The organism is Streptomyces sp. Xyl84, from assembly GCF_059731885.1.
The window spans coordinates 6,090,038-6,205,380 of sequence record NZ_AP029182.1; the positions used below are offsets into that span (position 1 = coordinate 6,090,038).

At 72.3% G+C, this 115,343-nt stretch carries 92 protein-coding genes, 3 rRNA genes, 2 pseudogenes and 2 riboswitches (1 of these 99 cut by a window edge); of the genes and pseudogenes, 66 read left to right on the plus strand and 31 right to left on the minus strand.

Features of this window, described 5'->3' with window-relative positions; translation table 11 throughout:
- Positions 1-785: the end of a flavin monoamine oxidase family protein gene (locus AC6I72_RS26495; RefSeq protein WP_498003639.1), read on the plus strand. It extends 913 nt beyond the left edge of the window; 785 of the gene's 1,698 nt are visible here — the last part of the coding sequence; its start codon lies off the left edge, out of view; its stop codon occupies positions 783-785.
- A 129-nt stretch (positions 786-914) separates the two neighbouring features.
- On the opposite strand, the gene AC6I72_RS26500 is transcribed toward AC6I72_RS26495, so the two are convergent.
- From AC6I72_RS26500 to AC6I72_RS26510, 3 genes are all read right to left on the minus strand, one after another.
- A complete protein-coding gene (locus AC6I72_RS26500) occupies positions 915-1,844 on the minus strand; it encodes an LLM class F420-dependent oxidoreductase (protein WP_498003640.1) in 930 nt (309 codons plus the stop codon).
- Between the two features lie 190 nt (positions 1,845-2,034).
- Positions 2,035-2,730 carry a DUF5995 family protein gene (locus AC6I72_RS26505; protein WP_498003641.1) on the minus strand — a complete coding sequence of 232 codons (696 nt, stop codon included), beginning with the start codon at positions 2,728-2,730 and terminating at the stop codon, positions 2,035-2,037.
- A gap of 445 nt (positions 2,731-3,175) precedes the next feature.
- On the minus strand, positions 3,176-4,603 hold the full coding sequence (locus tag AC6I72_RS26510) for a uracil-xanthine permease family protein (protein WP_498003642.1): 1,428 nt from the start codon (positions 4,601-4,603) through the stop codon (positions 3,176-3,178).
- A 207-nt stretch (positions 4,604-4,810) separates the two neighbouring features.
- Between AC6I72_RS26510 and AC6I72_RS26515 the strand changes: the two genes are divergently transcribed.
- A complete protein-coding gene (locus AC6I72_RS26515) occupies positions 4,811-5,269 on the plus strand; it encodes an acyl-CoA thioesterase (protein ID WP_498003643.1) in 459 nt (152 codons plus the stop codon).
- Here AC6I72_RS26515 and AC6I72_RS26520 read toward each other — a convergent pair.
- Positions 5,229-6,440 (minus strand): MFS transporter, encoded by a 1,212-nt coding sequence (locus AC6I72_RS26520; protein ID WP_366728271.1) that lies wholly within the window; start codon positions 6,438-6,440, stop codon positions 5,229-5,231. The two genes, AC6I72_RS26515 and AC6I72_RS26520, sit on opposite strands and share 41 nt — an antisense overlap.
- 139 nt (positions 6,441-6,579) lie before the next feature.
- Here AC6I72_RS26520 and AC6I72_RS26525 point away from each other — a divergent pair, with 139 nt between their 5' ends.
- The 10 genes from AC6I72_RS26525 (at position 6,580) to AC6I72_RS26570 (ending at position 16,221) form a co-directional block, all read left to right on the plus strand.
- Complete coding sequence (locus tag AC6I72_RS26525; RefSeq protein WP_498003644.1) at positions 6,580-7,818, plus strand: ROK family transcriptional regulator; 1,239 nt, start codon at positions 6,580-6,582, stop codon at positions 7,816-7,818.
- A 617-nt stretch (positions 7,819-8,435) separates the two neighbouring features.
- Positions 8,436-8,566: riboswitch (FMN riboswitch) on the plus strand.
- Positions 8,567-8,720: 154 nt separating this feature from the next.
- Positions 8,721-9,329: a riboflavin synthase gene (locus AC6I72_RS26530; protein ID WP_498003645.1), complete on the plus strand. Its 609-nt coding sequence runs from the start codon at positions 8,721-8,723 to the stop codon at positions 9,327-9,329.
- Positions 9,326-9,970, plus strand: a complete 645-nt coding sequence (locus AC6I72_RS26535) for a nicotinamide mononucleotide transporter family protein (protein WP_498003646.1) — start codon at positions 9,326-9,328, stop codon at positions 9,968-9,970. The genes AC6I72_RS26530 and AC6I72_RS26535 overlap by 4 nt, the downstream gene beginning before the upstream one ends.
- Positions 9,967-11,256: a bifunctional 3,4-dihydroxy-2-butanone-4-phosphate synthase/GTP cyclohydrolase II gene (locus AC6I72_RS26540; RefSeq protein WP_498003647.1), complete on the plus strand. Its 1,290-nt coding sequence runs from the start codon at positions 9,967-9,969 to the stop codon at positions 11,254-11,256. Before AC6I72_RS26535 ends, AC6I72_RS26540 begins: the two co-directional genes overlap by 4 nt.
- Positions 11,257-11,358: 102 nt before the next feature.
- Complete coding sequence (gene ribH, locus AC6I72_RS26545; protein WP_037859926.1) at positions 11,359-11,844, plus strand: 6,7-dimethyl-8-ribityllumazine synthase; 486 nt, start codon at positions 11,359-11,361, stop codon at positions 11,842-11,844.
- Between the two features lie 34 nt (positions 11,845-11,878).
- Positions 11,879-12,151 carry a phosphoribosyl-ATP diphosphatase gene (locus AC6I72_RS26550; RefSeq protein ID WP_018570165.1) on the plus strand — a complete coding sequence of 91 codons (273 nt, stop codon included), beginning with the start codon at positions 11,879-11,881 and terminating at the stop codon, positions 12,149-12,151.
- A gap of 52 nt (positions 12,152-12,203) precedes the next feature.
- Positions 12,204-13,052: an ATP phosphoribosyltransferase gene (hisG, locus tag AC6I72_RS26555; protein ID WP_498003649.1), complete on the plus strand. Its 849-nt coding sequence runs from the start codon at positions 12,204-12,206 to the stop codon at positions 13,050-13,052.
- A 13-nt stretch (positions 13,053-13,065) separates the two neighbouring features.
- The gene (locus AC6I72_RS26560; RefSeq protein ID WP_498003651.1) at positions 13,066-13,548 is read left to right on the plus strand and encodes a PH domain-containing protein; all 483 of its coding nucleotides are present in this window, start codon (positions 13,066-13,068) and stop codon (positions 13,546-13,548) included.
- A gap of 244 nt (positions 13,549-13,792) precedes the next feature.
- Positions 13,793-15,139 carry a hemolysin family protein gene (locus AC6I72_RS26565; protein ID WP_498003652.1) on the plus strand — a complete coding sequence of 449 codons (1,347 nt, stop codon included), beginning with the start codon at positions 13,793-13,795 and terminating at the stop codon, positions 15,137-15,139.
- Positions 15,136-16,221, plus strand: a complete 1,086-nt coding sequence (locus AC6I72_RS26570) for a hemolysin family protein (protein ID WP_498003653.1) — start codon at positions 15,136-15,138, stop codon at positions 16,219-16,221. The genes AC6I72_RS26565 and AC6I72_RS26570 overlap by 4 nt, the downstream gene beginning before the upstream one ends.
- A 148-nt stretch (positions 16,222-16,369) precedes the next feature.
- On the opposite strand, the gene AC6I72_RS26575 is transcribed toward AC6I72_RS26570, so the two are convergent.
- Both AC6I72_RS26575 and AC6I72_RS26580 read right to left on the minus strand, forming a co-directional pair.
- A complete protein-coding gene (locus tag AC6I72_RS26575) occupies positions 16,370-18,238 on the minus strand; it encodes an AAA family ATPase (protein ID WP_498003654.1) in 1,869 nt (622 codons plus the stop codon).
- 430 nt (positions 18,239-18,668) lie between these two features.
- Positions 18,669-19,292 carry a uridine kinase family protein gene (locus AC6I72_RS26580; protein WP_498004827.1) on the minus strand — a complete coding sequence of 208 codons (624 nt, stop codon included), beginning with the start codon at positions 19,290-19,292 and terminating at the stop codon, positions 18,669-18,671.
- 427 nt (positions 19,293-19,719) lie between these two features.
- Between AC6I72_RS26580 and AC6I72_RS26585 the strand changes: the two genes are divergently transcribed.
- The 5 genes from AC6I72_RS26585 (at position 19,720) to AC6I72_RS26605 (ending at position 25,990) form a co-directional block, all read left to right on the plus strand.
- Positions 19,720-20,676, plus strand: a complete 957-nt coding sequence (locus AC6I72_RS26585; protein WP_498003655.1) for a hypothetical protein — start codon at positions 19,720-19,722, stop codon at positions 20,674-20,676.
- A gap of 79 nt (positions 20,677-20,755) precedes the next feature.
- Positions 20,756-22,255 (plus strand): amino acid permease, encoded by a 1,500-nt coding sequence (locus AC6I72_RS26590; protein ID WP_498003656.1) that lies wholly within the window; start codon positions 20,756-20,758, stop codon positions 22,253-22,255.
- A 376-nt stretch (positions 22,256-22,631) separates the two neighbouring features.
- Positions 22,632-24,023 (plus strand): C39 family peptidase, encoded by a 1,392-nt coding sequence (locus tag AC6I72_RS26595; RefSeq protein WP_498003657.1) that lies wholly within the window; start codon positions 22,632-22,634, stop codon positions 24,021-24,023.
- Between the two features lie 200 nt (positions 24,024-24,223).
- Positions 24,224-24,376 carry an SCO1431 family membrane protein gene (locus AC6I72_RS26600; protein ID WP_498003658.1) on the plus strand — a complete coding sequence of 51 codons (153 nt, stop codon included), beginning with the start codon at positions 24,224-24,226 and terminating at the stop codon, positions 24,374-24,376.
- A 441-nt stretch (positions 24,377-24,817) separates the two neighbouring features.
- Positions 24,818-25,990, plus strand: a complete 1,173-nt coding sequence (locus tag AC6I72_RS26605; protein WP_498003659.1) for an acyl-CoA dehydrogenase family protein — start codon at positions 24,818-24,820, stop codon at positions 25,988-25,990.
- Here AC6I72_RS26605 and AC6I72_RS26610 read toward each other — a convergent pair.
- Entirely contained in the window at positions 25,953-26,201 is a 249-nt protein-coding gene (locus AC6I72_RS26610; protein ID WP_498003660.1) for a hypothetical protein, read from the minus strand. The two genes, AC6I72_RS26605 and AC6I72_RS26610, sit on opposite strands and share 38 nt — an antisense overlap.
- A 378-nt stretch (positions 26,202-26,579) precedes the next feature.
- Positions 26,580-27,014, minus strand: coding sequence for a hypothetical protein (locus AC6I72_RS26615; RefSeq protein ID WP_498003661.1), 435 nt, complete (start codon positions 27,012-27,014; stop codon positions 26,580-26,582).
- Positions 27,015-27,282: 268 nt separating this feature from the next.
- Here AC6I72_RS26615 and AC6I72_RS26620 point away from each other — a divergent pair, with 268 nt between their 5' ends.
- The 4 genes from AC6I72_RS26620 to fxsA all read left to right on the plus strand — a co-directional run bounded on the left by AC6I72_RS26620 (position 27,283) and on the right by fxsA (position 31,471).
- Positions 27,283-27,723, plus strand: a complete 441-nt coding sequence (locus tag AC6I72_RS26620) for an Lrp/AsnC family transcriptional regulator (RefSeq protein ID WP_018570152.1) — start codon at positions 27,283-27,285, stop codon at positions 27,721-27,723.
- 193 nt (positions 27,724-27,916) lie between these two features.
- Complete coding sequence (locus tag AC6I72_RS26625) at positions 27,917-29,521, plus strand: amidohydrolase (RefSeq protein WP_498003663.1); 1,605 nt, start codon at positions 27,917-27,919, stop codon at positions 29,519-29,521.
- A 520-nt stretch (positions 29,522-30,041) separates the two neighbouring features.
- On the plus strand, positions 30,042-30,842 hold the full coding sequence (locus AC6I72_RS26630) for a polyprenol monophosphomannose synthase (RefSeq protein WP_498003665.1): 801 nt from the start codon (positions 30,042-30,044) through the stop codon (positions 30,840-30,842).
- A 68-nt stretch (positions 30,843-30,910) separates the two neighbouring features.
- Complete coding sequence (gene fxsA, locus AC6I72_RS26635; protein WP_498003666.1) at positions 30,911-31,471, plus strand: FxsA family membrane protein; 561 nt, start codon at positions 30,911-30,913, stop codon at positions 31,469-31,471.
- A 177-nt stretch (positions 31,472-31,648) separates the two neighbouring features.
- Here fxsA and AC6I72_RS26640 read toward each other — a convergent pair whose 3' ends face one another.
- From AC6I72_RS26640 to yczE, 4 genes are all read right to left on the minus strand, one after another.
- Entirely contained in the window at positions 31,649-32,023 is a 375-nt protein-coding gene (locus tag AC6I72_RS26640) for an RNA polymerase-binding protein RbpA (protein WP_003977404.1), read from the minus strand.
- A gap of 299 nt (positions 32,024-32,322) precedes the next feature.
- Entirely contained in the window at positions 32,323-33,669 is a 1,347-nt protein-coding gene (locus tag AC6I72_RS26645; RefSeq protein ID WP_498003667.1) for an MFS transporter, read from the minus strand.
- 61 nt (positions 33,670-33,730) lie between these two features.
- Positions 33,731-34,498, minus strand: a complete 768-nt coding sequence (locus AC6I72_RS26650; protein ID WP_498003668.1) for a glycerophosphodiester phosphodiesterase family protein — start codon at positions 34,496-34,498, stop codon at positions 33,731-33,733.
- Positions 34,495-35,148, minus strand: a complete 654-nt coding sequence (gene yczE / locus AC6I72_RS26655) for a membrane protein YczE (protein ID WP_498004828.1) — start codon at positions 35,146-35,148, stop codon at positions 34,495-34,497. The genes AC6I72_RS26650 and yczE overlap by 4 nt, the downstream gene beginning before the upstream one ends.
- Before the next feature lie 240 nt (positions 35,149-35,388).
- Here yczE and AC6I72_RS26660 point away from each other — a divergent pair, with 240 nt between their 5' ends.
- Entirely contained in the window at positions 35,389-36,888 is a 1,500-nt protein-coding gene (locus tag AC6I72_RS26660; RefSeq protein WP_498003669.1) for an SCO1417 family PLP biosynthesis transcription factor, read from the plus strand.
- A 101-nt stretch (positions 36,889-36,989) separates the two neighbouring features.
- Here the strand turns inward: AC6I72_RS26660 and AC6I72_RS26665 are convergent, their stop codons facing one another.
- Positions 36,990-38,744 (minus strand): hypothetical protein, encoded by a 1,755-nt coding sequence (locus AC6I72_RS26665; protein WP_498003670.1) that lies wholly within the window; start codon positions 38,742-38,744, stop codon positions 36,990-36,992.
- A 79-nt stretch (positions 38,745-38,823) separates the two neighbouring features.
- Entirely contained in the window at positions 38,824-39,018 is a 195-nt protein-coding gene (locus AC6I72_RS26670) for a hypothetical protein (RefSeq protein WP_498003671.1), read from the minus strand.
- 379 nt (positions 39,019-39,397) lie between these two features.
- On the opposite strand from AC6I72_RS26670, the gene AC6I72_RS26675 reads away from it, so the two are divergent.
- From AC6I72_RS26675 to AC6I72_RS26700, 6 genes are all read left to right on the plus strand, one after another.
- A complete protein-coding gene (locus AC6I72_RS26675) occupies positions 39,398-39,790 on the plus strand; it encodes an ankyrin repeat domain-containing protein (protein WP_037859898.1) in 393 nt (130 codons plus the stop codon).
- Positions 39,791-40,113: 323 nt separating this feature from the next.
- Positions 40,114-41,532 (plus strand): HEAT repeat domain-containing protein, encoded by a 1,419-nt coding sequence (locus AC6I72_RS26680; protein WP_498003672.1) that lies wholly within the window; start codon positions 40,114-40,116, stop codon positions 41,530-41,532.
- A gap of 184 nt (positions 41,533-41,716) precedes the next feature.
- A complete protein-coding gene (locus tag AC6I72_RS26685; RefSeq protein WP_498003673.1) occupies positions 41,717-42,412 on the plus strand; it encodes a GntR family transcriptional regulator in 696 nt (231 codons plus the stop codon).
- Positions 42,413-42,594: 182 nt separating this feature from the next.
- Complete coding sequence (locus AC6I72_RS26690; RefSeq protein ID WP_498003674.1) at positions 42,595-44,121, plus strand: hypothetical protein; 1,527 nt, start codon at positions 42,595-42,597, stop codon at positions 44,119-44,121.
- A gap of 31 nt (positions 44,122-44,152) precedes the next feature.
- Complete coding sequence (locus AC6I72_RS26695) at positions 44,153-45,043, plus strand: hypothetical protein (protein ID WP_498003675.1); 891 nt, start codon at positions 44,153-44,155, stop codon at positions 45,041-45,043.
- A gap of 63 nt (positions 45,044-45,106) precedes the next feature.
- Positions 45,107-49,783, plus strand: a complete 4,677-nt coding sequence (locus AC6I72_RS26700) for a hypothetical protein (protein ID WP_498003676.1) — start codon at positions 45,107-45,109, stop codon at positions 49,781-49,783.
- Positions 49,784-50,004: 221 nt separating this feature from the next.
- Here AC6I72_RS26700 and AC6I72_RS26705 read toward each other — a convergent pair whose 3' ends face one another.
- A complete protein-coding gene (locus AC6I72_RS26705; RefSeq protein WP_498003677.1) occupies positions 50,005-50,583 on the minus strand; it encodes a hypothetical protein in 579 nt (192 codons plus the stop codon).
- 416 nt (positions 50,584-50,999) lie between these two features.
- Here AC6I72_RS26705 and AC6I72_RS26710 point away from each other — a divergent pair, with 416 nt between their 5' ends.
- From AC6I72_RS26710 to AC6I72_RS26725, 4 genes are all read left to right on the plus strand, one after another.
- Positions 51,000-53,906, plus strand: a complete 2,907-nt coding sequence (locus AC6I72_RS26710; protein ID WP_498003678.1) for a nitrate- and nitrite sensing domain-containing protein — start codon at positions 51,000-51,002, stop codon at positions 53,904-53,906.
- Positions 53,903-54,337, plus strand: a complete 435-nt coding sequence (locus AC6I72_RS26715; protein ID WP_037859883.1) for a roadblock/LC7 domain-containing protein — start codon at positions 53,903-53,905, stop codon at positions 54,335-54,337. Before AC6I72_RS26710 ends, AC6I72_RS26715 begins: the two co-directional genes overlap by 4 nt.
- Before the next feature lie 9 nt (positions 54,338-54,346).
- Complete coding sequence (locus AC6I72_RS26720; RefSeq protein WP_498003679.1) at positions 54,347-54,742, plus strand: DUF742 domain-containing protein; 396 nt, start codon at positions 54,347-54,349, stop codon at positions 54,740-54,742.
- Between the two features lie 92 nt (positions 54,743-54,834).
- A complete protein-coding gene (locus tag AC6I72_RS26725; protein WP_498003680.1) occupies positions 54,835-55,440 on the plus strand; it encodes a GTP-binding protein in 606 nt (201 codons plus the stop codon).
- Between the two features lie 90 nt (positions 55,441-55,530).
- On the opposite strand, the gene glpK is transcribed toward AC6I72_RS26725, so the two are convergent.
- Positions 55,531-57,051 (minus strand): glycerol kinase GlpK, encoded by a 1,521-nt coding sequence (glpK, locus tag AC6I72_RS26730; protein ID WP_498003681.1) that lies wholly within the window; start codon positions 57,049-57,051, stop codon positions 55,531-55,533.
- A gap of 378 nt (positions 57,052-57,429) precedes the next feature.
- On the opposite strand from glpK, the gene AC6I72_RS26735 reads away from it, so the two are divergent.
- Both AC6I72_RS26735 and AC6I72_RS26740 read left to right on the plus strand, forming a co-directional pair.
- Positions 57,430-58,239 (plus strand): M15 family metallopeptidase, encoded by an 810-nt coding sequence (locus AC6I72_RS26735; RefSeq protein WP_498003682.1) that lies wholly within the window; start codon positions 57,430-57,432, stop codon positions 58,237-58,239.
- Between the two features lie 176 nt (positions 58,240-58,415).
- Entirely contained in the window at positions 58,416-58,952 is a 537-nt protein-coding gene (locus AC6I72_RS26740) for an NUDIX domain-containing protein (protein WP_498003683.1), read from the plus strand.
- A 54-nt stretch (positions 58,953-59,006) separates the two neighbouring features.
- Here AC6I72_RS26740 and AC6I72_RS26745 read toward each other — a convergent pair whose 3' ends face one another.
- Positions 59,007-61,364 (minus strand): glycoside hydrolase family 31 protein, encoded by a 2,358-nt coding sequence (locus AC6I72_RS26745; RefSeq protein ID WP_498003685.1) that lies wholly within the window; start codon positions 61,362-61,364, stop codon positions 59,007-59,009.
- A gap of 212 nt (positions 61,365-61,576) precedes the next feature.
- On the opposite strand from AC6I72_RS26745, the gene AC6I72_RS26750 reads away from it, so the two are divergent.
- Positions 61,577-63,544, plus strand: a complete 1,968-nt coding sequence (locus AC6I72_RS26750; RefSeq protein ID WP_498003686.1) for an acetoacetate--CoA ligase — start codon at positions 61,577-61,579, stop codon at positions 63,542-63,544.
- A 28-nt stretch (positions 63,545-63,572) separates the two neighbouring features.
- Here AC6I72_RS26750 and AC6I72_RS26755 read toward each other — a convergent pair whose 3' ends face one another.
- Entirely contained in the window at positions 63,573-64,892 is a 1,320-nt protein-coding gene (locus AC6I72_RS26755; RefSeq protein WP_498003687.1) for an aminotransferase class I/II-fold pyridoxal phosphate-dependent enzyme, read from the minus strand.
- Between the two features lie 45 nt (positions 64,893-64,937).
- Between AC6I72_RS26755 and AC6I72_RS26760 the strand changes: the two genes are divergently transcribed.
- The gene (locus tag AC6I72_RS26760) at positions 64,938-66,245 is read left to right on the plus strand and encodes an MFS transporter (RefSeq protein WP_498003688.1); all 1,308 of its coding nucleotides are present in this window, start codon (positions 64,938-64,940) and stop codon (positions 66,243-66,245) included.
- Between the two features lie 60 nt (positions 66,246-66,305).
- Positions 66,306-67,226, plus strand: a complete 921-nt coding sequence (locus AC6I72_RS26765; protein ID WP_498003689.1) for a DUF8829 domain-containing protein — start codon at positions 66,306-66,308, stop codon at positions 67,224-67,226.
- 69 nt (positions 67,227-67,295) lie between these two features.
- Here the strand turns inward: AC6I72_RS26765 and ptsP are convergent, their stop codons facing one another.
- Together ptsP and AC6I72_RS26775 are read right to left on the minus strand one after the other, a co-directional pair.
- Positions 67,296-68,966: a phosphoenolpyruvate--protein phosphotransferase gene (ptsP, locus tag AC6I72_RS26770; protein ID WP_498003690.1), complete on the minus strand. Its 1,671-nt coding sequence runs from the start codon at positions 68,964-68,966 to the stop codon at positions 67,296-67,298.
- A gap of 76 nt (positions 68,967-69,042) precedes the next feature.
- Positions 69,043-69,492, minus strand: a complete 450-nt coding sequence (locus AC6I72_RS26775) for a PTS sugar transporter subunit IIA (protein ID WP_498003691.1) — start codon at positions 69,490-69,492, stop codon at positions 69,043-69,045.
- Between the two features lie 566 nt (positions 69,493-70,058).
- On the opposite strand from AC6I72_RS26775, the gene AC6I72_RS26780 reads away from it, so the two are divergent.
- The 13 genes from AC6I72_RS26780 (at position 70,059) to AC6I72_RS26840 (ending at position 85,895) form a co-directional block, all read left to right on the plus strand.
- Positions 70,059-71,583: ribosomal RNA gene (locus AC6I72_RS26780) — 16S ribosomal RNA — on the plus strand.
- A gap of 312 nt (positions 71,584-71,895) precedes the next feature.
- Positions 71,896-75,014, plus strand: a 23S ribosomal RNA gene (locus AC6I72_RS26785).
- Positions 75,015-75,102: 88 nt separating this feature from the next.
- Positions 75,103-75,219, plus strand: a 5S ribosomal RNA gene (gene rrf, locus AC6I72_RS26790).
- The 16S, 23S and 5S rRNA genes sit together here, the layout of an rRNA operon.
- 108 nt (positions 75,220-75,327) lie before the next feature.
- Positions 75,328-75,936, plus strand: a complete 609-nt coding sequence (clsA, locus tag AC6I72_RS26795) for a cardiolipin synthase ClsA (RefSeq protein WP_498003692.1) — start codon at positions 75,328-75,330, stop codon at positions 75,934-75,936.
- 116 nt (positions 75,937-76,052) lie between these two features.
- Positions 76,053-78,548 (plus strand): sugar phosphate nucleotidyltransferase, encoded by a 2,496-nt coding sequence (locus AC6I72_RS26800; RefSeq protein WP_498003693.1) that lies wholly within the window; start codon positions 76,053-76,055, stop codon positions 78,546-78,548.
- 237 nt (positions 78,549-78,785) lie between these two features.
- Entirely contained in the window at positions 78,786-79,700 is a 915-nt protein-coding gene (locus AC6I72_RS26805; protein WP_498003694.1) for a DUF881 domain-containing protein, read from the plus strand.
- Positions 79,697-80,029 carry a small basic family protein gene (locus AC6I72_RS26810; RefSeq protein WP_003988855.1) on the plus strand — a complete coding sequence of 111 codons (333 nt, stop codon included), beginning with the start codon at positions 79,697-79,699 and terminating at the stop codon, positions 80,027-80,029. Before AC6I72_RS26805 ends, AC6I72_RS26810 begins: the two co-directional genes overlap by 4 nt.
- Positions 80,030-80,034: 5 nt before the next feature.
- Complete coding sequence (locus AC6I72_RS26815; protein WP_498003696.1) at positions 80,035-80,871, plus strand: DUF881 domain-containing protein; 837 nt, start codon at positions 80,035-80,037, stop codon at positions 80,869-80,871.
- A gap of 61 nt (positions 80,872-80,932) precedes the next feature.
- The gene (locus AC6I72_RS26820; protein WP_366724235.1) at positions 80,933-81,889 is read left to right on the plus strand and encodes a double zinc ribbon and FHA domain-containing protein; all 957 of its coding nucleotides are present in this window, start codon (positions 80,933-80,935) and stop codon (positions 81,887-81,889) included.
- Between the two features lie 39 nt (positions 81,890-81,928).
- Complete coding sequence (ftsR, locus tag AC6I72_RS26825) at positions 81,929-82,666, plus strand: transcriptional regulator FtsR (RefSeq protein ID WP_498003697.1); 738 nt, start codon at positions 81,929-81,931, stop codon at positions 82,664-82,666.
- A 203-nt stretch (positions 82,667-82,869) separates the two neighbouring features.
- Positions 82,870-83,343 (plus strand): bifunctional nuclease family protein, encoded by a 474-nt coding sequence (locus tag AC6I72_RS26830; RefSeq protein WP_026253112.1) that lies wholly within the window; start codon positions 82,870-82,872, stop codon positions 83,341-83,343.
- Between the two features lie 197 nt (positions 83,344-83,540).
- Positions 83,541-84,185 carry a MerR family transcriptional regulator gene (locus AC6I72_RS26835; RefSeq protein ID WP_078884033.1) on the plus strand — a complete coding sequence of 215 codons (645 nt, stop codon included), beginning with the start codon at positions 83,541-83,543 and terminating at the stop codon, positions 84,183-84,185.
- 264 nt (positions 84,186-84,449) lie between these two features.
- On the plus strand, positions 84,450-85,895 hold the full coding sequence (locus AC6I72_RS26840; protein WP_498003698.1) for a DNA polymerase IV: 1,446 nt from the start codon (positions 84,450-84,452) through the stop codon (positions 85,893-85,895).
- Between the two features lie 138 nt (positions 85,896-86,033).
- Here AC6I72_RS26840 and AC6I72_RS26845 read toward each other — a convergent pair whose 3' ends face one another.
- Positions 86,034-86,411 (minus strand): PRC-barrel domain-containing protein, encoded by a 378-nt coding sequence (locus AC6I72_RS26845; protein WP_037856452.1) that lies wholly within the window; start codon positions 86,409-86,411, stop codon positions 86,034-86,036.
- 113 nt (positions 86,412-86,524) lie between these two features.
- A riboswitch (glycine riboswitch) is annotated at positions 86,525-86,619 on the plus strand.
- Positions 86,620-86,795: 176 nt separating this feature from the next.
- On the opposite strand from AC6I72_RS26845, the gene gcvP reads away from it, so the two are divergent.
- The gene (gene gcvP, locus AC6I72_RS26850; RefSeq protein WP_498003699.1) at positions 86,796-89,681 is read left to right on the plus strand and encodes an aminomethyl-transferring glycine dehydrogenase; all 2,886 of its coding nucleotides are present in this window, start codon (positions 86,796-86,798) and stop codon (positions 89,679-89,681) included.
- A 100-nt stretch (positions 89,682-89,781) separates the two neighbouring features.
- Here gcvP and AC6I72_RS26855 read toward each other — a convergent pair whose 3' ends face one another.
- The 3 genes from AC6I72_RS26855 to AC6I72_RS26865 all read right to left on the minus strand — a co-directional run bounded on the left by AC6I72_RS26855 (position 89,782) and on the right by AC6I72_RS26865 (position 93,186).
- Positions 89,782-90,177: a TOBE domain-containing protein gene (locus AC6I72_RS26855; RefSeq protein ID WP_498003700.1), complete on the minus strand. Its 396-nt coding sequence runs from the start codon at positions 90,175-90,177 to the stop codon at positions 89,782-89,784.
- A 223-nt stretch (positions 90,178-90,400) separates the two neighbouring features.
- Positions 90,401-92,350 (minus strand): APC family permease, encoded by a 1,950-nt coding sequence (locus AC6I72_RS26860; protein ID WP_498003701.1) that lies wholly within the window; start codon positions 92,348-92,350, stop codon positions 90,401-90,403.
- Positions 92,351-92,628: 278 nt separating this feature from the next.
- The gene (locus tag AC6I72_RS26865) at positions 92,629-93,186 is read right to left on the minus strand and encodes a hypothetical protein (RefSeq protein WP_498003702.1); all 558 of its coding nucleotides are present in this window, start codon (positions 93,184-93,186) and stop codon (positions 92,629-92,631) included.
- A gap of 355 nt (positions 93,187-93,541) precedes the next feature.
- Between AC6I72_RS26865 and AC6I72_RS26870 the strand changes: the two genes are divergently transcribed.
- Positions 93,542-95,077 carry a glycoside hydrolase family 43 protein gene (locus AC6I72_RS26870; RefSeq protein ID WP_498003703.1) on the plus strand — a complete coding sequence of 512 codons (1,536 nt, stop codon included), beginning with the start codon at positions 93,542-93,544 and terminating at the stop codon, positions 95,075-95,077.
- A gap of 38 nt (positions 95,078-95,115) precedes the next feature.
- Here the strand turns inward: AC6I72_RS26870 and AC6I72_RS26875 are convergent, their stop codons facing one another.
- The 3 genes from AC6I72_RS26875 to AC6I72_RS26885 form a co-directional block, all read right to left on the minus strand.
- Positions 95,116-96,318, minus strand: coding sequence for an IS110 family RNA-guided transposase (locus tag AC6I72_RS26875; protein WP_498003165.1), 1,203 nt, complete (start codon positions 96,316-96,318; stop codon positions 95,116-95,118).
- A gap of 420 nt (positions 96,319-96,738) precedes the next feature.
- Entirely contained in the window at positions 96,739-96,945 is a 207-nt protein-coding gene (locus tag AC6I72_RS26880; RefSeq protein WP_030177618.1) for a DUF5999 family protein, read from the minus strand.
- A gap of 526 nt (positions 96,946-97,471) precedes the next feature.
- Positions 97,472-98,056 (minus strand): hypothetical protein, encoded by a 585-nt coding sequence (locus tag AC6I72_RS26885; protein ID WP_498003704.1) that lies wholly within the window; start codon positions 98,054-98,056, stop codon positions 97,472-97,474.
- 559 nt (positions 98,057-98,615) lie between these two features.
- Here AC6I72_RS26885 and AC6I72_RS26890 point away from each other — a divergent pair.
- Together AC6I72_RS26890 and AC6I72_RS26895 are read left to right on the plus strand one after the other, a co-directional pair.
- Positions 98,616-100,136, plus strand: a complete 1,521-nt coding sequence (locus tag AC6I72_RS26890; protein ID WP_498003705.1) for a glutamate-cysteine ligase family protein — start codon at positions 98,616-98,618, stop codon at positions 100,134-100,136.
- Between the two features lie 204 nt (positions 100,137-100,340).
- Positions 100,341-101,141, plus strand: coding sequence for a CPBP family intramembrane glutamic endopeptidase (locus tag AC6I72_RS26895; RefSeq protein ID WP_498003706.1), 801 nt, complete (start codon positions 100,341-100,343; stop codon positions 101,139-101,141).
- 45 nt (positions 101,142-101,186) lie between these two features.
- Here the strand turns inward: AC6I72_RS26895 and AC6I72_RS26900 are convergent, their stop codons facing one another.
- Positions 101,187-101,996, minus strand: a complete 810-nt coding sequence (locus AC6I72_RS26900; protein WP_498003707.1) for a PhzF family phenazine biosynthesis protein — start codon at positions 101,994-101,996, stop codon at positions 101,187-101,189.
- 234 nt (positions 101,997-102,230) lie between these two features.
- Between AC6I72_RS26900 and AC6I72_RS26905 the strand changes: the two genes are divergently transcribed.
- From AC6I72_RS26905 to AC6I72_RS26920, 4 genes and pseudogenes are all read left to right on the plus strand, one after another.
- A complete protein-coding gene (locus AC6I72_RS26905; protein WP_498003708.1) occupies positions 102,231-102,866 on the plus strand; it encodes a PadR family transcriptional regulator in 636 nt (211 codons plus the stop codon).
- Between the two features lie 255 nt (positions 102,867-103,121).
- Positions 103,122-103,673: pseudogene (locus AC6I72_RS26910) on the plus strand (peptidase); the annotation flags it as partial.
- A 431-nt stretch (positions 103,674-104,104) separates the two neighbouring features.
- Entirely contained in the window at positions 104,105-105,109 is a 1,005-nt protein-coding gene (locus AC6I72_RS26915) for an EamA family transporter (protein ID WP_498003709.1), read from the plus strand.
- Between the two features lie 217 nt (positions 105,110-105,326).
- The gene (locus tag AC6I72_RS26920; protein ID WP_498003710.1) at positions 105,327-106,277 is read left to right on the plus strand and encodes a DMT family transporter; all 951 of its coding nucleotides are present in this window, start codon (positions 105,327-105,329) and stop codon (positions 106,275-106,277) included.
- Positions 106,278-106,346: 69 nt separating this feature from the next.
- Here AC6I72_RS26920 and AC6I72_RS26925 read toward each other — a convergent pair whose 3' ends face one another.
- Complete coding sequence (locus AC6I72_RS26925) at positions 106,347-107,030, minus strand: pyridoxamine 5'-phosphate oxidase family protein (protein WP_498004829.1); 684 nt, start codon at positions 107,028-107,030, stop codon at positions 106,347-106,349.
- A gap of 35 nt (positions 107,031-107,065) precedes the next feature.
- On the opposite strand from AC6I72_RS26925, the gene AC6I72_RS26930 reads away from it, so the two are divergent.
- Positions 107,066-108,397 (plus strand): aminotransferase class I/II-fold pyridoxal phosphate-dependent enzyme, encoded by a 1,332-nt coding sequence (locus AC6I72_RS26930; protein WP_498003711.1) that lies wholly within the window; start codon positions 107,066-107,068, stop codon positions 108,395-108,397.
- 76 nt (positions 108,398-108,473) lie between these two features.
- Here AC6I72_RS26930 and AC6I72_RS26935 read toward each other — a convergent pair whose 3' ends face one another.
- The gene (locus tag AC6I72_RS26935) at positions 108,474-109,559 is read right to left on the minus strand and encodes a DMT family transporter (RefSeq protein WP_498003713.1); all 1,086 of its coding nucleotides are present in this window, start codon (positions 109,557-109,559) and stop codon (positions 108,474-108,476) included.
- Positions 109,560-109,633: 74 nt separating this feature from the next.
- On the opposite strand from AC6I72_RS26935, the gene AC6I72_RS26940 reads away from it, so the two are divergent.
- On the plus strand, positions 109,634-110,536 hold the full coding sequence (locus tag AC6I72_RS26940) for a LysR family transcriptional regulator (RefSeq protein WP_498003714.1): 903 nt from the start codon (positions 109,634-109,636) through the stop codon (positions 110,534-110,536).
- Positions 110,537-110,584: 48 nt separating this feature from the next.
- Here the strand turns inward: AC6I72_RS26940 and AC6I72_RS26945 are convergent, their stop codons facing one another.
- On the minus strand, positions 110,585-111,112 hold the full coding sequence (locus AC6I72_RS26945; protein WP_498003716.1) for a Rieske (2Fe-2S) protein: 528 nt from the start codon (positions 111,110-111,112) through the stop codon (positions 110,585-110,587).
- 146 nt (positions 111,113-111,258) lie between these two features.
- Between AC6I72_RS26945 and AC6I72_RS26950 the strand changes: the two genes are divergently transcribed.
- The 6 genes and pseudogenes from AC6I72_RS26950 to ung all read left to right on the plus strand — a co-directional run bounded on the left by AC6I72_RS26950 (position 111,259) and on the right by ung (position 115,312).
- Complete coding sequence (locus AC6I72_RS26950; protein WP_498003718.1) at positions 111,259-112,026, plus strand: HipA family kinase; 768 nt, start codon at positions 111,259-111,261, stop codon at positions 112,024-112,026.
- A gap of 74 nt (positions 112,027-112,100) precedes the next feature.
- The gene (locus AC6I72_RS26955) at positions 112,101-112,532 is read left to right on the plus strand and encodes a DUF3037 domain-containing protein (protein WP_037856679.1); all 432 of its coding nucleotides are present in this window, start codon (positions 112,101-112,103) and stop codon (positions 112,530-112,532) included.
- A gap of 125 nt (positions 112,533-112,657) precedes the next feature.
- Positions 112,658-113,419: a 3-oxoacyl-ACP reductase FabG gene (fabG, locus tag AC6I72_RS26960; protein ID WP_498003719.1), complete on the plus strand. Its 762-nt coding sequence runs from the start codon at positions 112,658-112,660 to the stop codon at positions 113,417-113,419.
- A gap of 12 nt (positions 113,420-113,431) precedes the next feature.
- Positions 113,432-114,199 carry an SDR family oxidoreductase gene (locus AC6I72_RS26965; protein WP_498003720.1) on the plus strand — a complete coding sequence of 256 codons (768 nt, stop codon included), beginning with the start codon at positions 113,432-113,434 and terminating at the stop codon, positions 114,197-114,199.
- A 156-nt stretch (positions 114,200-114,355) separates the two neighbouring features.
- Positions 114,356-114,538, plus strand: a pseudogene (locus AC6I72_RS26970) (ABC transporter substrate-binding protein); the annotation flags it as partial.
- Positions 114,539-114,628: 90 nt separating this feature from the next.
- Positions 114,629-115,312: a uracil-DNA glycosylase gene (gene ung, locus AC6I72_RS26975; protein WP_498003721.1), complete on the plus strand. Its 684-nt coding sequence runs from the start codon at positions 114,629-114,631 to the stop codon at positions 115,310-115,312.
- Positions 115,313-115,343 lie beyond the last annotated feature (31 nt).

Here is a 115,343-nt window from a genome sequence, read left to right on the forward strand (position 1 = left end):
TGACCCGGCTGCACCGCACCGCGGGCAACCGGATCACCGTGACGGATGCGGACGGCGACATCCGCACCTACCGGGCGGCGATCTTCACCGCGCAGTCCTGGATGCTGCTGTCCAAGATCCAGTGCGACGACGCGCTGTTCCCGATCGACCACTGGACGGCGATCGAGCGCACCCACTACATGGAGTCCAGCAAGCTCTTCGTCCCGGTCGACCGGCCGTTCTGGCTGGACAAGGACGAGGAGACGGGCCGGGACGTCATGTCGATGACGCTCACCGACCGCATGACCCGCGGCACCTACCTCCTGGACGACGGCCCGGACAAGCCCGCCGTGATCTGCCTGTCGTACACCTGGTGCGACGACAGCCTGAAGTGGCTGCCGCTGTCCGCGAACGAGCGGATGGAGGTCATGCTGAAGTCGCTCGGCGAGATCTACCCGAAGGTCGACATCCGCAAGCACGTCATCGGCAACCCGGTGACGGTCTCCTGGGAGAACGAGCCGTACTTCATGGGCGCGTTCAAGGCCAACCTGCCCGGCCACTACCGCTACCAGCGGCGCCTGTTCACGCACTTCATGCAGGAGGGGCTGCCCGAGGACAAGCGGGGCATCTTCCTGGCCGGCGACGACATCTCCTGGACGGCCGGCTGGGCCGAGGGCGCCGTCCAGACCGCGCTGAACGCGGTCTGGGGCGTCATGCACCACTTCGGCGGGGAGACCGACGCGACGAACCCCGGTCCCGGCGACGTCTACGACGAGATCGCGCCCGTCGAACTGCCGGAGGACTGACCGCGAGCACCGACCGCGAGCACCGACTGCGAGGACGGATCGCGAGCACGGAGCGCGAGGACCGACGGCGAGGGCCGCTCGCGGGGACCGGTCCCGAGGGCCGGTCCCGGGCGGGGGCGGCGGGGCCGGTCACAGCCCGGCGGCCCGCGCCTTCTCGTAGACCTCAGCGGCGACGTCCTTGAGTTCCTCGGCGTCCCGCAGGGTGCTCTGCAGGTCGACGAGGATCTCCTCCATGCCGATCTCGGCGTGCGCGAGGAGGTCCTCGACGATCTGGTCGGCGCTGCCGTGGAAGGGGCTCCGCTCCCCGCCTTCCCGGGCCTTGGCCGAGTAACGGGCGTTCGCCCGCAGCACCGTCCGGATGGGCTGCTGCCGGCCGCGCTCGGCCGCCAGGTCCTGCAGGGCGTGCCACTGGGCGGCGATCTGCTCGACGCCCGTGCCGGCCGGCAGCCAGCCGTCGGCGTGCTCCACGAGCCGCTCGCGCGCCTTGCGGGTGCTCGCCGCCAGCAGGATCGGGATCGGCCGGGCGGGCTTGGGGCCGACCACGGCCGAGTCGATCTCGGTGATCCGGCCGTGGTGGCGCACCGGGTCGGGGCCCCACACCGCCCGGCAGACGTCGATCACCTCGTCCAGCACCCGGCCGCGCTCCTTGATCGGGCGGATGCCCGCCGCCGCGTACTCGTCCAGGGACCAGCCGGTGCCCAGGCCCGCGATCACCCGGCCGCCGCTGGCCGCGTCCAGCGAGGCCAGGGTCCTGGCGAGCTGGAAGGGCACGTGCAGCGGCGCGACCAGCACGCTGCTGCCGAGGCTCACCCGCTCGGTGACGGCCGCGGCCAGCGTGAGTGTGACCAGCGGGTCGGCCACGTGGCGGTAGGAGTCGGGCCAGGGCAGGCCCTCGATGCCGTAGAGCCCTTGGGTCGCGGGCTCCGGGAACAGTGCCCGCTCGTACACCCAGAGGCTGTCGTAGCCGATGCCCTCCGCCGTCCGCGCCACGTCGGGCACGTCCCGGCCGAGGTCGTACTGACGGTTCTGCGGAAGGCCCAGTCCCAGACGGGTCGCCATGGTGGTGCGCTCCTTAGTGATCGCCGGTGATCGCCGGTGTCCACGGGCAACGTACAGCGGTCACACGGGAGTTCCGGGGAGCAGCGCGGTGCCGTCGCGCGGCCGGGGAGCCATCGGGGGAGCCGCGGCCCGGGGAGCGGCCGGGGAGTGGCCCGAGCCGCCGTGGGCCCGGCGGGGCAGGGGCGGGCGGTCAGGCGGGCAGCGGTGTGAGCATCATGCGACCGGCGAAGCCGACCGCCGCGTCCAGCCGCTGGGTGAACTCCTCGGCCACGTCGGGCAGCCGGCGCAGCGCCCACAGCGCCCGCGCGGCCGACCAGGCGGCGTCCCGGGCCTGCTCCAGGCTCCACGCGCCCAGCAGATGGGTCAGCGGGTCGGCGATCCGGAGCAGGTCCGGACCCGGCATCAGGTCCTCGCGGACGCGTTCCTCCAGCGCGGCCAGCAGGTCGCCCACCCGCTCGAAGTCGCCCTCCAGCTCGGACGGTTCGCACTCCAGCGCCGCGCACGTGTCCACCACGGCCAGGGCCAGGTCGTGTCCGATGTGCGCGTTGACGCCGGCCAGCGCGAACTGGAGCGGGCGCACGCCCGGGTGCCGGCGCGACTGGAGGAGCGGCCGCCAGCAGGCCGGCGCGTGCCGCTCCTGGGTCGCCGGGTCCACGGCGGTGAGGTACCGCTCGGCGAACCGTACGTCCAGCGAGGCCGTGGCCCGCGGTCCGGCGAACCGCCCGGCCGCCGGCCGCCGTCCGGCTTCCTCGGTGACCGCGAGGTAGACCCGGTGGAAGACCGCGATCCCGTCCCGCTCCGGCAGCCCGGCGGCCAGGTCGCGCATCCGTGTGAGGACCGCGTCCACTGTGTCCGGACGACGGGTGAGTTGTACCGATTGCCCCATGGGGGCAGGGTCCCAGGCCCGCACCGGTCCGGGGGCCGACCGGCCGGACGCTTCCCCAGAACGGGGGAACGTCCGAGCGATCCGGGCCCGGACTCAGGGGCGTTCACCTATACCGGGCATCCGTACCGGACCCGGCACGGTCCGGAACCCGGCACGGTCCCGGCGCACGTCACCTCCCGGGCGCCGTCAGACACCCGCTGTGGACCAGGCACGGCCCGGCGCTCGTCACGTCCCGGGCGCGGTCCGGCATCCGCTGCTGACCCGGCGTGATCCAGAACCCGGCACGGTCCCGGGCAGGGCCGGGCACCCGTCAGGGAGCCGACGCGGTCCGGCACCCGCCGTGCCTCCGGCACGGTCCTCGCGCCGACCGCGGCCACGGCCGGGCGGCTGCCGCATCCCGGTTACGTTCCGCGCGGGCGTGTCTCACGTTCCGCGCGGGCGTGTCTCAGGACGCGGCCTGACCCGGTCCGGCCTGACCCGGTCCGCCGTTCCCGTCCCGCCCCGACGCGTCGTACGACGACGTGCCCTCGTCCAGCAGCGGCTCCTGCTTCTTCAGGTGCGCCGGGGCGAAGGCCCGCAGGGCGTGGTACCCGGTGATGACGACGACCGTGCCGAGCGCGATGCCGCTCAGCGAGAAGGTGTCGGTGAACTTCATGCTGACGTTGCCGACGCCGATGATGATGCCCGCCGCGGCCGGCACCAGGTTCAGCGGGTTGCGCAGGTCCACCCTGGCGTTGGTCCAGATCTGCGCGCCGAGCAGGCCGATCATGCCGTACAGGATGACGGTGATGCCGCCGAGCACGCCGCCGGGGATCGCGGCGACGACGGCACCGAACTTGGGGCAGACGCCGAACAGCAGCGCGAAGCCGGCGGCGGCCCAGTAGGCCGCGGTCGAGTAGACGCGGGTGGCCGCCATCACGCCGATGTTCTCGGAGTAGGTGGTGTTGGGCGGGCCGCCCACGGCGGTGGAGATCATGGAGGCCACGCCGTCCGCGGAGATCGCCGTGCCCAGCTTGTCGTCGAGCGGGTCGCCGGTCATCTCGCCGACCGCCTTCACGTGGCCGGCGTTCTCCGCGACCAGCGCGATCACGACGGGCAGCGCGACCAGGACCGCCGACCAGTGGAACGCCGGCCCGTGGAAGGCGGGCAGCCCGATCCAGTCGGCCTTGCCGACGCCGGAGAGGTCCAGGCGCCAGTGGTCGGTGAGCTTGCCCGATCCGTCCACGGAGTGGATCTTCCCGAAGACCCGGTCGAAGGCCCAGGAGATGCCGTAGCCGAAGACCAGCCCGAGGAAGATCGCGATCCGGGACCAGAAACCCCGCAGACAGACCACGGCCAGTCCGGTGAACAGCATCACCAGCAGAGCCGTCCACTGGTCCTGCGGCCAGTACGTCGACGCGGTCACCGGGGCGAGGTTGAAGCCGATCAGCATCACCACCGCGCCCGTGACGATCGGCGGCATCGCGGCGTGGATGATCCGCGCCCCGAACCGCTGCACGGCCAGGCCGACCAGGAACAGCACGACGCCGACGACGAAGACCGCGCCGGTCACGGTCGCGCTCGTGCCGCCCTGTGCCCGGATCACCGCGGCGACGCCCACGAACGACAGCGAGCAGCCCAGGTAGCTGGGCACCCGGCCGCGTGTGGCGAGCAGGAAGAGCGCGGTCGCCACGCCCGACATCATGATGGCGAGGTTCGGGTCGAGGCCCATGAGCACGGGGGCCACGAAGGAGGCGCCGAACATGGCCACGACGTGCTGGGCGCCGAGCCCGACCGTGCGGGGCCAGGACAGCCGTTCGTCGGGCCGGACCACCGCTCCGGGTGCGGGCGTGCGCCCGTCACCGTGCAGTTTCCAGCGCACGCCGAGGTCCATGGTGGGGTTTCGCTTTCTCTGTACGTGAAGTCTGTCCAGACCATTGTGCGGGTGGCCGGGCGGCTGACCAGCACCTTCCCCGCCGACCAGGCTGAGCGACCGCTTAGAATGACGGCCGTCCCGCCCTGCGGGCCCGTACGTCCCCTCGCGCCGACCCGGCCGTGCGTCCGGTCCCGCCGCCCGGCCCGTACGTTCAGGAGCACCACCGTGACCGCCGAAGCACCCGCCGCCCCCGCCCTGTCGTACGGGCGGCTGATCCCCGTCACCGTCCACTTCGACGACCTGGACGCCCTCGGGCTGCTGCACAACGCCCGCTACCCGCTCATGGTCGAGCGCGCCTGGGCCGGGCTGTGGCACGAGCACGGCTTCCGCTTCGAGGGCGACTGGGTGGCCGCCGGGGACGCCTGCAACGCCGTCAAGGAGCTGCGCATCACCTACGAGGCGCCGGTGACCCGGCCGGGCGGGTACGCCGTCCACCTGTGGCTCGAACGGCTCGGCACCACCGGTCTCACCTACGGCTTCCGGTTCTGCTCGGCCGACGGTGCGCTGACGTACGCGCACGGCAGCCGCGTCCTGGTCCGGCTGGACCCCGCGACGCTGCGGCCGGCGCCGTGGAGCGAGGAGTTCAGGGCCGCGGGTCAGGAACTGCTGCGCCCGGCCCGCTGATCTTCGGCCGGTCCCGGTCGCCCGCCCGCAGCACTCCCGCGAAGACCGCCAGGCCGCACGCCAGGACGGTGACCAGGCCGAACGACACCACCAGGCTGGTCGCCTGGGCGAGACCGCCGATCGCGCCCGGCGCCACCAGGCCCGAGGTGTACGTGATGGTCGCCACGCCCGCGATGGCCTGGCTGGGGTTCGGTCCGCTGCGTCCCGCCGCGGCGAAGCAGAGCGGGACGACGACCGCGATGCCCAGGCCCATCAGGGCGAACCCGGTCATGGCCACCGCCGGATGCCCCGCCGCCACGACCAGCAGGCCCCCGGCCACGGCCAGCACCCCGCCGGCCCGTACCGTGCGCACCGAGCCGAACCGGTCCACCACTTTGTCCCCCGCGATGCGGGCGATGGCCATGGTGAAGGTGAAGCCGGTCGTGCAGGCCGCGGCGAGTCCGGCCGATGTCTCCAGCCGCTGCCGCAGGTAGACCGCGGACCAGTCCAGGCTCGCGCCCTCCGCGAACACCGCGCAGAAGCCGACGGCGCCGATCAGCAGGGCCGACTTCGGCGGCAGCGCGAACCGCGGCGGCGGGTCCTCGTCCTCGGCGGGCTGCAGGTCCAGGACCCACGCGCAGGCGGTGAAGCCGAGGACCGTCAGCACGGCCGCCGTCAGCGTGTGGTGCAGGCGGGCGTCCGCCCCCAGGTGCGCGGCGAGCGTCCCGGCCGCCGAACCGATCAGGGCGCCCGCGCTCCACATGCCGTGCAGCCCCGACATGATCGAGCGGCCGAGCCGGTTCTCCACCTCCACGCCGAGCGCGTTCATCGCGACGTCCGACATGCCCGCCGAGGCGCCGTACACGAACAGGGCCAGGCACAGGGCGAGCAGGTTCGGGGCGAGTGCGGGCAGGACCAGCGAGAGCGTCCACAGGGCCAGCAGGCCGCGCAGGGCGGTGCGGGCGCCGAAGCGGTGGCTGATGCGCCCGGCCAGCGGCATCGCCACGGACGCCCCCAGCGCGGGGAACGCCAGCGCGAGGCCCAGCTGACCGGCGCTGACCGAGGCGTGGTCCTGGATCCAGGGCACCCGGGTGGCGAACGACCCCGTCACGGCGCCGTGCACGGCGAAGACGGCCGCCACGGCGTACCGGGCGCGCCTGACCTCGCGCTGGTGGTAGACCACTGCTGTCATTCTCCGGCCCCTCCCGGGCGTCTGCGTCGTCCCGCCGTGCTGCTGCGGACGTAAACTATCAGGGACCCTGCCTGATAGATAGGGACCGGGGACGGCCCGTGAGGCGGCCCGCCCCCGCGGATCTGGAAGGATTCCCGGCATGCCCGCATCCCCGAGCACCGCCCGGGCCATCAACGACCGGCTCGCCCTGCGCCTGTTGCAGCAGGAAGGGCCGTTGACGGCAGGGCAGTTGAAGCAGCTGACCGGACTGTCCCGGCCGACCGTCGCCGACCTGGTCGAGCGCCTGACGGTCGCCGGCCTGATCACCGTGGTGGGGGAGTCCGGGGAGCAGCGGCGCGGACCCAACGCCCGCTTGTACGGCATCGTCGCCGACCGGGCCCACCTCGCCGCCCTCGACGTGCGCACGGACAGCGTCGCCGTGACCGTCTGCGACCTGATCGGCCGGGAACTCGCCGCCGAGTCGGTGCCGATCGGGCCCGGCACCGGCACCGGCCCCGCCGTCGAGCAGGCCGTCACCCTGGTGGAACGCGCGGCCAAGGAGGCGGGCGCGGAAGAGCTGCACACCGTCGGCATCGGCGCGCCCGGCCTGATCGATCCGGTCACGGGCGAACTGCGCGGAACCACCGGGCTGCCCGAGTGGCACCGCCGGCTGGTGGCCGCGCTCCAGGAGCGGCTGCCGCGGGCCCGCGTCATCGTCGAGAACGAGACGAACCTCGCCGCGCTGGCCGAACAGCGCGACGGGGCCGCCCGCGGGCGGGACACGTTCGTCCTGCTGTGGCTGGGCCACGGCGCGGGCGCGGCGGTGGTGCTGGACGGCGTCCTGCGGCACGGCGCCTCCGGCGGCACGGGCGAGATCGGGTTCCTGCCCGTGCCCGGCACCGGCGGCCTGCCCTCGGCGACCGACTGCACGGGCGGCTTCCACTCGCTGGCCGGTTCCGCGGCGGTGGCGGAGCTGGCCGCCCGGTTCGGGCTCTCGGCGGCCCCGGCGGGACGGGAACCGGCCGCCGCGGAACTGGTCCGCGGCGCGGTGCGGGGGGACGCGCCCCGGGCCGCCGAGTTCCTGGACGCCCTCGCCGACCGGGTGACCCTCGCGGCGGCCTCCGTGGTGGCGGTGCTGGACCCCGGGTGCGTGGTGCTGGGCGGCGAGGTCGGCCGGGCCGGCGGGCCCGCGCTCGCCGCGCGGGTGGCGCGGCGGGTCGCCCGGATGTCACCGCTGCCCACCGAGGTCCGGGCGAGCACGCTGGGCGGCGGGGCGGTGCTGCGCGGCGCGCTCCTGACGGCGCGGGACCGCGCCCAGGAGATCCTTTTCGCACCCCCCGGACCGCCGGCTCACCCTGGCGAAACGCCCGGTCCCGCGGCCCCGGTGCGCCCGCGCTGAGGTCCCGGCCGCCTCCTTCCCGTCGGCAGGGCCGCCCGCGCTGACGACCCCGCCGCGCCGCTCCCCGCCGGCCCCGCGGCCCCAGGGGTACGCCCGCGCTGACGGTCCCGCCGCCTCACTCCCCCTTGAGAGGGCCTGTCCGGCGGCACCTCGGACGGCTCCTCGGGGCGGCTGGACGGCTCGTTCAGGCGGCCCGCCCGGCAGGCTGCCCGACGGCCCCTGCGGACGGCCCGCCCGGCAGCCCCGCCGGCGGCTCCTCCGGTACTCCCTCCTGCATCGGCAGTACGAGGTCCGGCTTGTCCCGTTCGGCGGTACCCGCACCCGGATCCGCACCCGCGGACCAAGCGCCCACCACCGCCCACGTGTTCCGCCCCGTGTCAGGGGAACTCTCCTGCCGTGCGGCCCTGTTGACCCCTCTGGTCTAGTCCACCTAGGGTCTGACCGGGTCCGACTCCCGCACAGACCGGCCCGGCGGCGGTGACGACGGCCCTTGCCCGCCGCCGGGCCTCCCCGCCGCTCGCCGACCGTCAGGTCCGTGATGCGCTCTGTGAGCGAGCCCACACCGATCGCCCGTATGGACGCGGGTGGAGCGTGGCACACTGGCCCTGTACCAGTAGCAGCGCACTCCGGGGTCGGTGAAAGTCCGAACCGGCGGTTACAGTCCGCGACCCGGTCGCTTCCAGCGGCCGGTTGACCAGGTGAAATTCCTGGACCGACGGTTAAAGTCCGGATGGGAGGCAGTGCGCGGCGAGCGGGCACATCTGTGCGCGTCGCCGTCCACGGGCTCGTCCTTCACGACGGGTTCCGCTTCGGCGCCGTCGTACCCCGTGCGTTCGCTCGTGTGTCCTGCCGTCGTCGGCAGCCCCGGAGTCCGTGCCCGAAGAGGCAGGAGGACCCGGGAAGTGTTCACCGGAATCGTCGAAGAGCTGGGCGAGGTCACCGCCGTCGAGAACCTCGGCGACGCCGCTCGCTTCCGCCTCCGCGGCCCCGTCGTCACCGAAGGCGCGCAGCACGGCGACTCCATCGCCGTGAACGGCGTCTGTCTGACCGTCGTCGACCACGAGGGCGACGAGTTCACCGCCGACGTCATGGCCGAGACCCTCGAACGCTCCAGCCTCGGCGCGCTCACCCCCGGCTCCCGGGTCAACCTCGAACGCCCCACCGCCGTCGGTGCCCGCCTCGGCGGCCACATCGTCCAGGGGCACGTCGACGGCACCGGCACGATCGTGGAGCGCACCCCCTCCGAGCACTGGGAGATCGTGCGGATCTCCCTCCCCGCGCACCTCGCCCGCTACGTCGTGGAGAAGGGCTCCATCACCGTCGACGGCATCAGCCTCACCGTCGTCGAGGCGGGCGCCGAGCACTTCACCGTCAGCCTCATCCCGACCACCCTGGCGCTGACCACCCTGGGACTGAAGCAGCCCGGCGACCCGGTCAACCTGGAAGTGGACGTCGTCGCCAAGTACGTCGAACGGCTGCTCGGCGACCGGATCGCGGGGGCCGGCCGGTGAACTGGCTCAACTCCGAGGCCTTCACGCTCTTCGGCCAGCACATCAAGTGGTCCGACATGATCGGCAACATCATCGGTCTGCTCGGCCTGGCGTTCGGCTGGCGCCGCTCCATATGGAGCTGGCCCACCCAGTTCCTGTCCGGCCTGATCCTCTTCGCCGCCTTCGCCACCGCCCACCTCTCCGGCAGCGCGGGCAAGCAGATCGTGGTGATGGTCGTCGCCGTCTACGGCTGGTGGCAGTGGAACCGCGGCAGCAGCACGGCGGAGGACGGCCACATCGCCGTACGCTTCGCCACCTGGCGCGAGCGGGCCGCCCTGCTCGCCGTCGCCGCCGTCGGCACCCTCCTGGTCGGTGCCCTGTTCAAGGCCTACCCGTCCCTGTCCTGGGACCCCTGGCCCGACGCCTACATCTTCGTCGGCACCGTCGTCGCCATGTACGCCCAGGCGCGCGGCATGGTCGAGTTCTGGTTCGCCTGGCTGCTCGTCGACGCCGTCGGCGTCCCCCTCAACTTCGCCAACGGCTTCGCCTTCTCCGGCTTCGTCTACGTCATCTACGGCGCGCTCGTCCTGTGGGGCCTGCGCGACTGGTGGCTGCGCTCCCGCCAGGGCACGCGGCCCGTCCCGGAAGGAGCGCCCGCATGACCGCGGCACCCGTCCTGTACAGCACCGACGACATCGAGGACTTCGCGCTCGACCCGATCGAGCAGGCCGTCGCCGACATCGCGGCCGGCCGTCCCGTCGTGGTCGTCGACGACGAGAACCGCGAGAACGAGGGCGACCTCGTCATCGCGGCAGAGAAGGCGACCCCCGAGATCGTCGCCTTCATGATGAGCGAGTGCCGCGGCCTGATCTGCGCACCCATGGAAGGCGACGAACTCGACCGGCTGCAGCTGCCGCAGATGGTCGAGGACAACACCGAGTCGATGAAGACCGCGTTCACGGTCTCCGTCGACGCGACCGCCGCGCACGGCATCACCACCGGCATCTCCGCCGCCGACCGCGCCACCACCCTCCGGCTCCTGGCCGGCGGCACCGCCGAACCCGGCGACCTCGTCCGGCCCGGCCACGTCTTCCCGCTGCGCGCCAGGCCCGGCGGCGTCCTCGTCCGCGACGGCCACACCGAGGCCGCCGTCGACCTCGCCCGGCTCGCGGGGCTGCGCCCGGCCGGCGCCATCGTCGAGATCGCCGGTGAGGACGGCCGCATGCTGCGCCTGCCCGAACTGATCCTGTTCGCCCGCAAGCACGGCCTGACGATCATCTCCATCGAGGACCTGATCGCCTACCGCCGCGGCAGCGAACCCACCGTCCGCCGCGAGGCCGAGGTCAGCCTCCCCACCGCGCACGGCACCTTCACCGCCTACGGCTTCCGCTCCACCGTCGACGGAGTGGAGCACGTGGCCCTCGTGCACGGCGAGATCGGCGACGGCGACGACGTCCTCGTCCGCGTCCACTCCGAATGCCTGACCGGAGACGTCTTCGGCTCCCTGCGCTGCGACTGCGGCCCCCAGCTGGACGCCTCCCTGGAACGCATCCAGCAGCAGGGCAGGGGCGTGGTGGTCTACCTGCGCGGCCACGAGGGACGCGGCATCGGCCTGATGTCCAAGCTGCGCGCGTACGAGCTCCAGGAGCGGGGCCGCGACACGCTCGACGCCAACCTGGAACTCGGCCTGCCCGCCGACGCCCGCGACTACGGCGCAGGCGCGCAGATCCTGCGGGACCTCGGCGTCCGCAGCGTCCGCCTGATGACCAACAACCCCGACAAGTCCGAGGCGCTGCTCAGCCACGGCATCAAGGTCACCGGCCGCGAGCCCATGCCCGTGAAGGCCGGCGAGCACAACCTCCGCTACCTGCGCACCAAGCGGGACCGGATGGGGCACGACCTGCCCTGGCTGGACGCGGCCACCGCGTCCACCTGCGGCAACCAGTAGACCCGGCGACCAGGCCCGGCCGGTCCACAGCACCGGTCGGAACAGAGCACTGGCCGGTACAGAGCACAGAGCGCTACAGAGCACAGAGCACTGAGGAGACACGTGAGCGGCAAGGGTGCACCGGATCTGTCCGTCCGGAACGTCGGAGACCTCCGGGTCGCCGTCATCGCGGCACAGTGGCACGAGAAGGTGATGGACGGACTGGTGGACGGCGCCCTGCGCGCCCTGCACGAGCTGGGGATCGACGAGCCCACCCTGCTCAGGGTGCCCGGCAGCTTCGAACTCCCCGTGGTGGCGAAGGTGCTGGCCGGCCGCGGCTACGACGCCATCGTCGCCCTCGGTGTCGTCATCCGCGGCGGCACCCCGCACTTCGACTACGTCTGCCAGGGCGTCACCCAGGGGCTGACCCAGGTGTCGGTGGACACCGGTGTCCCCGTCGGCTTCGGCGTCCTGACCTGCGACGACGAGGAACAGGCCCTGGACCGGGCCGGCCTCGAAGGCTCCAGGGAGGACAAGGGCCACGAGGCGGTCACCGCCGCCGTGGCGACCGCGGCCACGCTGCGTTCAGTATCCGAACCCTGGCGGTGACCAGTGGCCCGGAGCGCGTAGGGTAAGCAGCACCATGTCCAAGAAGACGTTCGAGGAGCTGTTCACCGAGCTCCAGCAGAAGGCCGCCCACGGCGACCCCGCCACCTCCCGCACCGCCGAACTGGTCGGCAAGGGAGTCCATGCCATCGGCAAGAAGGTCGTCGAGGAGGCGGCCGAGGTCTGGATGGCCGCCGAGCACGAGGGCAAGGAGGCGGCCGCCGAGGAGATCTCGCAGCTGCTGTACCACGTCCAGGTGATGATGGTCGCCCGCGGCATCTCCCTGGACGACGTCTACGCCCACCTGTAACCCGCCCGCCGTAAGAGCAGTACCACCCCCTCACGCGAAGGAAGCCGACCTCATGCTGCGCATCGCCGTCCCCAACAAGGGTTCACTCTCCGGCCCTGCGGCGGACATGCTGCATGAGGCCGGCTACCAGCAGCGCCGGGAGTCCAAGGAACTGCGGATCGTCGACCCGGGCAACGAGGTGGAGTTCTTCTACCTCCGCCCCCGCGACATCGCGATCTACGTCTCCTCCGGCCGCCTCGACATCGGCATCACCGGCCGCGACCTGCTCGTGGACTCCGGCGCCAACGCGGAGGAGATCCTCCCGCTCGGCTTCGCCCGCTCCACCTTCCGCTTCGCCTCCAAGCCCGGCACGGCGAGCGACGTGAGCGACCTGAGCGGCAAGACGGTCGCCACCTCCTACGAGGGCATCGTCGCCAAGCACCTCGCCGACAGCGGCGTCGACGCCTCCGTCGTCCACCTCGACGGCGCGGTGGAGACCGCGATCGAGCTGGGCGTCGCCGAGGTCATCGCCGACGTCGTGGAGACCGGCACCAGCCTGCGCAACGCGGGCCTGGAGGTCTTCGGCGAGCCCATCATGAAGTCCGAGGCGATCGTGATCCGGCGCACCGGGGCCGACGCCGAGGACCCCAAGGTGCAGCAGTTCCTGCGCCGCCTCCAGGGCGTCCTGGTCGCCCGGACGTACGTGATGATGGACTACGACTGCCGGGTCGAGCAGCTGGAGAAGGCTGTCGCGCTGACCCCCGGCCTGGAGTCCCCGACCGTCTCCCCGCTGCACAACGAGGGCTGGGTCGCCGTCCGCGCGATGGTCCCCGCCAAGGACGCGCAGCGGATCATGGACGACCTGTACGCCATCGGCGCCCGCGCCATCCTGACCACGGCCATCCACGCCTGCCGCCTCTGAGGACGAACGAGCGATGTCCGACCTCCCTCCCGCCCTCCCCGTCACCTTCCGGCCCGGGCACACCCGCGCGGTGCTGCTCACCGCCGGGGTCGCGATCTTCGTCGTGATCGCGGCCGTGGCGGTCCTCCTGGAACAGCTCACGCCCGGCGAGCGCATCAGCTTCGTCTTCACCGGTGCCCTCCTCTTCGGCGTGCTGGCGCTGCTGGCGCGCCCGAAGGTGGTCGCCGACGAATCCGGCGTCACCGTGGTGAACATCACCTCCAAGCGGCACCTGGAGTGGCCGGAGGTCCTCCAGGTGAACCTGCGCCCCGGCGATCCGTGGGTCTTCCTCAATCTGAGCGACGGCACCAGCCTGCCCGCGCTGGGCATCCAGCCCGGTATCGCCAGGCAGCGCGCCGTCGCCGACGCCCGCGCCCTGCGCGCGCTCGTCGAGACCCGCGCCGTCCACGACCCCGAGCAGACCCGGGGGACGGGCCCCGGACCCGTCTCGGGGTGAACCTCCGGGCCGGCTCCGGGGCCTCTGCCCTGACGCATTCGGCCCGGTCTTGATTAATCTGGTGGCGGAGACGTTTCGCTGCGTCCCCGCCCCTGAGCCCCGACCGGTGCCAGGGGTTCCTGCTACCCGAGGAGTGACTCCCCCCGGCGATGGACGGATCGTCCTGCAGTACCTGCGCCGCCCCCTGCCGACATAGCGCACACCGCGACCGAGCGGTCCGCGCGCACATTCAGGCGGCGGCATCATGACCATCCCCCTGCTGCTCCTCGGAGCGGCTTTCCTGCTGATTCTCGCCAACGGTTTCTTCGTCGCGGCCGAGTTCGGCCTGGTGACCGTCGAGCGCCCCGACGCCGAGCGGGCCGCGGCCGAAGGCGACCGGCGGGCCCGTACGGTCGTCGAGTCGCTGGGCGAGCTGTCCTTCCAGCTCTCCGGCACCCAGCTCGGCATCACCATCACCTCCCTCGTCGTCGGCATGCTCGCCGAACCGGCACTGGCCGAGCTGCTGCACGGCCCGCTGACCGCGACCGGTCTGCCCGCGGGCGCGGTCTCCGGTGTCGCCGTGGTCGTCGGCATGCTGCTCGCCTCCGCCCTGCAGATGGTGATCGGCGAGCTGGTCCCCAAGAACTGGGCGGTGTCCCGGCCGCTGCAGGTCGCGCGCTTCGTGGCCGGCCCGCAGCACCACTTCTCGCGCCTGTTCCACCCGGTGATCGCCGCGCTGAACACGGTCGCCAACCGCCTGGTACGGGCGCTGGGCGTCGAGCCCGCCGACGAGCTGGCCTCCGCCCGCACCCCCGGCGAGCTGGTCTCGCTGGCCCGGCACTCCGCCCGGGCCGGCGCCCTGGAACAGGACACGGCCGACCTGTTCGTCCGCACCCTCTCCCTGGGCGACCTCACCGCGCAGCACGTCATGACGCCGCGCGTGAAGGTCAGCGCCCTGCAGTTCTCCGCGACGGCCGAGGACGTCGTCAACCTCACCCGGGCCACCGGCCTGTCCCGCTTCCCCGTCTACCAGGAGAAGATCGACGAGGTGGTCGGCATGGCCCATCTCAAGGACGCCCTCGCCGTCCCCGCGCACGAGCGGCTGCGCACCCCCGTCGGCCGCATCGCCCGGCCCGCGCTGCTGGTCCCCGAGACCCTGCCGGTGCAGCCGCTGCTGGCTCAGTTGCGCAGCGAGCAGCCCATCGCGGTCGTCGTCGACGAGTACGGCGGCACGGCGGGCGTCGTCACCCTGGAGGACATCGTCGAGGAACTCGTCGGCGAGGTCCGCGACGAGCACGACGCCAAGGACGTGCCCGAACTGGCCCCCGCCCCGCCGGAGGACGGCCGGCCGGCCTGGGACGCCGACGGCGGCTGCCGGGTCGACCTGCTCCGGCGCATCGGCCTCGACGCGCCGGAAGGCCCCTACGAGACCGTCGCCGGACTCGTCGCCGACCTGCTGGGCCGTATCCCGGCCCCCGGCGACAGGGCCGAACTGCCGGGCTGGCGGCTCTCCGTGCGCCAGGTCGGCCACTACCGCGCCGAGCGGGTACGGCTGGTCCGCACGGGCCCCGCGGCCCCCACCGCCGAGGCCGCGACGGAGGCCGCCCGATGAGCGTGCTCCAACTGGTCCTCGCGGCGCTGCTCGTGCTCGCCAACGGCTTCTTCGTCGGCGCCGAGTTCGCGCTCGTCTCCGTACGCCGCAGCCAGATCGAACCGCTCGGCACCGCCCGCGCCCGCCAGGTGCTGCACGGCCTGGAGCGGCTGCCGCAGATGATGGCCGCCGCCCAGTTCGGCATCACCGTCTGCTCGCTGACCCTGGGCGCCGTCGCCGAACCGACGGTGGCGCGGCTGCTGGAACCGGTCTTCACCCGGATGCACCTGCCCGACGGCGTGGTGCACCCGCTGGGCTACGTCATCGCGCTGGCGGCCGTGGTCTTCTTCCACCTGGTCATCGGCGAGATGGTGCCGAAGAACCTCGCGATGGCCGCACCGGAGAAGGCCGCGCTGTGGCTCGGCCCCGGCCTCGTCGGCTTCGCCCGCGTCTGCAAGCCCGTCACCGTGGCGCTCGGCGCCTGCGCCCAGGGCATCCTGCGGCTCTTCCGCGTCGAACCCAAGGACGAGGTCGAGGCCGTCTTCACCAGCGAGCAGCTCAACCGGCTCGTCGAGGACTCCGGGCAGGCAGGTCTCCTCGACCCGGAGGAGCAGGAGCGCCTGGAGGACGCGCTGGAACTGGGCTCGCGGCCCGTCCTCGACGTGCTGCTGCGCCGTGACGCGCTGGTGACCGTCCGCCCGTCGGTCACCCCCGGCGAGATCGTCGCGCTCACCGCCCGCACCGGCTACTCCCGTTTCCCGGTCGCCGCGGAGAACGGCGCTTTCATGGGCTATCTGCACGTCAAGGACGTCCTCGACCTGGAGGACTCCGACCGTGCCGTGCCGCAGCGGATATGGCGCCCGATGGCCACGCTCAGGTCCGAGCTGCCGCTGGACGACGCCCTGACGGTCATGCGCCGCGCCGCCACCCATCTGGCCCAGGTCGCGGACGCCTCCGGCAAGGTGCTCGGCGTGGTGGCCCTGGAGGACGTGCTGGAACTCCTCGTCGGCGAGGTCCGCGACCCCGCGCACCGGCCGGCCCCGGAGATCCGGCTCACGGAACCCCGGGTCAGCGGAGAACCGGAACAGGCCCTGGCCACCTGAGCCGCCGCCTCCACCGAGCCCACGGCCGCCCGGCGGCCGTGGGCTCACGTGTGCGCCGGGCCGCGTGTGCGCCGGGCCGCGAGGGCGGCCGGGGCCGGCGCAGGAGGCGCCGGGAGCGCTGGAGTGCCGTGCGGGTCCCGGCGGGCCGTCACAGGGCCGACGGGTCCTGGGGGCCCCGGCCCGACAGCACCTCCCCGTACGCCTGCATCAGGTCCGGCAGGCGCAGGGTCGCCAGGTCGTCCCGGGTCAGGGTGCCCGGATAGCCGGACAGGCGCAGATCCCGGTACGCGCAGCTCTTCTCGTACAGGGTGCGCAGGAAGCGGCCGTTGCCCAGTTCGTCGATCCACCCCTGGTCGACCACGTGCCCGGCGATGGAGCGCAGCTCGTCCAGGGCCTCGTCGTCCCAGAGGTCGCCGTTCTCCGCGGCGAGCACCTTGCCGATCTCGGTGAGTTCCTGGGGGCGGTACGACGGGAAGTCCACCCGGGTGGTGAAACGGGAGGACAGGCCGGGGTTGGCGGCGAGGAGACGGTCCATGCCCTCGGGATAGCCGGCCAGGATGACCACCAGGTGGTCGCGGTTGTCCTCGGCCCGCTTCAGCAGCACCTGGAGGGCTTCGTCGCCGTACGCGTCGCCCTTGCCGTACCCCGAGTTGGACAGGGAGTACGCCTCGTCGACGAAGAGGACCCCTCCGATGGCGGAGTCGATCAGCTCGTTGGCCTTGACCGCGGTCTGGCCCAGGTACTCGCCGACCAGGTCGGCGCGCTGCGCCTCCACCAGGTGGTCGCCGCCGAGCAGCCCGAGCGCGTAGAAGACCCGGCCGAGGATGCGGGCCACCGTGGTCTTGCCGGTGCCGGAGGGGCCGGAGAAGACGAAGTGGCGTTTCGGCGGCTGGACGGGCAGCCCCTGCCCGGCGCGCAACCGTGCCATGTTCAACTGGGCCGACAACGCCTTCACCTGGCGCTTGACCGGTTCCAGCCCCACCATGCGCTCCAGTTCGGCGAGCGCCTGTTCGAGTAATGCGGGGTCCGTCGGCCCGCTGGGCAGCGGGCCGACGGCGACCGCGCCCCGCTGACGCACCGCCGGGTCGGCGGGGGAGGGGAAGGGGCCGGCGGCGGGCGGTTCCGCGTCGTCGAGTCTGAGGTCCCGGCCCTCCGTGCCGAAGAGCGGATCCAGGACGTCCGGACCGTCCACGCTGTCCTGGCCGGCCCCGGCGAGCGTGATCGCCGCGAAATCGGCGGCCTCGTCGTCGTAGCCGTCGCCCTCGGCGATCGCCGCGAGCCGTGCCGAGGTGTCCATGAAGGCCGGATCGACCCGGTGCACCGCCCGGTACAGGGGCAGCGCGGCGGCGCTGCGGCCAGTGCCCTCGTGCGCCCTGGCCAGCCAGTACCGCAGCTCCTTGCGCTGCGGCTGCTCGCTGCGGCACCGCATCAGGGCGGCCGACAGCAGCGGCTCGGCCTGCCCGTACATCTCCAGCCGGACCCGGGCCATGCCGCCGAACAGACCGGCCTCGATGCCGAGCATCGGATCGTCGACGAGCGGGTCGGTGTGCCGTACCAGCTGCTCCCAGTCCTTGATCAGGTAGGCGCGGCAGGCGTGCAGGAAACGGACGTGGGCGTCGGCGTCCACCGGCGGCAGACCGGCCAGCGCCCGGTCCAGCTCGGGCACGTGGCGTCCGTCCAGCCAGTGCGAGGCGTGCGCGAGCAGCAGATCGCGGGGGCTCTCCAGCACGGGCTGCACCCACCAGCCCAGCCAGTACCAGGAGTTGAGGGTGCGCCGGTGCCGGGTGCGCTGCTCGCCGAAGCGGTCCCGGTGCCGGAACATCCTGAGCAGCGCGGTCGTCGTGTCGACGCGCAGCGCGTGCAGCCCGAGCCAGCCGTCCGCCATCCCCGGGTCCATCTCCACCGCGGCCCGGAACTCCTCCTCGGCCTGCGGGTAGGCGCCCATCGCGTAGGCGTCCACACCGCGCAGCCAGGCCAGGTCGGCCGGGGCCTCGGGGCCCTGCGTGCCGAAGTCCATCACGTCCCCCACAGACCGTGCCCCCGTAGGTTCGCCGCCGGACCGCCGCCCGGTGGCTGCCTTGGTCGAACCGCTGCTGCGCGGACCGGAGTTGCAGGTGCGCGAAGCAGTCGTTCGAAGGTCGCACCGAGGGCATCGTACCTGCGGGATCGCCGCCCGCCGAAGGGTGCGGCACACCCTGTTCGGGGAGACGGAAGCGGAAGCGGTACGCCCGGATCGGTGACCGACGGTGACCGAATGAAGCCACGCGGCGTCCGGATAGCGGTGCGCGGGCAGAACGAAGCCCCCGGTCACGGGGGAACAACCGGGGGCTTCGTGTTTGCGGGCGGTCCGCGATGACCGCACATTGAGAACGTAAGACCTGTACGGGCCCCGGGTCAAGCGAAGTTGGGACACTTGGCCAAGTTCCCCCAGGGTGCTCTTCACAAGTTCAGCACATTGCCGACGGCCCCTCACCCTCCGTAGTGACCTGGTCCGGTCCAAGCCCCCCGGCGGGCCCCGGAAGCACCTCGTACCCGTGCGCGGACTGCCGGACCAGGAGGTCCGCGAAGGGCCGGGAGGGGTCCTCGGCGAAGTGCCGGCGCTCCGCCTCGACCCAGCCCGCCCAGAACTCCCGCTGCTCCGCCCCGTCCCGCGCCCGTCCGCGCGCCCAGGACTCCTCGCGCGGCAGCTCCATCCACAGCAGTCGGGCCAGGTGGGGGCGCAGGGCCCGGCGGCCCGCCCCCACGCCCTCGACGAGGACGACGGGCGCAGGCGGCAGTGCGCGCGTGGCCGGGCCGAAGCGCCGGGCCCGCCAGTCGTAGGGGGCGTAGTGCGCCGTCAGGCCCCGGGTGAGCGGGGCGACCACCTCGGTCAGCAGCCGGCCGTCCCACGCGAACAGCTCCTCGTGGCCGGAGACGTCGTCCAGGTGCAGGACGGGAGCCCCGCCCAGCGCCGTGGACAGCCGGGCGGTGAAGGTGGACTTCCCGGAACCCGCGTGTCCGTCGACGCCGACCAGGCGGACGGGCCCGCAGGACGGCGGGAGGCGGCGCAGACGGGCGGCGAGGGTGTGAATGGCTCTTCCCGGGGTGGAGTGGGCGGACGGCGGCGCCGGGGGCGGGGTGAGGAGGCGGGAGGAAGCGAGCGGAAGGCGGGGCGAGGCGCGGGCAGGGGCGGGGCGGGTGCCGGGTCGGGGCCGGGCGCGGGGGCTGATGCGAGGGCATATTTCCCGGGAACATTCTAGTGACCGGTCAAACCGGACGCCCGTGCCACCGCCCGGTGAACACCTGTCGCAACGCCCTTCGGAACACCGGCCGCGATGCCCTTCGGAACACCCCTGGCGGTGCCCTTCGGAACACCCTTGGAGGTGCCCCCGGGTACCGCTGAATACCCGGCGAATCCCTCGGTGAACATGTCGAAAATCGCGTTCCGGTTGTGCTCGGTGATGAGTAAAGTGCCGGAAGCGCACTGTGAGGTGCCGTGCGGGGACCGACAGGGGGAAGATGGCCGCTGGGTTATTCGACGGGCAGTACGTCTGGCACCCCGCGGCGGACGACCGCGTCCTGGCCGGCGTGTGCGTCGACATCCGGGCCGGCCGCTGGGCGAGCGCCCGCGCCGCCCTCGCCGAGACGCGTGACGACTTCGCGCTGCGGGCCCACCGCTCCCTGGTGCTGGCCTCGGAGGCCGCCGACTCCGACCTCGCCGAACGCTGGCTGGCCGAGGAGCCCGGGCCCGAGTCGGCCCTGGTGTGGGCGCGGGTGGCGGTGCACCGGGCGCTGCGCGCGGCGGACGCCGGCGACGAGCGGGCCGCCGCGCTGGAGCGGATAGCGCTCTCGGCCTGCGAACGGGCCTCGGCGGTGGACCCCGCCGACCCCACGCCCTGGGCGGCCAAACTGGCCATGGCCCGGCTGCACAGGCTGCGCGACCCGGCGCCGCAGGGGCTGCTGACCGCCCCGCCCGGCCCCTGGCGGCTGTTCGCGCACATCCTGTCCCTGGACCCCTGGCACCGCGAAGCCCACCACCGATTTCTGGCCTTCTTCTTCACCCGGCACGGTGGCTCGGTCAACGCGGCCTGGGACGTCGCCGCCTTCCTGAGCCAGCGCGCGCCCGCCGACTCCGCGCTGCGGCTGCTGCCGCTGGTCGCCCTCGTGGAGAGCTACGACGCCTCGCAGTCGCTCGCGGACCGGGTCTGGGAGCAGCCCCAGTGGCGCTCCGCCGCCCTCGCGATCTACCGCAACTGGCTTCCCACGGTGTCCGGTTACCGGTTCACGCCGGTGCTCGACCTGGCCTACCTGGCCCATGCGCTGGTGCTGGCCGGGTGCGAGTTCGAGGCCCGCGCCGTCCTGACCGCCATGGGCCCCTACGCCTCACGGATGCCCTGGTGCGTCTTCGGTGACCCCGTGGAGCAGTTGTCCCGGGCACGGCGGGCCTGCGGCCTGCCGGTGCCCTCGTCCCCCTGACCCTCGCACCACCCCCCCCACGAGAGGAAGGCCGACCGTGTCGGAACGGATACAGCTCCCGCGCGCCAGAACCCGCGGCATGGCTGACCCGAGGGCGCTCGACGACGACGCGACCCTGCACGCGATGGGTTATCCGAGGAAACTCACCCGGCGTTTCAAGGCGTTCGACAATTTCGCGATCTCCTTCACCATCATCAACATCATCTCCGGGATCTTCTCCTCCTTCGGATTCGGTATGAACGCGGGTGGCCCCCGCATTCTCGTCTTCGGCTGGATCGGTGTCTCCGTCATGGTGCTGTTCATCGGCGCCGCGATGGGCGAGGTCGCCTCCGCCTATCCCACGAGCGGCGCGCTGTATTTCTCCGCGGGGAAACTCGCCAAGCGGCACAAAGGAGCCTGGTCCTGGTTCACCGGCTGGCTGAACTTCGTCGGGCAGGTCGGCGGTACCGCGGCCACCGGGTACGCGGCGGCCACTTTCATCCAGGCCTTCGTCGCCCTCCAGTGGTCCTCCTACCGGCCGACCGCGCACCAGACGGTGCTGATCACCGCGCTCGTCATCGTGCTCCAGGGGCTGGCCAACACGTACACGGTCCAACTGGTCGCGGTCCTCAACCGGATCTCCGTGTGGTGGCTGCTGATCGGGATGGTGGTCATCGTGACCGCGCTGGTCGCCGTTCCCGGCGATCACCGTCCGGTGTCCTTCGTCACGCATTTCGCGAACAACACCGGTTTCACGAGCGGACTTTACGGAGGGCTGCTCGGCCTGCTGGTCACCAGCTGGACCTTCACGGGCTTCGACGGCAGCTTCCACATGTCCGAGGAAACGGTCCAGGCGACCGTCAACGCACCCCGGGGCATCGTCCGCGCCATCGCCTGTTCGGCGGTCACCGGCCTGATCCTCATGCTCGCGCTCGTCTACAGCATTCGTGACTACGCGCACGTGGCGGGCGCGGACGCGCCGCCCGTCCAGATCCTCATCGACGCGCTCGGCCCGGGCGCGGCGAAAGCCATGCTGCTGATCGTCATCGGGGCCATGCTCTTCTGCGGCCTGGCCAACCTCACCAGCAACACCCGGCAGATCTTCGCCTTCTCACGGGACGGCGCGATGCCGGGCTCCCGGTGGTGGCACTCGGTCTCCCCGCGCACCCGCACGCCCGTCAAGGCCGTCTGGCTGGCGGTCGTCTGCTCCCTGGCACTGGTCCTGCCCGGCTGGTGGTCGCACACGGCCTTCACCGCCATCGTCAGCGTCAACGTCGTCGGGCTCTTCCTCGCCTACGCCGTCCCGATCCTGCTGAGGCTGCGGCTGGGCGACGAGTTCCAGCCGGGCCCCTGGCACCTGGGCCGCTGGGGCCGCCCGGTCGGCGTCGTGGCGGTCACCTGGATCGTGCTGAGCAGCGTGCTGTTCATGCTGCCGCAGGCCTCGCCGATCACCGCCGACTCGTTCAACTACGCCCCCATCGCCCTGGCCGCCGTCCTGCTCGTCGCCACGGTCTGGTGGTTCGCCACCGCCCGCCGCCGTTTCCAGGGCCCGGTCAGCTACGGCCGCCCGGACGAGGTCGCCGCGATGGACCTGATCTGACGGGGCGCCGGAACCGCCCCCGGGAGCGCCGCAACCGCTCCGGGGGCGCCTCCGCTCCGGGGGCGCCCCCGCTCCGGGCGCAACTGCCGCTCCGGGCGCCGCGACCGGTCCGGACCAGGGCGGCCGGCGTACCGCTCGGAGGTGGTCCCCGTCCCCGTCCGGGCGGGGCCCCGCGGGGGCGTGCGCAGGGCTCCCACAGGGCGGCCGGCGAGCCGTGCGGGACGGGGGGGCGTGCCAGTGGTGGAGACCAATATTGCTGCGCGTGGCGCGTGGTGAAGTGCTGGCAGGAGACGGCCGGCGCGGCCATAGTGGGGGCGCATCGCCGTGCACGGACCGGCCACCCGCCCCGACTCGGACACCTGGGGGTCTTCCACCCATGAGCGGACCCGATCAGCCCACCCGCAGATCCGTTCTGGCCGCCGCGGTCGTCGCCGCCGTCGCAGGCGGCGCGGCCCCGGCCGCCGCCCAAGCGACCGCAGGGACCACCGCCCCCGCCGCCGGACACCGTCCGCCCGGCGCCGGGGACGGCTCCGCCCGCCCGGTCGACTACCGTGCCTGGACCACGTACACCGACTGGCGCGCGGGCGCCCGCGACGGCACCCGCGCGGTGGCCGGCGCCCGCCCGGGTCTGCAGATCGCCGCCCCTCGCGGCACCACCGACTACACCGACCCGCACACCGGCACCACCGCCAGGTGGGAGTATGCGACCTGGACCGGCCCGCTCCACCGGCTCCCCGTCCCCGCGACGGAGGCGATCGCCTCCTGGAACGCGCACACCCCGGCCGGCACCTGGCTCCAGGTGGAGCTGCGGGGCACGTACTCGGACGGCACCGAGACCCCCTGGTACGTGATGGGCCGCTGGGCCGCCGGCGACCAGGACATCAGGCGCACCTCCGTCGACGGCCAGAGCGACGGCCGCAGCACCGTCTGGACGGACACCTTCTCCGTCGACGACCCCTCCTCCGGCCTGCGGCTGGCCGCCTACCGGCTGCGCCTGACCCTCTACCGCAGGCCCGGCACCCGGCTCACCCCGACCGTCTGGCGCGCCGGTGCCATGGGCTCCGACATCCCCGACCGCTTCACCGTGCCCGCCTCGGCCCCCGGACGCGTGGGCGCCGAACTCACCGTCCCGCGGTACTCGCAGGAGATCCACGCCGGCCAGTACCCCCAGTACGACAACGGGGGCGAGGCCTGGTGCAGCCCCACCTCCTCGCAGATGATCGTCGAGTACTGGGGCGGCCGGCTCACCCCCGCCCAACTGTCATGGGTGGACCCGTCCTACGCCGACCCGCAGGTCTGCCACGCGGCGCGTTCCACGTACGACTACCAGTACGCGGGCTGCGGCAACTGGCCCTTCAACGCGGCCTACGCGGCGACGTTCAAGGGCCTGCAGGGCGTCATCACCCGGCTCGGCTCCCTCACCGACCTGGAGACGCTGATCGCGGCCGGCGTCCCGGCCATAACCTCGCAGTCCTTCCTCAAGAGCGAACTGACCGGAGCGGGATACGGCACCTCCGGCCACCTGATGACGGTCATCGGCTTCACCGCCGAGGGGGACGTGATCGCCAACGACCCCGCCTCGCCGAGCGACGAGGCGGTCCGGCGCGTCTACCGGCGCCGGGAGTTCGAGAACATCTGGCTGAGGACCAAGCGGTACAACGCCTCCGGCAAGGTCGTCTCCGGCAGCGGTGGCGTCTGCTACCTGTACTTCCCGGCGCGTCCCACGCCCCGCCAGCGCGCGGCGCTCGAAGCGGTGGGCGTGCGCTGACCGGACCGCGGTGGCCGGCAGGCGGGGCCCGGGGCGGCCGGGGCCCCGCCTGCCGGCATCAGGGACCGCCGGTGAGCACCGGACCTCGCCTGTGAGCAAGGTCTCCGCCGCATGAGGTGTCGCCGGTGGCAAGGTGGAGACGAGGCGGGCGCCGAGCCCGCGGGGGACTCCACACCGCACGTCCGACCCTGCGAGAGACCATGACCGCTCCTTCGGCCACCGCCGCACCCGCCCGCGTCCGCACCGGTGGCCCCGGGGACGACGGCGACGGGCCCAAGGTCCTCGAGCACGTCCTCGGCTGGACCCTCGTCGTGGTGATCGCCATGCTCGTCGCCCGGCTCGGTCTGCTGTGATCCCCCGATCGCCCGGCCGGCCCAGGTCGCCGAAGGCCTGATCCACCCCACGCCGAGCCCCCCGCCGCGTGCCGCACGACCGTCCCCGGTTCTCCCGGGACACTGCGCGAACCCCGTGCGAAGACCCTGGGCGGCGCGCTCCGCGATCGACGGGACCGCCCCCGTCCGTCCGGCCCCCGCAGCCGCCCGCCGGCACCGCACGCCCGCCGACGGGAACCGCTGATCACCACTGTCGGCACACCGCTTCACCCTTTCTTGAAGTAAGCGGTCGTTAACCGGTGACTCCCTGCCTCCGATCGGGCATACTCACAGCGCACAGCCGCTGGTCAGCCGCTTCCGTGACCCGGGAGGACGAACATCGGCCGGCCCGAGGAAGACCCCGGCGGAGCCGCCCCACAGGGTGCTTGTCCGCCAGTGCCCGACAGGGAGGAGAGCGTCGCCATGCCCGACCGCGCCCCGCAGCCGGTGGACCGGCAACTGCCCACGGACGAGGCCCGGGACCTGATCTCGCTCGTCCGCGACATCGCGCAGCACGAGATCGCCCCGCAGGCGGCCGAGGAGGAGGACGCCGGGCGCTTCCCGCGCGACGTCTTCACCCTGCTGTCCCGCTCCGGACTGCTCGGCCTGCCCTACGACTCCGAGTACGGCGGCGGCGACCAGCCCTACGAGGTGTACCTCCAGGTCCTGGAGGAGCTGGCGGCGGCCCGCCTCACCGTCGGACTCGGCCTGAGCGTGCACTCCCTGGCCGCCTACGGGCTCGCCGCGTACGGCACCAAGGAACAGCGGACCGAGCATCTGCCCGCGATCCTCGGCGGCGGACTGCTCGGCGCCTACGCCCTGTCCGAACCGGCCTCCGGCTCCGACGCCGCCTCGCTGCGCACCAAGGCCGTCCGCGACGGCGACGAGTGGGTGATCACCGGCACCAAGTCCTGGATCACCCACGGCGGCATCGCCGACTTCTACACCGTCATGGCCCGCACGGGCGAAGAGGGCCCGCGCGGGATCACGGCCTTCCTGGTGCCGGGCGACGCGGAGGGCCTGAGCGCCGCGGCACCGGAGAAGAAGATGGGCCTCAAGGGCTCGCCGACCGCGCAGATCCACCTCGACGGAGTGCGGGTCCCCGACACCCGCCGGCTCGGCGAGGAGGGCCAGGGCTTCACCATCGCGCTGGCCGCCCTCGACTCGGGACGGCTCGGCATCGCGGCCTGCGCCATAGGCCTCGCCCAGGCGGCACTCGACGAGGCGGTCGCCTACGCCACCGACCGGCGGCAGTTCGGACGGCCGATCGCCGACTTCCAGGGGCTGCGCTTCATGCTCGCCGACATGGCGACGCAGATCGAGGCGGGCCGGTCGCTGTACCTGACGGCGGCGCGGCTGCGCGACGCGGGACGGCCGTTCGCGCGGCAGGCGGCCATGGCCAAGATGTTCTGCACGGACGCGGCCATGAAGGTGACGACCGACGCCGTCCAGGTGCTCGGCGGGTACGGCTACACCGCGGACTTCCCGGTCGAACGTTACCTGCGGGAGGCCAAGGTGCTGCAGATCGTCGAGGGGACCAACCAGATCCAGCGGATGGTCATCGCCCGTCACGTCGCGGGTCCCGAGACCCGCTGAACTGCCCGAGGCCGAGCAGGGGCGCCGCCAGCCGGACCCACTCCGGGTCGTGGCGCCCCGGCAAAGTACGGCCCCGGTCGGCCCAGGTGCGCATCAGGTCGCGGTAGATCGGCGGGTCCGGGAGCTGCGGGGCCGCGGGCGGAACCAGTTCCGCGGGCGGCGGCACGAAGATGCGACGCCGACGTCCGGCTGCCGGAGGAATGGCGGTCATACCCGGGCAACGCGCCGCGCGGCGGACAGGTCACCGGTGCGGGGAATCGAGCGTGAGTCCAGCGGCGTCCCCGTCCGGTCCGGGGCCAGGGCTGCGGGAAGACCCGGCCCGTGCCCCTTCCCGTACGCCCCCGGCTCTCGGGCGTTGCGAGTCGCCGGCGCCCACCGGCACGCCCGTGCCGACCGATGCGCCCGTGGTCAGCGACGCACCAGTGCTCACCGACGCGCCGCTGTGCATGGCATGCCCGTGCCGATCGATGCGCCCCTGCGCCTCGACACGCCCGTGCCCTTCGGCGCGCCGTGCACGCCGGTTCCGCACCACGGCGCCGGTGCGCCATGGTGCGGGCGGAGTGCCTGGGGCGGGCGGCCGGGCGGGTGGTCAGGCGGCCTGGCGCCGCATCGCCGGTACCCGCATCGGGCGCGAACCGGGGCCGCCCACGTGCGAGAAGGGCTGCATCCGCCAGTCGAGTCCCTGGGGAAGCGTCAGCAGCAGGGCCGTCTGCTGCTCCTGGGGGCCGTCGAACTCGTCCGCCGGCCGCGCCTCGGCGGCCTTGCGCCCGGTACCGGCGCAGACGGTGAGCCCGAACGGGTTCCACGGCGAGGCGCACAGCGCGTGCTCCGGAAGGATCTCCTCGTCCGCCAGCAGCGCGATGGGCTGCGCGCACTCCGGGCAGATCACCCGGAACATCTCGAAGGTGTCGTAGGCGTCGGTGCCCTCGCCGAACTCGTCGGGTTCGACGCCCTCCGGCTGCGGCTCGAGGACCGGCTGCTGCCGCTTGGGCACAGATCGACCAGGGCGCTTAAGACTCTGCATGGGATTCTCCCCCTAAGGCTGGGCCGTGAAGGCGCTGCGGCCTGGACCACAGCAAGCACTTCCCGTCCGCTCTCGGCGGTAATCACGAGAACATCACGAAGAGCGACCGGGTGCTGTGGTGTTGGTCACATGCCGGTCGCGGGTGCCCCTCGCGACCGGTTTGTCCCCCAGGTGGCCGACCGGCCGCCGCCGGGCTCCGCGCGAACGGGGCATGACCTGGGCCGCCGAGGTATCCGAGGAGATCAAGCGCACTGTAGGTTCTTGCGCCATGGAGGAGCTGGACCGACAGATCGTGCAGCTGCTCGTCAAGGACGGGCGGATGAGCTACACCGACCTGGGCAAGGCCACGGGCCTGTCCACGTCGGCCGTGCACCAGAGGGTGCGCCGGCTGGAGCAGCGTGGCGTCATCCGCGGGTACGCCGCGGTCGTCGACGCCGAGGCCGTAGGGCTGCCCATGACCGCCTTCATCTCGGTCAAACCCTTCGATCCCAGCGCGCCGGACGACATCGCGGACCGGCTCGCGGGCGTGCCCGAGATCGAGGCCTGCCACAGCGTGGCCGGTGACGAGAACTACATCCTCAAGGTGCGCGTCGCCACGCCGCACGAACTGGAGGAACTGCTGGCCCGGGTGCGGACCCTGGCGGGGGTGTCGACCCGGACCACGGTGGTCCTGTCGACCCCGTACGAGGCACGCCCCCCGCGCATCTGACCGGCCCCTGCCGCACCGCCCTGCCGTTCCCTGCCGCTTCGGCCGGCCCGACGCCGTTCCGGGCCGCCGGCCCCGCTCCGGCGGGCTCGGCCCCCGCTCCGGCGGGTCCGATACCGCTCCGGGGCGGCCGGGCGCCGCGCGGGTACCCGCCCTGCGTGCCGGGCCGCCCGGGGGAGGCGCGAGACTGGTGCCCATGAGTGAGCGCACCGCCGAACCGCAGACCGTCCTTCTCCGCCGCGGCGAGGTCCACAGTCCCGCCGACCCGTTCGCCACCGCCATGGTCGTCGAGGCGGGACACGTCGCATGGGTCGGCTCCGAGGGCGCGGCCGACGCCTTCGCGGACGGGGTCGACGAGGTCGTCGACCTGGACGGGGCCCTGGTCACCCCGGCGTTCACCGACGCCCACGTGCACACCACGGCCACCGGCCTCGCGCTCACCGGCCTCGACCTGTCCGCCGCCCCCTCCCTGGAGGCGGCCCTGGCCCGGGTACGGGACTTCGCCGCCGCCCGGCCGGACGACCGGGTCCTGCTCGGCCACGGCTGGGACGCGGCCCGCTGGCCCGGAGGCCGTCCCCCGACGCGCGCGGAACTCGACGAGGCCACCGGGGGCCGCCCGCTCTACCTCAGCCGGATCGACGTCCACTCCGCGGTCGTCACCACCGCCCTGCTCGACCTCGTCCCGTCGGTCAGGGGACCGGTGGACGGCCCGCTGACCGCCGACGCCCACCACGCCGTGCGGGCCGCCGCGTTCGCCGCCGTCACGCCCGCCCAGCGCGCCGAGGCGCAGCGTGCGGCGCTGGCCCGGGCCGCCTCCCTGGGCATCGGCTCCGTCCACGAGTGCGGCGGCCCGGACATCTCCTCCGAGGACGACTTCACGGGGCTGCTGCGCACGGCCGCCGAGGAGCCGGGCCCGCGGGTCGTCGGCTACTGGGCCGAGGCGGACGCCGACAAGGCGCGCCGGCTCGGGGCGCTCGGCGCGGCCGGGGACCTCTTCGTCGACGGCTCCATCGGCTCCCACACCGCCTGCCTGCACGCCCCGTACGCCGACGCGGCCCACACCGGCAGCGCCTACCTCGACGCGGACGCCGTCGCCTCCCATGTCACCGCCTGCACCGAGGCGGGCCTGCAGGCCGGGTTCCACGCCATCGGGGACGCCGCGGTCGGCACGGTCGTCGAGGGCGTGCGGGCCGCCGCCGACAAGCTCGGCCTGGCCCGCGTCCGCGCCGCCCGGCACCGCGTCGAACACGCCGAGATGCTCACCCCGGAGACCGTCGCGGCCTTCGCCGAACTGGGACTGACCGCGTCCGTCCAGCCCGCCTTCGACGCGCTGTGGGGCGGCGAGGACGGCATGTACGCCCAGCGCCTGGGCGCCGAGCGGGCCCGGACGCTGAACCCGTTCGCGGCGCTGCTGCGGGCCGGTGTCCCGCTCGCCCTCGGCTCCGACAGTCCCGTCACCCCGCTCGACCCGTGGGGCACGGTCCGCGCCGCCGCCTTCCACCGCACCCCCGAGCACCGGATCTCCGTGCGGGCCGCCTTCACCGCCCACACCCGCGGCGGCTGGCGGGCAGTCGGCCGCGACGACGCCGGAGTCCTGGTGCCGGGCGCCGTGGCGGACTATGCCGTGTGGCGCACCGGCGAGCTGGTCGTCCAGGCCCCGGACGACCGCGTCGCCCGCTGGTCGACGGACCCGCGCTCCGGCACCCCCGGCCTGCCCGACCTCGGCGAGGGCCGTGACCTGCCCGTCTGCCTGCGGACCGTGGTGGGGGGCCGGACCGTCTTCGTACGGCCGGGCGAGTGATCTCCCGGTGCGGCGCGGCGGCGAGCATCCCCCGCCGCCCGCTCGCGCGACCTGCGCATCCTCGGCACCGGCCGGGCGGCGCCGGGCTTCCCGGCGGGCCGGGCCGCTGTTTGACAGGCGACGGCAGGGGGCCGGTAGGTTCTGCCGGGTCCACCACCGGACGCCCGACCGGGGAACTTCCGTACCCGCGTCGCAGTGCCGCTGGGTCAGGGACGGTGTGCCGCACCGGGTCACCGTCACTGGGAGCCAGGCTCAGCGTCCGCGTCGGCGGGGGAACGTTCCGGACGGTCGGCAAGGTGTGACCCGGGTGGGGCCCGGTCGCTCAGTAGACAACGGCTTTCGGTCGATCCGCAGCCAGCGGGTACCAGGTCGGCCCGAAGGGCACCGGGCCCCCATTCCGAAAAAGAGAGTTCTTACCCAGCTCTGGTCGAATCGACACCACCGAACGGACGTGGTGTCACATCCCCGCAGGCCCTGGCCACTATGGTGGTCCCCTGCGTACGGACATGAAGGGGCAGTAGTGAACCACGGCGACGGCACCCCCGCGGCTGGGTCCCAGGAGAGGCGGTTCGGTCCGCTAGGCACCGCGTTGGTGATCATCCCGACCTACAACGAGGCGGAGAACATCACCACGATCGTGGGCCGGGTCCGCAAGGCCGTCCCCGACGCGCACGTCCTGGTGGCCGACGACAACAGCCCCGACGGCACGGGCAAGCTCGCCGACGAGCTGGCCGCGGAGGACGGGCACGTCCACGTACTGCACCGCAAGGGCAAGGAGGGCCTCGGCGCCGCCTACCTCGCGGGTTTCCGCTGGGGCCTGGAGCGCGACTACGGCGTGCTGGTCGAGATGGACGCCGACGGCTCCCACCAGCCCGAGGAGCTTCCCCGGCTGCTGACCGCCCTCAAGGGCGCCGACCTGGTCCTCGGCTCCCGCTGGGTGCCGGGCGGCCGCGTGGTCAACTGGCCGAAGTCCCGCGAGTTCCTCTCCCGCGGCGGCAGCACCTACTCGCGGCTCATGCTCGACGTGCCGATCCGCGACGTGACCGGCGGCTACCGGGCGTTCCGGCGGGAGACCCTGGAGGGACTGGGCCTCGACGAGGTGGCCTCGCAGGGGTACTGCTTCCAGGTCGACCTGGCCAGGCGCGCGATCAAGGCAGGCTTCCACGTCGTCGAGGTGCCGATCACGTTCGTGGAGCGGGAACTGGGCGACTCCAAGATGAGCCGGGACATCGTCGCGGAGGCGCTGTGGCGGGTCACCTCCTGGGGCGTGGGCGAGCGCGTGACCAGGCTCACCGGCCGGGGCGGCGGCCCGCAGGCGTAGCGGCCTGCGCCCGCGGCGCCCCCTGCCCTCTTATCCCGTCCTGAGCCGCGCCCAGGCACACTGGGAGTATGACGACAGGCGCTCCGACCTCTCCGTACTCCACCAGGCCCAGGCGCTCGCGGCTGCGCAGGTTCCTGCCGGCGGCCGTCGCCGTGTGGCTGGTGCTGGAGATCTGGCTGCTGACGCTGGTGGCCGGCGCGGCCGGAGGCTTCACCGTGTTCCTGCTGCTGGTCGCCGCCTTCGTGCTCGGCGCCGTGGTGATCAAGCGGGCGGGCCGCCGCGCCTTCCAGAACCTCAACGAGGCCTTCCAGCGCGGTGCCACCCCGTCCGACCGGCGCGGCGGCAACGGCCTGATGATGCTCGGCGGTCTGCTCCTGATGATCCCCGGCATGATCTCCGACGCGGTGGGTCTGCTCCTGCTGGTCCCGCCGGTCCAGCGGGCCGTCGGCCGGTTCACGCAGCGCACGGTCGACCGCAGGCTGCGCGCGGCCGCCCCGGGCACCCTGGGGGACGCCTTCCAGCAGGCCCGCATGCACCGCCCCGACGGCAAGGTCGTCCCGGGCGAGGTGATCAGGGACGACGAGCCGGGCGACGCCCCGCGCGCACAGCGGCCGCCGCTGACCCGGTGAGACCCCGTACCCGGTGAGTCCCGGGCGCCGTGACGGGCCGGGCACCGGGTGCCGGGTCCCGGTCCCCGGAAGGGGCGAACCGGCCACGGACACAGGAAACGGGCGCCGTACGTGAATCCACGTACGGCGCCCGTTTCTGTTGAGGTGCGCTGGTGACCGGCCCGAGCCCCGCGGGGACTACGCGCTCTTGCGGCTGTCCCGGGGATGAACGGCGATGTTCATCGCCCCGGACCGCAGTACGGCGAGACGCTCCTCGAGGACCTCTTCGAGTTCCTCACGGGTGCGCCGCTCCATCAGCATGTCCCAGTGCGTGCGCGCAGGCTTGGCCTTCTTCTCCTCCGGACCGTCGCCGTCCACCAGGAGTGCCTGGGCCCCGCAGACCTTGCACTCCCACTCCGGCGGGATCTCCGCCTCGACCGAGAAGGGCATCTCGAAGCGGTGCCCCTTCTCGCATGCGTACTCCACGGCCTGGCGCGGGGCCAGGTCGATGCCGCGGTCCGTCTCGTAGCTGGTCACCACGAGGCGCGTGCCGCGAAGAGCTCGCTCACTCATGAATCGTGCCTCCCGGGCTTGTCGCCCACAGGACAGGTGTCGCTGTCGTCGTCATCCGGTCAACGTCCGGTCGGCGGTAAAGATTCCCGTTCCGATGTCCCGTTCCGGGTCATGTGTCGCCGTCGTAGCCGCAGCCTTGTCAACCAGTGCAGTACCCACCGGCGCCCGGTTTGTCACATCTGAAAGGAGATGTCACCCAGCGTTTCGGCATCTTTGACGCGCAGTAACGGTACGCCTGGCAGGCCAAACGCGTACACTACAGCCCTTTCGCCTCCAGCGCTAAATCCGGCGCCCTCGCCCTAGACCCGGCCGGGCGCCGCGTTGCCCGCGCCGTGGATCGCCCGCGCCACCGGGACCCGCGCGAGCAGCACGAAACCGATCACGAAGAACGCCACCAGGGAGACGATCGCGTCCCGGTAGCTCCCGGTCAGCTGGTAGGTGATCCCGAACAGCAGCGGCCCCAGCCAGCTCATGCCCCGGTCGCTCATCTCGTACGCCGAGAAGTACTCGGCCTCCTTGCCGGGCGGGACCAGGTGCGAGAACAGCGACCGGGACAGCGCCTGACTGCCGCCGAGGACGAGCCCGATCCCCGCCGCCAGCACGAAGAACCACACCGGCGCCCCGGCCGGCAGGAAGTACCCGGCGCCCAGGATGAGCGTCCAGGCGGCCAAGGATCCCAGGATCGTCCGCTTCGCCCCGAACCTGCGGGCCAGCCGCCCCATGCCCAGCGCCCCGGCCACCGCCAGGACCTGCACCATCAGCACGGCCGTGATCAGCGTCGACTGGCTCAGCCCCAGCTCCTGCGAGCCGTACACCGACGCCTGGGAGATCACCGTCTGGATGCCGTCGTTGTAGACGAGGTACGCCAGCAGGAAGGCCAGGGTGAGCGGTTTGCCCCGCATGTCCCGGACGGTGGCCGCGAGCTGCCGCCAGCCGCGCCCCGGCGGCGCGGCGCGGTCCGTGCGCCGGTCACGCAGCCGTTTCAGCGGTACCAGGGTGAACAGGCCCCACCACAGTCCCGCCGACGCCAGGCAGATGCGCACCGCCATGGCCTCCGACACACCGAAGGAGTCGTGGGCGGTGAACAGCACCAGGTTCGCCACGAGCACCAGCGAACCGGCCGCGTAGCCGAACGCCCAGCCCCGGGAGGAGACCGCGTCCCGTTCGTCGGGGTGCGCGATCTGCGGCAGGTAGGAGTTGTAGAGCACCATCGAGACCGCGACCGACGCGTTGGCGACGATCAGCAGGAGGCCGCCGAGCAGGTAGCGGTCGCCGTCCAGCAGGAAGAGGGCCGTCGTGGCCGCCGCGCCCACGTAGGCCGCGGTCGCGAGCAGCGGCTTCCTGCGGCCGGTGCGGTCGGCCGCGGCGCCCGCGACCGGCATCACCACGATTGCCATGACCACCGACACCGAGACGCAGTACGCGAAGAACGACCCGGCCCGCACCGGGACCCCCAGCGGGTGCACGAACCCGTCGGCGTCCGCCGCCGACCGCGCCACCGAGGTCAGGTAGGGGCCCAGGAACACGGTGAGCACGCTGGTCGAGTAGACGGAGCACGCCCAGTCGTAGAAGTACCAGCCGTGCTGCTCGCGCCTCCGCGCGGCGCTCCCGTCGTCCTGCCGTGCCCGCACGGTGCCGCTGCTCACCCGCGCCCTCGCTCCTTCGCCCCGGTCGCCGCACGGACCTCGCGGGCGGTCGCGGCCGGGCTCAGACCCAGACGTCCCGCTCCTCCATGACCTTGCGCAGCGTGTCGATGTGATCGGTCATGATGCCATCGACACCGAGGTCCAGGAGCCGGTGCATCTCCCCGGGCTCGTTGACGGTCCACACGTGCACGTGCAGCCCGCGCGCATGGGCCGCGCGGAGGAACAGGCGGTCGACCACCGGGACACCCGACTGCGCCACCGGCACCTGCACGGCCACGGCGGACCGGCGCAGCACGGCCGGCACGCCCCAGGAGCGCAGCCGCAGACCCAGCACCCCGCGCGCGCCGTACGACGTCGCCAGGCGCGGCCCCGCCAGGCGCTGCGCCCGTGCGACGCGCGCCTCGGAGAACGACCCCACGCACACCCGCCCCCAGGCGTCGGTCCGGTCGAGCACGTCCAGCAGGGGCGGCAGCGCGGGCTCCGCCTTGACGTCGACGTTCCACCGCACCCCGGGAAACGCCGCGAGCAGCTCTTCGAAGAGCGGCACCGGTTCGCGGCCGGCCACCCGCGCGCGGCGCACCTCGGCCCACGGCAGGTCGGCGATGCGCCCCGCACCGTCGGTCACGCGGTCGAGCGTCGCGTCGTGGAAGGCGACCAGGTGTCCGTCGGCCGTGGTGTGCACATCCGTCTCGATGTACCGGTAGCCGAGTTCTGCCGCCCTGCGGAACTGGGCCGCCGTGTTCTCCAGCCCGTCGGCCGCCCCGCCGCGGTGCGCGAAGGCGAGGGGCCCCGGGTGGTCGAGATAGGGGTGGCGTACGAGCGTGGTCACGGTCGCAGTATCGCCCTTTCGGGTGTACCGCCGGACATGGCCGGACCGCCGCCCGCGGTCCCGGGCACCGCGAACACCCGCAGGAAGAGCTGGGCCAGCGGCCCGATCGAGACGGCGTAGAGCAGGGTGCCCACACCGATCGTGCCGCCGAGGAGGAAGCCGGTGACCACGACCGCCACCTCGACGGCCGTGCGCATCAGGCGGATCGAGCGGCCGGTACGCCGGTGGAGCCCCGTCATCAGCCCGTCCCGGGGGCCGGGACCGAAACGGGCGCAGATGTACAGGCCGGTCGCCGCGCCGTTGAGCAGGATGCCCGCCACCAGCACCGGGATCCGCACCGCGAGAGCGCGGGCATCGGGGACCAGGGCGAGGGTGCCGTCCATGGCGAGTCCGACCACGAAGACGTTGGAGACGGTGCCGAGGCCCGGCCGCTGGCGCAGCGGGATCCACAGCAGCAGCACCACCGCTCCCACGATGATCGACACGACACCGATCGTCAGACCGGACAGTTCGGCCAGGCCCTGGTGCAGGACGCCCCAGGGCTCCAGCCCGAGTCCGGCCTCGACGAGGAGCGCGGAACTGGCGCCGTACAGCGCGAGGCCGGCGTAGAGCTGGACGAGTCGCCGCCCGAGGCGGTCCGGTATGGACAAGGTGCTCCCCCTGGTGGTGGGCCGGGTGGTGGCCATCGTGGTGAGCCGGGTGGTGCCCGGGGTGGTGAGCCGGTGGTGGACCGGTCGCGGCTCCGGGCGTGGACCGGTCGTGGCCCCGGTGGGCGGGCCGGTGGCGGTCACGTGGATGCCGGGATGGTGGAAGTGGCCTGACCCGTGCCACTCTGTGGCGTGAGGAAGCGTCCTCTCCATGGCCAATTCGGGGAAGGTGGACTGATCATCATGGCGCAGTGGACCTCGGCGGTGGGCGCCACGCAGCTCGCCCGGCTGCTCACCTCCCAGCAGGGGCGCCCGGCGGGCCCCGGTACGCGCCGCCCGCCCGCCTACCGTGCGCTCGCCGACGGTGTCCGGCTGCTGGTTCTGGAGGGCCGGGTCCCGGTGGCCGCGCGGCTGCCCGCCGAACGTGAACTGGCCCTCGCCCTGTCCGTCAGCCGCACCACCGTTGCCGCCGCCTACGAGGCGCTGCGCACCGAGGGCTTCCTGGAGTCACGGCGCGGAGCGGGCAGCTGGACCGCGGTCCCGGCCGGCAACCCGCTGCCCGCGCGGGGGCTCGAACCCCTGCCGCCGGAAGCCCTGGGCTCGATGATCGACCTGGGCACCGCCGCTCTGCCGGCCCCGGAGCCGTGGCTCACCCGCGCGGTCCAGGGCGCGCTGGACGAGCTGCCGCCCTACGCCCACACGCACGGGGACTACCCGGCGGGCCTGCCCGCGCTGCGCTCGATGATCGCCGACCGGTACACCGCCAGGGGCATCCCGACCATGCCGGAGCAGATCATGGTGACCACGGGTGCCATGGGCGCCATCGACGCCATCTGCCACCTCTTCGGCGGCCGGGGCGAGCGCATCGCCGTGGAGTCGCCGTCCTACGCCAACATCCTCCAGCTGATGCGCGAGGCGGGGGCCCGGCTGGTGCCCGTCGCGATGGCCGAGGGGCTCACCGGCTGGGACGTGGACCGCTGGCGCCAGGTCCTGCGGGAGGCCGCGCCCCGGATCGCCTACGTCGTCGCCGACTTCCACAATCCGACCGGTGCCCTCGCGGACGAGGACCAGCGCCGCCGCCTGGTGGAGGCGGCCCGGTCCGCCGGGACGGTGCTGGTGGTCGACGAGACGATGAGCGAGCTGTACCTGGACCCGGACGTGGAGATGCCCCGGCGGGTGTGCGGCTTCGACCCGGCGGGCTCCACCGTGATCACCGTGGGATCCGCCAGCAAGGCCTTCTGGGCGGGGATGCGGATCGGCTGGGTGCGGGCGGCCCCCGACGTGATCCGCAGTCTGGTCGCGGCCCGCGCCTACGCCGACCTGGGCACCCCCGTGCTGGAACAGCTGGCCGTCAACTGGCTGTTCAGCACCGGCGGCTGGGAGCAGGCCGTCGAGGTCCGCCGGGGCCAGGCCCGCGACAACCGCGACGCACTGGTCGCGGCGGTCCGCCGGGAACTGCCCGACTGGGAGTTCGAGGTGCCCCGGGGCGGCCTCACCCTGTGGGTGCGCACCGGCGGCCTGTCGGGATCCCGCCTGGCCGAGGCGGGGGAGCGGGTCGGCGTCCGGGTCCCCTCGGGGCCGCGCTTCGGTGTCGACGGCGCCTTCGAGGGGTACGTCCGGCTGCCGTTCACCGTGACCGGAGCGGTGGCGGACGAAGCGGCGGCGCGCCTTGCGGCCGCGGCCCGGATGGTGGAGTCGGGCGCGACGGGGGGCGGCGAGTCGCCCAGGACGTTCGTGGCGTAGCGCCGGGAGGCGGGCAGCCCCGGCGCGGTCCGCCGTGCCTCCCCGGCGGCCGGTGCGGGAGCGGCCACGGCCCCCGCCTCCCGCCGGGGCGGGGCCGCCGGTCAGGACGGCTCGGCCACGGCCGCCTCCGTCACGGCGGCCTCCACGGCCTCCAAGGGCTCCAGGGACTCCACCGCCCCCGAGGGGACCGCCTTCGCGGACTTCACCGCCTCCAAGGGCCCGTCCGCCTCCAAGGGTTCGTCCGCCCCCAGGACCTCCTCCGCTTCCTCCGCCTTCGCGGATTTCGTCACCTTCACCGCCGTCTTCCCGGGCGGCGCGGGGTCCGGGACCGTCTCGCCGTCCGCCGGCGTCGTCTTCGGCGGCAGCAGTTCCTCCACCGCCCGGCGCAGCACGTCGTTCGTGGAGTCGTCGTACGGGTCGGGGGTGGCCGGCACCTGGAGCCGGTGCACCGCCCCCGTGCCCAGCCGCGCGTACCCGCGGCCCGGCGGGACGACGGAGAGCGGTGTGGTGTGCGGCGGCGCGCCGAGCACGGCCTTCACCTGCTCCGCCGTGGCGGGGCCGAGCACCACGCGCGCGCGGGTGTGCTGCCGCAGGGCGTCGCTCAGCGCCTCCGCGCAGTCGAACTGCTCGGCGACCACGACGGTGACGTTGACCGCCCGGCCGTGCCGCAACGGCACCTGGAGCAGCGCCTGCGGGTCCTCGCGGCCGTCCGCGGCGGCCAGGTGCGTGAACGCGGTCGGCCGGTCGAGCAGCAGCCACAGCGGGCGCTTGGTGTCCTCCGGCGGCGGGTGGCCCACCTGACGTGCCCGGTTGACGGCGATGAGCCGGCGCTCGGTCTCGGTGGCCGCCCACTCCAGGCTCGTACGCACCCCGGCCAGCCCGCACTCGACCGCGAGGACGCCGTCCCGGCCGGTCAGGCAGGCGTACTCGCCGGTGCCGCCGCCGTCCACGATCACGACGTCGCCGTGCTGGAGCGCCTGGAGGGCGAGGGAGCGCAGCAGCGTGGAGGTGCCGCTGCCCGGCTGCCCGAGGGCGAGCAGGTGGGGCTCGGTGGAGCGCAGTCCGGTGCGCCAGACGACCGGCGGCACGTCGTGCTGCTCCTCACCGTAGGTGAGCGGCAGGGTGCGCTGGACCTCGCTCGGGTCGGTGAAGCCGAGCACCGTCTCGCCCGGTGCGGTGACGAACCGCTGGGCGGCGATGCCGGTGGGCAGCGGGGCCAGCGCGGTGACGGCGAGTTCGTTGCCCTCCTCGTCCCAGACGAAGAGGTACTCCCGGCCGCGGCCGGCCTTGGCGGTCAGCAGGTGCTCGATCCGCGCGCGTGCCTCGGGCTCGCCGTCGGTGAAGTACGCGGGGTAGCGGATCAGCAGATGGCAGACGCGCCCGGAGTCGTCGAAGGCGTAGGAGGGGAAGGCCTTTTCCCACTCGCCGCCGTGCGCGTACAGCGGGGAGGGGTCCTCGGCGGCGGAGAAGTACGGGACCAGGGCCTCGTACAGCGCGCTCAGTCGCTGGTTGCGCGGCTCGTCGCTGTCCACGGTCTCGGGCGGGGTGCGGTCCCGGCCGTGCCAGGCGGCCGCCCCCGTCACCACCACGGCGGCCAGCAGCGGACCGTAGGGCACCAGCGCCACCACCAGGATCACCGAGGCCACCAGGAACAGCAGCGGTCCCCGCCGGTCCTTGGGGGTCTGGACCCATCTGCGCCGGCCGGCGGCGGCCAGCCGGCGCAGACCGCGGGCGATGGTGATCAGCGGGTGCAGGACGTCCGTGGCGCTGTCGGCCGCGGTCCGGGCCAGCTCCCGGCTCCGGGCCAGCTGAGCGCCGCCTGTGCTCAGGATGCGGGGGAGGGGGCGCCGGGCCACTGCTGCCTCCTGGGAGTGCTCAGGGGCGGCGGGGGCGCCCCCTGGACGGAGCTTGTCGGAGTCCTCGGGGAGGGGGACGTCAGAACCTCATGCCGCCGAGCAGGCTGGCCAGGCTCTCGCCGCCGGCTCTGATGCTCGGCGCGATCGCGGTGCTCGCGAGGTAGAAGCCGAACATGGTCGACACGCACGCGTGGGAGGGCTTCAGTCCGTCCTTGCGGAAGAAGATGAAGCCGATGACGCCGAACAGGACGACGCCTGAAATGGAGAGGATCATGTGAGATCTCCTGGTGTCGAAGGGGGACGGTCACCCTGAGTCCTTCCAGGATCACAGCATGTATCTGTATGACAAAAGGTGCAACTGGGTGAAATGCCACGTATCGCTCTCCGGGGACGGAGTCCGCGCCGACGGCGGCCGGGCGTCCCTGTCGCATACGGCCCGGCCCGTGCTGATCTTCACCTCCGGCGCGTCGGGTTCCGCCCCGGCCGAGCCAGTACCCTGGCGATTCACCCGTACGGCCGACCCACGCTCCGGCCGTACGCTTGCTCCCCGCAGTCCCCGGCAGAGCCGTGCGGCTTCCGCCGGTGCCTGCGCGGGCCCCAGCGGTACCCACAGTCCCCGAAGTCGCAGTGAGCAGTGAGAGGCGGTCCGGCCGATGAGTGATGCCCCCGACCCCGAGGTCGTGGAGCTGGCGACCAAGATCTTCGATCTGGCCCGGCAGGGGCGGACCGAGGCGCTCGTGGCGTACGTCGACGCGGGCGTACCCGCCGACCTCACCAACGACCGTGGCGACTCCCTCGTGATGCTCGCCGCCTACCACGGCCACGCCGACGCGGTCCGCGCCCTGCTGGCCCGCGGCGCCCAGGCCGACCGCGTCAACGACCGCGGCCAGACGCCCCTCGCGGGAGCGGTTTTCAAGGGCGAGCAGCAGGTGATCGAAGCCCTCCTGGAGGGCGGCGCGGACCCCACCGCGGGCACGCCCTCGGCCCTGGACACGGCCAGGATGTTCGGCCGTACGGAGCTGCTGCGCCTGTTCGGAGAGCAGTGAACGCACGGGCCGTGAGCATCTGAAACGGCCCGTTGACCAGTCATGACACGGAATACGGGGGAGGCGGTACGGGGCCGCCGGAAATTTCGGTCGCGGCAGCGCAGGCGCCGGGTCATCATGACGTCGTGATTCACGGACGCGATGGCTGGGCAGGTGTTGCCGCACCGCGCGGGCCGTGATGCGGTCCGCATGGGCCACCGACGAGAGGCAGAGGAAGATGGTCTACAGCAAGCAAGAGACGGCGGGCGCCCCGACGTGTTGTCACGCGGCCAGGTAGTGCGCGTTCCCCGGTTGCGTCGACGCTTGATGTGAGGCTGTTTCCCATGTTCGATCCGGTCATAGCGCCCAGCGGCACGCTGCTCGGCCTGCTCCAGCGGGGCCGCGGCGACGGCACTCTGCACGCGCTCACCGCCCCCCGCGCCGAGGCGCTCGCGGCACTGAACCACTGTGTGCTGCACGACCCCCGCCACGACTGGCAGGTGGAGAACCGCTCCCTGTACTACGCCCGGCTCCTGCTCGACCTGCACGCCGAGCTGGACGCGATCGAGGCGCACCTCTTCGACCCCGAGGACGCCGTCGACACCGACGAGTCCCGCACCGGACTCGCCCTCGCCGTCCTCGGGCACCTGGCCTCCTACGGCCGCCGCGACGCGCTCGCCCTGCTGCGCCGGTACGCCGCCACCGGCGCCAACTGGAGCTGGGCACTGGACGAGCTGGCGCTGCGCGACGACGACGCGGGCCTGCGCGCCCTGGCCGCGCCCGTCCTCGCCCGCTTCGCCACCGACGCCGAGGGCGAGGCCGAGCTGGCCGCCACCGTCCGCGACGCCTTCGAGCCCCGGCCCTGGCGGCTGTGGGCCGAGGATCCGCGTCCGTCGATCGCCTCCCGCGTGCGTGCCGCGCACGAGACGGGCTGTTTCGACCGCTGGCAGCGGCAGATGCGCCCGTCCGGGCCCCGGCCGGGCTGGAGCGTGCGGGCCGTGTTCGAGTGGGCCCAGCAGGGTGTCGAACGAGGCGCGGCCCTCCATGTCCCGGCCGCCCGCTGTCTGGCCGCCGTGGCGGGTCCCGAGGACCGGCCGGAGATCCTCACGGCCGCCCGCGGGGGCACCGACGGCGCCCGGTGCACCGCCCTGCGCTATCTCGCCGACGGCAACGACCCGCACACCCTGGACCTGATCGAGGCGGCCGTCTCCGACGGCTCGGCCGCCGTGGTCGAGGCGGCCGTCGACGCCTTCGAACGCATGCGCAGCGTCGCCGCCGTCGACCGGGCACGCGCCTGGGCCGGCCGTCCCGATCCGCTGGGCGCCGCCGCCGGACGCATGCTCGCCTGCCGGGGCGGGGCCGGCGACCGCGACCTGGTCCTGTCCGCCCTGCGGGAGGCGGTCCGGGGCGAAGGGCCCGACGCGCCCACCCTGTGGACCCTCGTGGACGGCGCCGGACGACTGGGCATCGCCTGTGCCGCACCCGTCCTGCGGCACATCTACCGCGAGACCGCCTCCTCCCATCTGCGCGGTCGCGCCGCCCGCGCACTGGCCGCGACCGACCCCTCCTTCCCCGCCGGGTTCGCCGTCGAATGCCTGTGGGACTGCGAGGAGAGCACCCGCGAAGTGGCCGCCCGGCACGCCGAGACCGCCGACCAGCGCGTCGTGGAGCAACTGCGCCGGCTCGCCGCCGACCCGGCCGAGGAGGACGAGGTGCAGACGGCCGTACGCAGCCGGATCGAGCCCGACATCCCCACGGGGTGAGGGAGGGGGCGGCCCTTCGCCGCCCGTGCCGTCCGCCCCGCGCGAGGCGGGCGACGCTGTCCCCGGGGCCCGCGGACTGCTCGTCCACTGAGCCGTGCGAGGCGCAGAGGAGGACCGAGGATCGTTGAACGATCCCGCGATACCTCTATTGTCTTGTCCTCTTGTCTGCGGTTGAATTCCGGGCATGGCAGAGCAGTTGACGTCGCTGGCGGACGACCGGGTGCTGCTGGGGCGCACCAGCACCGCCGAGCGCGTCTCGGACATCCTCAGAAGCCGGATCGCCGAAGGCTACTTCCCGCCCGGCACCCGGCTGTCGGAGGACAGCATCGGCGGCGCGCTCGGAGTCTCCCGCAACACCCTGCGCGAGGCGTTCCGGCTGCTCACGCACGAGCGGCTGCTCGTCCACGAGCTGAACCGCGGCGTCTTCGTACGCGTCCTGGCCGTCGAGGACGTCGAGGACATCTACCGCACCCGCCGCCTCGTCGAATGCGCCGTCGTACGCGGCCTGGGGGAGCCGCCGTACGCGCTCGACGGTGTCGCCGCGGCCGTCGAGGAGGGCCGGCGGGCCGCGCTCGAAGCCGACTGGAAGACGCTGGGCACCGCCAACATCCACTTCCACCGGGAACTGGTCGCGCTCGCCGGCAGCGAGCGCACCGACGAGCTGATGCGCAGCGTCTTCGCCGAACTGCGCCTGGCCTTCCACGTCGTGGACGACCCGCGGCGGCTGCACGAGCCCTACCTCACCCGCAACCAGGAGCTCCTCCGGATCCTCCGCAGCGGCGACCGGCACCGGGCGGAGAAGCAACTCGCCGTCTACCTCGACGACTCGCTGGAGAAGGTGGTCGAGGTGTACCGGCGGCGGGTCGGCGAGGGCGTGTAGCGCTCCGCTCGCACCGGCCCGCGCGGCGGCGGCGTGAACGGGCGCGTCCCGGTGCGCCGGCGCCGGGAGGCGGGCGCCCGCCCCGGTCCGCCGGCGGCGGGGAGCGGGCGTCCTGCCCCGGTCCAGGGGGTGCGTCTGCGCCGTTTGGGTCGTTGTCGGACCGAGGACCTAGTCTGTGCACCGTGACTTCGCCTGCATCGACGGACAGCGTTCCGCCCCAGTTCAGCGCGGGGCCGCGCCCCGCGCCGGGCCCGGCCGCCGACGAGGGACTGGCGCGGCGGCTGCGCGCGCTCGCGTGCACCGCCCCGCTGCACGACCTGGACGCGCGCAAGGCGAACCTCGCCGGCGAGTACTCGGTGTACGGCATGGCGGAGGTCGCGCTCGCCGCCATCGACCTGGTCACGCTCAACATGGACTTCGACACCGGCGCCGACCACGACCAGATCGTGGCCCGGCTCGTCCCGCGCGTCGCCGCCCAGGCCCCCCGGCGCCCCGCCGCCGAGCACGAGCGCGTCGCCCGCTGGGTCCTGGAGAACCTGATCAACGTGGGCAGTGCGGACCGCGGCTTCCGCGCGGTGTACGGCACGTTCGCGCCCGACGGCACCTATGTGCGCCGCGACTACGACTTCAAGCTGATCGAGGAGGTGCCCGGCCCCGGCGGCAGCGTCTACCTGCGCACCACCGACGAGGCGGTCAACGTCCTCGTGGGCGCCCTGGACACCGACGTCACCAGCGCCCAGATCGCCGCCGAGGTCAAGCTGGAGGTGCTCATCAGCCGCGGCCGGCTCGCCGACGCGCAGCTCGCCGCCGAGCAGGCCCGCTACCGGACCGTGCAGTACTCGGAGACCCTGCGCAGGGCGCTGGACGCCACCCGGCGCAACGTCCGCGCGGTGGACTGGCTCAGCGCCGTACCCGACATGATCGCCGAGGCACTGGACCACGTCGCCGACCGCTACCGGCACGAGAACGCGATCCTGACCAACATCCGCAAGGCCCGCGACGAGACCGAGGAACCCGAGCACAAGCGGCGCGCCGCCGAGCTGGTCGACATCGTCAAGGACTGCATCCGCCGGCACACCCAGCTCCAGTCCCGGCTGCTGGAGGCCGGCCCCCTCTTCCGCGCCGAACAGGACCGGCAGGCCTTCGCCACCCCCACCGCCACCTCCGGCACCGACCTCTACGGCCACCTGCTCGCCCCCACCCTGCCGCTGCCGCTGGAGAGCGCGATCCGGGTCACCGACGCCTTCTTCGCCCACGGGACCGGGCTGCGCACCCCCGTCTCCGTCCGGGTCTGCGACCTCGTCGACATCCTGCTCACACCGCCCGTGGAGCGGGAGCACCTGGGCGCCGAGATGCCCGAACCCGACCTGATCGCCACACCGGACGACAGCCGGTTCAGCGAGGAGCAGCTGGCGGCCGCCATGGAGCTTCTGGACCTGCCCGCCGATGCACCGCGCCGGCTGTCCGGGCTGCTCGCGGAGGCTCGCCGCACGGACGCGGACCTCCCGTACCTGGTGGCGCTGCTCGCCGTGCACGCGGCCAGCCCGCCGGTCGGCACCGCCTACCGGCAGGGCGAGGAGAAGCTGCTCTTCGCCGTGGACGACGGCACGGAGCTGGACGACCCGGAGTTCGGCGGCGCCGACCTGATCGTCGGCACCGCGCTGCTGGACGCGGCGGGGATGGCGGCGGACCGGACGGAAGCAGCATGAGTGAGCGAGAGCGCGACAAGGAGCCCCAGCCGTGAGTGAGCACGTCGAGTGGAGCGAGGCGGACGGCCCCGCCCCGTCCGCGGCCGGCGCCGTCACCCCCGCCGACGCCGCCGACGCGGCCCGGCTCGTCGCCTTCGGCCTGCAGCCCCGGCTGCAGCCCGCGCGGGACCAGGAGTACGCCGACCTGCTGCGCCGCCACCGCGAGGACCCGGCGTTCGCCCGCCTCGCGGACGCCGTGGCCGCCGGCCTCGGACTGGTCGTCCTGGAGGTGTCCCCGCGCGCGGGCATGGCGGTGACCGCCGCCGAGGACTCCGTGTTCGCCGTCCGCATGGGCGACTACGCCCGGCGCACCGCCGCCGACTCCGGCGACCGCTTCCTGCACGGCCTCGCCCACCTCGCCGTGGCCGCCCTCGCCTTCCCGCGCCCCGAGGACCTGGCCGACGACGGCTACATCGGCCGCGTCACGGTCAACGGCGTCGACGCCTTCGTCCGCCAGGCCTGCCGGCGCCTGGAGGAACGCGCCGAGGAACAGGGCGAGAACACCGACCCGGCCACGGACGCCCCCGGCCTGGAGGCCGCCTGGCGGATCTGGGCCCGGCGCAGCGCGACCGGCGCCACCAAGGACGCCCGCCGTCCGGCCGCCTCCACCACCGGCATCGTCGCCAAGGCCCTGGCGTTCCTCACCGACTCCGGGTTCCTGCAGCGCACCGGCGACGAGAGCGGCGGCACCTACCGCACCACGGCCCGCTACCAGCTCCAGGTGCGCGACATGGCGGGCGGCGCCGCCATGGCCGAACTGCTCGACCTGGGCATCGTCCCCGTCACCGACGGCACGGCGAGCCTGCTGCCCGCCGAGGACACCGACGACCTGGAACTGGTGGCCGACGCCGGACTGCCCTTCCACAGCCCCGCCCAGCGCTGAAAGTCCGCGCCCAACCCCCGCACCGCATCTCCCGAACCGCCAGAAAACTGACGAGAGTCCGCCATGTACGAGCTGTCCCGGGTCCGCCTCTACTCCATCGGTCCTGCCGGTGCGCGCTACGCCGACACCGTGCTCGACCTCCGGGGTGTGGGCGAGCCGGTGCCCGACCCCGCGCCCACCCAGGCGGAGTTCTTCGAGGAGGAGCCGGCCGGCCCGCCGCGCCGGCCCGCACCCGCGGGCGTGCTCTTCCTGGAGAACGGCGGCGGCAAGTCGGTCCTGCTCAAACTGATCTTCTCCGTGATGCTGCCCGGCCACCGCAACACCCTGGGCGGCGCCAGCTCCGGCGTGCTGCGCAAGTTCCTGCTCGCCGACGACTGCGGGCACGTGGCCCTGGAGTGGCAGCACGTGCAGACCGGCGAGTGCGTCGTCGTCGGCAAGGTCAGCGAGTGGCGCGGACGGCAGGTCTCCAGCGACCCGCGCAAGTTCGCCGAGGCCTGGTACTCCTTCCGGCCCGGCCCCGGACTCACCCTGGACAACCTCCCCGTCGCCGAGGCCACCTCCGTGCGCCCGGCCGCCGAGGGCACCTCCGGCGCGCAGGGCCGGCGCCGCACCATGAAGGGCTTCCGGGACGCCCTCACCGAGGCGGGCAAGGCCTACCCGCACCTGGAGGTGCACTGGGAGGAGATCCACGACCGGTGGATCGAGCACCTCGGCGACCTCGGGCTCGACCCCGAACTCTTCCGCTACCAGCGGGAGATGAACGCCGATGAGGGCGAGGCCGCCGGCCTCTTCGCGGTGAAGAAGGACTCCGACTTCACCGATCTGCTGCTGCGCGCCGTCACCGACACCCGCGACACCGACGGACTCGCCGACCTGGTCAGCGGCTTCGGCAGCAAACTGGGCCGGCGCGCCGAACTGATCGCCGAACGGGACTTCACCGCCGGCTCGGTGGACCTGCTCGGCCGGATCGTCGAGGCCGCCGAGGCCCGCACCCGCGCGCGTGACATCCACGCCGGAGCCGAACGCCGCACCCGGACCCTCGCACGGCGGCTGTCCGCACGGGCGGCGCAGGAGCGGGTACGGGCCGCCGACCTCGCCCAGCGCGTCACCGCCGCCGCCTACGCCGTGACCCACTCCGAGGGCGCCCGCGAGCGCAGCGCCCTGATCGCCGCCGAACTCGCCTACCGGCACGCGTCGCTGGCCCTGGCCGCCGCCGAGAAGTCCGCCGCCGCGCAGAAACGAGAACTGGCCGACGCCCGCACCCTGTACTCCGCCTGGCAGGCCGCCGAGTCCGTGCTGCGCCACCGCGCCGCCGCCGACCGCGTCTCCCGCGTCTCCGCCGCCATCCAGGAGGCCGAACGGGACGCGGCCCCCGCGCTCGCCGCCCGCGCCCGGGCCGCCGTGGACCTCGTACGGGCCCTGCACGCGGCGGCGAGCAGCGCCGAAGCGCTCGCCAACGAGGGCGAGGAGCGCTCCGCACAGCTCCAGGAAGCGGGCGAGACGGCCCACCGGGACGCGACCGCCGCCGCCACCGAGGCGCAGCGCGCCCGCAGCGAGGCCGGCCACCTGCGCCAGCGGCTCGCCGAGGTCGAGCAGGAGACCGCCGAGGCCGTCCGCGCCGGCTGGCTCGACGACAGCGCCCCCGACGCCGACCCGGCCCGCGCCGCCCTGGCCGCCAGCGACGCCGAGAAGACGGCCGTCGCCGCCTGGGACGAAGCCCGCGAGGCCTCCCGCAGGGCCGCGGAACACGCACGCGAGACCGCCTCGGCGGAGTCCCGCGCGGAACTCACCGCGGCCCGCGCGGCCGACGCGGCGACGGCGGCGGAGCGGGCCTACGAAGCCGAACGGCGCACCGCCGAGGCGCTGGCGGCCGAGCAGCGGCTCGCGGAGCTGCTGAGCCTGCCGGCCGCCCCCGCGGCCGGGCGGCCCGGCGTGCCGGGCCCGCGCACGGGCTCCGAGGACCCGGCGGGCCCGGGGCGCACACCGGCGTCCGCACCGGCCGCACCCGCCGACGGCCCGCGCCGCCCCGCCGGCACACCCCTGACCGCCGAGGACCTGGACCGCTTCGCCGACGAACTGCGCGCGCTCCTGGACGACGCGGTCTCCTCCGCCGAACGGCACCTGTTCGAACTGCGCACGGCCGCGGCCGACGACTCCCGGATCCTCGGCGCCCTCGGCGACGGCGGACTGCTGCCGCCCGGCCCCGACGTGCTGGCCACCGTCGAGTTCCTCGGCGAACACGGCATCCCCGCCCTGCCCGGCTGGCGCTACCTCGCCCAGGCCGTCGACCCCGCCGACCACGCGCGCGTACTGGCCGCCCGGCCCGAACTCGTCGACGGCGTGATCATCACCGACCCGGACACGCACGCCCGCGCCCGGGACGCCCTGGCCGACGCGGCGCTGCTGCCCCGCTCCGCCGTGGCCGTCGGGACCGCGGCGGCCCTGCTCGCCCCCACCGCGGCCACGGACGCCGCGGCCACCGGCGTCTTCCTGGTCCCGCCGAACCCGGCCATGCACGACGAGCACGCCGCCGACGAGGAACGGCAGGCGCTGCGCGCGCGGGCGACCGAACGCGACGAGGAGATCCGCCGCCTCGCCGCCCGGCTCGGCAAGGACCGCGAGCTGACCGCCCGGCTCGCCTCCTGGCGCACCGGCTGCCCGGCCGGACGGCTCGCCGAACTGGCCCGGAGCGCCCAGGACACCCGCGCGTTCGCCGAGGAGGCCGAGGCCGAGCTGGCCGAGGCGCGGACCGCCCGCGCCCAGGCCGAGGAAGCCGCCGCCGAGGCCGCCCAGGTACGCGACGAACGGCAGGAGACCGCGCAGAAGGCCCGGCGCGCCGCCGACGCCCTGGCCGGACTCGCCTTCCGGCTGCGCGAGCGCGCCGGCTGGCAGGCCAGACTGCGCGAACTGGCCGACGAGGCGGCCGAGTCGGAGGCCCGCGCCCAGACCTGCCTGGAGCGTGCCCGGGCCGCCGACGAGGACCGGCGCGCCGCCCAGCGCGCCGCCGACGACGCCCGCCGCACCACCCGCGCGCTGCGCGCCGAGCGCTCCGAGATCGCCGGCGCCCCCGACGACGTGCCCGAGGCCGAGGAGGAGGAGCCCAAGGCGTCCCTGCCCGCCCTCCGCGAGGCCTACCGGGCGGCCTCCCAGGTCTACGAGAAGGTCGGCGTGGGCGCCGACCTGCGCGCCGAACAGGCCCGCGCGGAGAGCGACGAGAGCGCCGCCCGCGCCGAACTGGACCGCCTCAGCAACAAGGTCCGCACCCGCGCGGAGCAGCTCCTCGCCTCACCCGACGGCTCCGACGGCCCGTCCCGGCAGGCCGCCGCGGCCCGCGCCGAAGAGCTGGTGCAGCTCCTGGAGACCCGGATGTCCACCGCGAGCGAGCAGCTCGGCCGGCTGCGCGGCGAGGCCGAACGGCTCGCACCCGAGGACGCCGAGGCCCACACCGAACTGCCCGGCGAACTGCTCCCGCGCGACGCCGAGCACGCCCAGGCCCTGCTGCGCACCGCCACCGCCGAACTCACCTCGCGCACCGAGGCGCTGGCCCGGGCGCGCGAAGCCCACGGCGAGCTGCTGGACGCCCACCGCGCCGCCGAGGACGCGGCGGGCGGCTTCGACGAGATCGCCGCCATGCTCCGCGACCTGCTGCGCGAACCCACCGGTGAGGAGGAACAGGAGGAGACCGAGCCGTACCCCGGCAGCCCGGAGGCCGCCCGGCAGGCGGCGGCCGAGGCCCGCCGGTCGCTGCGCGGCTGCGCCGCCGACCTGTCCGCCGCCGAATCCGCCGTGCGCGAGGCGAGCGACGTCCTCGTCCGGCACGCCAACTCCACCCGCTACGAGCAGGTGCGCACCCCCGCCCGGCAGCAGATCCGCGAACTGCCCGCCTCCGCCCTGCCCGAGCATGCCCGCAAGTGGGCCGAGGCCTTCGCACCCCGGCTCCGCGTCCTCACCGACGAGCTGGCCCAGCTGGAACGCAACCGCGACTCGATCGTGGACCGCCTGCGCGGCCTGGTGGAGTCGGCGCTCGCCACCCTCCGCTCCGCCCAGCGCCTGTCCCGCCTGCCCGAAGGGCTCGGCGAGTGGTCGGGGCAGGAGTTCCTGCGCATCCGCTTCGAGGAACCCGACCAGGCCACCCTCACCGAACGCCTCGGCGAGGTCGTCGACGAGGCCACCCGTGCCGCCGTGAAGAAGAACTCCGACCTGCGCCGTGACGGCATGTCCCTGCTGCTGCGCGGGGTGGCCGCCGCGCTCCAGCCCAAGGGCGTCGCCGTGGAGATCCTCAAGCCGGACGCCGTGCTGCGCGCCGAGCGCGTGCCCGTCGGGCAGATGGGCGACGTCTTCTCGGGCGGCCAGCTGCTCACCGCCGCCATCGCCCTGTACTGCACGATGGCGGCCCTGCGCTCCAACGACCGGGGCCGCGACAAGCACCGCCACGCGGGCACCCTGTTCCTGGACAACCCCATCGGCCGCGCCAACGCCACCTACCTGCTGGAGCTGCAGCGCGCCGTCTCCGACGCGCTCGGCGTCCAGCTCCTCTACACCACCGGCCTGTTCGACACGACCGCGCTGGCGGAGTTCCCGCTGGTCATCCGGCTGCGCAACGACGCCGACCTGCGGGCCGGGCTGAAGTACATCAGCGTGGAGGAACATCTGCGGCCCGGCCTGCCGCAGCAGGCCCCGGCCGAGGAGACCGTGCACAGCGAGATCACGGCCACACGGATGTTCCGCCGCCCGGCGTGACGGAAGCCGTTCGCCGGACGGAGGGCGGGAACCCGCGAGCGCAGCTCTTAGAGCTGCGAACAAAAGTGGGCCCGGCGGCCGGCGCCCGGCACGCACGCTCGCGGCGTTGCCGGAAGGCCCTGGTAGCTCCGCTGCAAGGATTTTCCGGCGCCTTGCGAGCGCACGCGCCGGACGCCGCGAGCTGATCGGACTCCGATTCTGTTCGCAGCTCTTTCGCAGCTCTAAGGGTGCGACAACCGCCCCGCGCCGCCCTGTCGGCGTATTCGCTCCTGCGTGCGCTCCGCCGTCCGCTGCTCCCGCCGGGCCCGGCGCCGCTCGCGCCGCAGGGCGCGCGCGGTGCTGCTCGGCGCGGAGACGACGCCATGGCGCTGGTTCCAGACCTGGCGGGTCACCCAGACGTCGAGCACCGCCCAGGTGGCGACGACCGTGCTCCCCACACTGCTGAGGACCATGGGGAAGGCCAGCCAGGACCCGGCCAGGGTGCACAGGAACGCCACCACGGCCTGGATGAGCGTCACGGCGATGACCAGCACCGCCCGCACCGCCGCCTCGCGCACCGGATCCGGCATTCTGCGCCGCCGCGCGGGCTCCTCGACCCACAGCGGTTTGTGGAGGGGCTGTCCCACCGCGTCGCCCCCCTCCGCCGGGTACGCCCGCCCGCCCGCGCCCCGCCGGTCGCTCCCGGTCCCCGGAATGTCGTGATCCCGTGCCCCGTGATCCCGTGCCCCGGGCACGGTCCGCCCCGCCACCCGCGCCGTACCGCTGCCGACGGCCCTCTCGCGCCGCCCCGTCGCGTCCATCAACCCGTCACTCCCCACCGCCGGCAGGCCGCTCGCCCCGGTGTCCGTAGAACCGGCTCCCCATTGGCTGCCCGGCTTGCGCTGTCTTACGCCGCCCGGTGCGGGACGCGGCTCCAGTGGCCGATTCCGCCTCCTGCCCCATGGAACAGGACGAACGGCACTTCGTGAAGATTCCCGGCAGACGCATGATCTCGGCCAACCGGCCGACGAGCCCGTCCTGTTCCGGCCGGTCCGTCACCCCGGTGTCGCGGGCGCCATCTCCCGCCATGCCCGGACAACTCCCCATCTCTGCGCGCGGGTGCGGACGTTCGCCCTCCGGCCGCCCCTTCGAGTTACCTGTGTGTCGGTAGTAGGCTCGCGCCGTTTGTTGACGTACACGTGTACCCCCTGACGGAGGGGGCGAGCTGGGGGAGGCCATGCGCTTTCGCGGGAAGTCCATCCGCAGGAAGATCGTGGCGCTCCTTCTCGTGCCGCTGCTGTCCCTGACGGCCGTGTGGGCCTTCGCCACCGTGATCACGGGACGGCAGGCCGCACGGCTGTTCAACTCGTCCTCCGTGGTGGAGAAGATCGCCTACCCCACCGAGGACACCGTCCGCGTCCTGCAGCAGGAGCGCCGGCAGACGCTCGTCCACCTCGCCGACCCCCGCGCCTCGGACGCCCTGGCCGCCCTGCGGCGCAGCCGGACCGCCACCGACCGGGCCGTCCTGGACCTCCGCCGCAACGCGAGCGACGGCGACGTCCGCCACGCGCTGGGCACCGGCGGCGAGGGACGGCTGACCGCCGTGCTGGACGCCCTGGACGGGCTCGACTCCCTGCGCCGCAGCGTCGAGGAGGGCACCGTCCGCCGCGCCCAGGCACTCGATCTCTACAACCGCCTGGTCGACCCCTGTTACGGCCTGCTCGCCGGCCTCCGTGTCATCGACGACGTCGAACTCGACAAGCAGTACCGCGCCCTCGTCAACCTCTCCCGGGCTCGTGAACTCCTCTCCCGGGAGGACGCGCTGCTCGGCTCCTCCCTGGTCGTCGGCACGCTCACCCGCGACGAGAGCCGCGCCGTCTCCGCACTCGTGGCCCAGCGGTCCCTGCTGTACGACGTGAACCTGCCGCTGCTGCCCGCCGCCGAACGCAGCCGCTACCAGCGCTTCTGGGCGAACGCGGCGTCCGCTCCGCTGCGGGTGGCCGAGCAGGCCGCCGTCTCGACCGCGCCCGGCACGCCGCGCGGCGTCACCGCGAAGAGCTGGGACGGCGCCGCCGCCAACGGTCTCGACGACCTCGGCACCCTCCAGGACCGTGCCGAGGACCGCTTCCAGGACCGGACCGACCCGGTCGCCATGCACGTCATCCTGCGGGCGGCCGTCGTCGGCATCCTCGGGCTGCTGGCCCTGCTGGTCTCCCTCGTCCTGTCCGTGCGCATCGGGCGCGGACTCGTCCGCGACCTACGGCAGCTCCGCCTGGAGGCCCACGAGGCGTCCGGGGTCCGCCTGCCCAGCGTGATGCGCCGCCTGTCGGCCGGCGAGCAGGTCGACGTGGAGACCGAGGCGCCGCGCCTGGAGTACGACAAGAACGAGATCGGCGAGGTCGGCCAGGCCCTCAACACCCTGCAACGGGCCGCCGTCGAGGCAGCCGTGAAACAGGCCGAACTCCGCGCCGGTGTCTCGGAGGTGTTCGTCAACCTCGCCCGCCGCAGCCAGGTCCTGCTGCACAAGCAGCTCACCCTCCTCGACGCCATGGAGCGCCGGACGGAGGACACCGAGGAACTCGCCGACCTGTTCCGCCTGGACCACCTCACCACGCGGATGCGCCGGCACGCCGAGGGACTGGTGATCCTCTCCGGTGCGGCTCCGTCCCGGCAGTGGCGCAGACCCGTCCAGCTGATGGACGTCGTCCGCGCCGCCGTCGCGGAGGTCGAGGACTACGAACGCATCGAGGTCCGCAGGCTTCCCCGGGTCGCCCTCACCGGACCCGCCGTCGCCGACCTGACCCACCTCGTCGCCGAACTCCTGGAGAACGCCACGGTGTTCTCGCCGCCGCACACCGCGGTGCAGGTGGTCGGCGAACGGGTCGCCAACGGGTTCACCCTGGAGATCCACGACCGGGGTCTGGGCATGGCCGCCGAGACCCTGCTGGACGCCAACCTGCGGCTCGCCGAGACCCCCGAGTTCGAACTGTCGGACACCGACCGGCTCGGCCTGTTCGTGATCAGCCGGCTCGCCCAGCGGCAGAACGTCCGCGTCTCGCTCCAGCCGTCCCCGTACGGCGGCACCACCGCGGTGGTCTTCATCCCGGACGCGCTGCTGACCGAGGACGTCCCCGACACCAACGGGGTCGGGTTCCGCCTCGACCGGCCCGCCGCGAAGGCCGAACGGGAGGAGGGCCGCAGGAACGCCCTCTCCCAGACGCCCGTACCGCTTCCCGGCCTGCCGGTCTCGCTGCTGGACGGGCCGGTGGAACTGGAGGCGCCGGTCGGTCCGGACGCCGTCGGGGAGTTCGAGGAGTTCCCCGGCGCCCTCGGCGAGGAGGACAGTGAACGCGGCGGCCTGTTCCGCTCCCGCCCGCCGTCCCGGCCGCAGACGAACGAGGCGGACCCGCGCCACCCCGCCGGGTCCCGGCCGGGCCCCGGGCCGCGCAGCGCCCCCGACCGTCCCGGCGGCGACGAGGACCCGGCCGGCCCGGTCCCGCTCACCCGGCGCAGGACGCCGAAGCTGGTCAGCTCCCACGGACGTCCGGTCACCGAAGCGCGGGCGCGGCGCGAGGGCGCGGACCGGCAGGACGGCGGGCGGGCCGCCCGCCCCGCGGCCGAGCCCGCGACGCAGCTGCCGGCCCGCCGGCGCGGCGGCACACCGCCGGAGCAGCCCCCGGCGGCCCTCCCGCAGCGCACCCGCAGGCCCGTCACCGCGCGCGACACCCCCGGTGCCCCGGCCTCCGGGAAGCCCGCCGCGGCGCCCGGCGACCCGGCCGCGGCGCCCGGCGCCGGCGGTCCGGGCGAGCCCGGTGCCGCGCCCGCGCCCGAGGGGCCCGCGACCGCACTGGACGGGTCCGCGCCCGCCCACGACGGGCCCGCCACCGCACCCGGCGAGCCCGCCGCCGACGCCGGGGCACTGCCCCGCCGCGTCCGGCAGGCGAGCCTCGCCCCGCAGCTCAAGCGCACTCCCCGGCGGCGCCCCGGGACCGGGGACGATCCGGACGAACGGGACGCCGACGAGGTACGCAGCCGTATGGCCTCGCTCCAGCGCGGCTGGCGGCGCGGGCGCGAGGAGAACGCCGTGGGCGACGACGCCGACGGCAGCACAGCACAAGGAACGACTAAGGGGGACGGTCGATGACCGCACCGAAGACGACCGGCCACACCACCACCGGCAAGAAGGAACTGAACTGGCTCCTGGACGACCTCGTGGACCGGGTCGCGACCATCCGCAAGGCCGTCGTGCTCTCCGGGGACGGCCTGCCGACCGGAGTGTCCAAGGACCTGACCCGGGAGGACGGCGAACACCTGGCAGCCGTGGCCTCCGGTTTCCACAGCCTCGCCAAGGGCGTGGGCCGGCACTTCGAGGCGGGCAGCGTCCGGCAGACGGTCGTCGAACTGGACGACGCCTTCCTGTTCGTGACCGCCGCCGGTGACGGCAGCTGTCTCGCCGTCCTCGCCGACGCCGAGTCCGACATCGGACAGGTCGCCTACGAGATGACCCTGCTGGTCAAGCGGGTCGGAGTGCATCTGGGCGCCGCACCCCGCACCGACCTGCCCGCCGGCGGGTAGTGGGATGGCATGAACGGAGACGGTCAGGCAGCAAGCCACTGGTTCGACGACGAGGCCGGACCGGTGGTCCGCCCGTACGCCATGACGCGGGGCCGTACCAGCCACGCGGCCCAGCACCGGCTCGATCTGATCGCGGTCGTCGTCACCGAACCGCACGTGGACGATCCGGAGGCGGACCACTCGCTCTCCCCGGAACACGTGGACATCGTCGAGCTGTGCCGCGAGACCCCTCAGTCGGTCGCCGAACTGGCCGCGGAACTCGATCTGCCCATCGGTGTGGTGCGCGTCCTCATCGGGGATCTCGTGGACGAGGAGTACGTCCACGTGAGCCGCCCGGTGCCCCCGGCCGAACTGCCGGACGAGAGCGTTCTGCGTGACGTGATCAGCGGACTGCGCGCGCTGTGAGCACCGTCGGCACCCGTCACGGCGAAGCCGCGGCCGGCCGCCGTCGCGGCCGCCGCCGCTGAGCGACCCTCATCAAGCAGGAGAAGGAAAAGATGATCTTCGGGCGTACCCAGCGCGGCAAGCCCCCGGTCGAGCCCATCACGCTCAAGATCCTGGTGGCCGGCGGCTTCGGCGTGGGCAAGACGACGTTCGTCGGCGCGGTCAGCGAGATCAGGCCGCTGCGCACCGAGGAAATGCTCACCGAGGCGGGCCGGCCGGTCGACGACCTGAGCGGTGTGGAGGGCAAGCGCACCACGACCGTCGCCATGGACTTCGGCCGTATCACCCTGCGCGAGGACCTGGTGCTGTACCTGTTCGGGACGCCCGGTCAGGAGCGGTTCTGGTTCATGTGGGACGAGCTGTCGGAGGGCGCGCTCGGCGCGGTCGTCCTGGTCGACACGCGCCGCCTGGAGGACTGCTTCGCCGCCGTCGACTACTTCGAGCGGCGTTCGATCCCCTTCGTGGTCGGCGTCAACTGCTTCGAGGGGGCCGCCCGCCACCCGGCCGAGGCCGTCCGCCGGGCCCTCGACCTCGACGACGGCGTCCCGGTCCTGCTGTGCGACGCCCGGGACCGCGAATCGGTCAAGGAGATCCTCGTCGGGGTCGTCCAGCACGCGAGGGCGTACGGCGCGGCCCACCGCGGGGCCGTCACCGGCTGACCTGGCCCGGTGCGGGCCGCCCTCCCGGCCGCCCCGCCGGGTCGTGCCCGCCCGGTCCCGGCAGGACGCGTCACCGAGCCCGGGGCCCGGCTACGCCTCGCCGTCCTCCAGCCAGCCGAAGCTCTTCTCCACCGCCTTGCGCCAGTTGTGGTACTCGCGGTCACGGACCGAGTCCTCCATGGAGGGCGTCCACTCGGCGTCCTTGCGCCAGTGCGACTTGAGTTCGTCCAGGTCGTTCCACACCCCCGTGGCGAGTCCGGCCGCGTAGGCGGCGCCCAGGCAGGTCGTCTCGGAGACCTCGGGCCGGATCACCGGCACGCCGAGCACGTCCGCCTGGTGCTGCATCAGGAGGTTGTTCTTCGTCATCCCGCCGTCGACCTTGAGGGTCGTGAGCCGGACCCCGGAGTCCTGGTACATCGCGTCCACCACCTCGCGCGTCTGCCAACTGGTCGCCTCCAGGACGGCGCGGGCCAGATGAGCCTTGGTGACGTAGCGGGTCAGTCCGGTGACCACACCGCGCGCGTCCGAACGCCAGTACGGAGCGAAGAGGCCGGAGAACGCCGGCACGATGTAGGCGCCGCCGTTGTCCTCGACGGCGGCGGCCAGCGGCTCGATCTCGTCCGCCGTGCGGATGATGCCCAGCTGGTCGCGGAACCACTGCACCAGCGCACCCGTGATCGCGATGGCCCCCTCCAGGCAGTACACCGGTGCCTCGTCGCCGATCTTGTAGCCCATGGTGGTGAGCAGGCCGCTCCTGGACGGTACGGGCCGGTTGCCCGTGTTGAGCAGCAGGAAGCTGCCGGTGCCGTACGTGTTCTTGGCGTCGCCCACGTCGTAGCACGCCTGTCCGAACACCGCGGCCTGCTGGTCGCCCAGGGCCGAGGCGACCGGTACTCCGGCGAGCTGGCCCACGGCGGTGCCGTACACCTCGGAGGAGGACCGGATCTGAGGCAGTATCCCCTCGGGGACGTTCATGGCCGCCAGGATGGACGGCTCCCACTGGAGGGTCTCCAGGTTCATCAGCATCGTCCGGCCCGCGTTGGTGACGTCCGTGACGTGCTGCCCGCCCTCCGTGCCGCCGGTGAGGTTCCAGATGAGCCAGGAGTCGATGGTGCCGAAGGCGATCTCCCCGCGCTCGGCACGGTCGCGCAGACCGGGGACGTTGTCCAGCAGCCAGGCGGCCTTCGGGCCGGAGAAGTAGCTGGCGAGCGGCAGACCGGTCTGCTCGCGGAACCGGTCCTGCCCCTGCTCGCCGCCCAGCTCGTTGCAGAGTGCCGCGGTGCGGGTGTCCTGCCACACGATCGCGTTGTGCACGGGCTTGCCGGTCGCGCGGTCCCACAGGACGGTCGTCTCGCGCTGGTTGGTGATGCCGAGCGCGCTGAGCTGCCCGGCGCGCAGCCCGGCCTTGGCCAGCGCGCCCGCGACCACCGCCTGCACCTTCGACCAGATCTCGGTGGCGTCGTGCTCCACCCAGCCCGGCTTGGGGAAGATCTGGCGGTGCTCGCGCTGATCCACGGCGACGATGCCGCCGCCCCGGTCGAAGACGATGCAGCGGCTCGAGGTGGTGCCCTGGTCGATTGCGGCCACGTACTTCTCGGCGTTGTCCGTCATGGCTACCCCTTGGTGGCGAGGGTCGGACGGCGGCGCCGTGTACGGCGCCCGCGCAGGCCCCCGGCTCGGCGGAACCGTGCGCGGGCCCGCGCCGCGGGTCCGGTGGATCGCGGGGCCGCCTCCCCGGGGCGGAGAGGCGGCAGGACCGGGACCGCTGTGGCCCCTGTGTTCTCACTGGTATCAGTTTGTCCCAGATGGTGCGCAAACGGCTCGGGATGGACACCCGGCCGCCGGGCACGGGAAGTGTTCACCGGTGCACGGAGAGCGTCAAGGTGCCGGCGGGGGAGGCCCGGGCCGCAGCCCCGCCCCCGCCACACCCGACGGCGGCCCGGGTGCGGGCTTCCCCCGGCGGGGCCCGTCCCGATAGATGTAGGAGACATGACACGACTGCCAAGGCTCCTCCGCGGTGTGATCACCGCCGTCGCCGCCCTGCTCACCGTGACCACCGCCGCCACCACGGCCCGCGCGGTCCCCGAACCCCGGGCGCCCGAGGACTTCGTGGCCCTCAGCACCGTGGACCCGACGATCCTCCAGGAGATCCGCTACTTCACCCCGCACGACTTCGTCGGCGCGCGCGTCGACGGCTACCGGCAGCCGATGTGCATCCTCACCCGTCCCGCGGCCCAGGCCCTCCACCGGGCTCAGCAGGAGCTGCTGCGCAAGGGCTACACCCTCAAGGTGTACGACTGCTACCGGCCGCAGCGCGCCGTCGACCACTTCGTCCGCTGGGCCCGCGACCTCGACGACCAGACCATGAAGGGCGAGTTCTATCCGCACGTCGACAAGACCCGGCTCTTCGACGACGGCTACATCGCGGCCCGGTCCGGCCACAGCCGGGGCTCGACCATGGACCTCACCATCGTCCGGCTCCCGGTCCGGCCGACGCGCCCCTACGTCCCCGGCCAGGCCCTGGTGCCCTGCTACGCCCCGCAGGACCAGCGCTTCCCGGACAACTCCGTCGACATGGGAACCGGCTTCGACTGCTTCGACACGCTCGCCCACACGCTCGACCCGAGGATCCAGGGCCCGCAGCGGGCCAACCGGCTGCTGCTCAAGAACACCCTGGAGAACCTCGGTTTCGTGAACCTCGCCGAGGAGTGGTGGCACTTCACCTACCAGCCCGAGCCCTACCCGGACACCTACTTCGACTTCCCCGTCTCCCGGGCGTCGCTCACCGGCAGGCCCTGAGCCGGGTCCGGGCAGGCCTCCAGCGACCCGGTTCCGCGCAGGCCCGGCGCCGGCGGTCCTGCGCGGGACCGGACGCACCCGGACCCGGACCTGCGCGTTACCGGACGCACGCGGATCCGGGTCGCTGAGCGGTATCGGCGCAAGACGACCACCCGTTGATCGGATACAGTCCGCGCGTGTCCGAAAACCAGCATCCGACTGTCAACTCCGTGCCGAACTCGCACTGTTCGAGCTGCGGAGCGCCCTACGGAGAGGGCATCTCCGGCTGGCCCCGCACCTGCCCGGCCTGCGGGACGGTGGCCTACCGCAACCCGCTGCCGGTCGCGGTGGCCCTCCAGCCCGTCTACGACCCGAAGGGCACCGCCCTGGTCGTGATCGACCGCACCATCGCGCCCGCGCGCGGGGGCACGGCCCTGCCGGGCGGCTACATCGACGACGGCGAGGACTGGCGCCAGGCCGTCGTGCGCGAACTCAAGGAGGAGACGGGCATCGAGGCCGCCGCCCGCGACGTCCGGCTCATCGACGCCATGAGCGCGCCCGACGGCCATCTGCTGCTCTTCGGGCTGCTCCCGGAGCGCCCCGCCGAAGGGCTGCCGCAGTCCGCCGCCACCCCCGAGACGGACGGCTGGCACCTGCTGCGCAGGCCCGAGGAACTGGCCTTCCCGCTGCACACGCTGGCCGCCCGGGCCTGGTTCGAGGGCCGCTACGTCTGAGCCGCCGGGCGGCCCCGCCCCGGCCGTCCGAGCCGGCCGGGGCCGATCCCGCGCTCAGTCCAGCCCGCGCACCCGCAACGGACGCGACGGGACGCCCGTACCGTCCTCGCGCTCCAGCTCCACGACCACCTGCCGGCCCTGCCGCCGGACGGCGTACCGCTCCGTCCCCGCCTCGTCCCAGCCGTCGCCCGCGTCCGGCACCACCAGCCCGCCCCCGCCGCGCCCGGGGGCGGGCGCCCACACCTCCAGCTCCACCCCGCCCGTCCCACCCCGCACCGGGATCACCGCACCCGCGCGCGCGAGCACCGGAATCCTCCCCAGGGGCGCGTCCACCCGCACCTGCCCCGGGCCCTCGAACACCTGCCCGGTAGCCGTGTCGTACCAGCGGCCCCGGGGCAGCCGCACCGTCCGCCGGTCCGCCCCGGACCGCAGCACGGGCGCCACCAGCAGGGCGTCACCGAGCAGGAAGGCGTCCCCGCACTCCCGCAGCGCCCGGTCCTCCGGCGTGTTCCACCACAGCGGACGCACGTACGGCGCGCCCGTGCGCCGCGCCAGGTGCGCCAGCGTCACGAAGTACGGCAGCAGCCGCCGGCGCTCGATGAGCGCCGCGCGCGCGTGCCCGAGCACCTCCGGCCCGAACTCCCAGGGCTCCCGGCGCCCGGCCCGCCCGCTCGGGTGCGTCCGGAACAGGGGCAGGTACGCGGCCAGCTGGAACCGGCGCAGGAACAGCTCCGGCGAGGGGCTGTCCTCGAACCCGCCCACGTCCGGCCCGCAGTAGGGCACCCCGCACAGCCCCAGGCCCACCACCAGCGACAGGGAGGCCCGCAGCCCGGCCCAGCCCGCGGCCACGTCCCCCGACCAGGTCCCGCCGTAGCGCTGCGTCCCGGCCCAGCCCGAGCGGGACAACACGAACGGCCGCTCGCCGGGCGCCAGGGTGCGCAGCCCCTCGTAGCCGGCCCAGGCCATGCACAGCCCGTACACGTTGTGGGCCTCGCGGTGGTCGCCCCCGTGGCCCTCCAGGGCGTGCCGGGCCGACCGCGGCAGCGTCGTCTCGCCGAAGGCCGCGAAGGAGGTCGGCTCGTCCATGCCGTGCCAGAAACCCGAGAACCCCTGGGCCAGCCGTTCCTGGTGGAGCCCGCCCCACCAAGCGCGCACGCGCGCGTGCGTGAAGTCCGGGAAGACCGCCTCCCCAGGCCACCCGACCCCCCGTACGACGTCCCCGGACGCGTCCCGCACGAAGGCGTCCTCGCTCGTCCCCGCGTCGTGGACGGCGTTGCCCTGTAAGGCGCGCACCGCCGGGGCGACGACCGACACCAGCCGGATCCCGTCCCGGCGCAGTTCCTCCGCGAGCACCGGCAGTTTCGGGAAGAGGTCCTGGTCGACGGTGAACACCTGGTGCGCGTCGAGGTGGTCGGTGTCCAGGTGCACGGCGTCCAGCGGCAGGCCGTGCTCGTGATGGCCCGCGACGATCCGGCGCACCTCCTGCTCCCCGCCGAACCGCCGGGCGAGGTGGTGGCCGAGCGCCCACGCGGGCGGCAGCGCCGCCGGCCCGGTGAGCGAGGCCCAGGTGTGCGCCACGCGCGCGGGAGTGCCGACGACCACCCAGCACCGCAGCGGGCCGCCGTCCATCCGCAGCTCACTGACCCCCGGCCGGTCGTGACCCGAGCCGGCCCCTTCCTCGCCCTCCCGCAGCACGACCGTGCCGTCCCAGGAGTTGTCGTGGAAGACCAGATGCGTGCCCGCGTCCGCGACGACCACCTGGACCGGCATCGTGACGTGGAGCGGATCGTCCCCGGGCCCGGAGGCGTGACCGGGATCGGTGTTCCACAGACGGTACGTGCCGTCCCGCAGCACCGGTCCCGACGCCCGCCCGCCCAGCCCGAAGAACCGCGCGTCGGCGGCCACCTCCGACCGCTGCATCCAGCGTGCCGGGCCCCCGCCGACAGGCTCCCACCACCGGGGCGGCAGATCACGGCGCAGCCGCACACCCCCGGGCGTACGGACCTCGACGGTGCCGCGCCGCGAGACGGTGACCGTGACCCGCTCGGCGACGACCCGCCAGCCGCCGTCCTTGTCCGGCTCCAGCACCGCCCGCGGATCCGGCTCGGGGGCGCGCCCGGCCAGCGCGTACGACGGCTCGGGTGCCGCCCCGTCCCAGCTCCAGAAGACCGCTCCGCTGACCGCGACGACGATGCGCAGTTCCGACCGGCTGAAGCGCACCACACCACCGCCGGGCTCCGGGCGCGCGTCGCGCACCTCGCCGGGCACCCGGGCCCGCTCGGCGCCCCGCGGCGGCAGGCCCGCGGCGTCGGCACGCCGCCTGCGCCAGGCGGCCCGTACGGTGCGCACCCCCTGGGCCGCCCCCGCGGAACCGATCACCTTCACCGAACGCACCAGGTCACGACCGTTCATGCTGATCACCCTGCCATTGACAGGCCCTGACGCGTGTGCTGTTCAACTGCCGTTCACCCAGGCCCGGACCACATCTTCACGGCAGGGACTATGGGGGGCCAGCCCTGGTGCGGAAGTCGATCACATGGCATCGTCCCTGTCAGCCGCGTCACGCGCACACCCCGCACGTGCGCGGACCGACGCACACGACGCGCAGAGTCCGGGAGCCGCCCATGTCGACCGTGAACCCCCTGCCGCTCTGGCAGCCCGATCCGCAGCGGATCGCCCAGGCACAGATCACGAAGTTCCAGGCCTGGGCGGCCGAACACCACGGCGCCCCCGCCGAGGGCGGCTACCCGGCCCTGCACCGCTGGTCCGTCGACCGTCTGGACACCTTCTGGAAGGCCGTCACGGAGTGGTTCGACGTACGGTTCGGCACCCCCTGCGCGCGCGTGCTGGGCGACCGCACCATGCCCGGCGCGCAGTGGTTCCCCGGAGCCACCCTCAACTACGCCGAACACGCCCTGCGCGCCGCCGCGACCCGCGCGGACGAGCCCGCCCTCCTCCGCGTCGACGAGAGCCACGAACCGCACCCGGTGACCTGGTCCGAACTGCGCCGCCAGGTCGGCTCCCTCGCGGCCGGACTGCGCGACCTCGGCGTACGCCCCGGGGACCGCGTCAGCGGGTACCTGCCCAACGTCCCCGAGGCCGTCGTCGCGCTGCTCGCCACCGCCGCCGTCGGCGCGGTGTGGACGTCCTGCGCCCCCGACTTCGGCGCCCGCAGCGTCCTCGACCGCTTCCAGCAGGTCGAACCGGTCGTCCTCTTCGCCGTCGACGGCTACCGCTACGGCGGCAAGGAGCACGACCGCCGCGACGTCGTCGCCGAGCTGCGCCGCGAGCTGCCCACCCTGCGCGCCGTCGTCCACGTGCCCCTGCTCGGCAGCGCCGCCCCCGAGGGTGCCCTCGCCTGGCCGGACCTGACCGCCGCCGACGTCGAGCCGGTCTTCGAACAGGTGCCCTTCGACCATCCCCTGTGGGTGCTGTACTCCTCGGGCACCACCGGTCTGCCCAAGGCCATCGTGCAGTCGCAGGGCGGCATTCTCGTGGAGCACCTCAAGCAGCTCGGCCTGCACTGCGACCTGGGCCCCGGGGACCGCTTCTTCTGGTACACGTCGACCGGCTGGATGATGTGGAACTTCCTCGTCTCCGGCCTGCTGACCGGGACGACGGTCGTCCTGTACGACGGGAGCCCCGGGTATCCGGGCACGGACGCGCAGTGGCGGGTCGCCGAGCGCACCGGAGCCACCCTCTTCGGCACCTCGGCCGCGTACGTCATGGCCTGCCGCAAGGCGGGGGTGCACCCCGCCCGCGACCACGACCTCTCCCGGATCCGGTGCGTCGGCACCACCGGGTCGCCGCTGCCGCCCGACGGGTTCCGCTGGCTGCACGACGAGGTCGGCGAGGACCTGTGGATCGCCTCCGTCAGCGGCGGTACGGACGTCTGTTCCTGCTTCGCGGGAGCCGTGCCGACCCTCCCGGTGCACATCGGCGAACTCCAGGCGCCCTGCCTGGGCACCGACCTGCAGTCCTGGGACCCCAGCGGTGCCCCGCTGGTCGACGAGGTCGGCGAACTCGTCGTCACCAACCCCATGCCGTCCATGCCGATCCACTTCTGGAACGACCCGGACGGCAGCCGCTACCACGACAGCTACTTCGCCGTGTATCCCGGCGTGTGGCGCCACGGCGACTGGATCACGCTCACCTCCCGCGGCTCCGTGATCATCCACGGCCGCTCCGACTCCACGCTCAACCGCCAGGGCGTGCGGATGGGTTCCGCCGACATCTACGAGGCCGTCGAGCGGCTCCCCGAGATCAGGGAGTCCCTCGTCATCGGCATCGAGCAGCCCGACGGCGGCTACTGGATGCCGCTCTTCGTGCACCTGGCGCCCGGAGCCGTCCTCGACGACACGCTCCTGGACCGCATCAGGCGCACCATCCGCGAACAGCTCTCCCCGCGCCACGTCCCCGACGAGGTCATCGAGGTGCCGGGCGTCCCGCACACCCTCACCGGCAAACGCATCGAGGTCCCGGTCAAGCGCCTGCTCCAGGGCACCCCGCTGGAAAAGGCCGTCAACCCCGGCTCCGTCGACGACCTCGCCCTGCTGCGCTTCTACGAGGACCTGGCCCGCAAACGCGCCTGAGCACCAGGGGGACGGGTACGGCCGGGGTTCAGCCGCCGTAGGTGGCCTCCGACTCGCCGAGCACGGCGGCGAAGTCGGAGGCCAGCCGGGCCGCCTCGGCCGGCTCCAGGCCGGCCACGGAGATCCGTACGCCCGGCGGTGACGACAGACGGAACCGGGCCCCGGCGGCGACCCACCACCCGTACGAACGCAAGCCGTTCACCACGGCGGACTCGTCGGCCACCGGCACCCACACGTTCATCCCGCTCGTCCCGTGCGCGCCGATGCCCCGGGCCGTCAGTTCCCCGGTCAGGGCCGCACGGCGCGCGGCGTAGGTCCCGCGCGCGCGGGACACCAGCGCGCGCGTGCCCTCGTCCGTCAGCAGACCGAGGACCGTCTCCTGCAGCAGATGGCTGACCCAGCCCGAGGTCAGCAGCAGCCGCCCGTCGTGCCGGGCCAGGGTGGTGGCGTCGCAGGCCGCCGCCGCCCACCGGAGGTCCGCCCCCAGGAACTTGCTCACCGTCCGCACGTGCACCCACCGGTTCAGGCCGCCGGAGGTGAGCGTGTGCAGCGGCACGTCCGCCACCGCCGAGGCGTGGTCGTTCTCCACGACCAGCACGTCCGGCTCCTCCCGCACCACCTCGACCAGTGCCGCGCGGCGCTCCTCCGAGAAGCAGCCGCCGTACGGGTTCTGCCCCCGGGGACTGCACACCACGGCCCGCGCACCGGCCCGCAGCGCCCGCCGCAGGGACTCCGGACGCATCCCCTCGTCGTCCACGGCCACCGCGACGCCGCGCAGGCCGAGCGCGGTCACCAGGTCCAGCAGGTGGTGGTAGCCCGGGTCCTCCATCGCGACCGCGTCCCCCGGCCGCAGCTCCACGGACAGCAGGCGTCCCACCAGGTCCAGCGCGCCGTGCGCGAACGTCACGTGCTCCACCGGCACGCCGTCGGGTCGCAGCCAGTCCCGCACGGCCTCCTCCAGCCGCGGCAGACGCGGGGCCGAGCGGTGCGACCGGGCCCCGGAGGACAGGCGCGAGGGAGGCACCAGACCGGGCAGGAACGCCGGATCCGGATGCCCGCCCGCCAGGTCCCGCAGCCCCGGCGGCACCTTCGGCGGCCGGCGGGACGCCACCGCGGGAGCGGGCGCCACCACGGTCCCGCCCCGCCCCCGGGTCACCACGATGCCCCGCCCGCGCAGCTCCTTGTACGCGGTCGCGACCGTCCCCGGGCTGACGGCCAGTTCGCCGGCGAGCCGTCGCACCGGCGGCAGCGCCGCACCCGGCGCCAGGGCCCCCTCGGACACGCCCCGCTCCACCGAGGCCGCAATCTCCTTGGCCGTCGCACCGCTGATCCCATAATGTACTGCCACGTTGATCATTATGTATCAATACATAATTGGCCGCAAGGGGGAACCGTGGGAACCACCCGCCGTACGAAGACCGGTCACACCGGCACCACACCAGGCGCCAGGACAGGAAAGCCCCGGATACCCGGCGGCCCCGACGGCCGCCGCATGCTCCTCGTCGCCCTCGTCGACCGCACCGGCAGCGGACTGTGGGCCTCCGTCTCCGTCCTGTACTTCACCTACGTCTCCCACCTCTCCCTCGCCCAGATCGGCACCCTCATAGCCCTCGCCGGGGCCGTCGGCATCGCCGGCGCCCCCATCGGCGGCCGCATCGCCGACCGCCTCCCGCTCACCCGCGTCCTCGTCGCACTCCAGCTCCTGCGCGCCCTGGCCTCCCTCGGGCTGCTCACCACCGACCACTACGGCCCGCTGCTCGCCTTCTGCGCCCTCGGCAGCCTCGGCGACCGCGCCGCCGGCGTCCTCACCAAGCTCTACGCCACCCGCGTCTCCGGACCCGACCGCGTGCGCTACCAGGCACTCAACAGGACCGCGGCCAACGCCGGCTGGGCCCTGGGCGGCCTCGCCGCCGCGGCCGCCCTCGCCCTCGGCACCACCGCCGCCTACCGGTGGCTGCTCCTCGGCGACGCGCTCTCCTTCGTCGCCGTCGCCCTCCTCACCCTGCGCTGCGGCGAACCCCCCTCGCCCTCCCGCACCGTCGCCACCCACCACACCCCGGCACCCGCAGACCTCCCCGCCACCCCGTGGCGCGACCGCACCTACCTCGCCTACGTCGCGACCGAAACCGTCCTCTTCCTCGACGACGCCGTCTTCAAGGTCGGCCTGCCCCTGTGGATCGCCCGCGCGAGCACCGCGCCCCACGGCCTCGCACCCCTGCTCATGGTGCTGAACAACGTGATGGTGGTCGCCCTCCAGGTCCCCCTGGCCCGCTTCGGCGCCACCACCGCGGCAGCACGTGCCCTCCTGCTCCCGCTCTCCCTCGCCTACGCCCTCGGCGGCGCCGCCCTGGCCCTCTCCACGACCGGCGGAACCGTCACGTCCACCGCACTCCTCACCGCCGCGGCCGCCGCCTTCACCCTCGCCGAGATGCTCCACGCGACCGTCTCCTGGGAACTCTCCGTCGCCCTCGCCCCCGACACGGCGCAAGGCGCCTACCTCGGCGTGCACGGACTGGCCCAGTCCGCCCAGCGCAGCATCGGACCCCTCGCCGTCACCGCGGCCATCGCCGCGGGCCCGGCCGGATGGGCCGTGTTCGGCACCTCCATAGCCCTGACCTGCGTCATCCAGCACCGCACGGTCCGCGCCCGGCTCGCAGAACCCCCGATGTCAGTGCCGCCCGTTACTGTGAGTGAGCATTGATCGACCGTGCACACACGGCGAAACCGTGCGCGCACACACGGGGAAACCATGGGGGAAAACATGACACACACCGACCGCCGGACCATGCGACGCGTCCTGCGCCGGGAGATCGCCGGCACCATCGGCCTGCTCACCGACGAACACGACTTCCGCGCCATGCGGCGCTACCGCAGCTTCACCTTCGACGACCACACCACCTATCTCGAACAGGTCGAAGCACTCCTGCGCGTCCGGGCGGCCCAGGGCGGCCACACCACCGTCGCCCTCTTCGACCCCGAGGAATACGCCGAGTTCTGCGCCCGCACCGGCCTCGACCCCGACGCCCCGGCCAGCCGGGCCCGCTACACCGCCGAGATCGCCACCGCCGGACCGGTCCTGCCCTACGACGGCCGGCCGCTCACCGAACTCGTCCCCGCCCTCGTCGACGAAGCCGTCCGCCAGGCGACCTGGGAGTACGCCTCCACCCTCCTCGCCCGGCTCGGCCCCTGCGCCTCCTGCGGCGAGGACATCGGCCGCGCCGCCTTCACCCGCGCCGCCGGCCTCCTCGCCCGCATCCTCGACACCGCCCCGCCCGGCAGCCGGCACCTGGTCTGCAGCGTCACCACCGCACCGGAAACCCTCCTCGCCGTGCTCCACGCCGACGACGACGGCGACGACACCGGCGGTGACGCTCTGCGCACCGACACCACCCGCCTCGACGAGGCCGAAGCCCTCGAATTCACCACCGTCCTCGCCCTCGGACTCGCCACCCGAAGCCCCGGCGGACTCGTCATGCGCACCACCGCGCCGGGCACCCCGGACCGCGTCTACGGCTGGCGCCTGCGCGGCGACGGCCTGGAGCCGCTCACCGCGGGCGAGGTCTTCGACGCCTACTGCACCGACATCGAATCCGGCGATCTCCTCGCCCCGGAATCCGGCGTCGACTACGGCACCCCGCCCGACCTGGGAGAAGAAGGACCCACCCCGCGACACCGGCCCTGAACACGCCAAGGGCGCTCCACCCTCGGGTGGAGCGCCCCGGACGAACCAGCCGGTGACGGCACGGTCCGCTCACTCGCCGGACAGCACCGCCTGAGCCGCGTCACGGGCCTGCTCGGCACTGTCCGCGGCCCGTGCCGCCGCGGCGGCACGCTCGCACTGCGCCAGCGTGTACTTCGCCAGCGTCGCCCGGACATAAGGAAGCGACGCCGCACCCATGGACAGGGAGGTGACACCAAGGCCCGTCAGCACACACGCCAGCAGCGGATCCGAGGCCGCCTCACCGCAGACACCACAGCTCTTGCCCTCGGCCCGCGCCGCCTCGGCGGACAGCGCGACCAGATCGAGCAGCGCCGGCTGCCACGGGTCCTGCAACCGCGACACCGCACCCACCTGCCGGTCGGCGGCGAAGGTGTACTGCGCGAGGTCGTTCGTGCCCAGCGACAGGAACTCGACCTCCTGCAGAATCGAACGCGCCCGCAGCGCGGCCGACGGGATCTCGACCATCGCACCGAACTTCGCCCGCAGCCCCGCCGCACGGCAGGCATCCGCGAACGCCCTGGCGTCCGCCCGGTCCGCGACCATCGGAGCCATGACCTCGAGGTGGACCGGCAGCCCCTCGGCTGCCCTGGCCAGGGCCGTCAGTTGGGTGCGCAGCACCTCCGGGTGGTCGAGCAGCGTGCGCAGACCCCGCACACCCAGGGCGGGGTTCGGCTCGTCGGCAGGCGTCAGGAAGTCGAGCGGCTTGTCCGCACCCGCGTCCAGCACCCGCACGACGACACGGCCCTCGGGGAAGGCCTCCAGCACCTGCCGGTAGGCCTCGACCTGCTTCTCCTGCGACGGCGCCTTCTTGCTGTCGTCCAGGAAGAGGAACTCGGTCCGGAACAGACCCACACCCTCGGCACCGGCCTCCACCGCGGCCGCCACGTCGGCGGGACCGCCGATGTTGGCGAGCAGCGGCACCTTGTGACCGTCGGAAGTGGCACCCGGACCCGTCGACGCGGCCAGCGCCGCCCTGCGCTCGGCGGCCGCGGCCTCCAGCTGCGCCTTCTTCTCGGCACTGGGGTTCACGAAGATCTCACCGCTGCTGCCGTCCACGGCGATCACCGTGCCCTCGGCCAGCTCACCCGCCCCGGGCAGGGCCACCACGGCCGGCACACCGAGCGCCCGCGCCAGGATCGCGCTGTGGCTCGTCGGTCCGCCCTCCTCGGTGACGAAACCGAGGACCAGGGTGGGATCCAGCAGCGCGGTGTCGGCCGGAGCCAGGTCTCGCGCGACCAGGACGTACGGCTCGTCGCTGTCCGGCACACCCGGCATGGGCACGCCCAGCAGCCGCGCGACGATACGGTTCCGCACGTCGTCGAGGTCCGCCACCCGCCCGGCGAGGTACTCACCCGCACCGGCCAGCAGGTCGCGGTAGGAGGCGAACGCGTCGTACACCGCGCGCTCCGCGGTGCTGCCCACCGCGATCCGCCGGTCGACGTCCGCGATCAGCTCGGGGTCCTGAGCCATCATGGCCTGCGCCTCGAGCACCGCCTGGGCCTCGCCGCCCGCCAGATTGCCGCGCGCCGTCAGGTCGGCGGCCACGGCCTCCACGGCCTGGCGGGCGCGCCCCTGTTCGCGCTCCGCCTCTTCTGCCGCTATCTGCTTGGCCGGCGGTTCCAGCACCGCCGTCCCCATGTGCCGAACCTCGCCGATCGCCACACCGTGGCTCACGCCGACGCCTCGCAGCGTTGTCTCCATGTCACCCGTCTCCGAATAGTGCGGCGGGTCGCGCCGCGGTGGTTGTTCTTGGGCCGTCCCGGGGACGGCGGGGCGGTCACTGCCAGGCGAAGAGACTGTCGCCGGTCTGCACGTCGCCGCTGTCACGCAGCTCGGAGAGGGATTCGGCAGTGGCCTCCAGGGCCACGACCGGACACACGGGGGACTTGCCGGCGGCCTCGACGGCGGCGGGGTTCCAGCGCACCACCGCCTGACCGCGCTTCACGGTGTCGCCCTTGTTCACGAGCAGCTCGAAGCCCTCGCCGTTGAGCTGGACGGTGTCGATGCCGAGGTGGATGAGCACACCGTGCCCCTGCTCGTCGACGACGACGAAGGCGTGCGGATGCAGCGAGACGATGACACCGTCCACGGGGGCGACCGCCTCGGAGGGCTCACGCACGGGGTCGATCGCCGTGCCCGGGCCGACCATGGCGCCGGAGAAGACGGGGTCGGGCACAGCGGCCAGTCCGATGGCGCGTCCGGCGAGCGGGGACGTCACGGTGGTCATGGGAAGCCTCCCAGGGGTGGAGATTCGTATGGGCCGTCGCTGTCTGTCCCGGACGGCGCACTGTGAAGCAGGGTATGTCACGGTAAGTACCGGATCCGGGCGAGAGCTTACGACAGCTCACGATAGTGGTCTAGACCACCAATCCCATCGATTTGCACCGGCTCCACGGGCCCCTGTACAGTCGTACTCCTGCTTGGGGGTGAGTGACGCGAGCAAGCGTCCTCGGCCCGAGCGGAACCCAACCTGTCAGATCCTATCTCTGGATCGCCTTCCGCATGCCTGCGGGACGGTGGTCAAGAGGGCCGGAAAAGCCTGATAGAGTTTGGATCACCGAAGGGAAGCGCCCGGAGGAAAGCCCGAGAGGGTGAGTACAAAGGAAGCGTCCGTTCCTTGAGAACTCAACAGCGTGCCAAAAGTCAACGCCAGATATGTTGATACCCCGTCCGTCGGAATCATCCGATGGTCGAGGTTCCTTTGAAAAAACACAGCGAGGACGCTATGAACCGGGAGAACATTCCTTCTCCTGGTTCCGCTCTCGTGGTGTTGCACCGGATTACCGGTAAACATTCACGGAGAGTTTGATCCTGGCTCAGGACGAACGCTGGCGGCGTGCTTAACACATGCAAGTCGAACGATGAAGCCCTTCGGGGTGGATTAGTGGCGAACGGGTGAGTAACACGTGGGCAATCTGCCCTGCACTCTGGGACAAGCCCTGGAAACGGGGTCTAATACCGGATATGAGTCTCCAAGGCATCTTGGAGGCTGTAAAGCTCCGGCGGTGCAGGATGAGCCCGCGGCCTATCAGCTTGTTGGTGAGGTAACGGCTCACCAAGGCGACGACGGGTAGCCGGCCTGAGAGGGCGACCGGCCACACTGGGACTGAGACACGGCCCAGACTCCTACGGGAGGCAGCAGTGGGGAATATTGCACAATGGGCGAAAGCCTGATGCAGCGACGCCGCGTGAGGGATGACGGCCTTCGGGTTGTAAACCTCTTTCAGCAGGGAAGAAGCGAAAGTGACGGTACCTGCAGAAGAAGCGCCGGCTAACTACGTGCCAGCAGCCGCGGTAATACGTAGGGCGCAAGCGTTGTCCGGAATTATTGGGCGTAAAGAGCTCGTAGGCGGCTTGTCACGTCGGTTGTGAAAGCCCGGGGCTTAACCCCGGGTCTGCAGTCGATACGGGCAGGCTAGAGTTCGGTAGGGGAGATCGGAATTCCTGGTGTAGCGGTGAAATGCGCAGATATCAGGAGGAACACCGGTGGCGAAGGCGGATCTCTGGGCCGATACTGACGCTGAGGAGCGAAAGCGTGGGGAGCGAACAGGATTAGATACCCTGGTAGTCCACGCCGTAAACGGTGGGCACTAGGTGTGGGCGACATTCCACGTCGTCCGTGCCGCAGCTAACGCATTAAGTGCCCCGCCTGGGGAGTACGGCCGCAAGGCTAAAACTCAAAGGAATTGACGGGGGCCCGCACAAGCGGCGGAGCATGTGGCTTAATTCGACGCAACGCGAAGAACCTTACCAAGGCTTGACATACACCGGAAAACCCTGGAGACAGGGTCCCCCTTGTGGTCGGTGTACAGGTGGTGCATGGCTGTCGTCAGCTCGTGTCGTGAGATGTTGGGTTAAGTCCCGCAACGAGCGCAACCCTTGTCCCGTGTTGCCAGCAGGCCCTTGTGGTGCTGGGGACTCACGGGAGACCGCCGGGGTCAACTCGGAGGAAGGTGGGGACGACGTCAAGTCATCATGCCCCTTATGTCTTGGGCTGCACACGTGCTACAATGGCCGGTACAATGAGCTGCGATACCGTGAGGTGGAGCGAATCTCAAAAAGCCGGTCTCAGTTCGGATTGGGGTCTGCAACTCGACCCCATGAAGTCGGAGTCGCTAGTAATCGCAGATCAGCATTGCTGCGGTGAATACGTTCCCGGGCCTTGTACACACCGCCCGTCACGTCACGAAAGTCGGTAACACCCGAAGCCGGTGGCCCAACCCCTTGTGGGAGGGAGCTGTCGAAGGTGGGACTGGCGATTGGGACGAAGTCGTAACAAGGTAGCCGTACCGGAAGGTGCGGCTGGATCACCTCCTTTCTAAGGAGCACTTCTAGGCCGCTTCGGCGGTCCAGGGGCCAGTACATCAGCGAATGTCTGATGCTGGTTGCTCATGGGTGGAACGTTGACTACTCGGCACGGTCCAGGATGGGCCAGGCGCTAGTACTGCTCTTCGGAGTGTGGAACGCTGATCTGGACGGCTGGTCGTGTCGGGCACGCTGTTGGGTGTCTGAGGGTGCGAGCGTTGCTCGTCCTTCGGGATGCCGGCCCCAGTGCACTCGGGATGTTGTTCCCGGGGTGATGGGTGGTTGGTCGTTGTTTGAGAACTGCACAGTGGACGCGAGCATCTGTGGCCAAGTTTTTAAGGGCGCACGGTGGATGCCTTGGCACCAGGAACCGATGAAGGACGTGGGAGGCCACGATAGTCCCCGGGGAGTCGTCAACCAGGCTTTGATCCGGGGGTTTCCGAATGGGGAAACCCGGCAGTCGTCATGGGCTGTCACCCGCTGCTGAACACATAGGCAGTGTGGAGGGAACGCGGGGAAGTGAAACATCTCAGTACCCGCAGGAAGAGAAAACAACCGTGATTCCGGGAGTAGTGGCGAGCGAAACCGGATGAGGCCAAACCGTATGCGTGTGAGACCCGGCAGGGGTTGCGTATACGGGGTTGTGGGATCTCTCTTCTGTCGTCTGCCGGCGACAGGACGAGTCAGAAACCGTTGATGTAGGCGAAGGACATGCGAAAGGTCCGGCGTAGAGGGTAAGACCCCCGTAGTCGAAACGTCAGCGGCTCGTTTGAGAGACACCCAAGTAGCACGGGGCCCGAGAAATCCCGTGTGAATCTGGCGGGACCACCCGCTAAGCCTAAATATTCCCTGGTGACCGATAGCGGATAGTACCGTGAGGGAATGGTGAAAAGTACCCCGGGAGGGGAGTGAAATAGTACCTGAAACCGTGTGCCTACAAGCCGTGGGAGCGTCGGAATGTGCTTGCACATTCTCGTGACTGCGTGCCTTTTGAAGAATGAGCCTGCGAGTTTGCGGTGTGTTGCGAGGTTAACCCGGGTGGGGTAGCCGTAGCGAAAGCGAGTCCGAACAGGGCGTTTCAGTAGCACGCTCAAGACCCGAAGCGGAGTGATCTAGCCATGGGCAGGTTGAAGCGGAGGTAAGACTTCGTGGAGGACCGAACCCACCAGGGTTGAAAACCTGGGGGATGACCTGTGGTTAGGGGTGAAAGGCCAATCAAACTCCGTGATAGCTGGTTCTCCCCGAAATGCATTTAGGTGCAGCGTCGTGTGTTTCTTGCCGGAGGTAGAGCACTGGATAGGCGATGGGCCCTACCGGGTTACTGACCTTAGCCAAACTCCGAATGCCGGTAAGTGAGAGCGCGGCAGTGAGACTGTGGGGGATAAGCTCCATGGTCGAGAGGGAAACAGCCCAGAGCATCGACTAAGGCCCCTAAGCGTACGCTAAGTGGGAAAGGATGTGGAGTCGCAGAGACAACCAGGAGGTTGGCTTAGAAGCAGCCACCCTTGAAAGAGTGCGTAATAGCTCACTGGTCTAGTGATTCCGCGCCGACAATGTAGCGGGGCTCAAGCGTACCGCCGAAGTCGTGTCATTCACACAATAGGGCCAACGCCTGTGTGGATGGGTAGGGGAGCGTCGTCTGCCGGGTGAAGCAGCACCGGAAGGTAGTTGTGGACGGTTGACGAGTGAGAATGCAGGCATGAGTAGCGATTCACACGTGAGAAACGTGTGCGCCGATTGACTAAGGGTTCCTGGGTCAAGCTGATCTGCCCAGGGTAAGTCGGGACCTAAGGCGAGGCCGACAGGCGTAGTCGATGGATAACCGGTTGATATTCCGGTACCCGCTGTGAAGCGTCAAACATCGAGCATCGTGATGCTAAGGCCGTGAAGCCGCCCTGATCTCTTCGGAGTTGAGGGGAGTGGTGGAGCCGCCGGCCCAAGCGGTTAGTAGGTGAGTGATGGGGTGACGCAGGAAGGTAGTCCATCCCGGGCGGTGGTTGTCCCGGGGTAAGGGTGTAGGCCGCAAGGTAGGTAAATCCGCCTTGCATTCGGCTGAGACCTGATGCCGAGCCGATTGTGGTGAAGTGGATGATCCTATGCTGTCGAGAAAAGCCTCTAGCGAGTTTCATGGCGGCCCGTACCCTAAACCGACTCAGGTGGTCAGGTAGAGAATACCGAGGCGTTCGGGTGAACTATGGTTAAGGAACTCGGCAAAATGCCCCCGTAACTTCGGGAGAAGGGGGGCCACGCTCGGTGATCGGATTTACTCCGTGAGCTGGGGGTGGCCGCAGAGACCAGCGAGAAGCGACTGTTTACTAAAAACACAGGTCCGTGCGAAGCCGTAAGGCGATGTATACGGACTGACGCCTGCCCGGTGCTGGAACGTTAAGGGGACCGGTTAGCTCCATTTCGGTGGGGCGAAGCTGAGAACTTAAGCGCCAGTAAACGGCGGTGGTAACTATAACCATCCTAAGGTAGCGAAATTCCTTGTCGGGTAAGTTCCGACCTGCACGAATGGCGTAACGACTTCTCGACTGTCTCAACCATAGGCCCGGTGAAATTGCACTACGAGTAAAGATGCTCGTTTCGCGCAGCAGGACGGAAAGACCCCGGGACCTTTACTACAGTTTGATATTGGTGTTCGGTTCGGCTTGTGTAGGATAGCTGGGAGACTTTGAAGCATGCACGCCAGTGTGTGTGGAGTCGTCGTTGAAATACCAGTCTGGTCGTGCTGGATGTCTAACCTGGGTCCGTGATCCGGATCAGGGACAGTGTCTGATGGGTAGTTTAACTGGGGCGGTTGCCTCCTAAAGGGTAACGGAGGCGCCCAAAGGTTCCCTCAGCCTGGTTGGCAATCAGGTGTTGAGTGTAAGTGCACAAGGGAGCTTGACTGTGAGACCGACGGGTCGAGCAGGGACGAAAGTCGGGACTAGTGATCCGGCGGTGGCTTGTGGAAGCGCCGTCGCTCAACGGATAAAAGGTACCCCGGGGATAACAGGCTGATCTTCCCCAAGAGTCCATATCGACGGGATGGTTTGGCACCTCGATGTCGGCTCGTCGCATCCTGGGGCTGGAGTCGGTCCCAAGGGTTGGGCTGTTCGCCCATTAAAGCGGTACGCGAGCTGGGTTTAGAACGTCGTGAGACAGTTCGGTCCCTATCCGCTGTGCGCGTAGGAGTCTTGAGAAGGGCTGTCCCTAGTACGAGAGGACCGGGACGGACGAACCTCTGGTGTGCCAGTTGTTCTGCCAAGGGCATGGCTGGTTGGCTACGTTCGGGAGGGATAACCGCTGAAAGCATCTAAGCGGGAAGCCTGCTTCGAGATGAGGACTCCCACCCACTTGATGGGGTAAGGCTCCCAGTAGACGACTGGGTTGATAGGCCGGATCTGGAAGCACGGTAACGTGTGGAGGTGACCGGTACTAATAGGCCGAGGGCTTGTCCTCAGTTGCTCGCGTCCACTGTGTTGGTTCTGAAACCACGAACAACCCCATGCCAGGTTATGGTGTGGTGCGGTTGACAGTTTCATAGTGTTTCGGTGGTCATAGCGTGAGGGAAACGCCCGGTTACATTCCGAACCCGGAAGCTAAGCCTTACAGCGCCGATGGTACTGCAGGGGGGACCCTGTGGGAGAGTAGGACACCGCCGAACTACCTTTACAGCTCTGGCTCTTGGGCATACAGCCCAGGAGCCAGAGCTTTTTTGCGTTGAGGTAAGGTCAGATCGTAACGCAGGCACTTTTTCCCAGGAGGCCCCCGGGTGGAGGTCCAGGAGACCCGTGTCCAGACGGACCGGGTCCTCACCATCCCGAACATCCTCAGCATGGCGCGCCTCCTCGGCGTGCCGCTGTTCCTGTGGTTGATCCTCAGGCCGGAGTTCGGCGGTCCCAAGAGCGATGGCTGGGCCCTGCTGGTGCTTGCACTGAGCGGTGTCAGCGACTATCTCGACGGCAAACTCGCCCGTCGTTGGAACCAGATCAGCAACCTCGGCCGGCTTCTCGACCCCGCTGCCGACCGGCTCTATGTGCTTTCCACTCTGGTCGGGCTCACCTGGCGCGAGATTCTGCCGGCCTGGCTGACCGCGGCCCTGCTGGCGCGCGAATTGATGTTGCTGGTGGCCGTCTCCGTCCTGCGCCGGCACGGCTACCCGCCGCCCCAGGTGAACTTCCTCGGGAAGGCCGCGACGTTCAACTTGATGTACGCCTTCCCCCTGCTTCTGCTCAGTGACGGAAGCGGATGGATCTCGTCACTGGCTGCGATTTTCGGATGGGCGTTCGCCGGATGGGGTACAACGCTCTATTGGTGGGCAGGAGTCCTCTACGTGGTGCAAGTCCGCCGTCTTGTCCGTGCGGACGCCATGGCCGACTGATCTCGCCCATTCAGGCAGCCGCGATGGCTCCGATGGCCCGCTTCGGAAAAGTGCGGGACAATCAGGACGGGTGAAGTCGGCTAGTTCGTCGTCTCTTGGAGGAGGACGCTTCCGACATGAAGGCCGTCGTGATGGCCGGAGGCGAAGGCACGCGCCTTCGCCCTATGACCTCGAGCATGCCCAAGCCGCTCCTGCCGGTGGCCAACCGGCCGATCATGGAGCACGTTCTGCGGCTGCTCAAAAAGCATGGGCTGAATGAGACCGTCGTCACAGTCCAGTTCTTGGCGTCGCTGGTCAAGAACTATTTCGGTGACGGTGAAGAGCTCGGCATGGAGCTCACCTATGCCAACGAGGAGAAGCCACTCGGTACCGCCGGAAGCGTCAAGAACGCCGAGGAGGCGTTGAAAGACGACGCCTTCCTGGTCATCTCCGGCGATGCACTGACCGACTTCGACCTCACCGACCTGATCCGGTTCCACAAGGAGAAGGGCGCGATGGTGACCGTGTGTCTCACGCGCGTGCCCAACCCCCTGGAATTCGGCATCACCATCGTGGACGAAGAAGGAAAGGTCGAGCGCTTCCTCGAGAAGCCGACCTGGGGCCAGGTCTTCTCCGACACGGTGAACACGGGCATTTACGTGATGGAGCCCGAGGTCTTCGACTACGTCGAGGCCGACGTTCCGGTCGACTGGTCCGGCGACGTCTTCCCTCAGCTGATGAAGGAGGGCAAGCCGATCTACGGCTATGTCGCCGAGGGCTACTGGGAGGACGTCGGCACCCACGAGAGCTACGTGAAGGCCCAGGCCGACGTCCTGGAAGGCAAAGTCGACGTCGACATCGACGGCTTCGAGATCTCGCCGGGCGTCTGGGTCGCCGAGGGGGCCGAGGTGCACCCAGACGCGGTGCTGCGCGGGCCGCTGTACATCGGCGACTACGCCAAGGTGGAAGCCGGCGCCGAGATCCGCGAGCACACCGTCGTCGGCTCGAACGTCGTCGTGAAGAGCGGAGCCTTCCTGCACAAGGCCGTCGTGCACGACAACGTGTACATCGGGCAGCACAGCAACCTGCGCGGCTGTGTCGTCGGCAAGAACACCGACATCATGCGGGCGGCCCGTATCGAGGACGGCGCCGTCATCGGTGACGAGTGCCTGATCGGTGAGGAATCGATCGTTCAGGGCAATGTGCGGGTGTACCCGTTCAAGACCATCGAGGCGGGTGCCTTCGTCAACACCTCGGTGATCTGGGAGTCGCGGGGCCAGGCGCACCTGTTCGGGGCGAGAGGCGTCTCCGGCATCCTGAACGTCGAGATCACCCCGGAACTCGCCGTACGGCTGGCGGGCGCGTATGCGACGACGCTGAAGAAGGGCTCCACGGTCACCACCGCCCGTGACCACTCCCGCGGTGCGCGGGCGCTCAAGCGGGCCGTCATCTCCGCGCTCCAGGCCAGCGCGATCGACGTACGGGACCTGGAGAACGTGCCGCTGCCCGTCGCCCGGCAGCAGACCGCGCGGGGCAGCGCCGGCGGCATCATGATCCGTACGACGCCCGGGGTGCCCGACTCCGTCGACATCATGTTCTTCGACGGACAGGGAGCGGACCTGTCGCAGGGCAGTCAGCGCAAGCTGGACCGGGTCTTCGCGCGGCAGGAGTACCGGCGCGCGTTCCCCGGGGAGATCGGCGACCTGTACTTCCCGTCCAGCGTCTTCGACTCGTACACCGGTTCGCTGCTGCGCAACGTCGACACGACCGGGATCGCCGAGGCGGGCCTGAAGGTGGTCGTGGACGCCTCGAACGGCAGCGCCGGTCTGGTGCTGCCCAGTCTGCTCGGCAAGCTCGGCGTCGACTCGCTGACGATCAACCCCGGCCTCGACGAGTCCCGGCCGACGGAGACCGAGGACATGCGCCGGTCCGGCCTGGTGCGGCTCGGTGAGATCGTCGCGTCCTCCGGGGCGGCGTTCGGCGTGCGCTTCGACCCGGTGGGCGAGCGGCTGTCGCTCGTCGACGAGAAGGGCCGCATCATCGAGGACGACCGGGCGCTGCTGGTCATGCTCGACCTGGTCGCCGCGGAGCGGCGCAGCGGCCGGGTGGCGCTGCCGGTCACCACGACGCGTATCGCCGAGCAGGTCGCCGCGTACCACGGCACCCAGGTGGAGTGGACCACCACGTCCCCCGACGACCTCACGCGCGTCGGTGGCGAGGAAGGGACGATCTTCGGCGGTGACGGCAAGGGCGGGTTCATCGTCCCGGAGTTCAGCAGCGTCTACGACGGCACGGCGGCGTTCGTGCGGCTCATCGGGCTGGTGGCGCGGACGCAGCTCACGCTCAGCCAGATCGACGCCCGGATCCCGCGGGCCCACGTCCTCAAGCGGGACCTGGCGACGCCGTGGGCCGTCAAGGGCCTGGTGATGCGCCGAGTCGTCGAGGCCGCCGGTGAACGGTTCGTGGACACGACGGACGGGGTGCGGGTCGTCGAGACCGACGGCCGCTGGGTGATGGTGCTGCCCGACCCCGCGGAGGCGGTCACCCACCTGTGGGCCGAGGGCCCCGACGACGCCTCCGCGCAGGCCCTGCTCGACGAGTGGGCGGCTGTCGTGGACAGCGCAGGCCGGTAGAACCCGGCAGTACCCCGATGGCGGGACCCGGCACCGGCCGGGACCGGACCGGCCAGGACCGGTCCGGTCCCGGCCGGTCCGGCGTATCGGGTCGTAGGTCCGGCCGCGTCCGGCCGGCAGGACGGCGGCGGACCCGTAGAACGGTCGGCGCGCCCGGGCGCCGGACAAGCCTCCCCGGGAGGGCCGGTCCGGCACGCCGGTGGGCCCGTTCGGAGGTAGTGCCCGCGGCGTGCGACGATGTGCGGCATGCCGCAGCAACCCCCCATTCGGAGCACACCCGCGCGGCCCTCCCGTCCGGACGCCTCCATGTCGTTGATCACCAACGTCATGGACCACAGCCTCGACGACGGTTACGCCGAGGCCGCCGCACGGAAGAAGTCCGCAGGCGAGAGCGGTCTGCCGAAGACGCTGCGGGCGCGGCTCGGGCTGGCCGCCGGCCTGGTCCTCGCGGCGCTCGTGGTGACCGTGGGAGCGGCCCAGGCGCGCGTGGCGGCCCCCGTCGTGGCCAAGGAGCGCCAGGAGCTGATCGACCGCATCGACCGCGAGACGGCGGCGGCGGACAAGCTCGAGAGCGGCGTGGACAAGCTCCGTGACGACGTGGGCGCACGGCAGCGCCAGGCACTCAGCCGCAGCGGCGGCAACGCGCAGGCCGACCTGGCGGGGATCCTGGCCGGTGCCACGGAGGTGCACGGCCCCGGCGTGAAACTCGTCGTGAACGACGCGAAGGAAGCCGGCACGGGCGGCAGCGGCAACCCGCGCGAGACATCGGGATTCTCCGACACCGGGCGAATCCGCGACCGGGACATGCAGCGAGTCGTCAACGGACTGTGGCAGTCGGGCGCCGAGGCCGTGTCGGTCAACGGGCAGCGGCTGACGGCCCTGTCCGCGATCAGGGCGGCGGGTGACGCCATACTGGTCGACAACAGACCGCTGGTGCCGCCGTACACGGTGCTTGCGGTGGGGGACGGGAAGCGGCTGAGCACCCGGTTCCAGAACAGCCCCGACGGGCTGTATCTGAACGCCCTGCAGGACAACTACGGCATCCGGACCGGTATCTCCGTGGAGAGCGACGTCCGGCTGCCCGCCGCACCGAGTGTGATCGTGCGGACCGCACAGCCGACCAGCGAGACATCTGAGAAGGGCACATCGTGATCGCCGTACTGGGCCTCGTCGTGGGAGTCGTGGCCGGCCTGTTGGTCCGGCCCGAGGTTCCGGCGGTCGTCGAGCCGTATCTGCCGATCGCCGTGGTGGCGGCCCTGGACGCCGTCTTCGGCGGACTGCGGGCCATGCTGGACGGCATCTTCGACGACAAGGTCTTCGTGGTGTCGTTCCTGTCGAACGTGGTCGTCGCCGCGCTGATCGTGTTCCTGGGCGACAAGTTGGGTGTGGGCGCCCAGCTGTCCACCGGGGTGGTGGTCGTCCTCGGCATCCGGATCTTCTCCAATGCCGCGGCGATCCGGCGGCACGTGTTCCGGGCGTGAGAGACATGACCGACCAGGACGAACTGCCCGGGAACAGGCTCCGCAAGGAACTGCCCGCGGAGGTGCCCGCGCAGCACTCCGCCGGTGGGGGCCGCCCCCAGGAGACGCCGGTGCCCGCGCCGACCGGCCGGCAGCGGCTGGTGAAGGGGCTGTGGCCGCCGCGCTTCACCCGCGCCCAACTCGTCGTCGCGGTGCTGTTGTTCGGCCTGGGCTTCGGGCTCGCGATCCAGGTCGCCTCCAACAGCGACAGCGGCAACGCGCTGCGCGGCGCCCGGCAAGAAGATCTTGTTCGCATCCTCGATGAACTGGACGACCGTACTCAGCGTCTTGAGGACGAGAAGCAGGGCCTCGACAAGCAGCGTCAGGAGCTGGAGAACAGCTCCGACCAGGCCGAGGAGGCCCGTAGGCAGACGGTCGAGAAGGAACGGCAACTCGGCATCCTGGCGGGCACGGTGGCCGCGCAGGGGCCGGGTATCACGATGACGATCGAGGACACGAAGGGGACGGTCCAGGCGGACATGCTGCTCGACGCGATACAGGAGCTGCGCGCGGCCGGTGCGGAGGCCATCGAGGTCAACGGCGTGCGTGTGGTCGCGAGCACCTATCTGACGGACTCCGGCAAGAGCGTGGACGTCGACGGGAACAAGATCAGCACTCCGTTCCGTTTCAAGGTCATCGGCAAGCCGCAGGATCTGGAGCCGGCGCTCAACATCCCCGGAGGCGTGGTGCAGACCCTGGAGAAGGAGCAGGCCACCGTGTCCGTCGAGCGTTCGGACAAGATCGTCGTGGACGCCTTGCGAGCGGCGAAGCTGCCTGACTACGCTCGGTCGTCCTCCCAGTGAACCGGGGGTGCATGGCGGCCGTCCGGCAGGGGCATGAGGTTGCGGGGGGTCGGCGCACCGATTGGGTGGTGCGTGGTGGAAACTGTCTGGTGGATACGGACGTTGTGAGGATGTCCGGGTCGACCGGTGTACGCAGTCAGGGTTCGTCCTGCCCCACGGGCGGGTCTGTTTCGGTCAAGGGGAATCGCCCGTGAAGTTGTTTGCGAAGTTGTTCGGCAAGAGCGCGCGAGAGAGCGGCGAAAACGCGACCGCTCGTCATCGCGCCCAGCCAGGAGCCGAGGGCCAGCGCCCGCTGTTCAGGGACCAGGTCGCTGGTCAGGGCGGTGATTTCTCCGGCGGTCAGGGCGCGCCGTCGGTTGACCCTGCCCAGGCCGGCGGCATAGGTTTCGGCCAACCGTCAGCCTCATCCGGTATGGGCGGGGGGTTCGCCCCTGACCCGTACGCGTCCCATTCCCCGGCGGGGCAGCCGCGGCAGGAGGATCCGTCCATGTCGGCCCTGGTGTGTACGAGGTGCGGTAACCGCAATGCGGACAGCAGCCGCTTCTGTTCCAACTGCGGTGCGCCGCTGAGGCCCGGAGCGGTGCCGGAGCGCGCGGCGGAGACGACGTCCACGATCTCGATCTCCGGTCTGGAGGCCTACGACGCGGAGGCCACCGGCCAGACGCCGATGCTGTCTCCCGAGGCGCAGGCGGCCGTCGACGCGTTGCCGCTGGGTTCGGCCCTGCTGGTCGTGCGCCGCGGCCCGAACTCCGGCAGCCGATTCCTGCTGGACGGGGAGCTGACCACGGCCGGCCGTCATCCGCAGAGTGACATCTTCCTGGACGACGTGACGGTCTCGCGGCGCCATGTGGAGTTCCGCCGCAGCCCGGACGGCTCGTTCACGGTCGCCGACGTCGGCAGCCTCAACGGTACGTACGTCAACCGGGAGCGGATCGACGAGGTCGCGCTGGCCAACGGCGACGAGGTGCAGATCGGCAAGTACCGGCTGGTCTTCTATTCGAGCCGGCAGGGCTACTGACCTCCCCGGACTCGGTCCGGGGAACCCCAGGGAAGGTCCATGCTTCAATCACCGAGCGGCGGTGCCGGACACGGTACCGCCGCCGCGGACAGTGGGCTGATGAGCATCGGCGCGGTGCTGAACACGCTGCGCGACGAGTTCCCCGAGGTCACCATCTCCAAGATCCGTTTTCTGGAGTCGGAGGGACTGGTCGAGCCGCGGCGCACCGCTTCGGGATACCGCAAGTTCAGCGCGGACGACGTCGAGCGCCTCGCCCGCGTCCTGCGGATGCAGCGGGACCACTATCTGCCGCTGAAGGTGATCCGCGAGTACCTGGACGCCGTCGAGCGGGGTGAGGCGGTCCAGCCGCCCGTGCTCGGCCGGCAGCGCGGCGGCGAGACGGTGCCGAGGCAGGCCGAGGCGCCGACGGCCGCCCGGATCGGGCGGGCCGGGCTGCTCGCGGCCGCGGAGATCGAGGACGGAGAACTCCAGGAGTGGGAGTCCTACGGGCTCGTCACCCCACTGGAGGACGGGGCGTACGACGCCGAGACGGTCACCGTCGCCTCGCTCATCCGTGAGCTGGGACGTTTCGGCATCGAGCCGCGTCACCTGCGGGTGATGAAGGCGGCCGCGGACCGCGAAGCCGGTCTGGTCGACCAGGTGGTGGCCCCGCTCAGGCGTCACCGCAATCCGCAGACCAGGGTGCACGCGGAGGACCGTACGAAGGAGCTGGCGGCGCTCACGATCAGGCTGCACGCCGCTCTGGTGCAGACGGCGCTCGGGGTACGGCTGCCCTGACGGCCCGGGTGCCGTCGCGCCGGGGTTCCCGGACGGTGCTGCCGAGGTCCGGGGCGGGTGCGCTGATGCCCCGGCCGGGTGCTCGAAGACGCCGGGTACGGCCGCCCCGGGGGAGGGAACCGGGACGCCGTCCGGCGGCCGGATCGGTCGCACGTTCCCGGCCCGACTACCCAAACGTCCCGGGCACGGCCTAGGGTTGCTGTGTGAACGAGCTCGATGTCGTAGGTGTCCGGGTCGAAATGCCCTCCAACCAACCGATCGTGCTCCTGCGTGAAGTGGGAGGCGACCGCTACCTCCCCATCTGGATCGGCCCGGGGGAGGCCACGGCGATCGCCTTTGCCCAGCAGGGCATGGCTCCCGCGCGGCCGCTGACCCACGACCTGTTCAAGGACGTGCTGGAGGCCGTGGGCCAGGAGCTGACGGAAGTGCGCATCACGGACCTGCGTGAGGGCGTCTTCTACGCCGAGCTGGTCTTCGCCAGCGGAGTGGAGGTCAGCGCCCGTCCGTCCGACGCCATAGCTCTCGCGCTGCGCACCGGTACGCCGATCTACGGCAGCGACACGGTGCTCGACGACGCGGGCATCGCGATCCCGGACGAGCAGGAGGACGAGGTGGAGAAGTTCCGCGAGTTCCTCGACCAGATCTCGCCGGAGGACTTCGGCACCAGCAGCCAGTGAAACGCCCACATGTGCCATCGGCCGGCGAGACGTCCTCAAGGGCCTTCGCGAGACCATTCGGCTAGCCTTTCCCCGCGGTGGGGCACGGGAAACCACTCTTAGGGTGATTATCACTCGGCGTGCCGAGTGTGGCGATCGTTGACGCACCCCTGGTGACTGCCTACCGTCGAGGAGGCAGGTCAAGGACGGAGGTCGGCGTGAGAAGCAGCGGCGACGGTACGGCTGGGGGTGCCCCCGGACGCGAAGTCGGGGGAAGCGGTCCGTACCCGCTTCACGGCAGCGCGGCCGACCAGGCTCCGCAGCGGCCGGCGGCCGTGCCCAGCAGCAGAGGGGCGGCGTCCATGGCGTCCGAGCAGATCGGCTACCGGGGGCCCACGGCCTGTGCGGCGGCCGGCATCACCTACCGGCAACTGGACTACTGGGCCCGCACCGGCCTGGTCGAACCGAGCGTGCGGCCCGCTCACGGGTCCGGCACCCAGCGGCTGTACAGCTTCCGTGACGTCGTCGTCCTGAAGATCGTCAAGCGGTTCCTGGACACCGGTGTGTCGTTGCAGAACATCCGGACCGCCGTGCAGCACCTGCGGCGGCAGGGCTTCAGCGACCTGGAGCGCATGACGCTGATGAGCGACGGCGCGACGGTCTACGAGTGCGCCTCGCCCGACGAGGTGCACGCCCTGCTCCAGGGCGGCCAGGGGATCTTCGGCATCGCGGTCGGCGTGGTCTGGCGCGACGTGGAGAGCGCGCTGTCGCAGCTGCACGGGGAGCGGGTCGACACGGGAGAGACCCTGGTCGGCCACAACCCCGGCGACGAACTGGCCCGGCGCCGCAACCGGGCGGTCTGAGCGGCCTGGGGGCCGAGGGGCGCCCGGTGGCCGGGCCCGGCGGGGTCGTCACGCCGGGCAGCTCGGCAGCCCCGTGACGCGGGTCCGTGGACCGCTCAGGGCGCCGCCGCGGAGCGCCTGCGCCCCGTGTGCCGCCCACGCTCACGGGGCAACGGACGGAAACGCGGAGACCGGGCGCTCCTGCGCCCGGAGTGACCGCAGTGTGGGCGGAGGGCGCGGGCCCGTGGTGGGGCGTTGTCAGTGGCGTGGTGCAGCATCGGAGGTGTGAGAACCGCGCCCACGATCCTGCATCTCGACATGGATGCCTTCTTCGCCCAGGCGGAGCAGGCGTCCAAGCCGAGCCTGCGGGGGAAGGCCGTCGTGGTGGGAGGACTCGGACCGCGCGGTGTGGTCGCCACCGCGTCCTACGAGGCACGGGTCTTCGGCGTCCACTCCGCCATGCCGATGGCCCAGGCGCGCCGGCTGGCGCCGAACGCCGCGTACCTGGTGCCCCGCTTCGGCTTCTACCGGTCCATCAGCGAACAGGTGATGGAGCTGCTGCGGGACCTGTCGCCGCTCGTGGAGCCGCTCAGCCTGGACGAGGCGTTCGTGGACCTGGAGGCCGGGGGAGCGGCCTGGGACGAGGCCTCCGCCCGGCTGGCGGGAGCCAGGCTGCGGACCGACATCCGTGCCGTCACGGGGCTGACCGGCTCGGTGGGTCTGGCCGCCTCCAAGATGCTCGCCAAGATCGCCTCCGAGCAGGCCAAACCCGACGGTCTCGTGCTCATCGAGCCCGGCACGGAGCGGGCCCTCCTCGGTCCCCTGCCGGTGCGGACCCTGCCGGGGGTGGGCCCCGCGACGGGGGACCATCTGCGGCGGGCGGGGATCCACACCGTCGACGAACTCGCCGAGGCCGGTGAGGCCGAACTGGTACGGCTGCTGGGCAAGGCGCACGGGCAGGCACTGCACGCCATGGCGCTGGCCCACGACGAGCGGCCCGTCGTCGCCGAGCGGGAGGCCAAGTCGGTCTCGGTCGAGGACACCTACGACGTCGACATCCACGACCGGCTGCGGGTCGGCCTGGAGGTCCAGCGGCTCGCCGACCGGTGCGTCCAGCGGCTGCGCGGCTCCGGGCTCTCCGGCCGCACCATCGTGCTCAAGGTGCGGCGCTACGACTTCTCCACCCTGACCCGGTCCGAGACGCTGCGCGGGCCCACCGACGATCCGGCGGTGGTCCGGGAGGCGGCGGCCCGGCTGCTGGACTCCGTGGACACCACCGGCGGGGTGCGCCTGCTCGGCGTGGGCGTGTCAGGGCTCGCCGACTACACGCAGGAGGACCTGTTCGCGCAGGCCGCCGGGGCGGGGGCGGAGGGCCCCGCAGAGGAGCCGGCGGGGCCCGCCGCCCCCGCAGCGGTCCCGCAGGACACCGCGCCCGTCGAGCGCCACTGGCCCGCGGGCCACGACGTCACGCACGTCGAACACGGTCACGGCTGGGTGCAGGGCAGCGGCATCGGCCGGGTCACCGTCCGGTTCGAGACGCCCGACTCGGAGCCGGGGCGGGTGCGGACCTTCCGTGTCGACGACCCGGCGCTGCAACCGGCGGACCCGTTGCCGCTGGTGCGGCGAGGACCGGCGGATCCGGCCGCGGAGTCCTCGGCCGCGCCGTCTTCGGCTGCCGCGTGTTCTGCGGCCGGGCCTGCCGGGGGCGGGGAGGCCGGCGGCCGGAACTGAGGGAGGCGGTGGGGGAGGGAGTGCGACTTGCGGGTGCGGGGCGGAGGTGTCCCCGGCTGGTGGCCGGTGCGGCGGCGGTGCCGGTGTGGGTGAGTCGGCGGGTGGACCGTGCCGCGCCCGGCCGGGGCCGGGGAACCTTCAGGAATCCTCCGAACCCGATCCCGCCAGCTTGCCGAAGTCGCGGTCCGGGAGGGCGGCGGGCGGAGCGAGGTCGAGGCCGTAGTGGTGGTAGAGCTGGATCTCCTGCTCGGGGGAGAGGTGGCGGCCGACGCCGAAGTCGGGTGCCTCCTTGATCAGGGAGCGGTCGAAGGGGATGTGGAGGGCGCCCTCGACCAGCTCACTGGGCTCCAGGGGCACGAAGGCGTCCCGGGAGAACAGTCCGGTGCGTATGGCGGCCCACTCGGGCACTCCGGTGGCGTCGTCGAGGTAGACCTCGTCCACCGTGCCGATCTTGTTGCCGTTGCGGTCGAACGCCTTGCGGCCGATCAGGTTGCGCGGATCGATCTCGGTCAGCACGGTCCCTCCACTTGGTCGCACCTCATCCGTAAGCACTACAAAAGAGCACATTCGGCGGGGCGGCCACTCGAAGGCTCCGGGTCACGGGCCGCTGGTACCCTGGCAGCGGCTGCTGACCCCGTGCGGGAGAGTCCTCCAGCACGATCGGAGGCGCCGAAGGAGCAAATCCTCCCCGGAATCTCTCAGGCCCACGTACCGCACGGACGAGGTCACTCTGGAAAGCAGAGCGGGTGTCGACGGCGTCCGCTCTCACCGACGGTGAAAACCGGGTGCCCACGGGCGGCCCGGTGAAGCTCTCAGGTTGAGATGACAGAGGGGGAGGCCGTCGGGACACCCGCGCCGTGGTGTCCCTCGAAGGTCGCGTCAGACCAGGAGGCCTCCGCAATGACCGCCCAGCGCACCCCGCTCTCCGAGCTCGAACAGGGCATCCCCTTCGAGCAGCGCCACATCGGGCCCGACCAGGAGGCGCGGGCCAAGATGCTCGCGCAGGTCGGCTACGGCTCGCTCGACGAACTCACCGCCGCCGCCGTGCCGGACGTCATCAAGAACGCCGACACCCTCGACCTGCCCGGCGCCCGCACCGAGGCCGAGGTGCTGGCCGAGCTGCGCTCCCTCGCCGACCGCAACCAGGTCCTCGGCTCCATGATCGGACTCGGCTACTACGGGACGTTCACCCCGCCCGTCATCCTGCGCAACGTCATGGAGAACCCGGCCTGGTACACGGCGTACACGCCGTACCAGCCCGAGATCTCGCAGGGCCGGCTCGAAGCGCTGCTGAACTTCCAGACCGTCGTCGCCGACCTCACCGGGCTGCCCACCTCCGGCGCCTCCCTGCTCGACGAGGGCACCGCCGCCGCCGAGGCACTGGCGCTGTCCCGGCGCATGGGCAAGAACAAGAAGGGCCTGTTCCTGGTCGACGCGGACGCGCTGCCGCAGACGATCGCCGTCATCCGGACCCGGGCCGAACCGACCGGCGTCGAGGTCGTCGTCGCCGACCTCAGCGACGGCATCCCGGCGGACATCGCCGAGCGCGAGATCAACGGCGTACTCCTGCAGTACCCCGGCGCCTCCGGTGCCGTGCGCGACATCAAGCCCGTGATCGACCAGGCGCACGCACTCGGTGCCCTGGTCACCGTCGCCGCCGACCTGCTCGCCCTCACCCTGCTCAAGTCCCCCGGCGAGCTGGGCGCGGACATCGCCGTCGGCACCACGCAGCGTTTCGGTGTGCCGATGGGCTTCGGCGGGCCGCACGCCGGCTACATGGCGGTCCAGGAGAAGTTCGCGCGCAGCCTGCCCGGCCGTCTGGTCGGCGTCTCCGTCGACGCCGCCGGCAATAAGGCCTACCGGCTGGCCCTGCAGACGCGCGAGCAGCACATCCGCCGCGAGAAGGCCACCAGCAACATCTGCACCGCCCAGGTGCTGCTCGCCGTCATGGCAGGCATGTACGCGGTCTACCACGGCCCCGAGGGCCTGAAGGACATCGCGCGGCGCACCCACCGCTACGCCGCCGTCCTCGCCGAGGGCCTGAAGGCCGACGGCGCGCAGCTCGTCCACGGCTCCTACTTCGACACGCTCACCGTCAAGGCCGAGGGCCGGGCCGCCGAGATCGTCGCCGCCGCCCGTGAGGGCGGGGTGAACCTGCGCCTCGTCGACGCCGACCACGTCTCGATCGCCTGCGACGAGACCACCACGCGCGCCCAGCTGCACGCCGTGTGGTCCGCCTTCGGCACCTCGGGCGACATCGACGCGCTGGACTCCGCGGCCGGTCAGCCGCTGCCCGAGGCCCTGCTGCGCACCGACGGCTACCTCGCCCACCCCGTCTTCCACCAGTACCGCTCCGAGACGGCGATGCTGCGCTACCTGCGCAAGCTCTCCGACCGCGACTACGCGCTCGACCGCGGCATGATCCCGCTGGGCTCCTGCACCATGAAGCTCAACGCGACCACCGAGATGGAGCCGGTCACCTGGCCCGAGTTCGGGCAGCTGCACCCCTTCGCGCCCGCCGAGCAGGCACAGGGCTACCTCACGCTCATCCGCGAGCTGGAGGAGCGTCTCGCCGAGGTCACCGGCTACGACAAGGTCTCCCTCCAGCCGAACGCCGGTTCGCAGGGCGAGCTGGCCGGTCTGCTCGCCGTGCGCGGCTACCACCGGGCCAACGGCGACGACCAGCGCACCGTCTGCCTCATCCCCTCCTCCGCGCACGGCACCAACGCCGCCAGCGCGGTGATGGCCGGGATGAAGGTCGTCGTCGTGAAGACCGCCGAGGACGGCGAGGTCGACATCGAGGACCTGCGCGCGAAGATCGAGCAGCACCGCGACCAGCTCGCCGTGCTGATGATCACCTACCCGTCCACGCACGGCGTGTTCGAGGAGCACGTCGCCGACATCTGCGCCCGGGTCCACGAGGCCGGCGGCCAGGTGTACGTCGACGGCGCCAACCTCAACGCCCTGGTGGGTCTGGCCAAGCCGGGCCACTTCGGCGGCGACGTCTCCCACCTGAACCTGCACAAGACGTTCTGCATCCCGCACGGCGGCGGCGGTCCCGGTGTCGGTCCGGTCGGTGTGCGCTCGCACCTCGCGCCGTACCTGCCCAACCACCCGCTGCAGCCGCAGGCCGGTCCCGAGACCGGCGTCGGCCCGATCTCGGCCGCTCCGTGGGGTTCGGCCGGCATCCTGCCGATCTCCTGGGCGTACGTCCGGCTCATGGGCGGCGAGGGCCTCAAGCGCGCCACGCAGGTGGCGGTGCTCTCCGCCAACTACATCGCCAAGCGCCTGGAGCCGCACTTCCCGGTCCTCTACACCGGCCCCGGCGGCCTGGTCGCGCACGAGTGCATCATCGACCTGCGTCCGCTGACCAAGGCGACCGGCGTGAGCGTGGACGACGTGGCCAAGCGGCTCATCGACTACGGCTTCCACGCGCCGACGATGTCGTTCCCGGTGGCCGGGACGCTGATGATCGAGCCGACCGAGTCCGAGGACCTGGCCGAGCTGGACCGTTTCTGCGACACGATGATCGCGATCCGCGCCGAGATCGACAAGGTCGGCTCGGGCGTGTGGCCCGCGGAGGACAACCCGCTGCGGGGCGCTCCGCACACCGCCGCCGCGCTCGGCGGGGAGTGGGAGCACGCGTACAGCCGTGAGGAGGCCGTCTTCCCGGCCGGTGTCTCGGCGGTCGACAAGTACTGGCCGCCGGTGCGCCGCATCGACCAGGCCTTCGGCGACCGGAACCTGGTCTGCTCCTGCCCGCCGCTGGACGCCTACGAGGACTGAGCGGCGCGGGACGCCCGCACCGCGACCGCAGGGCTCCGCCCCGGTACTCCCGTGAGGGGGGCCGGGGCGGAGCCCTCTCGCGTGGGCGGGGGCGGGCGGCTCAGGCCCGGTCGATGTGGACGTTCGTCGACTTCACACGGGCGGTGGCCTCCATGCCGACCTCCAGGCCCAGTTCCTCGACGGCCTCCCGGGTCAGCAGGGAGACCAGCCGGTGCGGGCCGGCCTGGATCTCGACCTGGGCGGCGACGTCGCCGAGCTTGATGGCGGTCACGATGCCGGGGAAGGCGTTGCGGACCGAGGTGTAGGAGGGGTCCTCCTCGCCGCCGCCGGTTCCGGCCAGCTCCACCGAGAACGCGGCGAGGTCCCGTCCGTCGACGAGCCGCCGCCCGTTCTCGTCGCGGTGGGTGGCCACCCGGCCCGCGTCCGCCCACCGGCGTGCGGTGTCCGGACTGACGCCGAGGAGACGGGCGGCCTGGCCGATGGTGTAGGACTGCATGCCGGTCACGATAAGGCTCTCCGGGGAGCGTGGCGGACGCAGGGGCGCGCCCGCGGCCGGCGGGGTGACGTCGGAGGTCAGGGCCCGCTGCGCCCGTCCTGGGGCTGCCGCCAGGCGGTGGGACCGCCGTCAGGGGCTTCCTGGGCCCGCCCCGCAGTCGTGGCACCACAGCGGTCCTGCGCGGGGGTCGCCGGGGTGCGCGCAGGCCAGGGCGGTGGCGGGCTCAGGCGGTGTGGACGTGGGGCCGCTTGGCGCGGTCCGGTTCCGCCTCCCGCAGGACCTCGCGGGTGACGGGGGCGACTTCGCCCTGCCCGAAGAGGAAGAAGCGGAGGAAGTTGCGGAACGGGTTGCCCTCGGTCCACTCGAAATAGATGTGCGGGGTGTGGCCCGTCGTGTCGCGGACGTGCAGGAGCAGGGCGGCCAGGGCGTTCGGGACGGAGGCGGACTCCAGCGAAAGGACGCGGTAGCGGTCGTGCAGGACCTCACCGCGCACCTTGAGGCCGGCCTCGAACTCGGAGGGGTCGGTGACCGTCACCTCGGCGAAGACGAAGTCCTCCGTGGCCGGGATGTCGTTGTCGGAGCGGATCTGTTCGATCTTGTCGCGGTACTCGGCCTTGTCCCGCCGGTCGGGCTCGTTGGCGATGAACCGGATCTTGCGGCTGGCGATGTCCCTGACGAAACGTTCCGCCATCGGGTCCAGCGTCACGCTGGTCACCCGCAGCTCGAAGGCGCGGGCCAGCCGGGACAGCAGCGAGACCAGGATGATCCCGGCGATGAAGCAGGCACCGATCTTCACACCGTCGGGCCGCTCGATGACGTTCACGACGGTCGTGTACAGGAACACGGTGGCGATCACCGCGAACCCCACGGTCCACTTGCGCTGCCCGGCCTTGTGGGCGGCGATGGTCACCGCGATGGCCGCGGAACTGATCAGTACGAGGACACCGGTGGCGTAGGCGCCGCCCTGCTTGTCCACGTTGGCGTCGAAGATCCAGGTGACCACGAAGGCGATCAGGATGAAGACGATGACCATCGGGCGCACCGCGCGGGCCCAGTGCGGGGCCATGCCGTAACGCGGCAGGTAGCGGGGCATCAGGTTGAGCAGCCCGGCCATCGCGGAGGCGCCGGCGAACCACAGGATCGCGATGGTCGAGATGTCGTAGACCGTGCCGAAGGTGTTCCCGATGTAGTGGTGCGCGAGGTAGGCCAGGGCACGCCCGTTGGCCTTGCCGCCGGCCTTGAACTCCGCCGCCGGGATCAGCAGCGTGGTGATGAAGCTGGTGGCGATCAGGAAGCAGCTCATGATCAGCGCGGCCGTGGTGAGCAGCTTCTTCGTGTCCCGGATCCGGCCGGCGGGCCGCTCCTCGGTGTCGGCCGCGTCGCCCCTGACGTGCGGCATCACGGCGACGCCGGTCTCGAAGCCGGACAGGCCGAGCGCGAGCTTGGGGAAGACCAGCAGGGCCACGCCGACCATGGCGAAGACGCTGCTGTGCTGGACGGTCAGGGCGCTAGTCCAGTCGGTCACCAGATGACCGGCGGTGATGACGTGCCACAGCCCGACGACCACCACCACGACGTTCAGGAGGAGGTAGATGCCGACCAGTGCCACCGCGACGCCGATGGCCTCCAGGAAGCCCTTGAGGAACACCGCGCCGAGCAGCGCCACCAGGACGAGCGTGATCAGCATCTGGTGGCTGTGCAGGGCGCTGGTCAGGTGCGGGTTCTCCACCAGGTGGGTCGAGGCGTCCGCGGCCGACAGGGTGATGGTGATGAGGAAGTCCGTGGCGGCGAAGCCGAGCAGGGCCAAGACGAACAGCTTGCCCTGCCAGAACGACAGCAGCCGCTCCAGCATGGCGATCGACCCCTCGCCGTGCGGGCTCTCCTCGGCCACCCTGCGGTACACCGGCAGTGCGCCCACCAGGGTGACGAGCACCAGGACGAGGGTGGCGACGGGCGACAGCAGACCGGCGGCCAGCGCCGCGATGCCCGGCTGGTAGCCGAGGGTGGAGAAGTAGTCGACACCGGTCAGGCACATGACCCGCCACCAGCGCTGCCCCTTGTGCGGGGGCTCGGGTGCGGCGTGCGGCGCCTGCTGTATGCCCTTGCCCATGTCGGACAGGCCCTCCAGCATCCAGGCGCGCAGACGGCTGGGAGGGTGTTCGGTGGTGGCCATCGGCCCTGCTCCTGAAGTGCGGCTCAGCCCGGCGTGCGGCTCAGCGGGGGAATCCGGCCGGACCGGCGGACGGGGCACCAGCGTAAGTGGAGCGTGACCTTCGAGCCGTGCGTACCGGGGTGGGCACGCGTCAATCTTCCGTTAATAACGACCGGGGCGCCGCGCCCGTTCACCTGGGCGGACGACCGGGCGCCCCCGTCGGAGCGGTCCGTCCGGCGGCCGGCGAGCGCGGTCCGCGGTGCGCCCGGCTCACGGCAGCCGGGGATGCGGTGCCAGGCTCATGGCTCCAGTCCCGAGATCCGGAAGACGGTGAGGGCCGTCTCGCGGTCCACCTGCTCCGCCAGGTCGCGCAGCGCGCTCCGGCCGTACCGCAGACAGCCGCTCGCCGCCGACTTCCGGGCGTCCTCCTCGAGCCGGCACCACAGGGCGGGGTTGTCCACGAGGGTCCGGGGATCGATCTCGACGCGGGCGCCGAGCGCGTCGCGCAGGACCAGGCGCCGTGAGACGCCGGCCAGGACCCGCACCGACACCAGCCGGTCCGTACGCACCCGCCGGTGACGCAGAGGCGCGCACGCGGAGAGCCAGCCCTCACCGGCGCTCACACGAGGCGGGCAGAGCACGCCCAGGAGGCCGGCCGACAGGGCGAGCCAGAGCACCGCGCGCCACCAGGTGAGGCCGCCGGTGCCCCCGTCGATCGACAGCAGCAGGCCGAACAGCGCCACCGCGCACCGGACGGCGGTGTGCACATCCCCCGCCCAGTGGCGGTCACGGGCCACCGCGACGGAGCGCCGCGCGGGCGTCCCCGCCGTCGGTCGCGTGTCGGAGCAGTGCCTCATGACCTCCACGCTAGGGCGCGCCCGTGGTGCGGGCGAGGCCTCTTGACACGCCTCTGACGCGGCGCCGCCCGTTCTTGACGTCCGGCCAGCACCCTTCCGGTGCTCGGGGAGCCGGGAGGCGTCCGCCTCCCGCGATCCGGCCGCGATCTTGTCGGCGCCCCCGGCCGCCCTTACAGTGCGAGATCGCAAGGTTCGCCGCACCCGGCGAAATATTCGTGACGGCGAGGCGTGACGCCGGGGCGGGACGCCCGTGCGGGGCGTGCGCACGAGAGGCGCGTGCGCACGAGAGGCGCGTGCGTACGGGACGCGCGGGGCAGGACCTGTGGCCGAGACGTTCAGGAAGGGGCCGGCATCCATGCGGGCGTACGACAATCCGGTGATCCCCGGTTTTCATCCCGATCCCAGCGTGTGCCGGGTCGGGGAGGACTACTACCTGGTGTGTTCCAGCTTCGAGTACTTTCCCGGGGTCCCCCTCTTCCACAGCCGGGACCTGGTCCACTGGCGGCAGACCGGCAACGTCCTCGACCGGCCCGGACAACTGCGGCTGCCGGCCGACCTGCCCGCCTCCGCCGGTGTCTACGCCCCGACGATCAGGTACCACGAGGGCCGCTTCCACGTGATCACCACCAGCGTCGGCGGCGGCGGGAACTTCCTCGTCACCGCGGACCGCCCCGAGGGGCCGTGGTCCGACCCGGTCTGGATCGACCTGCCCGGCATCGACCCCGACCTCGCCTGGGACGACGACGGGAACTGCTGGTGCGCCGTGGCCGGCGTGGGGCTGGCCCGTATCGACCCGGCGACGGGCAAGGTGCTGGAGGGCCCGCTGAAGGTGTGGTCCGGGACCGGGATGCGGGATCCGGAGGCGCCCCACCTGTACCGGATCGGCGACTGGTGGTACCTGCTGGTGGCCGAGGGCGGCACGGCGCACGGGCACAGCGTCTCGGTCGCCCGGGCGCGTTCGCCGCGCGGCCCCTACGAACCCGCGCCCGGCAACCCGGTCCTCTCCCACCGCAGCACCGGTCTTCCGGTCCAGTGCACCGGCCACGGCGATCTCGTGCGGGCCGCGGACGGGACCTGGTGGATGGTGCTGCTGGGGACCCGCCCCCGGGGGTACTTCCCCGAGTTCCACGTGCTCGGCCGGGAGACCTTCCTGGTGCCGGTGGAGTGGGTGGACGGATGGCCGAAGGCCGGCCCGGTCCAGGAGCGGCACCCGGCCCCGGCGGCCTGGCACCCGCTGCCGCCGGATCCGGTGCGGGACGACTTCGACGCGCCCGCTCTCGCGCCGCAGTGGATCTCTCCGCGCGGCAGGGAGGACGGCTCCTGGTCGCTCGGCCACCGACCGGGGTGGCTGACGCTGCACGCGACCGGGGACAGTCTCGACCGGCCCGGCCACACCTTCGTCGGCCGCAGGCAGCAGCACCCGGACTGCCGTGCGCGGGCCCGGCTCGACCCCGGATCGAGCCGGGCGGGGCTGTCCGTCCGCCTGGACGAGGCGCACCACTACGACCTGGAGGTCCACGGCGGGACGGCGAGCGTGATCGCCCGGATCGGGCCGGTACGGCAGCGGATCGCCGCGCATCCCGTACCGCCGGGACCGCTCGTCCTGCGCGTCGGGATCCGTACGTCGGACGTGCCGCCGCCCACGGTCACCGCCCCGGGCGGTGCGGCACCCGGGCTGCGCGCGGGCGGGCCCGACGCGATCGCCTTCTCGGTCGAAGGGCCCGAAGGAACGGTACGCCTGGCCGAACTCGACGGGCGGTACCTGTCCACTCAGGTCGCCACCGGCTTCACCGGCCGGGTGATCGGCATGTACGTGACCGAGGGCAGCGCGGCCTTCGACTGGTTCGCGTACGAGCCGGGGGCGTCCGCGGGGGCGGCTCACGGCGGGTGACGGGCCGCGTCGGCGGGGGGGTGCCTCTATGTCGTTCGTCAAGCGAGGCGTGGGGTTCTGGGTTCGTAGAAGGTGCCGTCGCGGAGCATCGCGAACAGCACGTTGATCCGTTGTCGGGCCAGACGGAGCAGTGCCTGGGTGTGGGTCTTTCCTCTGGCCCGGCATTTGTCGTAGTAGGTGCGGGAGGCGGGATCGTGCAGGGCTGCGAACGCGGACAGGAACATCGCCCGCTTGAGTTGCCGGTTGCCGCCGCGGGGTGCGTGTTCGCCGTGGATCGAGGTCCCGGAGGACTTGGTCGTGGGGGCGAGGCCGGCGTAAGAGGCCAGGTGGGCGGCGGTGGGGAAGCTGGTGCCGTCGCCGACGGTGACCAGCAGTGTGGCGGCGGTCCTGACGCCGACGCCGGGCAGCGACGTCAGGACCTTGGAAAGAGGGTGATCCTCCAGCAGGGCCTCGATCTGGGCTTCGAGTGCCCGTCGCTGTTCGTGGACGGCGCCGAGAGAGCGGGCCAGCGACGGGATGACGATGTCGAGGGTGCCGGTGCCGGGAACGACGACGGTCTGTTCGTCGAGGGCGTCGAAGACGTCGTCGATCAGCCGGGCGGCCATGCGCGGGGCCTTGGGCCGTATGACCTCGACGAGTTTGCGGCGTCCGGCCTTTCGCAGGGAGGCGGGGGATCCGTAGCGTTCCAGCAGCCAGGTGACGGCCTGGTGGTCGAGCCGGGGGCCCAGGACGCGCTCCAGGCTGGGGTGGAACTGGGTGAGCAGGCCGCGGATCCGGTTGCTGGTTCGGGTGGCCTCGGCCGCCAGGTCCTGATCGAAGCCGACCAGCACGGTCAGTTCGGCGGTGATCTCGTCGGTCAGTTCCAGCGAGCGCAGGGTGTGCGGCATCGTCCGTGCGGCGTCGGCGATCACGGCGGCGTCGCGGGCGTCGGTCTTCGCCTCGCCCGGATACAGGTCGGCGATCCGTCGCATGGCCAGTCCGGGCAGGTAGGCGACCTGGCAACCCGTGTCCCGGGCGACCGTGAGCGGGAGGGCTCCGATGGAGGCGGGCTGGTCCACGATGACCAGCACGGTGCCGAACTTGGTCTTCAGCTTGGTGAAGACCTCCCGCAGTCTGGGTTCGGTGTTGGGTAGCTGCTTGTCGAAGACCTTCTTGCCGGCCGGGGTGAGCCCGTGCCCGTGATGGTTCGTCTTGCCGACGTCCAGGCCAAGGAAGACGCCTATCTCGTCGCTGTCGTACAAGCCGTCCTCCCGAACGGATGTCGTGCGTGCTGGCCGGGGCGTTGGCGTCGTGCGCGCATCCACGTTATGCAGACCTGCCACCCGCAAGCGGCCGGGCGTTGCACCAGGCCGGGCGGTAGTCGGACCTCTCATCAGCGTCTCCAACGGCGCCTCTCGGGCCCGGTGGCACCACCCCCCAGGTCATCAGTTCGACAGGGGGGAACAGCCATGCCGGGTCCGGAGGCCAGCGGCCCTCTTGCAGGACCGCGGAAAACATAACGGGGGGGGGAGACGCGGCGGGGCCGGGCCGCACGGAGTGTGCGGACCGGCCCCGGTGGTGCGCGGGCGGCGCTCCCGTTCGCGGCGCCGCCCGGTCGTGCTCGGCGCGGGCCCGTGCTCGCCGCCCGGCCGCGCTCGTGTTCCCTGCCCGGTCGTGCCCGATCAGGCGGCGGTCATCACCCGGTCGGCGCCCAGCGGGCGGTGCGGGGCGATGATCTGGCCGTCCGGCAGAAGCTCACCGGTGTCCTCGAAGAGCAGGACGCCGTTGCACAGCAGGCTCCAGCCCTGCTCCGGGTGGTGCGCCACGAGACGGGCGGATTCCCGGTCGGCGGAGTCGGCTGAGGGACACGGTGGCTGGTGCTGGCACATGGGTGGGATCTCTCGTCGTGTCGTGTGGTCCGGGATGGCTGTCGTGCGTGTCCTGCGGCTGGTGGCATGCTCCATGGCCGCCCCCCGTTTGATGATGAGTCGGACTGAAACCAGTGTTGCCCCGCGGACGTGATTCCGCAGGAATATCGCGGCACCGCCTCTCACAGATTCAGGACGCGTCACCCGCGCGAGCGGTTCACCTGCACCGCACCGTCCCTTCGGGTGGTTCGAGGGGGCCGGATGGGGCTAGTCCGGTCGGGCCACCTGGTCGTTCGGCTCCTGATCTGCTCAAGAGAGCGACATGTGGCTCCGGTGAGCGGCATACGGATCGGGCGACGCGGTCCCGGCATGAGGATACGGGTGCGGCTGCCGATGCCGATGCCGAGGCGGACAGGGAGCTGGATGTCGGACGGCGCGACAGAAAGCACCCCGCTGCCAGGTGGCCGGCAGCGGGGTGCAGGACGGGCGGAGAGGGCTCGGGACGCTCAGGACTCAGGGGCCGGGCGACTCGGAGGAACCGGGCGGCTCAGGCGGGGGAACCCATGAGCCGAATCGGCGTCACCCGGTGGGTGAGCAGGGGCAGCAGGTCGGCGACCCGGTGCGGCACGTGGGCCGGGATGCCGGGCGGGGCCGGCGCCAGCGGGACGAGCAGGTCGGTGGCGGCCGGGTGGCCGGCGGCGCCGTCGTCGGAGAGGTCGCCGTGCAGCCAGAGCGTGAGCGTGTACAGGCTGGGCATCGACAGCAGGCGCGGCTGGTAGGGCTGTGCCATGGTCTCCGCCTGCCGCAGGGCGCGCTCGGTCGATGTGACGTACGGGCCTTCGAAGAAGTGTGAGAAGGCCCAGCCGTCCGGGGTGAGCCGGGTCTCCGCCGCGGCCACCGCGTGATCGCCGCAGCGGATCAGGAAACGCCACCCCGCCAGCCGGGTCGCGGAGACCCCCTCGGGAGTGATCCGGTCCAGGACGTGCACGGGCAGCGGCAGTTCGGGAGTGGCGGGCTCCTGAGCGGAACGGAGGGCGGAGATCCGTGCCTCGCTCACCGCGGTGGGGGAACCGAGTGCCGTGAGGACGGAGCGGAGCGCGGGCGCGGGGGCCGGGGGGACATGCAGCGGCATGGTGGGTCGCCTCTCATTCGGCAGGCACGGTGGCGCGAGGGCGGGGCGGGGGCGGACAGCGCTGTCAGCTCTCGGGGCAGGGTGGCGGCCGGGGTCCGGTCAGCGAAGTGGGACGGAGCGCGGCCTGCCGCTTGATCCTTGACGGCACAGGTCCAGGGTCGTGGACGCCGACCTTCTGCCGTGGTGCAGAGTTTATACGACAAATGTTCAGGTGTTGTTTCGTCTACCCGTTTCCGGCGCGGACGGCAAGGGTTCATTCGGCCGGAGATATGCGGGAATCATCCCGGCTCCGAGCGGGTGACGCCGCGATGACCTCGGGTTCTGTCCCCGCGGCGGACGGCTCGTTGTCGTCGGCGTTTTTCACGAGTGCTTCCTGGGCACCCGAAACTGCTGGGTGTTCCATGCCTCGTGAATGTGCCTCCGGACACTTGAGACCAGCGTAGTCGGTGCTCGGCCGGCGCGGGACGTTATCGATCGCGTTCGCGGGGCATCATCCCACCTGACCAGGACCCCGGCGGCCCGATCCTCAAGGCCCGCCCGAGCGAGGAAGGACGCTGCGATGGGGGAGAAGGTCGTGGCAGGACGTTTCGACCTGTCCGATCGCAACCGCTACCGCGACAAGCTCAGGCGGTGCCTGACAGGGCTGGAGCGGCTGCTGGCGGAGAAGCGGTTCGACCGCCCCAAGAACCTCATGGGGCTGGAGATCGAATTGAATCTCGTGGGCTCCGACGGGATGCCGAAAATGCTGAATGGGCAAGTACTCGAGCGCATCGCCAGCCGGGACTTCCAAACAGAACTCGCCATGTTCAATCTGGAAGTCAACATCGCCCCGCACCGGCTGGGCGGCCGCGTATTCGACCGGCTCGCCGAGGAACTGAGGACGTCGCTGGCATATGCCGACCGGAAAGCCGGCGAGGTCGACTCCTCCATAGCGATGATCGGTATTCTGCCGACGCTCGACCGGGACGACCTCGTCTCCTCCAACCTCTCCGACGTCGACCGTTACACGCTGCTCAACGATCAGATCGTCGCCGCCCGCGGTGAGGACTTCACCTTGGACATCGACGGGGTGGAGCACCTCGTGTGCACCTCGAAGTCCATCGTGCCGGAGGCCGCCTGCACCTCGGTGCAGCTCCACCTCCAGGTCACCCCCGGGCGCTTCGCGGACGTGTGGAACGCGGCGCAGGCGGCGAGCGCGGCCCAGATCGCGGTGGGCGCCAACTCGCCGTTCCTCTTCGGGCGCGAACTGTGGCGCGAGTCGCGGCCGCCCCTGTTCCAGCAGTCCACGGACACCCGCCCGCCCGAACTCCAGGCGCAGGGTGTGCGTCCGCGCACCTGGTTCGGCGAGCGCTGGGTCACCTCGGCGTACGACCTGTTCGAGGAGAACCTGCGCTACTTCCCGGCGCTGCTGCCGATCTGCGACGACGAGGACCCCCTGGAGGTGCTCGACGCCGGAGGCGTCCCGAAACTCGCCGAACTGGTGCTGCACAACGGCACGATCTACCGCTGGAACCGGCCGGTCTACGACGTCGCGGACGGCGTACCGCACCTGCGCGTGGAGAACCGCGTGCTGCCCGCCGGACCGACGGTCACGGACGTGGTCGCCAACGCGGTGTTCTACTACGGACTGGTCCGCGCCCTCGCCGAGGAGCCGCGGCCGGTGTGGACCCGGCTGCCCTTCGAGGCCGCGGCGGCCAACTTCGACGCCGCCTGCCGGCACGGGATCGACGCCCGCTTCACCTGGCCCCGGCGCGGCCGTTCCTCGGGCACCGCCGAGATCGACGCGGTCACCCTGGTCCGCGACGAACTGCTGCCGCTGGCCGAGTCCGGACTGAACGCATGGGGCGTGGAGCCGGTGGACCGGGACCGGTACCTCGGGGTGATCGAGGAGCGGTGCCGGCGCCGGGTCAACGGCGCGCAGTGGCAGGCCGCCACCTTCCACCGGGCCTGGCAGGAGCAGGGACTCGACCGGAACGCGGCGCTGGCCGCCACGACCCGGCGCTACTGCGAACTGATGCGGATGGGCGAACCCGTCCACACCTGGCCGGTCGGCCTGCCCGAGCCGGTGCCGCTGGGCTGACGGCGGCTGCCCCCGGGGGCCCGCGCGATCCGCGCGATGCCGCGCCGCGCCGATCCCAGGGTGTCGCGCCCTGGGATCCGTGCGGTGCCGGGCCGTGCTGATCCGTGCCGGGCCGCGCTCCGGGCGTCGGGCAGGGGGCGGCCGTGCCGCGGCGCGGCGGATCGGGCAAGCTGTGACCTCTCAGGACGTGGACTGGAGGCGCGTGTGCAGGCGGAAGCGGGGCCCGAGGCCGGTTCCTGGCCGGGCGAGCGGCTGTCGCGGCGGACCTTCCGGGACGAGACGCTCCTCGTCCTGGCGCTCTCGCTCGGGGCGAGCGGCGTCTCCGCCCTGATCAGCTTCCTCGGGTCGGTCACGAAACCCGGCGGCCTCAAGGACCAGGCCGCCACCCTCAACGCCTCCGCCGCGCCGGGCCGCCCCTGGCTCGACCTGGCCTGGCAGCTCTTCGGGATCGCCACCGCGCTCGTGCCCGTCGCCCTCGTCGCGCACCTGCTGCTGCGCGAGGGACAGAGCCTGCGCACCCTCGGCTTCGACCGCTCCCGGCCCTGGCCCGACCTCGGCCGCGGAGCCGCCGTCGCGGCGGTCATCGGCAGCACCGGCATCGCCTTCTACCTGGCCGCCCGCGGCCTGGGCTTCAACCTGACCGTGGTTCCGGAGGCGCTGCCCGGGGTGTGGTGGAAGTACCCCGTCCTTGTGCTGTCCGCCGTGCAGAACGCCGTCCTCGAAGAGGTCATCGTCGTCGGCTATCTGCTGCGCAGACTGCGGCAACTGGGCTGGGCCCCGGGGACCGCGCTGGCCGCCAGTTCCGTACTGCGCGGCTCCTACCACCTCTACCAGGGCATCGGCGGCTTCCTGGGCAACATGGTCATGGGCGTGGTCTTCGTCTGGCTCTACCGGCGGTGGGGCCGGGTCGGGCCGCTCGTGGTTGCCCACTCGCTGCTCGACATCGGCGCGTTCGTCGGCTACGCCCTGCTGGCCGGGAAGGTCGGCTGGCTGCCCACGGCCTGACCGGCCCTCGCCCGCGCCGGGTGAGGGACGTGGGCCGGCGTGCTGTCAGGCGTGGAGTTCGCCGTCGATGACCGTGACCGCGTGGCCGGTGAGCAGGGTGCGTTCGCCGCGCACCTCGGTGCGGACCAGCCCTGAGCGCGGGGAGGCCTGGAGGCCGGTGAGGGCGGAGCGGCCCAGGCGCTCGGACCAGTAGGGGGCGAGGGCGGTGTGGGCACTGCCGGTCACCGGGTCCTCGTCGATGCCCACGTTCGGGAAGAAGCACCGTGAGACGAAGTCGTAGCCGCGGCCGGGGTCCTCGGCCCGCGCGGTGGCGATGACGCCGCGCGCCGAGCAGGCGGCCAGCGCCTTGTGATCGGGAGCCAGCGCCCGGACCGTCTTCTCGTCCGCCAGTTCCAGCACCAGGTCGCCCACGCCCGGGCCGGTGTCGAAGGCGGTGCGCGGCTCGGCGCCCAGGGCCTCGGCTGCTCCGTCGGGCAGTTCGACCTCGGTGAGCGGGGCGGTCGGGAAGTCGAGGGCGATCGCGCCGTCGTCGGCGGGCGCGGCGACGAGCACGCCGCTGTGGGTGGCGAAGCGGGCCGCACCCGAGTGCGCCCCGGTGGCGTACAGGACGTGGGCGGTGGCGAGCGTGGCGTGCCCGCACAGGGCGACCTCGGTGACGGGGGTGAACCAGCGCAGCGCCCAGTCGGCCTCCCCGCCCCCGGGCAGCGGGTGCGCGAACGCCGTCTCGGCGTGGTTGACCTCCCGGGCCACCTTCTGCAGCCAGTCGTCCTCGGGGAAGGCGTCGAGGAGCAGCACCCCGGCCGGGTTGCCGGCGAAGGGGCGGTCGGTGAAGGCGTCGACGATTCGAATCCGCATCCCCCGACCGTAGGGGCACCACCGCGCGTCCGGCCAAGGCCAATTCGTGTCGGGTGGCTCGTGGCCCGGGCCGGCACGGCCGGACGAGGCCGCGGGGGAAGCCGGGCAGAGCCGCCTGCCGAGGGGGAGAGCCGCATGCGGAAAGGCGCCGTGGGAAACGTGGTTGTCGGGCGAGCTGTTCCGATATATCGTTGAGGTATCGCGACAGATCAACGATGGAATGGAGTGGTTCCGATGCGTACCCACGGATTCGAACGTGGACACCGGCGCGGCGGCCCCCGGGGCGGCCTGGGAGGTTTCGAGGGGCGGCGGGCTGCCTTCGGCCCGTTCGGGCCGGGCGGGCCCGGGTTCGGCCCCGGCGGCCCTGGCTTCGGACCGGGTTTCGGACCCGGCCCCTGGGGCGGGCGAGGGCGCGGCGGACCGCGCGGCAGGGCACGGCGCGGCGACGTACGGGCATCGATCCTGGCCCTGCTCAGGGAACGGCCCATGCACGGCTACGAGATGATCCAGGAGATCGCCGAGCGCAGCGGCGGGGCGTGGAAGCCCAGCCCGGGCTCGGTCTACCCGACGCTTCAACTGCTGGAGGACGAAGGGCTCATCGTCAGCGAGTCCGAGGGCGGCAAGAAGCTGTTCTCGCTCACCGAGGAGGGCCGCGCCGTCGCCGGCGAAGGGCCGGAAGCTCCCTGGGAGGAGGCCTCGCGCGGGATCGACTGGGAGGTTCTCGGGGAGATCCGCCAGGCCGGCTTCGGGCTGATGGAGGCCTTCGGGCAGGTCTGGAAGACCGGCAGCAAGGAGCAGCGCGAGAAGGCGCTCGCCGTCATCAACGACGCCCGCAAGAAGCTGTACCTGATCCTCGCCGACGAGGAGTGAGCGTCCTCGTGACGGGCGCCCCGCGGAATGGTCCGCGGGGCGCCTTCGCGCGGGCGCGCGTGCGGGGTTGGGGCTGGGGCAGGCGGCGGGCGGTGCTGTGAGCGGCTGTGCGCCTCCCCGGTGGACTCTGTGCCGATTGACCTGATCTCATCCGTAAGGAGGAGATTCCGTCCGCCCGGGTCCACTCTGCGTGGGATGCGGAAATGCTTCTGGCCGGGGATGACCGGGACCCGCGGGACTGATGGGCTGGGGGATGTGCAACCCCGTATCCCCAGGCAGCAGGTCCCCGAGCGGGACGGCGGCCGTCCCGACGACGACGCCGGGCTCAGTGCCGAGCTGGTGGCGGTGGTCGCCGCTGCGCGCAGGAGGGCGGTCCGGGACGGGGACCGGCAGACCGACACCGCCCATCTGCTGCACACCCTCCTGGAGGCGGACCCCGGGGTGCGTGCCGTCTTCGCCGACGGGCCGCGGATCGCCCGGCTGCTCGGCTACCTCGTCCAGCGCAGCATCGGTTACGGACTGCGCTGGCAGACCAGCGTCGAGGATTCCGGGGCGCTCCCCGTGGTGAGCGCGAGCGTGGGCGAGTCCGAGTCCGTGGTCGCGGAGGCCGACGGCTGCTCACCGGCCGCGTCGGCCGCGCTGGAACACGCCCGTGCGCGCGCCGCCCGCCGCGGCGACGGCCCGGCGGGCGGCCTCGACCTCCTCGCAGCGGTCACCGCCGACCCCGGGTCGCGGGCCGTCGAGGTGCTCGCCCGCGCGGGGATCGACGCACGGGAACTGGCCGCCCGTATCGACGCCGCGGACGGCGGAGAGGACGAGCACCGGCAGCAGGCGGCGGACGCCAGGGGTGACGAGCGCCGGGAGCCGGTGGTGGCCGCCAGGGGTGACGAGCGCCGGGAGCCGGTGGTGGCCGCCTTCGCCGGGGACGGTGAGCGCCTGGGGCGAGCGGAGGACGCGGTGCACGGCGAGCGCCGTGAGCGCGCGCAGGAGTACGCCGGCGGCAGCGGCACCACGCGCTGACGCTGCCGCCGTCCCGCCGCCCACACCCGCCCTTGGCCAGGGGCCGTGGCCCCCACCCCTGTCTGAACGCGGAACGCCCCCCTTGTCCCCGCCCCCACCGTCGACCGTGCGCGCGGGCGGCGCGGCGCCCCCCTCGCGTCCTCCAGGTGTGATGCCCGCGTCCAGCCGGTGAGACAGGTGCCAACGAGGGTGACGCTCATGTCGCCGCCTGTCATCATGTGCCGGTGGTTACGTCTGGGATCAGTCAGGGGCAGTCCGGCAAAGGCGTCGGGCTCGGTCTCGCGCTCGTCTCCGCGGTCGCTTTCGGCGGCTCCGGGGTCGCGGCCAAACCGCTGATCGAGGCGGGCCTCGACCCGCTGCACGTCGTCTGGCTGCGCGTCACCGGCGCGGCGCTCGTGATGCTCCCGCTCGCCGTGCGCCATCGCGCGCTGCTGCGCAGCCGCCCCCTGCTGCTCGCCGGGTTCGGCCTGCTCGCCGTGGCGGGCGTCCAGGCGTGCTATTTCGCCGCGCTCTCCCGTATCCCCGTCGGGGTGGCCCTGCTCATCGAGTACCTGGCACCGGCCCTGGTGCTCGGCTGGGTCCGCTTCGTGCAGCGGCGGCCGGTCACCCGGGCCGCAGCCCTCGGTGTGGTCCTCGCCGCCGGCGGGCTCGCCTGTGTCGTCGAGGTCTGGTCCGGCCTCGGCTTCGACGCCCTCGGTCTGCTGCTCGCCCTGGGCGCGGCCTGCTGCCAGGTCGGCTACTTCGTCCTGTCCGACCAGGGCGGCGACGCCGGTGACCAGGCGCCGGACCCGCTCGGTGTCATCGCGTACGGGCTGCTCGTCGGGGCCGTCGTCCTGACCGCCGTGGCCCGGCCTTGGGGCATGGACTGGACGGTGCTCGCGCACACCGCGGACATGAACGGCACAGCGGTCCCGGCCGCCGTGCTGCTGGTCTGGATCGTGCTGGTCGCCACCGTCCTGGCGTACGTCACCGGCGTGCTCTCGGTGCGTCGGCTCTCGCCCCAGGTGGCGGGTGTGGTGGCCTGCCTGGAGGCGGTCATCGCGACCGTGCTGGCCTGGGTCCTGCTCGGCGAGCACCTCTCCGCGCCGCAGGTGGCCGGCGGTGCCGTCGTCCTCCTGGGCGCCTTCATCGCACAGTCCTCGACGCCCGCGGGGGCAGCGGCGGAACCGGCCGCGGGCGGCGGTGGCGACCGGGAGTTGTCGGCGCGCGGAACGACGGTCTAGGGTGCCGGACATGCATACGCGCGCACTCGCCGTCTCGCCGCCGGTCGCCTGACCGAGGCGGGCCTCCTTCGACGAGCCCGGCGCTCCGGCCGGCCCGCGGGCCTTCCGCGGCACGGAACGCGGCCGGGCCCGCGCGGTGCTGCCCGCAGAAGAAGTCCGACGACCCCGTCGCACCGGGGTCCTCCTTCCGAACTTCTGCACTCTGCGGAGAGAACTCGTGTCGCATGCTTCTTCAGGCCTGCCCGTCGGGCGTGGCCTCCTCTACCTGATCGTCGCCGGTGCCGCCTGGGGCACCGCCGGTGCCGCCGCCTCCCTGGTCTACCGGGCCAGTGACATGGGACCGGCCGCGCTGTCCTTCTGGCGCTGCCTCGCGGGCGTCGTCCTGCTGCTCGCCGTGCGCCTGCTGCGGCCGCGCGTGCGGCCGGCGGCGCCGGTGAACCGCGGCGTCGTCCTGCTGCGGGCCGGTGCCACCGGGCTCGGGCTCGCCGTGTTCCAGACCGCCTACTTCGCCGCCGTGTCCGCGACCGGACTGGCCGTCGCGACGGTCGTCACCCTCGGCGCCGGGCCCGTCCTCATCGCGCTCGGCGCCCGCCTCACCCTCGGCGAACGGCTCGGCCGGTCCGGCACGGCCGCGGTCGCCGGGGCGCTGGCCGGGCTCGGGGTGCTGGTGCTCGGCAGCGGGGGTGCCGCCGTACGGCCGTGGGGTGTGCTGCTCGCCCTGGCCTCCGCGGCCGGGTACAGCGGCATGACGCTGCTGACCCGCAGGTGGGGGCGGAGCGGCGGCGCCGACCACTCCGCCACGACCGTGGGGGCGTTCGCCGTGGCCACGCTCTGTCTGCTGCCGCTCGCGGCGGTCGAGGGGCTGGTGCCGCACACCGTCGAACCGGTCCGGCTGCTGTGGCTGCTCGCCTACATCGGCACCGTGCCGACGGCCCTCGCCTACGCCCTCTACTTCGCGGGCGCGGCCGTCGTCCGCTCGGCCACCGTGTCGGTGATCATGCTCCTGGAGCCGGTCAGCGCGGCGGTGCTGGCGGTCGCCGTGCTGGGCGAGCGGCTGACGGCGGCGACGCTGGTGGGCACCGCGCTGATGCTCGGCTCCGTCGGCGGCCTCGCCGTCGCGGAGACCCGAGGAGCACGGCCGGCTGCCGAGGAACCTGCCCTGGTGTGACAGGGGGAGGGGCGCCCTGGCCCCTGCGGCCGCCGGGCCGCCGGGCGCCGGCGCCCCTGACTCCTCCGTCTACAGGCCCGCGAGGTACCCCGGGATCTCGGTGCCGGGTGCGAGGTCCGCCTCGGGGAGCGGAGCGCCGTAGGTCCTGCGCACCGGAATCACGCCGGCCCAGTAGGGGAGGGCGAGGTCCTCGGGCTCGTCGGCGGCGCCGCCCGTGCGCAGCTTGGCCGACACCTCCGTGAGGTCGAGGCGGAGCACGGCGGTCGCGGCCAGTTCCTTCGCGTTGCCGGGGCGCGAGTCGGCCGACCGGCCGGGCACCACGTGGTCGACCAGCGCGTCCAGGGCCATGCGCTTCTCGTCGGGGTCGGTGACCTGGTGGGCGGTGCCGTGCACCACGACACTGCGGTAGTTGACCGAGTGGTGGAAGGCGGAGCGGGCCAGCACCAGGCCGTCGACATGGGTGACCGTCAGGCAGACCGGCAGGCCCGGATCGGCCTGGCCGGCCATGCGCAGGGGACGCGATCCGGTCGAGCCGTGCACGTAAAGCCGCTCGCCGACCCGGCCGTAGAGCGTCGGCAGCACCACGGGCGCCCCGTCGCGGACGAAGCCGAGGTGGCAGACGTACGCCTCGTCGAGTATCGCGTGCACCAGTTCCTTGTCGTAGGACGCCTTGTGCGCGGACCGGGTGGGGACGGTGCGGTCGGTCGGCGGGTAGGTGTCGGCCGTCGGGGTCGGCTGCTGGGTCCCCTGCATTGCGGTCTCCATTGCACTAGTGCATAATCTGCTTTGTGCTAGGAGAATATCGGATCGAGGGTCGGCGTGCAGCGGAAATCGCGGCGAGCGTCGAGCGCGCGGTGGGTGCCGGACATCTCGAACCGGGGCAACTGCTGCCTCCCATGAGGGAGTTGGCGGTCGATCTCGGCGTCAATCCCAACACCGTCGCGGCCGCGTACCGGGTGCTGCGCGAGCGCGGGGTCATCGAGACCGCCGGGCGCCGGGGCAGCCGGGTGCGGCCCGCGCCCGCCACCACCGGGCGGGACCACATCCACGTCGACGTGCCCGAGGGCGTGCGGGACGTGTCCGCGGGCAACCCGGACCCAGCCCTGCTGCCGGCGCTCGCACCGGCCTTCGCGGCCGCCGCGGCCGAGGGCGACCGCGCCCCCGTGCTCTACGGCGACGTGGCCGTCGACCCCCGGCTGGCCCGCGTCGCCCGCGCCGAGCTGGACGCCGCCGGTGTGCCGCAGGGACCGCTCGCCGTGGTCACCGGTTCGCTGGACGGCGTCGAGCGGGTCCTGACCGCCCACCTCAGACAGGGGGACACGGTCGCGGTGGAGGACCCGGGCTGGGGCAGGACGCTCGACCTGGTGCCGGCACTCGGACTGCGCACGGTGCCGATGGGCGTGGACGACGAGGGACCGCGCGTCGACGCCGTACGCCGGGTGCTCGCGGTCGGCGCGCGGGCGCTGCTCGTCACCGACCGCGCGCAGAACCCGACCGGCGCGGCGCTGAGCGCCCCCCGCGCGCGTGCCCTGCGTGCCGTGCTGGCCGAGCACCCCGAGACCCTGCTCGTCGAGGACGACCACGGCCACGGCATCGTCGACCTCCCCCTGCATCCGCTCGCCGGCGCCACCCGGCACTGGGCCTTCGTCCGGTCGGTCGCCAAGGCCTACGGCCCCGACCTGCGCCTGGCCGTGCTCACCGGGGACCAGGTCACCGTCGACCGGGTGCGCGGGCGGCAGCGGCTCGGGCCCGGGTGGGTGAGCCTGCTGGTGCAGCGGGCCGTGGCGCGGCTGTGGACCGACGGCACCCTGGACACCGGTGCGGTGGCGGCGCAGTACAGCCGGCGGCGTGACCTGCTCATCGGAGCGCTGGCACAGCGCGGGGTGGCCGCGCACGGGCGCAGCGGGATGAACGTGTGGGTGCCGGTGCCGGACGAGACGGGTGTCGTCGCCCGGCTGCTGCACGCGGGCTGGGCCGTCGCCCCGGGTGCCCGCTTCCGGCTGCACGAGCCCCCGGGCGTCCGGATCACCGTCTCGGCCCTGACCGAGGACGAGACCGAGCGGCTGGCGGACGCGGTGGCGGCGGCCCTGGGGCCGGCCCCGGAGCGGAGTTACGTCTGAGGAAGGGGAGCTGGTCCTTCCGGCCCGGTGCGAGGCCACGGTTCGGGGGCCGGCCCCTTCCGGCCCGGAGCGCCGCTCACGGGTTCGTGGTCGTCGCCGCCGCCGGTTCGGGGCGGGCGGGCCGCTCGGCGGGGCGGGCGCCGGCCGCCGCGGGAGCCGGGGGCTGCGCGCCGGACCGGACCGGCTGACCCGGCGTGGCCGAGGCGGCGGCGCGGGCGCGCCGGGCGCCGTGCCCGGGCCGGGCCTGGGACAGGGCCGCCCCGGCCAGGACGATCACCGCGCCGACCGGGGTCGACCAGCTCAGGCGCTCACCCAGGACGGCGACACCGGCGCCGGCGGCGATGATCGGTACGAAGTAGGTGACCATCTGGGCGGTCGTCGGACCGACCTCGGCGACCAGGCCGTACTGCACGAGCATCGCGACGCCCGTGCCCAGCGCGCCCAGCGCGGCCACCGCGAGCAGCGGGAACACGCCCACATGGCTCGGCACGCTGGTGAACAGCGGGGTGACGACGGCCAGTTGCACCGTCGCCAGCAGCAACTGGCCCCCGGTCAGCGACAGGTGCGACTCCGCGGCACCGGCCAGGGTGCGCCGGACGTAGATCCAGCCGACCGGGTAGCTCAGCGAAGCCAGCAGCGCCATCGCCGTGCCCCGGGCGTCCAGGCCGTGGAAGCCCTGCCAGGCGCCGAGCACGGTGAGCACGCCGAGGAAGCCGAGCCCGAGACCCGCCACCCGCACCCGGGTCGGCCGGTCCTCGGAGAGGGCGACCAGCGACAGCGCCATGCCCCACAGCGGTGAGGTCGCGTTGCAGATGCCCGCGAGGGTGGACGGGATGGTGAGTTCCGAGTACGCGAACAGCGAGAACGGCAGCGCGTTGAGGAAGAAGCCGGCGACCGCGAGATGACCCCACGTGCGGGCGCCGCGCGGCAGCCGCTCCCGCTTCACCGCCATGGCCACGGCCAGCACGGCCGTGCCGAACACCAGCCGTCCCAGGGTCACCTGGAAGGGCGCGAAGCTCCGCGTGCCCACCTTCATGAACAGGAAGCTGAACCCCCACACCAGCGCCAGGAAGGCGAAACGGACCCGCCAGTGCAGCGGGCCGCGGGCCCGGCCGGGCGGGGCGGTCGGGATCGGAGCGGAGGATGCGGTCGCGGAACTCATGGACGTAGCGTGCCCGGACACCACCTCGTAGCACAATCGAGAATTGGCGGCCGGTACCTCGTAGTATCGCTTACATGTTGAACCTGGAGCGCCTGCGCACCCTCGACGCCCTCGCCCGGCACGGCTCGGTCAGCGGCGCGGCCGACGGGCTGCATGTGACCACCTCGGCGGTCTCCCAGCAGATGGCCAAGCTGGAACGGGAAGTCGGCCAGCGGCTCCTGGCCAGGAACGGCCGGGGCGTGCGGCTCACGGACGCCGGCCGGCTCCTCGCCGAGCACGCGGCGCGCATCCTCTCCCAGGTCGAGCTGGCCCAGTCCGACCTGGAGGCCCAGCGGGGGCAGGTGGTGGGCGAGCTGCGGCTGGCCGCCTTCCCCACCGGCGCCCGCGGACTGTTCCCCCTCGCGCTCTGTCATCTGCGCGCCCGGCACCCGGCCCTCGGCGTCACCACCGCCGAGGTGGAACCCGCGCCCGCCGTACGGGCCGTGCTGCGCGGTGACGTCGATCTGGCCGTGGTGCTCGACTGGTACAACAAGCCGCTGCCCGTGCCCGACGGGCTCACCCGGGCGCCGATCCTCGACGACCCCGTCGACGTCGCGATGCCCGCCACGCACCGGCACGCGGACCGCGCGGAGACCGCCCTGGAGGACTTCGCCGACGACGACTGGATCACCTGGGGCGACGACGAGTTCTGCCACGAGTGGCTGCTGGACACCCTGCGCTCCAAGGAGGTGGAACCGCGCGTCGCGCACCGCGCGCAGGAGCACGCCACACAGCTCGCGCTGGTCGCCGCCGGGCTCGGCGTCTGCGTGGCGCCCCGGCTCGGGCGGGGACCGCTGCCCGCCGGGGTGCGGACGGTCCCGGTGCGCCGGGCCGTGCGCAGGCACGTCTACGCGGTGTGGCGCACCGACGCCGACCGCCGCCCCTCCATCCGCGCGGCCGTGGAGGCCCTGCGGGCGGCGGGGGAGCAGATCGGCTGAGCGGGGGCCGCCCGGGGGCCGGGGAGCCCGGGCGTCGTGCCGGCGTCTTCAGGCCAGTTCGATCTCGTCGCCGTGGACGGCGATCTTCCGGGCGGGCAGCGGCCGGATGGCGGGGCCCTTCCGTACGCTCCCGTCGGCCACCGAGAACTCACTGTGGTGGCACGGGCAGCTGATCACCCCGTCCGCGATCCCGCTCACCGTGCAGCCCTGGTGGGTGCAGGTCGAGGAGAACGCCTCGAACCGGCCCTTCTCGGGCTGGGTGACGACGACGCCCCGGTCGGCGAAGATCCTGCCGCCGCCCTCCGGGATGTCTCCCGTCCTGGCGAGCATCCCACCGGCACCGGCACCGGCACCCGGCGAACCGGCGGAAGACGGACCGGAGGCCCCCGACGGACCGGAGGAGGACGACCCGGAGGCGCCCGGTGCCCGCTCGCCGCCCGCTCCCGAGGAGCCCGACGCCGGCTCGCCGTCCGGCCCGCACGCGGTCAGCGTGACGGCGATCCCCGCCGCGCCCAGCGCCGCCACGACCGTACGGCGGGCCGGTTCCTGCGGGGGATGGTTCGATGCGCTGGTCATGCCGGCGTTCCCTTCTCGCGGACTTCGCCGCGGACTTCGCGACGGATCTGCGCAGGGGTACGTCCGCACGGCGCCGGGCGTTCAGACCGCGTCCGGAGTCGTCAGGAGCCCACCGACGCCCACCGGGACCCCAGTAACCTGGGGCGATGCTCAAGGAAGTCAACGCGACCCGCTTCATCACACCCCTGCGGGAGGGCGGCTCGCTGCCGGGACTCGTCGAGGCCGACGACCTCGGGACGTACGTCCTGAAGTTCAGCGGCGCCGGGCAGGGCCGCAAGACGCTCGTCGCCGAGGTCGTGTGCGGAGAACTGGCCCGGCGGCTGGGGTTCCGGGTGCCCCCGCTGGTGACCATCGGCCTCGATCCGGTCCTGGGACTCGGCGAACCCGACGAGCGGGTCCAGGAACTGCTGCGCTCCAGCGGCGGCGCCAACCTCGGGATGGACTTCCTCTCCGGAGCCCTCGGGTTCGACCCGCTGGCCTTCCCGGTGGACGCCGGCGAGGCGGGGCGGATCGTCTGGTTCGACGCGCTCGTGAACAACGTGGACCGCTCCTGGCGCAACCCCAACCTGCTCAGGTGGCGCGGCGAACTGTGGCTCATCGACCACGGCGCGACGATGATCTGGCACCACAACTGGCCGGGCGCCGAGGCCTCCGCCGCCCGTCCCTACGACGCCTCCGACCACGCGCTCGCGCCGTTCGGCCCGGACCTCGCGGCCGCCGCCGCACACCTGGCCCCGCTCGTCACCGAGGAACTGCTCGCCGAGGTGACCGCCGAGATCCCGGACGCATGGCTGACCGGCGAGCCCGGCTTCGGCACGCCCGGCGAACTGCGCCGCGCCTACGCCCGGCCGCTGCTCGCGCGGGCCGCCGTGATCCACGAGCGCATCCACGGAATCGAGGGGACGGCCAAGTGAGCGACCACGACAGCACCGGCGGGCAGGCGGCGGACCACCCCGTCACGGGCCGCCGGCAGACGGGCGACCACCACATCCTCGGGGGCCGGCAGGCGGGGGAGCGGCACATCATCGGCGGCCGGACAAGCGAACGGGACGTCTTCGAGTACGCCCTGCTGAGGATCGTCCCGCGGGTCGAGCGCGGCGAGCGGATCAACGCCGGGGTGCTCGTCTACTGCCGTGCCAAGGCCTACGTCGGTGCCCGCACCCATCTCGACGAGGCCCGGCTGCTGGCGCTCGACCCGCACGCCGACGTGGCGGGCGTGCGGGCCGCCCTCGCCGCCGTGGAGAGCGTCTGCGCGGGCGGCAGCGCGGCCGGGCAGGCGGCGGGCGACGACGCCGGGCGCCGGTTCCGCTGGCTGGCCGCGCCCCGCTCCACGATCGTCCAGCCCGGCCCGGTCCACACCGGACTCACCCTGGACCCGGCCGCGGAGACGGAGCGGTTGCTGGACCTTCTGGTGAGGTAATGGATCACACGCACCCGGTGTGCCGTTGACACCGGGTGCCAGGGCTTCTAGCGTCACATGCACCGAAGGTACTAAGCGGTTGCTCACCGCACACCGGGTTCTCTCAAGGGCGAGGAGAAGCAGCAATGTCCACCACTGACCAGCGGGTCGCCGTCGTCACCGGTGCCGCGCGCGGCATCGGCGCGGCCACCGCCGTACGACTGGCCGCCGAGGGCCGTGCCGTCGCCGTGATCGACCTCGACGAGGCCGCCTGCAAGGACACCGTGGAGAAGATCACCGCGGCCGGCGGGCGGGCCGTCGCGATCGGCGCCGACGTCTCCGACGAGGCCCAGGTGGAAGCGGCGGTCGCGCGCATCGCCGAGGAGCTCGGCGCGCCCACGATCCTCGTCAACAACGCGGGCGTGCTCCGTGACAACCTGCTGTTCAAGATGAGCGTCTCCGACTGGGACACCGTCATGAACGTGCATCTGCGGGGCTCGTTCCTGATGACCCGCGCGGTCCAGAAGCACATGGTGGACGCGGGCTTCGGCCGGATCGTCAACCTCTCCTCGTCCTCCGCGCTCGGCAACCGGGGCCAGGTCAACTACTCCGCCGCCAAGGCGGGTCTGCAGGGCTTCACCAAGACCCTCGCCAAGGAACTGGGCAAGTTCGGCATCACCGCCAACTCCGTCGCCCCGGGCTTCATCGCCACCGAGATGACCAAGGCCACCGCCGACCGCGTCGGCATGGGCTTCGAGGACTTCAAGGCCGCCGCCGCGACCCAGATCCCGGTGCAGCGCGTCGGCGAGCCGGAGGACATCGCCAACGCGATCGCCTTCTTCACGGGCGACGCCGCCGGCTTCGTCTCCGGCCAGGTGCTCTACGTCGCCGGCGGACCGCTCGACTAAGGAAACACGCACATGACTTCCGTGGAACCCGCCGAGCCCTCGGGCAAGGTCGCCCTCATCACCGGCGCCAGCCGCGGCATCGGCTACGGCATCGCCGAGGCACTGGTGGCCCGGGGCGACCGGGTGTGCATCACCGGCCGCAACGAGGACGCCCTGAAGGAGGCCGTGGACCGGCTCGGCGCCGACCGGGCCATCGGTGTCGCGGGCAAGGCCCACGACGAGGCCCACCAGGCGGAGGCCGTCGAGCGCGTCATGGAGGCGTTCGGCCGCGTCGACCACCTGATCAACAACGCCGGCACCAACCCGGTGTTCGGCCCGATCGCCGACCTCGACCTGAACGTGGCGCGCAAGGTCTTCGAGACCAACGTCGTCTCCGCGCTCGGCTTCGCCCAGCGCACCTGGCACGCCTGGCAGAAGGACCACGGCGGCGCCATCGTGAACATCTCCTCCGTCGCCGGCCTCGCCCCCTCGCCGTTCATCGGCGCGTACGGCATCAGCAAGGCCGCGATGATCAACCTGACCCAGCAGCTCGCGCACGAGTTCGCGCCGAAGGTGCGGGTCAACGCCATCGCCCCGGCCGTGGTGAAGACGAAGTTCGCCCAGGCCCTGTACGAGGGCCGCGAGGAGGAGGCCGCCGCGGCCTACCCCCTCGGCCGCCTCGGCGTCCCCTCCGACATCGGCGGCGCGGCGGCGTTCCTCACCTCCGCGCAGTCCGACTGGATCACCGGGCAGACGCTCGTCGTCGACGGCGGCATCTTCCTCAACGCCGGAGTGAGCTGAACCTCCTGGCCGGTGACACCGGCGTGAGCTGATCCTTCCCATCGGTGGGCCGTCCTGGACAGGGCGGCCCACCGGCGTTCTCCCGACCGCTCCGACGCCTGTTTCCGGACGCGCGAAGCCGCCCGCCGCGATGACGACGTGGTCATAAAAGCCCTGGCGGCGGTGGTGAAGCAGCTGGAGCAGGCGCAGCAGGTCCTGGCGGACGACGCCCGGCTGCTGCCGCCGTGGCAGGGCAGGCAGTACGTGGCCGCCGGCGACGACATCTCCGGCGGCGAGCGCGCGCTCGACCCGTCGACGATCACGGCCATGTGGGAGCTGTACCGCAAGACCGACTGGTAGGCGGGGCGTTGCCGGGGGCGCGGGAGCGTTGTCAGTGGTCGCCTGTAGTTTCGGTGAGCAGGAAGTGACCGCACATCGTGAGGACGTGACGTGACCGACATCGCCATGCTGCCCGAGTCCTGGCGCGGGGTTCTGGGCGACGAACTGCAGCAGCCCTACTTCAAGGAGCTGACCGAGTTCGTCGAGGAGGAGCGGGCGAGGGGTCCCGTCTACCCGCCGCGCGAGGAGGTCTTCGCGGCGCTGGACGCCACGCCGTACGACCGGGTGAAGGTCCTCGTCCTCGGACAGGATCCGTACCACGGCGAGGGTCAGGGACACGGCCTGTGCTTCTCGGTGCGCCCCGGTGTGAAGGTCCCGCCTTCGCTGCGCAACATCTACAAGGAGATGCACGAGGAGCTGGGCACCCCCGTCCCGGACAACGGTTATCTGATGCCGTGGGCCGAACAGGGCGTGCTGCTGCTCAACGCGGTGCTCACGGTCCGCTCCGGCGAGGCCAACTCGCACAAGGGCCGTGGCTGGGAGAAGTTCACCGACGCGGTGATCCGGGCGGTGGCCGGCCGGCCCGACCCGGCGGTCTTCGTGCTCTGGGGCAACTACGCGCAGAAGAAGCTTCCCCTGATCGACGAGACCCGGCACGTGGTGGTCAAGGGCGCGCACCCCTCCCCCCTGTCGGCGAAGAGGTTCTTCGGCTCGCGTCCCTTCACACAGATCAACGAGGCGGTGGCGCGGCAGGGGCACGAGCCGATCGACTGGCGGATTCCGGACCTGGGCTGAGTCCGTTCCGGTGCCGGAATCCGGCCCGGGT

Coding starts and splice junctions, on each gene's coding strand:
- fxsA (WP_498003666.1), top strand. CDS start 30,911: ATGACGACAGGCGCTCCGACCTCTCCGTACTCCACCAGGCCCAGGCGC.
- AC6I72_RS26935 (WP_498003713.1), bottom strand. CDS start 109,559: ATGAGTTCCGCGACCGCATCCTCCGCTCCGATCCCGACCGCCCCGCCC.
- ptsP (WP_498003690.1), bottom strand. CDS start 68,966: ATGGAGACAACGCTGCGAGGCGTCGGCGTGAGCCACGGTGTGGCGATC.
- glpK (WP_498003681.1), bottom strand. CDS start 57,051: ATGACGGACAACGCCGAGAAGTACGTGGCCGCAATCGACCAGGGCACC.
- AC6I72_RS26705 (WP_498003677.1), bottom strand. CDS start 50,583: ATGGACGCGACGGGGCGGCGCGAGAGGGCCGTCGGCAGCGGTACGGCG.
- AC6I72_RS26625 (WP_498003663.1), top strand. CDS start 27,917: ATGAGTGAGCGCACCGCCGAACCGCAGACCGTCCTTCTCCGCCGCGGC.
- AC6I72_RS26725 (WP_498003680.1), top strand. CDS start 54,835: ATGATCTTCGGGCGTACCCAGCGCGGCAAGCCCCCGGTCGAGCCCATC.
- AC6I72_RS26505 (WP_498003641.1), bottom strand. CDS start 2,730: ATGGGGCAATCGGTACAACTCACCCGTCGTCCGGACACAGTGGACGCG.
- AC6I72_RS26615 (WP_498003661.1), bottom strand. CDS start 27,014: ATGCAGAGTCTTAAGCGCCCTGGTCGATCTGTGCCCAAGCGGCAGCAG.
- hisG (WP_498003649.1), top strand. CDS start 12,204: ATGCTGCGCATCGCCGTCCCCAACAAGGGTTCACTCTCCGGCCCTGCG.
- AC6I72_RS26605 (WP_498003659.1), top strand. CDS start 24,818: ATGCCCGACCGCGCCCCGCAGCCGGTGGACCGGCAACTGCCCACGGAC.
- AC6I72_RS26945 (WP_498003716.1), bottom strand. CDS start 111,112: ATGACCAGCGCATCGAACCATCCCCCGCAGGAACCGGCCCGCCGTACG.
- AC6I72_RS26640 (WP_003977404.1), bottom strand. CDS start 32,023: ATGAGTGAGCGAGCTCTTCGCGGCACGCGCCTCGTGGTGACCAGCTAC.
- AC6I72_RS26520 (WP_366728271.1), bottom strand. CDS start 6,440: ATGACAGCAGTGGTCTACCACCAGCGCGAGGTCAGGCGCGCCCGGTAC.
- fabG (WP_498003719.1), top strand. CDS start 112,658: ATGTCCACCACTGACCAGCGGGTCGCCGTCGTCACCGGTGCCGCGCGC.
- AC6I72_RS26700 (WP_498003676.1), top strand. CDS start 45,107: ATGTACGAGCTGTCCCGGGTCCGCCTCTACTCCATCGGTCCTGCCGGT.
- AC6I72_RS26680 (WP_498003672.1), top strand. CDS start 40,114: ATGTTCGATCCGGTCATAGCGCCCAGCGGCACGCTGCTCGGCCTGCTC.
- AC6I72_RS26860 (WP_498003701.1), bottom strand. CDS start 92,350: ATGGCCACCACCGAACACCCTCCCAGCCGTCTGCGCGCCTGGATGCTG.
- AC6I72_RS26940 (WP_498003714.1), top strand. CDS start 109,634: ATGTTGAACCTGGAGCGCCTGCGCACCCTCGACGCCCTCGCCCGGCAC.
- AC6I72_RS26585 (WP_498003655.1), top strand. CDS start 19,720: ATGGCCGCTGGGTTATTCGACGGGCAGTACGTCTGGCACCCCGCGGCG.
- AC6I72_RS26765 (WP_498003689.1), top strand. CDS start 66,306: ATGACACACACCGACCGCCGGACCATGCGACGCGTCCTGCGCCGGGAG.
- AC6I72_RS26560 (WP_498003651.1), top strand. CDS start 13,066: ATGTCCGACCTCCCTCCCGCCCTCCCCGTCACCTTCCGGCCCGGGCAC.
- AC6I72_RS26905 (WP_498003708.1), top strand. CDS start 102,231: ATGCGTACCCACGGATTCGAACGTGGACACCGGCGCGGCGGCCCCCGG.
- AC6I72_RS26775 (WP_498003691.1), bottom strand. CDS start 69,492: ATGACCACCGTGACGTCCCCGCTCGCCGGACGCGCCATCGGACTGGCC.
- AC6I72_RS26865 (WP_498003702.1), bottom strand. CDS start 93,186: ATGAGGCACTGCTCCGACACGCGACCGACGGCGGGGACGCCCGCGCGG.
- AC6I72_RS26600 (WP_498003658.1), top strand. CDS start 24,224: ATGACCGCTCCTTCGGCCACCGCCGCACCCGCCCGCGTCCGCACCGGT.
- AC6I72_RS26675 (WP_037859898.1), top strand. CDS start 39,398: ATGAGTGATGCCCCCGACCCCGAGGTCGTGGAGCTGGCGACCAAGATC.
- AC6I72_RS26510 (WP_498003642.1), bottom strand. CDS start 4,603: ATGGACCTCGGCGTGCGCTGGAAACTGCACGGTGACGGGCGCACGCCC.
- AC6I72_RS26620 (WP_018570152.1), top strand. CDS start 27,283: ATGGAGGAGCTGGACCGACAGATCGTGCAGCTGCTCGTCAAGGACGGG.
- AC6I72_RS26595 (WP_498003657.1), top strand. CDS start 22,632: ATGAGCGGACCCGATCAGCCCACCCGCAGATCCGTTCTGGCCGCCGCG.
- AC6I72_RS26540 (WP_498003647.1), top strand. CDS start 9,967: ATGACCGCGGCACCCGTCCTGTACAGCACCGACGACATCGAGGACTTC.
- AC6I72_RS26925 (WP_498004829.1), bottom strand. CDS start 107,030: ATGCAGGGGACCCAGCAGCCGACCCCGACGGCCGACACCTACCCGCCG.
- AC6I72_RS26660 (WP_498003669.1), top strand. CDS start 35,389: ATGGCGCAGTGGACCTCGGCGGTGGGCGCCACGCAGCTCGCCCGGCTG.
- AC6I72_RS26710 (WP_498003678.1), top strand. CDS start 51,000: ATGCGCTTTCGCGGGAAGTCCATCCGCAGGAAGATCGTGGCGCTCCTT.
- AC6I72_RS26590 (WP_498003656.1), top strand. CDS start 20,756: ATGGCTGACCCGAGGGCGCTCGACGACGACGCGACCCTGCACGCGATG.
- AC6I72_RS26500 (WP_498003640.1), bottom strand. CDS start 1,844: ATGGCGACCCGTCTGGGACTGGGCCTTCCGCAGAACCGTCAGTACGAC.
- AC6I72_RS26570 (WP_498003653.1), top strand. CDS start 15,136: ATGAGCGTGCTCCAACTGGTCCTCGCGGCGCTGCTCGTGCTCGCCAAC.
- ftsR (WP_498003697.1), top strand. CDS start 81,929: ATGCTTCAATCACCGAGCGGCGGTGCCGGACACGGTACCGCCGCCGCG.
- AC6I72_RS26885 (WP_498003704.1), bottom strand. CDS start 98,056: ATGCCGCTGCATGTCCCCCCGGCCCCCGCGCCCGCGCTCCGCTCCGTC.
- AC6I72_RS26565 (WP_498003652.1), top strand. CDS start 13,793: ATGACCATCCCCCTGCTGCTCCTCGGAGCGGCTTTCCTGCTGATTCTC.
- AC6I72_RS26735 (WP_498003682.1), top strand. CDS start 57,430: ATGACACGACTGCCAAGGCTCCTCCGCGGTGTGATCACCGCCGTCGCC.
- AC6I72_RS26685 (WP_498003673.1), top strand. CDS start 41,717: ATGGCAGAGCAGTTGACGTCGCTGGCGGACGACCGGGTGCTGCTGGGG.
- AC6I72_RS26800 (WP_498003693.1), top strand. CDS start 76,053: ATGAAGGCCGTCGTGATGGCCGGAGGCGAAGGCACGCGCCTTCGCCCT.
- AC6I72_RS26720 (WP_498003679.1), top strand. CDS start 54,347: ATGAACGGAGACGGTCAGGCAGCAAGCCACTGGTTCGACGACGAGGCC.
- AC6I72_RS26550 (WP_018570165.1), top strand. CDS start 11,879: ATGTCCAAGAAGACGTTCGAGGAGCTGTTCACCGAGCTCCAGCAGAAG.
- AC6I72_RS26950 (WP_498003718.1), top strand. CDS start 111,259: ATGCTCAAGGAAGTCAACGCGACCCGCTTCATCACACCCCTGCGGGAG.
- AC6I72_RS26870 (WP_498003703.1), top strand. CDS start 93,542: ATGCGGGCGTACGACAATCCGGTGATCCCCGGTTTTCATCCCGATCCC.
- AC6I72_RS26815 (WP_498003696.1), top strand. CDS start 80,035: ATGACCGACCAGGACGAACTGCCCGGGAACAGGCTCCGCAAGGAACTG.
- AC6I72_RS26750 (WP_498003686.1), top strand. CDS start 61,577: ATGTCGACCGTGAACCCCCTGCCGCTCTGGCAGCCCGATCCGCAGCGG.
- AC6I72_RS26525 (WP_498003644.1), top strand. CDS start 6,580: ATGCCCGCATCCCCGAGCACCGCCCGGGCCATCAACGACCGGCTCGCC.
- AC6I72_RS26575 (WP_498003654.1), bottom strand. CDS start 18,238: ATGGACTTCGGCACGCAGGGCCCCGAGGCCCCGGCCGACCTGGCCTGG.
- AC6I72_RS26965 (WP_498003720.1), top strand. CDS start 113,432: ATGACTTCCGTGGAACCCGCCGAGCCCTCGGGCAAGGTCGCCCTCATC.
- AC6I72_RS26610 (WP_498003660.1), bottom strand. CDS start 26,201: ATGACCGCCATTCCTCCGGCAGCCGGACGTCGGCGTCGCATCTTCGTG.
- gcvP (WP_498003699.1), top strand. CDS start 86,796: ATGACCGCCCAGCGCACCCCGCTCTCCGAGCTCGAACAGGGCATCCCC.
- AC6I72_RS26855 (WP_498003700.1), bottom strand. CDS start 90,177: ATGCAGTCCTACACCATCGGCCAGGCCGCCCGTCTCCTCGGCGTCAGT.
- AC6I72_RS26890 (WP_498003705.1), top strand. CDS start 98,616: ATGGGGGAGAAGGTCGTGGCAGGACGTTTCGACCTGTCCGATCGCAAC.
- AC6I72_RS26805 (WP_498003694.1), top strand. CDS start 78,786: ATGTGCGGCATGCCGCAGCAACCCCCCATTCGGAGCACACCCGCGCGG.
- AC6I72_RS26715 (WP_037859883.1), top strand. CDS start 53,903: ATGACCGCACCGAAGACGACCGGCCACACCACCACCGGCAAGAAGGAA.
- AC6I72_RS26900 (WP_498003707.1), bottom strand. CDS start 101,996: ATGCGGATTCGAATCGTCGACGCCTTCACCGACCGCCCCTTCGCCGGC.
- AC6I72_RS26745 (WP_498003685.1), bottom strand. CDS start 61,364: ATGAACGGTCGTGACCTGGTGCGTTCGGTGAAGGTGATCGGTTCCGCG.
- AC6I72_RS26670 (WP_498003671.1), bottom strand. CDS start 39,018: ATGATCCTCTCCATTTCAGGCGTCGTCCTGTTCGGCGTCATCGGCTTC.
- AC6I72_RS26880 (WP_030177618.1), bottom strand. CDS start 96,945: ATGTGCCAGCACCAGCCACCGTGTCCCTCAGCCGACTCCGCCGACCGG.